The organism is Corynebacterium sp. TAE3-ERU12 (genome assembly GCF_019209905.1).
GTDB lineage: Bacteria > Actinomycetota > Actinomycetes > Mycobacteriales > Mycobacteriaceae > Corynebacterium.
On sequence record NZ_JAHUTM010000002.1, the window covers coordinates 227792 to 322100 of the forward strand.

The 94309-nt window shown below is 61.9% G+C and carries 82 protein-coding genes, 3 tRNA genes, 1 other RNA gene and 1 riboswitch (1 of these 87 only partly in view); of the genes, 45 read left to right on the forward strand and 41 right to left on the reverse strand.

The features are described 5' to 3' along the window. A protein-coding gene (locus KRX51_RS07485) for a glycerol-3-phosphate dehydrogenase/oxidase (protein WP_218362512.1) crosses the window boundary here: on the reverse strand, nt 1-647 show its start. Its footprint begins 907 nt before the window's first position; 647 of the gene's 1554 nt are visible here — the first part of the coding sequence; the start codon lies at nt 645-647; its stop codon lies beyond the left edge, outside the window. Nucleotides 648-810: 163 nt separating this feature from the next. Between KRX51_RS07485 and KRX51_RS07490 the strand changes: the two genes are divergently transcribed. Then, nucleotides 811-1773: a diacylglycerol kinase gene (locus KRX51_RS07490; RefSeq protein ID WP_218362513.1), complete on the forward strand. Its 963-nt coding sequence runs from the start codon at nt 811-813 to the stop codon at nt 1771-1773. Nucleotides 1774-2082: 309 nt separating this feature from the next. Further along, entirely contained in the window at nt 2083-2229 is a 147-nt protein-coding gene (locus tag KRX51_RS07495) for a hypothetical protein (protein ID WP_218362514.1), read from the forward strand. 23 nt (nt 2230-2252) lie between these two features. Here KRX51_RS07495 and KRX51_RS07500 read toward each other — a convergent pair whose 3' ends face one another. Both KRX51_RS07500 and treS read right to left on the reverse strand, forming a co-directional pair. Then, a complete protein-coding gene (locus KRX51_RS07500; RefSeq protein ID WP_218362515.1) occupies nt 2253-3644 on the reverse strand; it encodes a phosphotransferase in 1392 nt (463 codons plus the stop codon). Then, nucleotides 3641-5422: a maltose alpha-D-glucosyltransferase gene (treS, locus tag KRX51_RS07505; protein ID WP_218362516.1), complete on the reverse strand. Its 1782-nt coding sequence runs from the start codon at nt 5420-5422 to the stop codon at nt 3641-3643. The genes KRX51_RS07500 and treS overlap by 4 nt, the downstream gene beginning before the upstream one ends. A 102-nt stretch (nt 5423-5524) precedes the next feature. Between treS and KRX51_RS07510 the strand changes: the two genes are divergently transcribed. Both KRX51_RS07510 and KRX51_RS07515 read left to right on the forward strand, forming a co-directional pair. Continuing rightward, a complete protein-coding gene (locus KRX51_RS07510) occupies nt 5525-6022 on the forward strand; it encodes an META domain-containing protein (protein ID WP_218362517.1) in 498 nt (165 codons plus the stop codon). 4 nt (nt 6023-6026) lie between these two features. Further along, a complete protein-coding gene (locus tag KRX51_RS07515) occupies nt 6027-6176 on the forward strand; it encodes a hypothetical protein (protein ID WP_218362518.1) in 150 nt (49 codons plus the stop codon). Here the strand turns inward: KRX51_RS07515 and KRX51_RS07520 are convergent. After that, a complete protein-coding gene (locus tag KRX51_RS07520; RefSeq protein WP_218362519.1) occupies nt 6173-7480 on the reverse strand; it encodes a carboxylesterase family protein in 1308 nt (435 codons plus the stop codon). The genes KRX51_RS07515 and KRX51_RS07520 overlap by 4 nt on opposite strands. A gap of 41 nt (nt 7481-7521) precedes the next feature. On the opposite strand from KRX51_RS07520, the gene KRX51_RS07525 reads away from it, so the two are divergent. Next, nucleotides 7522-7737, forward strand: coding sequence for a hypothetical protein (locus KRX51_RS07525; protein ID WP_218362520.1), 216 nt, complete (start codon nt 7522-7524; stop codon nt 7735-7737). 104 nt (nt 7738-7841) lie between these two features. On the opposite strand, the gene malQ is transcribed toward KRX51_RS07525, so the two are convergent. After that, nucleotides 7842-10034: a 4-alpha-glucanotransferase gene (malQ, locus tag KRX51_RS07530; protein ID WP_370625067.1), complete on the reverse strand. Its 2193-nt coding sequence runs from the start codon at nt 10032-10034 to the stop codon at nt 7842-7844. A 219-nt stretch (nt 10035-10253) separates the two neighbouring features. On the opposite strand from malQ, the gene KRX51_RS07535 reads away from it, so the two are divergent. From KRX51_RS07535 to KRX51_RS07590, 12 genes are all read left to right on the forward strand, one after another. Beyond that, entirely contained in the window at nt 10254-12086 is a 1833-nt protein-coding gene (locus tag KRX51_RS07535) for a long-chain fatty acid--CoA ligase (protein ID WP_218362521.1), read from the forward strand. 106 nt (nt 12087-12192) lie between these two features. After that, nucleotides 12193-12876 carry a hypothetical protein gene (locus KRX51_RS07540; RefSeq protein ID WP_370625068.1) on the forward strand — a complete coding sequence of 228 codons (684 nt, stop codon included), beginning with the start codon at nt 12193-12195 and terminating at the stop codon, nt 12874-12876. Then, nucleotides 12873-14039 (forward strand): radical SAM family heme chaperone HemW, encoded by a 1167-nt coding sequence (gene hemW, locus KRX51_RS07545; RefSeq protein WP_218362523.1) that lies wholly within the window; start codon nt 12873-12875, stop codon nt 14037-14039. Before KRX51_RS07540 ends, hemW begins: the two co-directional genes overlap by 4 nt. A gap of 58 nt (nt 14040-14097) precedes the next feature. Next, complete coding sequence (gene hrcA / locus KRX51_RS07550; RefSeq protein WP_218362524.1) at nt 14098-15126, forward strand: heat-inducible transcriptional repressor HrcA; 1029 nt, start codon at nt 14098-14100, stop codon at nt 15124-15126. 109 nt (nt 15127-15235) lie between these two features. Beyond that, entirely contained in the window at nt 15236-16375 is a 1140-nt protein-coding gene (gene dnaJ, locus KRX51_RS07555; protein ID WP_218362525.1) for a molecular chaperone DnaJ, read from the forward strand. 12 nt (nt 16376-16387) lie between these two features. Further along, nucleotides 16388-17140, forward strand: coding sequence for a 16S rRNA (uracil(1498)-N(3))-methyltransferase (locus tag KRX51_RS07560; protein WP_218362526.1), 753 nt, complete (start codon nt 16388-16390; stop codon nt 17138-17140). Between the two features lie 39 nt (nt 17141-17179). Beyond that, nucleotides 17180-18274: a PhoH family protein gene (locus KRX51_RS07565; RefSeq protein WP_218362527.1), complete on the forward strand. Its 1095-nt coding sequence runs from the start codon at nt 17180-17182 to the stop codon at nt 18272-18274. Beyond that, nucleotides 18271-18822 (forward strand): rRNA maturation RNase YbeY, encoded by a 552-nt coding sequence (gene ybeY, locus KRX51_RS07570; RefSeq protein ID WP_218362528.1) that lies wholly within the window; start codon nt 18271-18273, stop codon nt 18820-18822. The genes KRX51_RS07565 and ybeY overlap by 4 nt, the downstream gene beginning before the upstream one ends. Nucleotides 18823-18863: 41 nt before the next feature. Continuing rightward, on the forward strand, nt 18864-20216 hold the full coding sequence (locus KRX51_RS07575; protein WP_218362602.1) for a hemolysin family protein: 1353 nt from the start codon (nt 18864-18866) through the stop codon (nt 20214-20216). Continuing rightward, on the forward strand, nt 20213-21142 hold the full coding sequence (gene era / locus KRX51_RS07580; protein WP_218362529.1) for a GTPase Era: 930 nt from the start codon (nt 20213-20215) through the stop codon (nt 21140-21142). The genes KRX51_RS07575 and era overlap by 4 nt, the downstream gene beginning before the upstream one ends. Before the next feature lie 6 nt (nt 21143-21148). After that, the gene (recO, locus tag KRX51_RS07585) at nt 21149-21949 is read left to right on the forward strand and encodes a DNA repair protein RecO (protein WP_218362530.1); all 801 of its coding nucleotides are present in this window, start codon (nt 21149-21151) and stop codon (nt 21947-21949) included. A gap of 47 nt (nt 21950-21996) precedes the next feature. Continuing rightward, a complete protein-coding gene (locus KRX51_RS07590; RefSeq protein WP_218362603.1) occupies nt 21997-22731 on the forward strand; it encodes an isoprenyl transferase in 735 nt (244 codons plus the stop codon). Nucleotides 22732-22739: 8 nt separating this feature from the next. On the opposite strand, the gene KRX51_RS07595 is transcribed toward KRX51_RS07590, so the two are convergent. Then, entirely contained in the window at nt 22740-23171 is a 432-nt protein-coding gene (locus KRX51_RS07595; RefSeq protein ID WP_218362531.1) for a Fur family transcriptional regulator, read from the reverse strand. A 139-nt stretch (nt 23172-23310) separates the two neighbouring features. On the opposite strand from KRX51_RS07595, the gene KRX51_RS07600 reads away from it, so the two are divergent. From KRX51_RS07600 to KRX51_RS07610, 3 genes are read left to right on the forward strand one after another with little or no spacing between them, the layout of a single operon-like run. Further along, nucleotides 23311-24696: a glycine--tRNA ligase gene (locus KRX51_RS07600; RefSeq protein ID WP_218362532.1), complete on the forward strand. Its 1386-nt coding sequence runs from the start codon at nt 23311-23313 to the stop codon at nt 24694-24696. A 51-nt stretch (nt 24697-24747) separates the two neighbouring features. Then, nucleotides 24748-25407 (forward strand): hypothetical protein, encoded by a 660-nt coding sequence (locus KRX51_RS07605; RefSeq protein ID WP_218362533.1) that lies wholly within the window; start codon nt 24748-24750, stop codon nt 25405-25407. Next, nucleotides 25404-25805: a hypothetical protein gene (locus KRX51_RS07610; RefSeq protein ID WP_218362534.1), complete on the forward strand. Its 402-nt coding sequence runs from the start codon at nt 25404-25406 to the stop codon at nt 25803-25805. The genes KRX51_RS07605 and KRX51_RS07610 overlap by 4 nt, the downstream gene beginning before the upstream one ends. Here KRX51_RS07610 and KRX51_RS07615 read toward each other — a convergent pair. Then, nucleotides 25802-27967 carry a YgcG family protein gene (locus tag KRX51_RS07615; RefSeq protein ID WP_218362535.1) on the reverse strand — a complete coding sequence of 722 codons (2166 nt, stop codon included), beginning with the start codon at nt 27965-27967 and terminating at the stop codon, nt 25802-25804. The genes KRX51_RS07610 and KRX51_RS07615 overlap by 4 nt on opposite strands. Between KRX51_RS07615 and KRX51_RS07620 the strand changes: the two genes are divergently transcribed. After that, nucleotides 27968-29260: a deoxyguanosinetriphosphate triphosphohydrolase gene (locus KRX51_RS07620; RefSeq protein WP_218362536.1), complete on the forward strand. Its 1293-nt coding sequence runs from the start codon at nt 27968-27970 to the stop codon at nt 29258-29260. It abuts the gene before it with no gap. Here KRX51_RS07620 and KRX51_RS07625 read toward each other — a convergent pair. Then, nucleotides 29257-29691, reverse strand: a complete 435-nt coding sequence (locus KRX51_RS07625) for a ribonuclease domain-containing protein (protein WP_218362537.1) — start codon at nt 29689-29691, stop codon at nt 29257-29259. The genes KRX51_RS07620 and KRX51_RS07625 overlap by 4 nt on opposite strands. A 15-nt stretch (nt 29692-29706) precedes the next feature. Here KRX51_RS07625 and dnaG point away from each other — a divergent pair, with 15 nt between their 5' ends. Then, entirely contained in the window at nt 29707-31677 is a 1971-nt protein-coding gene (dnaG, locus tag KRX51_RS07630; protein ID WP_255549539.1) for a DNA primase, read from the forward strand. A 41-nt stretch (nt 31678-31718) separates the two neighbouring features. Here dnaG and KRX51_RS07635 read toward each other — a convergent pair whose 3' ends face one another. The 4 genes from KRX51_RS07635 to thiD form a co-directional block, all read right to left on the reverse strand. Next, nucleotides 31719-32402 carry a hypothetical protein gene (locus KRX51_RS07635; RefSeq protein ID WP_218362538.1) on the reverse strand — a complete coding sequence of 228 codons (684 nt, stop codon included), beginning with the start codon at nt 32400-32402 and terminating at the stop codon, nt 31719-31721. Nucleotides 32403-32405: 3 nt separating this feature from the next. Continuing rightward, entirely contained in the window at nt 32406-33248 is an 843-nt protein-coding gene (locus tag KRX51_RS07640; protein WP_218362539.1) for an ATP-binding cassette domain-containing protein, read from the reverse strand. Further along, on the reverse strand, nt 33245-33604 hold the full coding sequence (locus tag KRX51_RS07645; protein ID WP_218362540.1) for a GntR family transcriptional regulator: 360 nt from the start codon (nt 33602-33604) through the stop codon (nt 33245-33247). Before KRX51_RS07645 ends, KRX51_RS07640 begins: the two co-directional genes overlap by 4 nt. Before the next feature lie 181 nt (nt 33605-33785). Then, nucleotides 33786-35285: a bifunctional hydroxymethylpyrimidine kinase/phosphomethylpyrimidine kinase gene (thiD, locus tag KRX51_RS07650; RefSeq protein WP_218362541.1), complete on the reverse strand. Its 1500-nt coding sequence runs from the start codon at nt 35283-35285 to the stop codon at nt 33786-33788. After that, nucleotides 35275-35372, reverse strand: a riboswitch (TPP riboswitch). Its footprint overlaps the gene before it by 11 nt. A 156-nt stretch (nt 35373-35528) precedes the next feature. Between thiD and KRX51_RS07655 the strand changes: the two genes are divergently transcribed. Next, nucleotides 35529-35603 (forward strand) — tRNA-Asn (locus tag KRX51_RS07655). Nucleotides 35604-35727: 124 nt separating this feature from the next. Here the strand turns inward: KRX51_RS07655 and KRX51_RS07660 are convergent. Continuing rightward, entirely contained in the window at nt 35728-36375 is a 648-nt protein-coding gene (locus KRX51_RS07660; protein ID WP_218362542.1) for a fasciclin domain-containing protein, read from the reverse strand. Nucleotides 36376-36576: 201 nt separating this feature from the next. Between KRX51_RS07660 and KRX51_RS07665 the strand changes: the two genes are divergently transcribed. The 4 genes from KRX51_RS07665 to KRX51_RS07680 all read left to right on the forward strand — a co-directional run bounded on the left by KRX51_RS07665 (nt 36577) and on the right by KRX51_RS07680 (nt 41069). Next, nucleotides 36577-37137 (forward strand): sigma-70 family RNA polymerase sigma factor, encoded by a 561-nt coding sequence (locus KRX51_RS07665; RefSeq protein ID WP_218362543.1) that lies wholly within the window; start codon nt 36577-36579, stop codon nt 37135-37137. Then, nucleotides 37134-37829 carry an anti-sigma factor gene (locus KRX51_RS07670; protein WP_218362544.1) on the forward strand — a complete coding sequence of 232 codons (696 nt, stop codon included), beginning with the start codon at nt 37134-37136 and terminating at the stop codon, nt 37827-37829. Before KRX51_RS07665 ends, KRX51_RS07670 begins: the two co-directional genes overlap by 4 nt. A gap of 159 nt (nt 37830-37988) precedes the next feature. Further along, the gene (locus KRX51_RS07675) at nt 37989-39395 is read left to right on the forward strand and encodes a PhoH family protein (protein ID WP_218362545.1); all 1407 of its coding nucleotides are present in this window, start codon (nt 37989-37991) and stop codon (nt 39393-39395) included. 96 nt (nt 39396-39491) lie between these two features. Continuing rightward, nucleotides 39492-41069: an NAD(P)/FAD-dependent oxidoreductase gene (locus KRX51_RS07680; protein ID WP_218362546.1), complete on the forward strand. Its 1578-nt coding sequence runs from the start codon at nt 39492-39494 to the stop codon at nt 41067-41069. On the opposite strand, the gene KRX51_RS07685 is transcribed toward KRX51_RS07680, so the two are convergent. The 3 genes from KRX51_RS07685 to KRX51_RS07695 form a co-directional block, all read right to left on the reverse strand. Next, nucleotides 41066-42094: a ribokinase gene (locus KRX51_RS07685; protein WP_218362547.1), complete on the reverse strand. Its 1029-nt coding sequence runs from the start codon at nt 42092-42094 to the stop codon at nt 41066-41068. The two genes, KRX51_RS07680 and KRX51_RS07685, sit on opposite strands and share 4 nt — an antisense overlap. 40 nt (nt 42095-42134) lie before the next feature. Next, nucleotides 42135-42860 (reverse strand): hypothetical protein, encoded by a 726-nt coding sequence (locus KRX51_RS07690; protein WP_218362548.1) that lies wholly within the window; start codon nt 42858-42860, stop codon nt 42135-42137. 112 nt (nt 42861-42972) lie between these two features. Continuing rightward, a tRNA-Ile gene (locus KRX51_RS07695) sits at nt 42973-43046 on the reverse strand. Between the two features lie 93 nt (nt 43047-43139). Between KRX51_RS07695 and KRX51_RS07700 the strand changes: the two genes are divergently transcribed. The 4 genes from KRX51_RS07700 to KRX51_RS07715 all read left to right on the forward strand — a co-directional run bounded on the left by KRX51_RS07700 (nt 43140) and on the right by KRX51_RS07715 (nt 47350). After that, on the forward strand, nt 43140-43988 hold the full coding sequence (locus KRX51_RS07700) for a trimeric intracellular cation channel family protein (protein ID WP_218362549.1): 849 nt from the start codon (nt 43140-43142) through the stop codon (nt 43986-43988). A gap of 316 nt (nt 43989-44304) precedes the next feature. Further along, nucleotides 44305-45675, forward strand: a complete 1371-nt coding sequence (locus KRX51_RS07705; protein ID WP_218362550.1) for a dicarboxylate/amino acid:cation symporter — start codon at nt 44305-44307, stop codon at nt 45673-45675. Nucleotides 45676-45685: 10 nt separating this feature from the next. Then, nucleotides 45686-46522: a serine hydrolase gene (locus KRX51_RS07710; protein WP_218362551.1), complete on the forward strand. Its 837-nt coding sequence runs from the start codon at nt 45686-45688 to the stop codon at nt 46520-46522. Between the two features lie 246 nt (nt 46523-46768). Further along, the gene (locus tag KRX51_RS07715; protein ID WP_218362552.1) at nt 46769-47350 is read left to right on the forward strand and encodes a DUF3145 family protein; all 582 of its coding nucleotides are present in this window, start codon (nt 46769-46771) and stop codon (nt 47348-47350) included. On the opposite strand, the gene KRX51_RS07720 is transcribed toward KRX51_RS07715, so the two are convergent. Further along, the gene (locus tag KRX51_RS07720) at nt 47347-47712 is read right to left on the reverse strand and encodes an acyl carrier protein (RefSeq protein WP_218362553.1); all 366 of its coding nucleotides are present in this window, start codon (nt 47710-47712) and stop codon (nt 47347-47349) included. The two genes, KRX51_RS07715 and KRX51_RS07720, sit on opposite strands and share 4 nt — an antisense overlap. A 9-nt stretch (nt 47713-47721) precedes the next feature. Beyond that, nucleotides 47722-50502: a pyruvate dehydrogenase (acetyl-transferring), homodimeric type gene (gene aceE, locus KRX51_RS07725; protein WP_218362554.1), complete on the reverse strand. Its 2781-nt coding sequence runs from the start codon at nt 50500-50502 to the stop codon at nt 47722-47724. Between the two features lie 284 nt (nt 50503-50786). Here aceE and KRX51_RS07730 point away from each other — a divergent pair, with 284 nt between their 5' ends. Next, nucleotides 50787-51209 (forward strand): DUF3052 domain-containing protein, encoded by a 423-nt coding sequence (locus KRX51_RS07730; RefSeq protein WP_370625069.1) that lies wholly within the window; start codon nt 50787-50789, stop codon nt 51207-51209. 88 nt (nt 51210-51297) lie between these two features. Next, nucleotides 51298-51372: transfer RNA gene (locus KRX51_RS07735), tRNA-Val, on the forward strand. A 64-nt stretch (nt 51373-51436) separates the two neighbouring features. Here the strand turns inward: KRX51_RS07735 and KRX51_RS07740 are convergent. Further along, the gene (locus KRX51_RS07740; protein WP_218362555.1) at nt 51437-52444 is read right to left on the reverse strand and encodes an SURF1 family cytochrome oxidase biogenesis protein; all 1008 of its coding nucleotides are present in this window, start codon (nt 52442-52444) and stop codon (nt 51437-51439) included. 195 nt (nt 52445-52639) lie between these two features. On the opposite strand from KRX51_RS07740, the gene KRX51_RS07745 reads away from it, so the two are divergent. Next, the gene (locus tag KRX51_RS07745) at nt 52640-53176 is read left to right on the forward strand and encodes a GtrA family protein (protein ID WP_218362606.1); all 537 of its coding nucleotides are present in this window, start codon (nt 52640-52642) and stop codon (nt 53174-53176) included. Here KRX51_RS07745 and KRX51_RS07750 read toward each other — a convergent pair. Both KRX51_RS07750 and KRX51_RS07755 read right to left on the reverse strand, forming a co-directional pair. Then, nucleotides 53173-53676 carry a low molecular weight protein-tyrosine-phosphatase gene (locus KRX51_RS07750; RefSeq protein ID WP_218362556.1) on the reverse strand — a complete coding sequence of 168 codons (504 nt, stop codon included), beginning with the start codon at nt 53674-53676 and terminating at the stop codon, nt 53173-53175. The genes KRX51_RS07745 and KRX51_RS07750 overlap by 4 nt on opposite strands. Nucleotides 53677-53788: 112 nt before the next feature. Next, nucleotides 53789-54508 carry an HAD hydrolase-like protein gene (locus KRX51_RS07755; RefSeq protein WP_218362557.1) on the reverse strand — a complete coding sequence of 240 codons (720 nt, stop codon included), beginning with the start codon at nt 54506-54508 and terminating at the stop codon, nt 53789-53791. A gap of 86 nt (nt 54509-54594) precedes the next feature. Here KRX51_RS07755 and KRX51_RS07760 point away from each other — a divergent pair, with 86 nt between their 5' ends. The 4 genes from KRX51_RS07760 (at nt 54595) to rnpB (ending at nt 57581) form a co-directional block, all read left to right on the forward strand. Then, nucleotides 54595-55749: a Nif3-like dinuclear metal center hexameric protein gene (locus tag KRX51_RS07760; protein ID WP_218362558.1), complete on the forward strand. Its 1155-nt coding sequence runs from the start codon at nt 54595-54597 to the stop codon at nt 55747-55749. Further along, nucleotides 55746-56483, forward strand: a complete 738-nt coding sequence (locus KRX51_RS07765) for a zinc ribbon domain-containing protein (RefSeq protein WP_218362559.1) — start codon at nt 55746-55748, stop codon at nt 56481-56483. Before KRX51_RS07760 ends, KRX51_RS07765 begins: the two co-directional genes overlap by 4 nt. Before the next feature lie 18 nt (nt 56484-56501). Beyond that, nucleotides 56502-57143: a histidine phosphatase family protein gene (locus KRX51_RS07770; RefSeq protein ID WP_218362607.1), complete on the forward strand. Its 642-nt coding sequence runs from the start codon at nt 56502-56504 to the stop codon at nt 57141-57143. A gap of 15 nt (nt 57144-57158) precedes the next feature. Beyond that, an RNA gene (gene rnpB / locus KRX51_RS07775) (RNase P RNA component class A) lies at nt 57159-57581 on the forward strand. A gap of 292 nt (nt 57582-57873) precedes the next feature. Here rnpB and KRX51_RS07780 read toward each other — a convergent pair. The 3 genes from KRX51_RS07780 to KRX51_RS07790 form a co-directional block, all read right to left on the reverse strand. Further along, nucleotides 57874-58269: a hypothetical protein gene (locus KRX51_RS07780; RefSeq protein ID WP_218362560.1), complete on the reverse strand. Its 396-nt coding sequence runs from the start codon at nt 58267-58269 to the stop codon at nt 57874-57876. A 776-nt stretch (nt 58270-59045) separates the two neighbouring features. Continuing rightward, nucleotides 59046-60332: a TrpB-like pyridoxal phosphate-dependent enzyme gene (locus KRX51_RS07785; RefSeq protein WP_218362608.1), complete on the reverse strand. Its 1287-nt coding sequence runs from the start codon at nt 60330-60332 to the stop codon at nt 59046-59048. Nucleotides 60333-60394: 62 nt separating this feature from the next. Further along, entirely contained in the window at nt 60395-61567 is a 1173-nt protein-coding gene (locus tag KRX51_RS07790) for a hypothetical protein (RefSeq protein ID WP_218362561.1), read from the reverse strand. A 209-nt stretch (nt 61568-61776) separates the two neighbouring features. Between KRX51_RS07790 and KRX51_RS07795 the strand changes: the two genes are divergently transcribed. Then, nucleotides 61777-61977, forward strand: a complete 201-nt coding sequence (locus KRX51_RS07795) for an SPOR domain-containing protein (RefSeq protein ID WP_218362562.1) — start codon at nt 61777-61779, stop codon at nt 61975-61977. A 22-nt stretch (nt 61978-61999) separates the two neighbouring features. On the opposite strand, the gene KRX51_RS07800 is transcribed toward KRX51_RS07795, so the two are convergent. Further along, nucleotides 62000-63667 carry a CYTH and CHAD domain-containing protein gene (locus KRX51_RS07800; RefSeq protein WP_218362563.1) on the reverse strand — a complete coding sequence of 556 codons (1668 nt, stop codon included), beginning with the start codon at nt 63665-63667 and terminating at the stop codon, nt 62000-62002. A gap of 57 nt (nt 63668-63724) precedes the next feature. Continuing rightward, on the reverse strand, nt 63725-64534 hold the full coding sequence (gene panB / locus KRX51_RS07805; RefSeq protein WP_218362564.1) for a 3-methyl-2-oxobutanoate hydroxymethyltransferase: 810 nt from the start codon (nt 64532-64534) through the stop codon (nt 63725-63727). Between the two features lie 50 nt (nt 64535-64584). On the opposite strand from panB, the gene KRX51_RS07810 reads away from it, so the two are divergent. The 4 genes from KRX51_RS07810 to metE all read left to right on the forward strand — a co-directional run bounded on the left by KRX51_RS07810 (nt 64585) and on the right by metE (nt 72530). Continuing rightward, complete coding sequence (locus tag KRX51_RS07810; RefSeq protein ID WP_218362609.1) at nt 64585-65925, forward strand: glutamine synthetase family protein; 1341 nt, start codon at nt 64585-64587, stop codon at nt 65923-65925. A 44-nt stretch (nt 65926-65969) separates the two neighbouring features. Continuing rightward, nucleotides 65970-69149, forward strand: a complete 3180-nt coding sequence (locus KRX51_RS07815) for a bifunctional [glutamine synthetase] adenylyltransferase/[glutamine synthetase]-adenylyl-L-tyrosine phosphorylase (RefSeq protein ID WP_218362565.1) — start codon at nt 65970-65972, stop codon at nt 69147-69149. A gap of 58 nt (nt 69150-69207) precedes the next feature. Next, nucleotides 69208-69933: a L,D-transpeptidase gene (locus KRX51_RS07820; RefSeq protein WP_218362566.1), complete on the forward strand. Its 726-nt coding sequence runs from the start codon at nt 69208-69210 to the stop codon at nt 69931-69933. A gap of 266 nt (nt 69934-70199) precedes the next feature. Next, the gene (gene metE, locus KRX51_RS07825; RefSeq protein WP_218362567.1) at nt 70200-72530 is read left to right on the forward strand and encodes a 5-methyltetrahydropteroyltriglutamate--homocysteine S-methyltransferase; all 2331 of its coding nucleotides are present in this window, start codon (nt 70200-70202) and stop codon (nt 72528-72530) included. Between the two features lie 81 nt (nt 72531-72611). Here the strand turns inward: metE and glsA are convergent, their stop codons facing one another. Together glsA and KRX51_RS07835 are read right to left on the reverse strand one after the other, a co-directional pair. Continuing rightward, the gene (gene glsA / locus KRX51_RS07830) at nt 72612-73919 is read right to left on the reverse strand and encodes a glutaminase A (RefSeq protein ID WP_218362568.1); all 1308 of its coding nucleotides are present in this window, start codon (nt 73917-73919) and stop codon (nt 72612-72614) included. Between the two features lie 39 nt (nt 73920-73958). Next, on the reverse strand, nt 73959-75233 hold the full coding sequence (locus KRX51_RS07835; RefSeq protein ID WP_370625070.1) for a nitrate/nitrite transporter: 1275 nt from the start codon (nt 75231-75233) through the stop codon (nt 73959-73961). A 123-nt stretch (nt 75234-75356) separates the two neighbouring features. Here KRX51_RS07835 and thrC point away from each other — a divergent pair, with 123 nt between their 5' ends. After that, entirely contained in the window at nt 75357-76802 is a 1446-nt protein-coding gene (gene thrC, locus KRX51_RS07840) for a threonine synthase (protein WP_218362569.1), read from the forward strand. A 70-nt stretch (nt 76803-76872) separates the two neighbouring features. Here the strand turns inward: thrC and KRX51_RS07845 are convergent, their stop codons facing one another. The 8 genes from KRX51_RS07845 to glnA (KRX51_RS07880) form a co-directional block, all read right to left on the reverse strand. Continuing rightward, complete coding sequence (locus KRX51_RS07845) at nt 76873-77406, reverse strand: hypothetical protein (RefSeq protein WP_218362570.1); 534 nt, start codon at nt 77404-77406, stop codon at nt 76873-76875. A gap of 32 nt (nt 77407-77438) precedes the next feature. Continuing rightward, nucleotides 77439-79151, reverse strand: coding sequence for a neocarzinostatin apoprotein domain-containing protein (locus tag KRX51_RS07850; protein ID WP_218362571.1), 1713 nt, complete (start codon nt 79149-79151; stop codon nt 77439-77441). A gap of 123 nt (nt 79152-79274) precedes the next feature. Then, nucleotides 79275-80483, reverse strand: coding sequence for an MFS transporter (locus KRX51_RS07855; protein ID WP_218362572.1), 1209 nt, complete (start codon nt 80481-80483; stop codon nt 79275-79277). Between the two features lie 83 nt (nt 80484-80566). Then, a complete protein-coding gene (gene glnA, locus KRX51_RS07860) occupies nt 80567-81976 on the reverse strand; it encodes a type I glutamate--ammonia ligase (RefSeq protein WP_218362611.1) in 1410 nt (469 codons plus the stop codon). Nucleotides 81977-82115: 139 nt separating this feature from the next. Beyond that, nucleotides 82116-83273 carry a tyramine oxidase subunit B gene (locus tag KRX51_RS07865; protein ID WP_218362573.1) on the reverse strand — a complete coding sequence of 386 codons (1158 nt, stop codon included), beginning with the start codon at nt 83271-83273 and terminating at the stop codon, nt 82116-82118. 682 nt (nt 83274-83955) lie between these two features. Further along, nucleotides 83956-85392, reverse strand: coding sequence for a type I glutamate--ammonia ligase (gene glnA / locus KRX51_RS07870; protein ID WP_218362574.1), 1437 nt, complete (start codon nt 85390-85392; stop codon nt 83956-83958). A gap of 219 nt (nt 85393-85611) precedes the next feature. Beyond that, on the reverse strand, nt 85612-87285 hold the full coding sequence (locus tag KRX51_RS07875) for a thiamine pyrophosphate-binding protein (RefSeq protein ID WP_218362575.1): 1674 nt from the start codon (nt 87283-87285) through the stop codon (nt 85612-85614). Nucleotides 87286-87476: 191 nt separating this feature from the next. Next, nucleotides 87477-88913, reverse strand: a complete 1437-nt coding sequence (gene glnA, locus KRX51_RS07880) for a type I glutamate--ammonia ligase (protein WP_218362576.1) — start codon at nt 88911-88913, stop codon at nt 87477-87479. Between the two features lie 161 nt (nt 88914-89074). On the opposite strand from glnA (KRX51_RS07880), the gene KRX51_RS07885 reads away from it, so the two are divergent. After that, the gene (locus tag KRX51_RS07885) at nt 89075-89596 is read left to right on the forward strand and encodes an RDD family protein (protein WP_218362577.1); all 522 of its coding nucleotides are present in this window, start codon (nt 89075-89077) and stop codon (nt 89594-89596) included. On the opposite strand, the gene KRX51_RS07890 is transcribed toward KRX51_RS07885, so the two are convergent. From KRX51_RS07890 to KRX51_RS07910, 5 genes are all read right to left on the reverse strand, one after another. Beyond that, the gene (locus tag KRX51_RS07890; RefSeq protein WP_218362578.1) at nt 89593-91215 is read right to left on the reverse strand and encodes an aspartate:alanine exchanger family transporter; all 1623 of its coding nucleotides are present in this window, start codon (nt 91213-91215) and stop codon (nt 89593-89595) included. The two genes, KRX51_RS07885 and KRX51_RS07890, sit on opposite strands and share 4 nt — an antisense overlap. 106 nt (nt 91216-91321) lie before the next feature. Beyond that, nucleotides 91322-92107: a DUF4191 domain-containing protein gene (locus KRX51_RS07895; RefSeq protein WP_218362579.1), complete on the reverse strand. Its 786-nt coding sequence runs from the start codon at nt 92105-92107 to the stop codon at nt 91322-91324. Nucleotides 92108-92180: 73 nt separating this feature from the next. Continuing rightward, the gene (lipA, locus tag KRX51_RS07900) at nt 92181-93275 is read right to left on the reverse strand and encodes a lipoyl synthase (protein WP_218362580.1); all 1095 of its coding nucleotides are present in this window, start codon (nt 93273-93275) and stop codon (nt 92181-92183) included. Nucleotides 93276-93285: 10 nt separating this feature from the next. After that, a complete protein-coding gene (gene lipB, locus KRX51_RS07905) occupies nt 93286-93987 on the reverse strand; it encodes a lipoyl(octanoyl) transferase LipB (RefSeq protein WP_218362581.1) in 702 nt (233 codons plus the stop codon). Nucleotides 93988-94072: 85 nt separating this feature from the next. Beyond that, nucleotides 94073-94309, reverse strand: a 237-nt coding sequence (locus KRX51_RS07910) for a 2-oxo acid dehydrogenase subunit E2 (protein WP_218362582.1), incomplete at its 5' end; no start/stop codon positions are given.

A 94309-nucleotide genomic window follows, 5' to 3' on the forward strand; every position in this document is an offset into this window, starting at 1 on the left:
TCCTCAGCGCTGGCGTGGGTGAGCACCCGGGCCCCGCACGCCGCGGCGGTACGTGCCACCGCAGTCACCAGGCGGGCGTCATCTTCCAGCTGGCCGTCGTAATTGACGTAGCCGAAGCGCAGGCCGTCGGTACGCACAGTGGGGGAGAGCTTCTTGACCTCTTCGGGGCTCACCGTGCGTGAGGGCGGCAGGGTCTTACCGGAGGTGAATGCGGCTATGCGCAGCATATCGCCGGCGAGGAACCCCATCCGGGGGAGGGTCTTATTGAGAATATTGAACTCATCAATGACCGGGACGACCTGAGTGATGGAGTGCACCAGGTGCGGTGCGGTGTGCTCCATCAGCGCACCACGCTCGCGGGCGGAGCGTCGCGCGATGCCGACATTGCCGGTGGCCAGGTAACGCAGGCCGCCGTGGGCCAGCTTGGACGACCAGCGGCTGGTACCGAAAGCCAGGTCGTGCTTTTCCACCAGGACAACAGACATACCGCGTGAGGCTGCATCAAGTGCAATGCCCACACCGGTAATACCCGCGCCAATAACAATCAGGTCGACTGCTTGTCCGGAATTACTCAGTTCTGCAATCTCGTTCCACTCTCGGTCACGCCGGGAAGCGCTTAATTGAGAATTGCCATTCGGAATAGCCATGGAATACTCCTGATGTCAAAATGGTGACCCCCATACTGGGTTTCCCCAGCTTGAAGGATGTTCTGGTGTCTATAATAGACTCAAGTCAGCAGTTCTGGTTAGCTCAGTTACGAAATCGGTTATTTCTCATCAAAAGAATTGGTTTCATGAAAGGGGTTCGTCAATGACGAATTATTCGGAGCAGTATCCATTAGGTCATGAAGAAATCAATACCGTTGCTTTGGTAACAAATCCGAAGGCCGGGCACGGTGCCGCTTCTCATGCCGCAGAACGCGCGATGGCTCAATTCTCCAAGCGCGGAATTGACGTCGTCGCACTGCAAGGCAAATCTCCCGCCGACGCCCGCCGGCTCATCCGCACCGTGCTGGACGACGGTCGCGTCGACGCCCTCGTCGTCGCCGGCGGTGACGGCATGATCAACCTCGCCCTGCAGGAACAAGCCGGCACCGATATCCCGCTGGGCATCATCCCCGCCGGTACCGGCAATGACCACGGCCGTGAATACCGCCTGCCGCGCAATTCACCCGAAGACGCCGCCGATGTTGTCGCCGATGGTTTCTGCATCACCACCGACCTGGGCCGGATCAGCTCGCTGCACGACGATGACCAGGAACCAATGTGGTTCGGCACCATCATGTGCGCCGGCTTTGACTCCCTGGTCTCCGACCGAGTCAACGAGATGAGCTGGCCGCACGGCCGTAACCGGTACAACGCAGCCATCGTCATTGAGTTCCTCAACTTCCACGCCCTGCCGTTCAAGATCACCTTGGATGACGGCCGGGTCATTGACGAACGCATCACCCTGGCCGCATTCGGCAATACCCGCAGCTACGGCGGCGGGATGAAGATCTGCCCGTCGGCTAATCACAGCGACGGCATGATGGACATCACCGTTATCGGCAAGGCTGGGCGCATCAAGGCGGCAACAGTCTTCGGTTCAGTGTTCAAGGGCGAGCACGTCAACTACGACGAAGTCCAGCAGTACCGCTGCCGCAGCGCAGTAGTGGAGTTCCTCGACCCCAAGGCAGAAATGAATGCCTATGCCGACGGTGACTACATGATGCCGCTGCCGGTGAAGGTAGAAGTCGTGCCCCATGTGGGTCGCTATATCGTGCCGCGCCCCTAAAAGCGCAGTTCACACAGTATAAAGCAGTGCCGCACCGAAAAAATTCGGTGCGGCACTGGTGTCTGGCCGACAAATTATCTAGACTGCTCGGTATACCGCGCCCGGAAAAGACACCACAAGGAGGTCCGCAGATGTTTGCAGCAACGACTGCCCTGCGCCCCTTGATGATGTGTCTGTGTTGTTCCCAGTCCGCGCCGCTGCCCCGCTAAACACGCCAGGGTTCGCCGCGCGGACGCCCCGCAGCCCCTGACTACCTGCTGCCGGCACAACAACCTACGTCCGGCTGGAACACCGAAAGCGCGAACCCCAATGCAGCACACCACCGCAGCCCAGCACACCACCACCGGCACCCAGCGGGATGAATTCAGCCTCGCCGACTACTTCGGCCTCTTCATCTACGAGGGCCCAGAAACCCCCGGTATCCTGCACAGCGACCTCGTCACCGTCGCCGCCTAAAAGAACACCGGGGGCCGGTCGGCCTAAGCCGCTAACAGACGCTGCACCGCAGCCAGCGGCAACTGCAGCCACTCCGGGCGGTTCTGCGCCTCATACAGGCACTCATAAATAGCCTTATCCAGGATAAAAGCCGTCAACAGCGCCTCATTCTTACGCGGGTCCGCGCCATACTGCTGCGCATAACCATCCAAGAACGCATCAATATTGCGCTCCGCCCACTCGGTGACCCGGTACTGGTGCTGGCGAGAATTCTCCCGGGCAGTCAACAACGGGTAATGCGCGGCGTAATCAAAGGAGCGCACCATGCCCGCCACATCGCGCAGCGGGTGATCCGGCAACCGGCGCTCATCCCACGGCCGCGAGGGCTCACCCTCAAAATCAATCAGCAACCACTCACGCGGAGTGCGCAGCACCTGCCCCAAATGCAAGTCACCATGCACCCGCTGGGCAGGAACCCCATCGGGACCAACCGCCGCGGCAGCATCCCGGTAGACCGCACGCACCCGGTCGGCCTGCTCAGCGACCTGCGGCACCACACCAGCAACATGATCCAGGCGGGCGAGCATCGGGGCGACCAACTCCTCGCCGCTGAGCTTCTCAGACACCGGCACCGACGACGCCAAGGTCTCATGCACCGACGCCACCGCGCCACCAAGCGCCCGGGACTCAGAAGCGAAATCCGTACCCAAATCAGCCGGCTGCAAATCACCCTCCCGGATAATGTCGCGCACGCTGGTCAGCGCCATCGCCCAGCCCTCCGCCGAGTTCGGCACGAATTCCTGCACCATCGCGGTGGTGTACACATCACCGTCGATATCCAGCTCAGTCCAACCATGCAGACGCGGCACCGAGGTGCAGCCCGCAGCGGACAAAGCAGCTAATAATTCAACATCCGCATTAGTGCCCGGGTGCAGGCGGCGGAAGAACTTACACATCAGCTTTTCGTCATAGACCACCGACGTATTGGATTGCTCCGCACCCATCGGCCGGCCAGACTCCGGCACCGCAATATCGGCACCGCCAGGCACATGATGCATCCTCATCGAGCCCAAAGCGCCATCCTTAATCAGCGCAGCACCAAGGGCAGTGACGACGTCAGCGTCGGCAAGCGCGTCGTAGCCAACCAGGCCCTCAGCGTCGACCAGCACGGCCTGCTCACCACAGCTGGGAACACGGTCAGTCCAGGCAATCGGGAGCTGATACGCCGGGGTGCCGCCATCAACATGAGCGCGCACGAACAGCAGATCCACCGCAGGGTGGGTCTCAGTGGCCGGCAAAAGCGGCTCCTGGATCACCACCTCCACCTTGTTCAACGTGGAGGCCTTATCGGCGAAGTAGCGGTGCCCCGGCAGGGTACGGGCCAACTCCGAGGCAATAACGGCGGTATCAGGTCGTTTAGTATCCGGTGAATTCATCGGTTGTCCTCCGTATCGGCGACAGTCAGCGTCGCCTCGGGGTCAGCGTCGCCACGGGTAGCGGCAACAGGGGCGTCGGAAATGGCCTGCGCCACCGGCAGACCCGGGGCAGCAGTAGACATCGCCGCAGAACTCGACTCCGGCGGGGCCTGAAGCTCAAACCAGTAGAAACCATGGCCCGGCAACGTAATGAGATACGTCAGCTCACCGATCTCCGGGAACGGCACCGAACCGGTCATCTCCACCGGGGTATAACCATCAAATTCCGACAGGTCCAAAGTCACAGCCTGCGGGTACTTCGACAAGTTATTCACGCACAGCAGCGTCTCGTCCTCATGCTCACGCAAATACGCCAGCACCGACGGGGTCGCCGAGCCCAGCTCACGGAACGTGCCGTGGCCGAACGCCTTGTACTGCTTGCGCAGATGCACCATCCGGCGCACCCAGTTCAGCAGCGAGTTCGACGTATTCATCTGCGATTCCACATTGACCGCCTGGAAGCCGTACGTCGGGTCCTGGATCGTCGGCAAGTACAACCGGCCCGGGTCACACCGGGAAAAACCAGCATTGCGGTCCGGGGACCACTGCATAGGCGTGCGCACCCCATCGCGGTCGCCGAGCCAAATATTATCGCCCATGCCGATCTCATCGCCGTAGTACAACACCGGCGAACCCGGCAGCGACAACAGCAAGGCATTAAATAATTCCAGCTGGTCACGGTCATTATTGAGTAGCGGAGCCAGGCGGCGGCGGATACCAATATTGGCTTTCATCCGTGGGTCGGCGGCGTACTCGGCGTACATATAGTCGCGCTCTTCATCAGTAACCATCTCGAGAGTGAGCTCATCGTGGTTACGCAAGAAAATGCCCCACTGGGCCTTCGACGGGATATCGGGAGTGCTCTCCAAAATTTCGGAGATCGGGAAACGGGACTCCTTACGCACCGCCATGAAGATGCGCGGCATCAGCGGGAAGTGGAATGCCATATGGCACTCATCGCCACCAGTAGCCGGGTCACCGAAGTACTCCACAACATCCTCAGGCCACTGATTGGCCTCAGCCAACAGCACCCGGCCGGGGTATTCCGCATCGATGACTGAGCGACACTTGCGCAGGAACTCATGCGTCTCCGGCAGGTTCTCGCAGTTCGTTCCCTCACGCTCAAACAGGTAGGGCACCGCGTCGAGGCGGAAACCATCAAGACCCATATCGCACCAGAAGCGCAGCACATCAATCATGGCTTCCTGCACAGCCGGATTGTCGTAATTCAGGTCCGGCTGGTGGGAGAAGAAACGGTGCCAGTAGTACTGGCCGCGCACCGGGTCGTAGGTCCAGTTCGAATCCTCGGTGTCGACGAAGATAATGCGCGCCCCGGAGTACTCGGTGGGGTCGTCGGTCCACACATAAAAATCGCCGTAGGGGCCGTCGGGGTCCGTACGTGACTGCTGGAACCACTCGTGCGTATCCGAGGTGTGGTTCATCACCAGGTCAGTAATGACCCGGATGCCGCGCTTATGCGCTTCATCAAGCAGCAGGTGGAATTCCTCCACCGTGCCGAAGTCCTCCAGCACCTTGCGGAAATCGCGGATGTCATAGCCACCATCGCGCAGCGGGGAGTCATAAAAAGGCGGCAGCCACAGGCAGTCAACGCCCAACCAACTCAGATAGTCCAGCTTCTGAATTAAGCCTTGCAGGTCACCTGAGCCGTTATCGTCGGAGTCGTTAAAGGCGCGTACCAGCACCTCATAGAACACCGCACTGCGATACCAATCGTCCATGACAGTCCAGGGTAGGCAAAGCCGCCCGCCAATGCAGCGCCCACGGGCGACCGAGCGGGGGACTGCACGCAGTTTTGTTGCCGATCGTGCCATGATGGCGCCATGAGTACCGGGCCGAAGAAGTACTTACCGCAGTCATGGGGCGGCGTGTCCGTCCGCGTTGTTATTGCCGTGGCCAGTGTGCTGGTGGTCTTGCTCGCACTGTCGGTGGGGCTGACCGAGATGAGAAGAATGTCGAAGGAAAACGAGCCGCAGCCGCAAGCGACCATCCCAGGCCAAAAATGGGCGCTTGCCGACGATCCCGCCGCCTGGTTCGCGCTGAAGCGTACCGACGGTGGGCAATTCGAATTCACCGGCTCCGACGGCTGCAATACCGTCTTCTCCACCAACGCAGAGCTGACCAATTCCCATATCAACTTCGGGGATGTCGGAAAAACCCGGATGGCCTGCCCGCCGCCGCATGACACCGAAGAACTATTCCGCTTCTTCCTGCAACACAATGATGTCCCGGTGGACTTCTCCGGCGGCGCGCTGCACCTCCAAGGCCCCGGCGGGCGCTGGGTCGTATTCGACGATGAGGGCGAGTTTAAGGGAGACTAGGCCCATGACCGATACCCCCGATAACGACCACGGCAACGACCCGCAGCCAGGCTGGCCCAAGATGGCCTGGGCGGTTCTGATCACCCTCATCACCGTGTTGAGCTGCGTAATGATCATCAAACAGGGCTTAGAAACAGGGATGTTTAACTTCTAAGCGCCGGTATGGCCGCCAATGCGGAATGCCCGGCGCACCCGCTGCCACGGGTCCTGTTCCGCCCCCGCCACCCCATGCTCAGCGGCCCCATAAAACACCCGCGCCGTGCGGTTGGGCAGTCGATACCGCGGCCACTGCGGGCCCGGGTCGTGCTGGGTGATAAACCGCACCGCATCCTCATGGAAGGGGTGCTGCTCCCGGCCGAAAAGGCGCGGCAGCTCAACACAATGCGGCGCGCCGGAGGTAGGCCCATCCGGGCCCATGCCCACCCCACCACCAGGGCGGAACTCCCCGGCCCACACCGGCAGATTCGCGCCTGCGGCCTGCTCGGCGATAGTCACACCCCAACGCCGAATACACGAATCTGAAATCAGATCCGACATCGGAGTATCAGACTGTGGCAGCGGCACCCGGGCGCCAAGACTTGCAGCCCACGCATTCGCCATCAGCCCAGCGAAGGGGCGAGCATCAATGCTGCGCAACGGTTCCATATGGTGAAACTCCTCGCTGGTGGTGGTCACCAGCAGCGGCACCGACGGGCGGGCCTCGCCGATATGCGGGCCCAACGCGGCCTCAGTGGGGGAGAGCATCCGCAACCGGGAGTACACCTTTTCCACCGCAGCGAGGCCATGCCGATCCGCGTAATCAGCCAAGCCTTTCCGTGTTGGCCGACCGCGCAATAAAGCAGCCAATGCCAGCCGCTGGCGCCTATCACCAGAGCCTGCAGAAAAACCAGCGGAGGCGGCAATAATCCCCCGCACCCGCCCAGCCAGTTCCGGTTGGGAACTCAGCGTCAGCGCCAAACCCGCCCCCGCGGACTGGCCGGCAATAGTGATCCGCCCCGGGTCGCCACCAAAGGAGGCGACATTATCGCGCACCCAATCCATCGCGATGTGCAGATCCGCAATCGCCGGCAGTTGGTCGGAGTTGTGATCCCGCCAGAAACCCTGCAGGCGTTTCCGGTAGCCCAAGGAGACCGTCACAATGCCGCGCTCGGCGAGAAAACGCCCATTAGTCCACGGCTCCGAGGGATGCCCCTCCTCATACCGGCCGCCATGAATCCACACCAACACCGGCAAAGCACTGTCGTAGCAGCCCGGGGCAGGGGCAGTAATCGTGAGCACCGACTCCGGCCCATCGGCCACAGCACTGCCGGAAAGCCCAGTATGGGCGGCTTTCGGGGCCGGTCGCGCCGGGCCGAAAGGGGAGGACACCGCGTAGCGCACCGCGTGGCAGCGCCACACCTTGCCACGCAAAGCGCCGGTGAGCTCACCTGCCGGGGTGCTGATCGTTAGCTCATCCATAGCGCTCACGCTACCGCGCTAGTGCGGTAGCATCAGCCGACGTGAGCGAGTTCATCGACGTCATTGGGCAGTGGCTCATCCAACTACCCGTCATCTGGCAGACCGTGGTGCTACTCGCCGCGGTCCTCATACCAGGCGGGGCCGCCGCTTTCGCCCTCATTGGCGCCATCGACGTCGTCGTCGGCCGCGTATTCGGCCGTTGGGGACGGCGCCATACCGGCCGCGACCGCGCACGAATCGAACTGGCCAGGCAGTAGCCGAGGAATCAAGGAGTCACCATGCGAATCAACCGCGTCAAGCTCGCCCTGATCGTGTTGCTTCTGCTTGTGATCATCGCAGGGCTACTGCTCTAAATCGCCGCCTAACCCCGCTTCGACGCCGCAGCCACCGCAGCGAACTGCGCGTGCGTCGGCAGATCCTGCACCAAAACCGCCGCACCATCGCTATCGGTTAGCGGCACCCGCCAATTCGGGTACTGATCCCCAGTGGTGCCCGGCTGATTCTGAGTCCGCCGGTCACCCACCATATCCACCAAAGACATGCAGGTCAGCGCCGCCGGGGTGGCAGCAATATACCGGTGTAGCCCACTAATCAGCACCGACGCCGGCGGCAAACTATCGCGAGTGGCATTAGCGAAGTCATAGCCCTCAGCCGCAGTGCCGTCGAAATAACCACGGTCGGCCGTCGCCTGCAATACCGAACACACCCACGCGAAATCACGGGAATCCTCGAGTGCGACGTCGGTAAGCAGCAAGCCCAGGCGCTCCCGGAGCTGAATATGCTCACCGGCGAGATAACCAGCCGTCGGCGGCAGATCATGAGTCGTCACCGACGCCAAGCACAGCCGGCGGTAGTTCTCCGGCGGCTTCGGGACATCATCCTGGGACTCGAACCACAAAATAGAAGTACCCATCACACCGCGATCAGCCAAATAATCCTGCACCCACGGCTCAAAGGTGCCCAGATCCTCACCAATGACCGCAGCACCAGCCAGCTCAGCCTCCAAAGCCAAGATGCCGACCATCGCCTCATGGTCATAACGCACATACGTGCCGTTCAGCGGAGACTGCATCCGCGGCATCCACCACAGGCGGAACATGCCCAGAATATGATCCACCCGGATACCGCCGGAATGGCGCAGCACCGTGCGCAACATATCCCGCCACGGCAGATAAGCAGCGTCGGCAAGCTTATGCGGATTCCACGGCGGCTGGGACCAGTCCTGGCCCTGCTGGTTGAAATCATCCGGCGGGGCGCCCACCGAGGCATCCGGGGCCAACCACTCCGCCAAATTGCGGGCATCTGAGCCGCCCGGATGCACACCGACGGCCAAGTCCGCCATCACACCAATGCGCATCCCCGCCTCAGTAGCGGCGCGCTGGGCGTCGGCAAGCTGCTCATCACACACCCACTGCAACCAGCAATGGAAATCCACCAGCTCATCATGCAGCTGGGAAATATTCTCATGCGCAGAAAGCGGCTCAACAAACTCATTGCTGGCCTCCTGCCGCGCAGCGATCTCCATATCGGCACACCACTCGGCGTACTCAATAAGACCCCGGCCCTGCTCGCGCTTAAAACGCTCAAACTCAGCCGCACGCACCGGAGACAGCGGAACATGATGCAACGCATGCAAAGCCGTCAACTTCGCCGTGTACACCTCATTGCGATTAATCAACTCCGCCGAGCGATTACCCGCACGGAACTTCGCACCTAATTCATGCAGCTGCGCGGTGTCCTCATCATCGAGATACGAAAACTCCGGGATCTGCTCCACCCGCAGGTAGATGGGGTTAATAAAACGCCGGGTCGACGGCAAATACGGGGAATCCTCCATCGGCGGGGCCGGCTCAGCCGCATGAAGCGGATTAACCAAAATGAAGTCCGCCCCGGCGCTCTGCGCCCCAATCGTGGCCAAATCCGCCAACGTGGTGAAATCACCAATACCCCAACAACGCTCCGAACGCACCGAGTACAGCTGGGCCATAATGCCGGTAGCCGGACGCTGCACAAAAGCGTCCGCGGTGGACAGCCGGCGCGGGGTCACCGCAAGAGTGCAGACCCCAGAAGTGCCGTCATTATCGGCAATAATTTCATGCCAACCCAACGGCAGGTCCTCAGGAACAGCGAAAGCAGCCTCACCGAGGCGCACCCCATCGACAGTGCGGGCGGGAACATTATGTTCCAGCTGGGCTAGCGGCACCTCGCCACCGTCGGCAAGCTTCGCATACACCGAAACGGGGGAGCCATCGGGCACATGCACAAGCACCGATTTCGGGCTGCCCTGGGTGGTGACCACCACCGGCGGCAACAAGCGGCGCCAATACCGGTCCGCCCACCGCTGGCGGGCGGCACGGATGGTGTCGTCATCAGGATCGGAGCCCAAATCGACATCCATAGCCTTAATAATGGCCAAAATAGTCTCGCGAGAGACGTCGATATGAGAGCCATCGGAGGCGGTGTACCAGGTGGCAATACCGAGGTCATCGGCTAACTCGGCCAGGGGGCCGGTTACGGGGCGGGGGTCTTTTTCAGCGGTGGGTTGGGCATTCACGCGCCCCATCATGCCAGGGGGACGACGAAAACACTGGGTTGGCCGGTACCCCCACGTGCACCTAATTGAGTTTTAATTACTAATTCCGTACCGCGTTCTGAAAATGTGACGTATGTTGTATCTCGAAGTTATCAACGTCACATATCGCTCGTGTCGCCTGGCGGATACCGCAGGCGGCCGGAAGCCTATTGCACGGACCCATCAAGGAGACACACGCAGATGCGCGAGTACTCGACCGAAGCCCAGTACGTCATCGGGGAGCAGGAGACCTGCGTCACCGCCCTCATGGAACTGGCGGCAAAGCGCCCCAAGCTGGTGCTTTTCACCCGCCCCAAAAACTTCGAGTGGGTCAATGTCACCGCCGAAGAATTCGTCGAAGAGGTCCGGTCCGTCGCCAAAGGCCTCATCGCCAATGGCGTGGAAAAAGGTGACCGCGTCGCCCTGCTCTCCGAGACCCGCTACGAATGGTCGCTGCTGAACTTCGCGATCTGGGCCGCCGGCGCCACCCTGGTGCCGGTTTATGGTTCCTCCTCCTCCGACCAGATCCGCTGGATCATCGAAGACTCCGGCGCCGTATTCGCCATCACCGAAACCCGTGGCCACTCCGACCGCACCAAGACCCTGGTGGTCAACGCCGAAGGCCGCCCGCTGCTGGCGGACTCGACCTCCCGGCTGCGCCGCGTACTGGAGATCAACTCCTCCGCCGTCGACACCCTGATGTACGAAGGCCGCGACATTCCCGACGAAGAAGTCGACGCCCGCATCAGCGCCACCTGCGCGGCAGACCTGGCCTCGGTTATCTACACCTCCGGCACCACCGGCCGCCCCAAGGGCTGCCGCCTGCTGCACGCCAACTGGCTCGGTGAGGTCCGCTCGCTGCTGACCAATGACATCGGCCTCATCTCCCGCCCCGGCAAGCGCGTCCTGACCTTCCTCCCGCTGGCCCACGTGCTGGCCTCCGCGGTGTCCCTGGCCGCCATTATCGGTGGCGCCTCCCAGGCCCACTGGTCCGACCCGTCCACCGTCATCCTGGAATTCCAGCGCTACCAGCCGAATATGATCCTCGGCGTGCCGCGCGTATTCGAGAAGGTCCGCGACTCCGCGTACTCCAACGCCAAGGAAAAGGGCCCGCTGGGTCTGGGCATGTTCACCCGCGCAGAGCAGACCGCTATCGAATACTCCAAGGCCCTCGACACCCCCTCCGGCCCGTCGACCCCGCTGAAGCTGCGCCTGAAGCTGTACGACAAGCTGCTGTTCTCCAAGATCCGCCAGGCCATGGGCGATAACGTCGACTACTGCATCTCCGGTGGCGCAGCACTCTCGGCTGACCTCGGCCACTTCTTCCGTGGTCTCGGCGTGCCGGTCTACGAGGGCTACGGCCTGACCGAGTCCACCGCCGCCATCACCGTCAATGACCCGAATAAGCAGGTCATCGGTACCGTCGGCCGCCCGATCGGTGGCTGCTCGGTGCGCATTGCCGACGACGGCGAGGTGCAGCTGAAGGGCCAGGTCGTCTTCGACGGCTACTGGCGCAATGAGGAAGCCACCGAGAAGGCCTTCGACGGCGAATGGTTCGGCACCGGCGATATGGGCGAAATGACCGAAGACGGCTTCGTCAAAATCACCGGCCGCAAGAAGGATCTGCTGGTCACCGCCGGCGGCAAGAATGTCTCCCCGGGCCCGCTGGAAGACCGGATGCGTTCCCACCCGCTGATCTCCCAGGCAGTGGTTATCGGCGACGGCCAGCCCTTCATCTCAGTGCTGGTCACCCTCGACGAGGACGCCTTCACCAAGTGGAAGTCCGAGCACGGCCTGCCCGAGAACGGCACCATCAAGGAACTGGCCGCCAATGGTTCGCTGCGCGCTGAGGTGCAGGACGCGGTCAACTCCGCCAATGAGCTGGTCTCGCACGCGGAGTCGATCAAGAAGTTCTACATCCTGCCGCGCGACCTGTCGGAGGAAAAGGGCGAACTCACCCCGACCATGAAGGTCAAGCGCAACGTGGTGCTGGAGCGTTTCTCCAAGATTGTGGACAATATCTACCACCGCTAGTTTCGGCGGCGCCGACTGAGCCTTCCGGCGCGCCAACCCTGCCAGGCCCGTTCATCACTTTATGGTGGACGGGTCTTGTGCATGCAGGCGCGGAAGGGAGGCTGGAGTGGAGCACTACGACGCCCAGCTACGCCTGCGCGAAGTCACCCAAGAGCTATACGACATCGGCGATGACATCGCTGAACATATCGACAACCTGGCCGAAGCAATAGCCGACGTAGACGTCGACCTCGTCGACGAATGTGTCGTCGAATTGGCCGATATCGTCGACGATGGTGTCACCGACGCCATCCCACTCATTGGCGAACTCGGGGGCCTGCGCCAAGCCTTCATTTCTGGCATTAAGGCAGGCCAACTCTCTCCGGCGGCAGACCGCATGGCCGGTAATGAACCGGCTGCGATCAGTGTTGCCACGCTGACCAATATGCCCGGTCCGGTGCGCCACGCCGCCGCCATCCACGCCGTGTCCCAGGCCATGGCCGCGCGTTCGGACACCGTGGCCGATAACCTCAACGAACTAGCCGACTGGCTTTCCGCCGAGAATATCCGGGGTGTTGAGGTACTCGGCTCAGTTGCGTTACCGGTGCTGTATTCGCGGTGCGGCCGCCGCGCCCTGGAAGCCGCCGCAGCATGGCGCGTCACCGTCGCCGAAGCCCACCCCATGGTCGCCCGCGGACTGCGGGGCCGCCGGCCCCCACGTTTCCTCAACGAACGCGCCCGTATTGATGCCGTGGTCGCCAAGGTCGCCGCCGACCGCGCCCGCCGTGACCGCAGCCCGGAGCGCGTGTGAGTCTCCCCGCGCCCAGCGCCGAGGACCTTTTCGGCGTCTACCTGCACGTGCCGTTCTGCGCCACCCGCTGCGGCTACTGCGACTTCAACACCTACACCCCAGGTGAACTGGGTTCGGCGGCCTCCACCGGCAGCTATCTCGACGCCATCGTCCGGGAACTCGAGATGGGCGCCGCGCAGCTAGAAACACAAGGCCGACTCCGTGCCGCCCAGACGGTGTTTATCGGCGGCGGCACCCCCTCACTGCTCGGCGCCACAGGGCTCGCCACGCTCCTGGACGGGGTGCGTAATTCCTTCGGGCTGGCCAAGGGTGCAGAGGTCACCACTGAATCCAACCCGGAGTCGACCAGCCCGGAATTTTTCGCAGGCATCCGCGAGGCCGGTTTTAACCGCGTCAGCCTTGGCATGCAGTCGGCGGCTGAACACGTGCTAGCCACCCTGGATCGCACGCATACCCCAGGCCGGCCGGTAGCTGCTGCCGCCGAGGCGCGCCGCGCCGGCTTTGACCACGTCAACCTGGATCTCATCTACGGCACCCCAGGTGAGTCCATGTCCGACCTGGACCGGTCCCTCGAAGCGGTACTCAGCGCCGGGGTGGACCATGTCAGTGCGTATTCCCTCATTGTGGAGCGCGGCACTGCGATGTACCGCAAGGTCCGTCGCGGCGAGTTGCCGATGCCCGATGATGATGATTTAGCCGACCGCTACGAACGCATTGATGCTGCGCTCAGCCCGACCGGTTTACGCTGGTACGAGGTGTCTAACTGGGCGCAGCCAGGAGGGGAGTGCCAGCACAATCTGCTGTATTGGCGCGGCGGGGACTGGTGGGGTGCGGGCCCAGGCGCGCACTCGCATATCAATGGCGCTCGCTTCGCGAATCTCAAACACCCGGCCCGCTATGCGGCCACCATCTCCGAGTCGACGCTGCCGATCAGCGCTGATGGCGTGGAGACCCTGACCGCCGAACAGCGGCACACCGAAGACGTCATGCTGCGGCTGCGGCTAGCCGAAGGAATGCCGCGCGCGGATTTCAATGCCGAGGAATTACCGCGCGTCGATCACCAGATCAACGTCGGCATGCTGGCCGAAACAGACGGCCGCGTACACCTGACTCATCGGGGCCGGCTGCTTGCCGACGCTATTATCTGCGACATTCTTGTCTAACTGACCGGTAAGATACGCACAGACACACCCGCCGCCGACTGGGGGAGGAGAAGCACAGATGTCCAGCACGACCGAGCGCCGCCGCAAAGAAGTGCTGCGCGCCATTGTCGCCGACTATGTCGCCTCCCAAGAACCCGTCGGGTCGAAAGCACTGGTAGAGCGGCATAAACTTGGTGTATCAAGCGCGACCATCCGCAATGACATGGCCGTGCTGGAAGCCGAAGGATATATCGCCCAGCAGCACGCCTCCTCAGGGCGCATCCCCACCGAAAAGGGCTACCGCGATTTCGTCGACGGGATCAGCGATATCAAGCCGCTTTCGAGGGCCGAGCGGCAAGCAATCCTGGAATTCCTCGAAGGCGGGGTTGACCTTGAGGATGTGCTGCGTCGTTCCGTGGAGCTGCTGTCCCGGCTCACCCGCCAGGTGGCGGTGGTACAGCTGCCGACGCTGCAGGTATCCCGGGTCCGGCATGTGGAACTCGTGCCGCTTGCCGACGTGCGACTGCTGCTGGTGCTCATTACTGATACCGGCCGGGTCGAGCAGCGCCATGTGGAACTGGCCGCACCGATCGACGCGGAAGATGATGTGCCACGCCTGCGCGCCATGCTCAACCGCGTGCTTGCTGGCAAAACACTGACCGACGCTTCGGTATCCGCAGCGGACCTGGCCGGCAATGCCCCACCTGACCTACGCGACCCCGTTTTGCGGTGCGCAACTGTGCTCGTCGAAACGCTCATTGAGCGCCCCAGTGACCGACTGATTCTCGCCGGCGCGTCCAACCTTTCCCGGGTGGATGCGGAATTCCCCGGCGGGCTGCCGTCGGTGTTGGAAGCCCTGGAGAAACAGGTAGTGGTGCTCAAACTGCTCGGCGCCGCCCGCGACCTGCACCGGGTGCAGGTGTCCATCGGTGAGGAAAACCAGGACGAGAGCCTGCGGGGCACCTCGGTGGTCTCCACTGGCTACGGCACCGGGGACGCCATTTTGGGGGGATTGGGTGTGGTTGGACCAACTTCTATGGACTACCGGGGAACAATGACGTCGGTCGCCGCTGTTGCACGGTATGTCGGGATGGTCCTCGGGGAGTGATCTCCGCCCAGAATTATTTACCCGCCGCAGGGCCCGCGTAGGGTAACTGTGCGCAAGGCCGGGGGAACCTGGCTGAACACTTGCAATCAAGCAGAGGAAGTAACTGACGTTGGCGCGTGACTACTACAGCATCCTTGGCGTCGGCAAAGACGCCTCCGATGGAGAGATTAAAAAGGCGTACCGAAAGCTGGCGCTGAAATATCACCCGGACCGCAACCCGGATGATGAAGAAGCAGCAGCCCGGTTCCGTGATGTCTCCGACGCTTATGAAGTGCTGTCGGACCCGAATAAGCGGCGTATTGCCGATATGGGTGGCGACCCGTTGGACAACAGCGGCGGCATGCCAGGCGGTGGCGCCGGAGGTTTCGGTGGTTCGGGTTTCGGCGGTGGTCTCGGAGACGTGTTCGAGGCCTTCTTCGGGAATGGCGGCGGTGGCCGTCAAAAAAGATCACGCGTGCAAAACGGCGCCGACGCGCTGCTCGGTATAAAGCTCGATTTGGCTGAGTGCTACACGGGTGTGCGCAAACCCATCACTGTCGACACCGCCGTGCTGTGCAAAGACTGCGAAGGCACCGGGTCAAAAACCAAAGCCAAGGCCACAACCTGTGGTGAATGCCAAGGAGCCGGCGAAATCCAGCAGGTGCAGCGCTCCTTCCTGGGTAACGTGATGACCTCCCGGCCCTGTGCGGCATGTATGGGCACCGGCGAAGTCGTGCCCGACCCGTGCCCGGAATGCGGTGGTGATGGCCGGGTCCGCGCCCGCCGCGAACTCACCGTCAATATTCCCGCCGGTGTTTCTGAGGGCATGCGCATCCGCATGGCCGGCCAGGGTGAGGTCGGCCCCGGCGGCGGCCCATCCGGTGACCTCTACGTCGAGGTGCAGGTCGAACAGCACCCGGTTTTCCAGCGCGAGGGCGATAACCTACACGTCAACGTCCACGTGCCAATGGTCGACGCGGCCCTGGGAACCGAGGTGCACCTGAATAACCTCGTCGATGAACAGCTCAACGTCACCATTGAGCCCGGCGCCCAGCCCGGCGACCGGGTCCGGCTCAACGGCGCTGGCATGCCGCGCCTGCGCGGTGAAGGCAACGGCGACCTCGTCGCCCACGTCGATGTCAGCGTGCCCACGAAACTGGATGCGAAATCCCGCGAACTGCTGGAGAAACTGCGCGACCACCGCGGCGAAAACTCCACCGTGGCCGATGGTAAATCCCACCGCGGTTTCTTCTCCCGGTTCCGCCGCTAGGCCCGCAGACCGATGAGCCTGCCGCTTTTTATCGCCGAAACCGAGCTGCCCGAGGTGGGCTGCCAGGTGCAGCTCACCGGCGCCGAAGGTCGCCATGCGGCCACCGTGCGCCGCATTGAGGTCGGCGAGGAAATACTCATCGCCGACGGCCAGGGCGGTTGTGTGCGTGCCGAAGCTGTCACCGTCGGCAAGCACGATCTCAGCGCAACGGTGCGCCACAAGTGGCAGGAACCGCAACCTGCCCCACGGGTGACGGTGGTCCAAGCACTCCCGAAATCCGCGCACGCGGAACTGGCCGTTGACCAGGCCGTGCAGGCCGGCGCCGACGAGATTGTGCCGTGGGCGGCGCAGCGGTGCATCACCCGCTGGCAAGGCGCTAAGGCCACCAAAGCTCGCGATAAATGGCGCACAACTGCCGCCGCGGCGGCCAAACAGTCCCGCCGCGCATGGATTCCGCAGGTCACTGAGCAGGTCAGTGGGAAACAACTCTGCGCGCTGGTGGCGGAGAAAACCGCCGCCGGTGCTATCGCCGTGGTCCTGCATGAGTCCGCGACCGACGGTTTCGCCGAAGCGATCGCCGGCGCTGATGAAGCCAGCGACGTGCTGCTGATTATCGGCCCCGAAGGTGGAGTCAGTGATACCGAACTCGCCGAACTCACTGCCGCCGGGGCGCGCACAGCTGTGCTTGGCCCCACCGTGTTGCGCACCTCAGCTGCCGCCGCAGTAGCCCTGGGGGCGCTGGGCGTGCTCACCCAACGGTGGTAGCCCAGCTATCTGACCTAGAATCAGGCCTAATACCGCGGCATGAGCCGCATCGCCAAAGAATTGAGGAACCCGATCCGAGTGACGGACGACCACACTGCTGCCGACCCCGCCGAGGCGCCCCCAACCGCGCCGCAAGCAATCCTGGACCTAGACCCGCAGCTCAGTCCGGTCATTCTAGGGCCGGCCGACCGTAACCTGCGCCAGCTGGAGAACCTCCTATCCGCCGATATCCACGTCCGCGGTAGCCGAGTGCGGCTGACCGGCCGGGCCGAATACGTCAGCCAAGGCGTGCGGGTTTTTCGTGAGCTCGAGAATATGGCCCGCCGCGGCCATGAACTCTCCCGCGAGTCGGTGGTCCGCGCCGTCGAACTGGTCAGCCAAGACATCCCCGGTGTTTCCCCCACGGAGGTGCTGGCCAGCGACATCATTTCCCGCAAGGGCAAAGTGGTGCGGCCAAAAACCTTAGGGCAGAAACGCTATGTCGACGCCATTGATGACAACACCGTCATCTTCGGGATCGGCCCGGCGGGTACCGGTAAGACCTACTTGGCGATGGCCAAGGCTGTGCAGGCCCTGCAGCGCAAGGAAGTGCAGCGCATTATCCTCACCCGCCCGGCGGTCGAGGCCGGCGAAAACCTGGGCTTTTTGCCCGGCACCCTGCACGACAAAATCGACCCCTACCTGCGGCCGCTTCATGACGCTTTGCGCGACATGATGGACCCCGAGCTCATCCCGAAGCTGATGGAGGCCGGTGTGATTGAGGTCGCCCCGCTGGCATATATGCGCGGCCGCACCCTCAATGACGCTTTCATCATCCTCGATGAGGCGCAGAACACCACCCCGGCGCAGATGAAAATGTTCCTCACCCGGTTGGGCTTCGGCTCCACAATGGTCATCACCGGTGATGCCACCCAGGTGGACTTGCCCGGTGGGCAGCGTTCCGGGTTGAACCTGGTGCGCAAGATCCTGCCTGGATTAGACGGTATTGCGTTTGCGGAACTGGATGCCGAAGATGTGGTGCGCCACCGCCTGGTGTCTGCAATCGTGGGGGCCTACGACGACTGGGACGCCGAAGAACGCCGCCAAGAACAAGCGCGCCGACGCGGCCGCACGAACGACAGGATGGGTAGTTGAGCATCGAAGTTTTTAATGAATCCGGCGCCGGCATTAACGAGGAATCCCTCATTGATGTCGCCCGCTATGCGCTAGGCCGGATGGATGTGCACCCCGACGCGGAGCTGTCTATTCACCTCGTCGACGAAGACACCATCGCTGACCTGCACGTGCGTTGGCTGGATTTGCCGGGGCCGACTGATGTGATGAGCTTCCCGATGGATGAACTCACCCCAGGTTCGGGGCGTCCCGACGCCGCCGCTCCTGGCCCATCAATGCTGGGCGATATTGTGTTGTGCCCCGATTTCGCCGCCGGCCAGGCCACTCGTGCCGGCCACCCGCTGTCGCATGAATTGGTGCTGCTGACTGTGCATGGTGTGCTGCACCTGCTGGGCTACGACCATGTCGATGCCGCTGAGGAAAAGCGCATGTTTGCCTTGCAGAACGGGCTGCTGGCGGATTGGTATGACGATATTGATCGCCGTGGCGTGGATTTCCCGGATAAGCCGGTCAGCCCCGGCGCATTCCCCACTGCCGCCGATCGCGCCGCGCTCGATGAGGAGCGATAACTGTGGGTGAACATATCTGGATCATTGTGATCGCGGTCGTCATGCTGCTGATGGGCGCGGTGGTCAACACTCTTGAAGTGGCGGTGAAATCACTGTCGCGGGCTCGGGTGCAGCAGCTGTTGGAGGACGAACGCGCCGGGGCGGCCTCGCTGTTGCGGGTGCTGGATTCTCGGGCGCGTTATGTCAACCTGTTGGTGCTTAGCCGCACATTCTTTTCCGTTACCGGCTCGGTGCTGGTGACCAGCCTGATGTTGGAGCTGTTTGGCGCCAGCGTGCAGGCACTGGTGGGCATCATTGTGGTGATGACCCTTTTCGCCTTCCTTATTTTGGGCGTGGTCTCCCGCTCGATGGGTCGCCAGAACCCGTACACGGTGGCTCTGGTAGCCGCCATGCCCTTAGGCGCGCTGCTGGCCCTATTCGGGCCGATTGAGAAATTGCTGATCTGGATCGGCAAGATCATCACCCCTGGTGGTGGCCTCCGCGAGGGGCCGTTCTCCTCAGAGGTGGAGCTGCGCGAGATGGTCGATATCGCCCAGGAGCGCGGCATTGTGCACACCGATGAGCGCCGCATGATCCAGTCCGTATTCGACCTGGCATCGACCTCGGCGCGGGCGGTGATGGTGCCCCGCCCTGAGATGGTGTGGATCGAAGATGACGCCACCGCGGATCTGGCAACACGGTTGTGTGTGCGCTCCGGCCACTCCCGTATTCCCGTGATTGGTGATGGCGCGGATGACATCGTCGGCGTGGTGTATTTGAAGGACTTGGTGGCCCACCAGCCCAAGGGTTCGGACCAGGCGCCGCCGCCGGTGCGCAATATTATGCGGGACCCGTTGTTCGTCCCGGACTCGAAGTCCCTGGATTCGCTGCTGGACCAGATGCAGCGCACCCGTATCCATATCGCCATTTTGATTGATGAATACGGCGGTGTGGCTGGGCTTATCTCCATTGAGGACATCCTGGAGGAAATCGTCGGCGAAATCGCCGATGAGTACGACAGTGAAGAAGTCGCCCCGATCACCGAGCTGGGCCCCGGTAAGTACCGTGTGGTGGCCCGGCTTGGCCTGCATGAGCTGGTGGAACTCTACGATGAGCAGCTCGATGTGGAAGTGAAATTCGACGATGAGGTGCTCGATGAGGTCGATACTGTCTCTGGGCTGCTTGCCTATGGGCTGGGCAAGGTGCCGCTGCCGGGTTCTGATGTCACCATCGCGGGCCTGGAGTTGATTGCCGAAGGCGGTGAGGACCGCCGGGGCCGGATGCGTGTCGATACTGTTGTGGTGAGCCTGCTGGATACTCCAGTAAGCACCGACGGCGGCTCCGTCACAATAAGCCAGTCCGGCACCGATAATGAGCATGACCATAGTGACCACGACCAGGAAGATCACCGATGAGCGAGTCCACTGACCCATTTGCCGCACCCGAGGGACACCGCTCCGGTTTTGTCTCTATTGTGGGCCGGCCTAATACCGGCAAGTCCACGTTGACCAATGCGTTGGTGGGGCAGAAGATCGCCATTACCGCCGACCAGCCGGAGACGACCCGGCACGCGGTGCGTGGTGTGGTGCATCGCCCTGATTGCCAGATCATTGTGGTCGACACCCCGGGCCTGCATAAGCCCCGCAAGCTCATTGGCCAGCGCCTCAATGACGCGGTCCATGAGGCCTATACCGACGTCGATCTCATTGCTCTGGCGGTGCCTGCCGACGAAAAGATCGGCCCTGGTGACCGCTGGATTTTGGAGACGGTGCGGCGCGAAGCCCCGAATACTCAACTGTTGGGGTTGGTGACCAAGACCGATGCTGCCGGCCGCGATGCGGTAGCCAGTCAGTTGATGGCCCTGCATGAGTTGCTGGGCCCGGATGTGGAATTGGTGCCGGTCTCCAGTGAGTCGGGGGAGAACCTGGACACCCTGGTCGAGGTGATTGCCCGGCATTTGCCGGAGGGGCCGAAGTTCTACCCCAGTGACCATGTCACCGATGAGGACACTGAAACCCGCATTGCGGAGCTTATTCGCGAGGCCGCCCTGGGTGGTTTGCGTGATGAGTTGCCGCATTCCGTGGCTGTTGAGGTCGATGAGATTCTGCCTGATGAGTCCCGCAAGGGCCTTACTGATATTCACGCTGTGATTTATGTGGAACGCCCGGGCCAGAAGCTCATTTTGATGGGTAAGGACGGCAAGCGGATGAAGTCCACGGTGCGTAAGGCCCGTGCCGAGATCATGGACCTGCTGGGCACCAATATTTATCTTGACCTGCGCATGAAGGTGCTCAAGGATTGGCAGTCCGACCCGAAGTCGCTGGGCCGATTGGGTTTCTAGCCCACTATGGCGCGCCCGTTTAGCGATCGTGCCGTGGTGGTGCGCCGCTACGACCTTGGCGAAGCTGACCGCATTATTGTCCTTTTGACCAGGACCAATGGGCTGGTGCGGGCGGTTGCTAAAGGTGTGCGCCGCGCCCAGTCGCGGTTCGGTTCCCGGCTGAGCCCGTTTGTCGAAACTGAGGTGCAGCTCTACCCGGGCCGTAATCTGCACACCATCACCACCGCCGACACATTGCGTACCTGGGCCGCGCCGATTGTCGACGACTACGCCCGATATACCTGCGCCTGCGCGGTGTTAGAGACCTCTGAGCGGCTCTGTGGGGAGGAAGAACCCCAGCCGGAGCTTTATGACTTAACCTGCCGTAGTCTGGCGATGCTTGCCGACGGTGACGCCGCCGCGGCGCAGCCGGAGGCGGTGCTGTGTGCCCATTTATTGCAGGCCATGCGGATCGCCGGGTGGGAGCCCAGCCTGTTCAACTGCGCCCAGTGCGGCAAGCCGGGCCCGCACCACGCGTTTAGCCCCGCAGCTGGGGGAGCGGTGTGCGTGGAGTGCCGACCGCCGGGTGCGGCCACACCGCCTACTGAGGTGCTGCGGCTGATGTGGTGGTTATTGAATGACAAACTCGACGCGGTGGCTGCTGCCAGCCAGGACCCCGGTTTCGGGCATCTGTTGTCCACGGCGCGCAATCTGACTGTGGCGCACTTGCAGTGGCATATTGGCCGCCGGGTGGCGGCTTTGGAATTGGCTGATCCACGGTGGCAGCGCGGTAGTGCGCCCACATCTGGTGGCGCCGCTCCGGCATGATGGGAGGGGTGAGCACTTCTAACGCAGCCCCCTTCGACCCGTATGACCTGACTGCGCCGTTGCATCCGCCGGTGCCGGAACAGTTCGTGCCGGACCATATTGCGCTGGTCATGGACGGTAATGGCCGGTGGGCGAAAAACCGTGGGATGGCCCGTACTGAGGGGCATAAGCGCGGCGAGGCGGTGTTGATGAACTGTGTCGACGCCTGCCTGGAAATGGGTGTCAGCCACCTGTCGGCCTACGCTTTTTCGACGGAAAACTGGCGGCGCTCCACTGATGAGGTGCGCTTCCTGATGGGCTTTAACCGCGACGTGTTGCGGCGGCAGCGCGATGACCTCAATGCCAAAGGGGTGCGGGTGCGTTGGGCGGGGCGTCGGCCACGCTTGTGGCGCTCTGTTATCCGCGAGTTGGAGACCGCCGAGGACCGCACCGCCGACAACACCCGGATGACGCTGTATATGTGCGTCAATTATGGCGGCCGGGCGGAGATCGTCGACGCTGCCCGCGAGGTTGCTCGCCAGGCGGCGGCCGGGCAGATCCGGCCGGAATCGATTACGGAGAGCAGTTTTGCGCAGCTGCTTGATGAGCCCGAGATGCCTGATGTGGATTTGTTCTTGCGCCCCTCGGGTGAGTTGCGCACCTCGAATTTCTTGTTGTGGCAGTCCGCGTATGCCGAGCTGGTCTTCCAGGACAAGCTGTTCCCGGACTTCACCCGGGAGGACCTGCGGGCCGCGGTGGTGGAATACGCCCAGCGCGACCGCCGCTTTGGTGGTACCCGTTAGCCCAGTTGTTAGTGCTGGCAGTTACCGCATTCGCCGAAGACTTCGGCGGAGTGCCCGGTCATGGTGTAGCCATGCTCGGCGGCTAGTTGGCGTGCCCATTTCTCCACTGGGCCGCCGCTGATTTCTACGGTTGCCCCGCATTCGGTGCACACCAGGTGGTGGTGATGATCATCGCTGCAGAGGCGGTAGAGGGCTTCGCCGTTATCGGTGTGCAAAACATCTGCTGCGCCGGCGTCAACGAGGGACTGCAGGGTGCGGTAGACGGTGGTGAGACCGACGTGGATATTGCGGTGCTCGAGTTCGCTGTGAATATCGCGGGCGGAACTGAAGTTGTCTTTCTCCTGCAGCACGCCGATCACGGCGGTACGCTGCCGGGTGCTGCGTACGCCGATGCGGGGACTCGATGCGGCGCCGACTTTGAGTCCGGGTTGCTGCCTCATGTGTTTGGGCCACCTTCCATTTCTCCGTTTAAAGGCTACCTGCACCGCGCGGTGGATACCGGTGGGCATCAATCTTGCGATATGGCTTAAAGTGGGCGTGGTAAAGCCACGTCCACCAGTCAAGGAGCCCGTCAAGACTATGGCCGCCAAGTCCGTTGTCGACTCTGTCGCAAATCTATGCAAGCGCAGGGGTTTTGTGTACCCCTGCGGCGAGATCTACGGCGGTACTCGCTCCGCCTGGGATTATGGTCCGCTCGGCACTGAGCTGAAGGAAAATATTAAACGCCAGTGGTGGAAGACTTTCGTGACCGGCCGCGCTGATGTCGTGGGCTTGGATTCCTCCATTGTGCTGCCCCGCCCGGTGTGGGAGGCCTCCGGCCATGTGAAGACCTTCACTGACCCGTTGGTGGAGTCGCTGCACACCCATAAGCGGTACCGCGCCGATCATCTGCTGGAGGCCTATGAGGCCAAGCATGGTCACCCGCCGGAGAATGGGCTTGCCGACGTGCCGGACCCCGAAACTGGTCAGCCGGGTAAGTGGACTGAGCCGCAAATGTTCTCCGGCCTGATGAAGACCTACCTGGGCCCGGTCGATAACGAAGAGGGCTTGCACTACATGCGCCCCGAGACCGCGCAGGGCATCTTCGTCAATTTCAAGAACGTGATGACGACCTCACGTATGAAGCCTCCGTTTGGTATCGGCCAGACCGGTAAGGCTTTCCGCAACGAGATCACCCCGGGCAATTTCATCTTCCGTACCCGCGAGTTCGAGCAGATGGAGATCGAGTACTTCGTCAAGCCAGACGAGGCCCCGGCCGCTTTCGACGAGTGGGTCGATGCGTGCTGGAACTGGTTCCTGGACTTGGGCATCAACCCGGATAATGTCCGCCAGTTCGATGTGCCTGCCGACGATCGCGCCCACTACTCCGACCGCACTATTGATGTGGAGTACAAGTTCGGTTTCTCCGGCAATGAGTGGGGCGAGCTGATGGGTATCGCCAACCGCACCGACTACGACCTGGGCTGCCATATTGAGCACTCCGGTGAGGACCTGCGCTACCACGACCAGGTCTCCGGCGAGAAGTACGTGCCCTACGTCATTGAGCCGTCCTTCGGCCTGACCCGTGCCCTGATGGCTTTCCTCTGTGACGCCTACACCGAGGAAGAAGTACCCAACGCCAAGGGCGGTACGGACACCCGCACCGTGCTCAAGCTGGACCCGCGCCTGTCGCCGATCAAGGTTGCGGTGCTGCCGCTGTCGAAGAAGGACACGCTCACCCCCACCGCGGAGGCCGTGGCCGCCAAGCTGCGGAAGCACTGGGCGATCGACTACGACACCTCCGGTGCTATTGGCCGCCGGTACCGCCGCCAGGATGAGATCGGAACCCCGTTCTGTGTGACCGTGGACTTCGACACCCTCGACGATAATGCGGTGACTGTGCGCGATCGTGACACCATGGAACAGGAGCGCGTGTCCATCGATGAGCTCGAGGGCTTCCTCGCCCAGCGCCTCATCGGTTGCTAGTGCGCTATCGCTGACGCCTAACCGCGCGTTGTTCAACAGAAAGCCAGGCAGATGAGCAATTCGGATCACAGCCCACACCGCGACTCGCACGACCGCGACGTCGAAAAGCTCGGCGCGAATAGCGTTGAGCTTGACGACGGCACCGTGGTGTCGTGGGAATCGTGGACTCTCGGCGAGCAGGAGAAAAACGGGGAGACGGTGACCGCCCCCATTCTTCGCGATGGCACCGCGGTGGCGGAATACGTCCGCGTCGGCAAGCAAGAAGCCATTAATTCCGGCGGTGAGAGCTGGGATGTCGACCAGGTGGACAAGGCCCGCCTCATCGCCAACCTGCCTGATGGGCGTTGTTTTACGGCCAAGGCCGAAGATAAGGGCAGTGTCTCGCGGGCGAAGCGGCTGTCGGTGGATTTTGGTACCGGAACCAAGGCCGATGACAGTGTGGTCATTGTGTGCGAGAGTTCGCAGAATTACGTGCTGGAGAACACCTCCGGCGTGAAGCTCGGCCAGTTCACGGGCGCTAATCACGGTGTGCGGCACGCAGAAATCCAGTACGACACCCCCGCCGGTAAGGACCTGCCCGACGAGCACAAGGTGTTCTTGTCGTGGGTTGCGCGGCACGTGCTGGAATCCCGCATGATCAGCGCCACCTGGGTGCTGACCCTGGTGTTGCTGCTCCTGATTGCGTACCTGACGTATATCTGGATGCTGTGAGCAACGCTGCGCACCTGCCGTGGACCTGGTCTGCGGGAAGCATTACCGATGCCCGGGGCAGGACCATTGCCGAGCCAGCACAATGGTCCGTGATGGCCTCCGGGCGCACCCTGACTATCACCGGCCCTAAGGGCCAGTGGCGGGCCACCCCGCGGGGGCTGACCACCTCCGCGATGAGGCTGAGTGGTGATAATGGGCAGCTCATAATGGAGCGCCAACTGATGGGGTTTGGCCGCAGCGTGCGCGCTGCGGGCACAGCTGTGGCGCACACTAAGGTGCCCCGGGATGGCCGGGTCATCCTGGAGGCGCAAGGAAGCCCGGCCGTCGCCGAAGACCTGCTTATCGCAGCACTTCTGAGCTGCGGTTATCTTGACGGCCCGGGCGTGCTGAAAGGCTAGAAGCCAGCGGAGCTAGAACCGCCGAAGCCGCCACCGCCGCCGAAACCACCGCCGCCGAAGCCGCCACCGAAACCACCGCCGGAGAACCCTCCGCCGCCACCGCCGCCGCTCAACATGGAGCCGATCACGGCGCCAGCAATGAAGCTGCCGCCGCCACCGCCGCGGCCCTGGTACTGCATCCGGTCGTTGTACTCATCAATATCCCGAGTGGCGCGGGCTTCGGCCTGCTGGGCAGTGCGCGCAGCAGCCCGGGCCTCACCGATTGCCTGACGCGGGAACACCAATTCCTGGCCGGCCGGGATGCGGTTATCGAAAACCACCTGCGCATGCTGGCGGGCAGCGGCAAGCTGCTGCTGGGCCTCATTGAGCAGCGTGCGGGCAGTGCCGCCCACGATGCGACCGCGGGTTGCAATAAGGGACTCGGCAGCATCGACATGGGCGTCGGCATCGCGCAGCGAGTACGACAATGTCGACAGGGTCCGCTGGTGCGCATCAGCTGCTTCCCGGGCGTTTTCGAGTGCGGCATCAAGTGCGGCGTCAGCGTCGGAAAGCTCAGTCCAGGCACCTAAGGGGTCCTGCTCACCATTGGCCGTCGAGTGGTTCAGCGCAGTCTCACCAGCGGCAATCGCAGCCTGCAAAGCGTCGATATCAACCCTGCCGCCGCCGGAACTGAGCAGCCGACGGGCTTCCTGAACCTCCGTGCTGACCTCCTGGTGGAGGGAACCAAGATCCTTCTGCGCCTGCCGGATACGGCTATCGGCGTTTTCAATAGCAGCCAATAACTGATCGACCTGGTTCAGCGACACCTGCGCATCGTGCATCGCATCGATAATGCCGCCCTGCTGGCCAGCGGGCAGGTTGAGCTGCGGACGGGCCTCATTAACCGCCTCCTCCGCTGCCTGAATATGGGCCTCGGCGATCTCGGGGTTATCCGCAATAGAGGCCAGCAGGTGCGCCGGATAACGCTGCTGCAGGCCTGCTAGCTTCTGCTCCGCGGCTTCCTTTCGGGTCTGGGCGGCAATAATGCGCTGAGTGATCTCAGGCAGTGCCTTATCCGCGTTCATCAACTGCTGACGCATCTCGCGGTAGTCAGCGGCCTTGGCGTCTAACGCATCATCCGCGGTGCCGCACGTGGTGATGATGTCCAAAAGTGCGGCGCGTTGCTGCGGCTCAGACTGGGCACTCTGGGCCACACCCTGATGAATGCGGAAGGCCCGATCCAAGGTTTTGCGGGAATGCTCGAGCGCAGAGACCAAATCACGAGTGCGGTCGGCGCCGAACTCACTGCGGGCCACATCCAGTTCTTGAGCCGCAGTACGCACCGACTGGTCAGTGGAAGCCAATTCCTCTTCAGCCAGCCGCTCGAGGACCTCCGTGGGCTGCGAATCCAGGCTGTCGACATCGTCGGGACGCAACTGGCGGGCGCCTTCGAGCTGCTCAGCCAGGCGCTTCTTGCGGCGCTTACTTGACCACGCAACAGCACCGCCACCCACAGCAGCAGCGGCTAATGCACCGCCACCGAGCACGGCAGCAACAGCGCCGCCACTGACTCCGCGGACCTCGTCAATGGCGGCCATGCCCGCAGCAGCCCAGTCCGGATCGGAAGGGTTCTGAGACAGTACATCGCGTGCGGCATCGGTGATGTCCTGGTCAGCTGTTGCAACGTCAATACCTGTGGTGGTACCGATAACCCGCTCTTCAGTGGCGATAGCAAGAACCACCATATTTCCGGCCATCCCCTGAGCTTTTAAGGCCTCCTGCGACCACAGATCGCCAGGCAACCCATCAAAGGTGCGCACGTAAACGATGTAGAGCTTGATGCCTTCGTCCTGCTGCAGCTTCGTCAACTCCGACGACAGCTGCCTCGCCTGCCCACCAGAGAGCACCCCGGCCTGGTCGACCAGCGGTTCGGAATAACGCTGCGGGGCTTCTGCAGCAGCAGTAGGCAGCGGGGACACCGCAGCCGGGGCAGCGACGGGCAACACCACAATCGCGCCGGCGGCAGCCAGCGAACAAGCCAGACGTAGGGAACGAGAAGGCAACGGACGAATCATGTCTTTAAGGATATGTGTCGGCTGGACACCGTGCACCAAAGCTGCAGCACGCACCAGCGTAGGCCGCGCCTGCGGCACCTTAGCCCGGCTGCCGTGCATGATGGTCATATGGCCAGGCAGTACGCGTACGACGACAATGACCTCGCCCGCATGCACTCGGAAGCCCCGAAGGGCTCGATGAAACACGGGACCCACAGCGCAGATGCGCACCGCAGTGCCTTCGCCCGCGACCGGGCCCGGGTATTGCACTCAGCCGCGCTGCGGCGACTGGCCGATAAGACACAAGTCGTTGGCCCAGGCGATGGGGATATCCCACGCACCCGGTTAACGCACTCCTTAGAAGTGGGCCAGATAGCGCGCGGTATCGCTGCTGAACTGGGCGCCGACCCCGACCTGGCAGACCTTGCCGGACTCACCCATGACATCGGGCACCCTCCCTACGGGCATAACGGGGAAGTGGCACTCAACGAGATCGCCGCCGACTGCGGAGGGTTCGAAGGCAATGCCCAAACCCTGCGCATCCTGGTGCGCCTCGAACCCAAAATCCTCGACGCCACCGGCGCTCCATGTGGGCTCAACCTCACCCGCGCAGCACTCGACGCCTCCGCGAAATACCCGTGGACCGCGCTTGACCCGCAGGGCAATACCCGCCGCAAATACTCCGCCTATGAAGAAGACGCGCAGCTATTGGCCTGGATTCGCCAAGGCGCGCCCGAAGGCCGACGCTGCCTGGAAGCACAGATCATGGACTGGTCTGATGACGTCGCCTACTCAGTACACGATGTCGAAGACGGCATCTTGTCGCAGCGGATCAATCTCGACGTGCTCTGGGACACCGTCGAACTCGCCGCCCTTGCCGATAAGGGCGCCCAGGCATTCGGCGGTGACCCCGCACAACTCGTGGAGGCCGCAGGCCGGCTTGCGTCCTTGCCGGTGGTGCAGGCCGCGGCTGAGGGGGTGCACAGTCTGGAGGCGGCGGTGGCGCTTAAACGCATGACTTCTGAATTGGTGGGCCGTTTCGTCACCGCTGCGGTCGCCGGTACCCGCGCCACCGTCGGCACCGATAAGCCCCTGGGGCGCTATACCGCAGACCTGACCGTTCCGGCCGATATTGAGGCCGAGGTGGTGATGCTCAAAGCTATTGCGGTGCTCTATGTGATGGATATGCCGCGCCATCAGCGTCGGCAAGCACGAGAGCGAGAACGCCTGCACCGCATCGCGGACTACCTCATCCAGGCAGCACCGGGTGGATTAGACCCCGTATTCCAGTGGTTCTACGAGCATGCCGACGATGATGCCGCGCGGCTACGGGTGATTGTGGACAATATTGCTTCCATGACGGAGTCGCGGGTACAGCGCATGGACCAGGAAATCGCCGCTATTTCCGCTGCTTATGGCTAATCCTCGGCATCGGGGATAAGACAGAACGACTCATAGTGATCTGAGGTGTAGTACCACACCTCGGGGTCATTTTCGGTGCCGCCACCAACCACAATGCGCCGCGCGCCACGGTGATTCACCCCAGGGGTGTCGACAGTGTATTCGCGGTAATAATCGCTGCCCTGCAAAGGCAAGCGGCGCTCATAATTGCCGAAATGCGACCCATCGTGATGGGTGAACATCTGATCCTGGTCGGTCAGGATGGCGTCGATGGTCTCCTCGGCCTCCTCCGGCAGGGTGTCGGTGGGGCACTGGTCCTGCCCAGACTGCCCAGACTGCGTCGCTGAGGAGTTCGGGGTGGGCTCGGTATCCACGGCAAACCAGGTGCCCGCGATACCAAGGGCCGCCATCGCGGCAACAAGATAGCGCCAAGGAGCGCGCGAAGAACTCATGGGCACCATCGTGGCATGACCGGCTCAGTGAGCGATGTCCAGGGCCCGGCTAAGGTAGTCGCCATGAGCAAAGGACGTATCCCGGACAGCGATGTGAGGGCTATTCGTGAAAATACCCCCATCGAGGAGGTTGTTTCCGAATACGTTCAGCTCAAGTCCGCCGGAGCCGACTCGCTCAAGGGGCTCAGCCCATTCAAAGACGAGCGCACGCCGAGTTTCCATGTGCGCCCCAACCATGGCTATTACCACTGCTTTTCCACCGATAAAGGTGGTGATGTCTTCGACTTCCTCATGGAAATGGAGCAACTGACCTTCCCGGAGGCAGTAGAGGCCTGCGCGGACCGGATTGGCTACCGCATTAACTACGAAGGCGGCGGCACGGGGCGGCGCGAAGACCACGGCAGCAGGCGTCGCCTATTGGCTGCCAATAATGAGGCACAAAAGTTCTACGCCCAACAACTGGACACCCCAGATGCCCAGGTGGCGCGAGATTTCCTCAAAGATCGTGGGTTTACCCGCGAGCATGCACACACCTTCGGCTGCGGTTATGCCCCAGCTGGGTGGGACACCCTCTCTAAGCACCTGATGCGCCTGGGATACACCGAGAAAGAGCTGGAACAGGCCGGCCTGGCCAAGCCCAGCTCGCGCGGCAGCATTATCGACAGGTTCCACCGGCGCCTGCTGTGGCCGATTCGCAATATGGCCGGCGATGTCATTGGTTTTGGTGCCCGCAAATTATTTGATGACGACAAGCTGGGCAAGTACATGAACACCCCAGAAACGATGCTGTACAAGAAAAGCGAAGTGCTTTTCGGCATCGACCTGGCCAAACGCGATATCGCCACCTCACACCGCGCAATTGTGGTGGAGGGATATACCGATGTGATGGCCATGCACGCTGCTGGCGAAACGACCGCCGTGGCTGCCTGTGGCACCGCTTTTGGTGAGCGGCACCTGCAATTATTGCGGCGCCTCATGCTTGACGACGACTTCTTCCGCGGCGAAATTATCTACACCTTCGACGGGGACGAGGCCGGACAAAAAGCTGCTATGCGCGCCTTCGAGGGAAGCCAGGAATTTACTGGGCAGTCCTTTGTCGCCGTCGCCCCACCCGGCGAGGACCCCTGTGACCTGCGTCTAGAGCGCGGCGATGAGGCAGTGCGGGACCTGGTTGCCCAACGCACCGCAATCGTTGACTTTGTGCTGCGCACCTTGCTGACTGACTTTGATACCGACACCCCCAATGGGCGGGTCAACGCTATCCGCCGGGTGGTGCCGGTGCTGGCTGATATTCGCGATACCGCCCTGCGAGACGAGTACGCCCGGGTGGTGGCCGGGTGGATTGGCTACCACGATGAGGCCGAGTTGGTGCGCCAGGTGCGTGAACAAGCCAATGCCCCGAAAAAAGAAGATCCCGCACAGCGGCGTCGGCGTCGGTTGGCCGAACAAAAAGACCGTGATGAGCAGCAGTCCGCTAAGCCAAGAATTTCCCGCCCGGACCCGCGCGATAAAACGCTGCAGTTCCAGCGCGAAGCGATGCGGGTAGCCGTGCAGGAACCATCGGTGATGGGCCCGGTTTTCGATGAGCTCGCCCCGGAGGTGTTTACCCACCCGGCCTTCCAAGCCATTTTCGCGGCCATGAAAAAGGCTGGTGGGGCGGCGGATTCTGCTGGTGGGGGACAGTGGATAGCCGACCTCTATGAGGCTGTGGACGACCCCACGGTGCAATCGCTGATTACCGAGCTGGGGGTGGAAGATATCCCAGTCGACCCGGACCAGATCGAGGCCTACGCGGCGGGGCTTATCGCCAGGTTGCAGGCTACCTGGGTCAGCGGCCAGATCTCCCAGGTACGTGGGGCGCTCACCCGCATGAACCCAGAACGCGATACCGCCAACTACAACCGGCTTTTTGCTGACCTCATCAGTCTTGAGCAGTACCGGCGTGAGCTCAATGAGGAAGCCCAACGGGGGCCGAACCCGCACTAACACAGTGTGCGAGACCAGCCCCCGGGGGCGCAGACGACGGTTTAGGGTTCGATGCGACTACCTATTCGCCAGGCGATGAATAGTGCGAGAACACCGTGGACCGCGCAGACAACACAAGCAGTGGTGGGGAATGACACCATCGGGTTGATACCAAAGATGACGAACATCACTGCGAGGTAGCCCACGAGCGGTGCACCAAGTGCCACCAGGAGTCCGATCAGTCGCCATCGGGCGTAACACAGCCCCAAGGCGATGCCAATTACTACTGCGGTGAGCTGGCACAGAAATAGCAGCCCGGCAGTCTGGGCCCACGTGACGGCGGTTGTACCATCCTCAACCCAATCGACATATTCCCCGCCGACGCCTTCAGCAGTGCCACGGCCCAGGATGTCGGTGACTACAAAAGGGTCGTAGAGGTAGTACAGCTCCGACTTCAGCATCGAGATATACATCGACAAGAAGCTCACTGCGCTCATCACCGCGGCCCAGATGGCGGCTGGTGCCATCAGGCTGCGGGCCCACTGGGACAGTGACACATCAAGGGAACGAAACGTCGGGAAGTGGGCGGCTACCGTGCCGAAAACTGCCGTAGTGCCTAAAAGGCCTAAGAGGTTCCAGCTACCACCCGGTCCGAGAATGAAGCGCCCCAGGCCAAGGCCGAGGATGCCGAGTAGAAAAGCAATCAGAAATTCCCGGCGCACCGGGCGTAGCACAGCAATACTCATGGCTTAGGCCTCCTCAGGGGTACCAGTCATCGCAAGAAAATCGATCAGAGCCTCATCGGTGGGGTAGGACAGGTCAATCTTTTCGACCTCCACGCGGGCTATTTCTGAAGGAGTCAATGCACCGGAGATGGTGACTTCAGTCATGCCGGCGAGAGTGCGTTGGTTGAGCACCGTATGCGGTTCGGCGATCTCAGTGATGAGCTCAGTCGGGCCGGTCAAGATGGGGTAGTCGGTGCGGATATCGTCAAGAACCACCGGGCCACGAACCTCACCGTGGTGGACTAACAACAGGTCACTGACCACCCCGGCGAGATCCTCCGCACGGTGGGAAGAAATGATGAGGATCGCGTCGGGATGTTCAGCGAGGAACTCCACCAGGTGTGCCCGCACAGTGGTGCGGGTGGCGACATCGAGCCCCAGGAACGGTTCGTCGAGCAGAATGACCTCAGCGTTGGCGGACAGGGCGACAGCAACAGCGACTAATTGGCGCTGCCCGGTGCTTAACGTGCGCAGTGAGGTGTCCTCAGATAAGCCAAGGTCGGCGAGAATATGCAGGGCGTAGTCGCGGTCCAGCTCTGGGTGGCCAAACTGGGCAATGAGCAAGTGGTCATCGATCCGGCTGCCGCCCAAGCGGACATCAGCGCCAGCGCGAGCTAAGACAGTTGCTGCCTCCACGGAGCCCGAGGATGGCTGCATATGTCCGGCAATGAGCCGGAGCAGGCTGGTTTTACCAGCGCCATTAGGGCCTATGAGGCCATGCGCGCCGGGCTGGAGTTCGACAGTGGTGGGCTGCACGATAACCCGATTGCGGCGGATAGCGCCCACTCCATTCACAGTTAGCGTCATTGGGTGCTCCTTTCGGCGGCGATGAGTGCGTCGACATCGCTATCGGTCATGCCCAGGGCGCGGGCTTCGGTAAGCATCGGGACGATGAACTGGGCGCCAAATTCAGCGCGACGTTGTTCCAGGACGCGGTCACGGGCACCAGCGACGACGAACATGCCCAAACCCCTGCGCTTTTCCAGAAGCTCCTCGGCAACAAGTGTGGTCAGTGCTTTCCCGGAGGTCGTGGGGTTCACCGAGTAGAAGGCGGACAGTTCGTTGGTGGATGGCGCACGGTCGCCTTCGGCGAGCATGCCGGAGGAGATTTGGTTGCGCAGTTCGTCGGCGATGCGTTGGTAGATCGGGCGGGAGTCAGCCATGCCCCATCTCCTTCACTATCGGTAAACACGAATACCTAGTTCCTAGGTGTAATGGTTAATGGGTTAACCACCTATGTGGTTAACCTACCGTGCGGTGTGCCTTTGCGCAATGGCTCAGCCAGAAAAACCGGCGCTGCACGGTCAATGCAGCGCCGGTTGGTTGAACTAGTGCCAGCGGGATTTAGCTATTGTGGCGACGCACCGGCTCATCGAAAAACTCCAGCTCATGCCAGGAAGACAGGCGGAAGGCGCGCGTCATATGAGCACGCTCTGCGGAGGTGGCACGAGTAGCGGCATGGTGGGCGACAATGGAGATCGCCTCGTCGGTGGCCTTATCGAAATCCTCATCCGAGTAGGTCTCCAACCACGCCCGGAAAGGATGGGGCCCGGAAGCGGGATCAGGAACCTCATGGAAGCGAGTGCCGATATCCCGGTAGAGCCAGAAGCACGGCAATATCGCAGCGATCAGCTCGCCATAGGAACCACGCAACGCCACCGCTGACAAATGGTCCACATAAGCTCGCGTCACAGCCGACGGTTCCGGGGCGCCGTCGGATTCCGCTCCTGCCTCCGCGCCAATAAACGAGCGGTGCAAGTCCATCTCGGCGGCAATGGACTCATTGGCCGAGGCAGCCCAAAACATCTGCTCCTGCTGCGTCGGTGCCTTCGTCGAAGCAGCAGCCAGCGCACGGGAATAGCCGTTGAGGTACAACGCGTCCTGTTCGAGATACCAGAGGAAATCATCCCGATCGATGGAACCGTCGATAAGCCCCTTGACGAAGGGCAACGTGTCAATCTCTGCACGCAGATCCGCAATATTGTCCCACCATTGCTTGGCGATAGCCGAGGCATTACGCGACAACCCCCGGTCCCACACCGCACCAAAATGGTGCACCGGGCCATGCCCTGAACCACTGCCCACCTGCAGTTGAGACGAGTTCTGCAGTGCCGTGGTCAGCCAGTCCTTCGCGCCCTCCACCGCCGTGGCCACATCACCGGTACGCGCCCACAGTGTCGCCACCGCCGAAGACAAAGAACACCCCGTACCGTGCGTATTCGGCGTATCCACCCGGGCCGCAGAGAACGTCATCGTCTCACCAGTAGGCGTTACCAATGCGTCGAAAACAGTGTCATCGTGCAGATGGCCACCTTTGGCCAGCACATGCACCTCATAGCGCCGTGCGACCTCCTTGGCAGAAGCAAGCACGCCGTCCCAATCAGTAGCCGGTTCTTTACCTGCGATAACCGCAAGCTCGGGAATATTCGGAGTAATGAGATCGGCCTTGCTCAGCAGATCCAGCACCGCAGACTCAGCATCAACATCGAGCAGCCGGTCGCCACTGGTGGCTACCATCACCGGGTCCAGCACCACTTTGGCTGGCTGGGCGTCGGCAAGCCAGGTGCCGACGGTCTCGGCGACCTCTGCTGTACCCAACATGCCGATCTTGACCGCAGCAATGGTGACATCATCGGTCACTGCGTCGAGCTGCTCGCGCAAAAACGACGCCGGAGGGACGTGTACACCACGCACTCCTGTGGTGTTCTGACTGGTCAATGCGGTAATCGCGGACATGCCGTAGCCGCCGTTAGCTGAAATGGATTTCAGGTCCGCCTGGATGCCAGCACCGCCAGAGCTATCAGAACCAGCGATGGTGAGGATATTGGGGATCGGTGTTGCCATGGGACATCCTTCCGCCGGTGCAAACCGGGTCAAGTTCGTCGGGTCTGTTCTCAGCCAGCGTCGGTGCCGGCACCCCGTGTCTACGAACAACCATAGCGACGCGGTGGACATCGGCGTTGGAGTACATGTGCGCGCACCCAAAAACGTTCGAAAAATAGCCCATGAACAGTGGATTTGGCCGATTGGTTAGTGCTCGGTAGAGTAATGAGCCGTTGCAGCGCGAAGCGTCGCAACAACAGGTAATCCCCCATAGCTCAACGGCAGAGCATTCGACTGTTAATCGAAGGGTTACTGGTTCGAATCCAGTTGGGGGAGCCACCACAGCAGGCCAGGTGCTACCACCTGGCCTGCTTTTTCGTGTGCTCAAGGGTCAGTAGCCCCGCAAACACGCAAAAACGCCGACCCGCTGAGTTAAGCGGATCGGCGTCGTTACACGCGGGGACTACATCGGGGGCATGAGAACCGAGTCGATGAGGTACACCGTGGCGTTCGTGGTGGAGATACCGCCACAGGTGATATTCGAGTCATTAACCTTCATCTCATCACCATCAATGGTGACCGTGACCATTTCACCGGCGACGGTGGTGTGCTCGCCGGCGATGGCATCCAGGCCGGCCTGGCCGTCAACTACGTGGTAGGTCAACACGGTGCTGAGCAGGTCAGCGTCGGTCTTCAGAGCCTCGATAGTGGCGTCGTCGACCTTGGCGAAAGCGTCATCGGTGGGGGCGAAGATTGTCCATTCGCCATCCTGGATAGTGCTGACCAGGTTGACCTCGCCATTGAGTTCACCGGTCAGTGCGGCGGTCAGAGTCGACAGCTCGGGGATATTCGGGAGAGCCTCGACGACATTCTGTCCGGAGATGGCCTCTAAGGAAGCCGGGCCGTCGGTATGTGCCTCAGCGTAGGCGGCGCAACCGGGGCCGGCGGGGCCTTCCGACTCAGCCATGGTGGCCTCATTGTCGGTAGCGCTTTCAGATGCGACCGTCTCGGATGCGGTGTCTTCGACAGTGTCGTCGTTCGAACACGCGGATACGGACAGAGCGGCAGCGGCGATAACCACGCCGGCGAGTCGTTGGCGATTAGTGAACATTGAGGTCCTCCTCATTGCAGCCTCCATTGCGAAGGCATGCGCGTACATCGGTGTGACAGAAAAATTTCTGCCATCACGTGGTATTCGGAGCCGAACCGGAAATAGATGGGTTTTAAGAAAAAATATTTTCGATAGTGCTCGCAATAGTCCCGCTTGTTATCGTTTGGCTGTCCGACCCCATCCGCCTGAAGGAGTCACGCTATGTCTTCTGCTGACTCCGCAGACCCCGCTGCACAACTCATCATCCGCGTTGCCGCCTCCGACCGTGAGGCCTTCGCTGAGCTCTATGATCTGTTCGCTGCCCGGGTGTACGGCATGGCCCTACGAGTGGCCGGGGATCGTGCTTTGGCTGAGGATATTGCCCAGGAAACATGGCTGGCGGTGTGGAAAGCCGCACGGAATTTTCGCCCCGAAAGGGGCAGTGCAGCAGGGTGGTTGCTCTCCATAGCGCACCGCCGGGCTGTCGATACCGTGCGTTCCCAGGAAGCCTCCCGTCGGCGCAGCGATGCTGATGCCCGGATGGCTGTCGTGCTTCACGACGACAGTGGGGTTGAAGATTCCGTGGTTGCCGAGGCCGATCGTGACATTGTGCGGCAATGCCTTGCACAATTATCAGATGTGCAGCGCGAAGCGTTATCGCTCGCGTATTTCGGGGGCCTTACGCACCGGGAAATAGCCTCCCGCCTGCAGGTGGGGCTACCGGCAGTGAAATCGCGTGTGCGTGATGCGGTTGCGGCAATGAGGAGGTGTATGGGCCAATGAACACCCCAGATCATGACGACCTAGCTGCATGGGCAGCACTTGAGGCCGCAGATGCCGTCGATCCTGCCGATCGTGCAGTAGTTGACCGGTTGGCGAAGAATGATGATTTTGCCCGCCTGGTAGCGCAGTACCGCGACACCTTCGCCGAAATGAGCAAGGCTTATGCCGTCGAGCCGGGCGCCCAGCTGCGTACCGACGTTCTCGCCGCAGTCGGCGACGAAGCAGCTGCCGACGCACCGGCCCATGCCACTTCGTGGTGGCGGGTTGCCGCGGCCGCAGCCGTTGTCGCTGTCGTTGGTGTTGGGGCACTGGTGCTGACCACCGATACTTTCGGCGATGGTGGTGCAAACGAGGGGCAATCTGTGGTTGCCCGCCCAACCTCCACGATGGTTACTGGAGCCACCGTTGGCGGCGGCACTGTTCGCGTCATGCACGCTAGGGGTTCTGATAGTGCCGTCGTGGAGTTGAACGGAGTGTCTGCTCCACCGCCTGGTCGTGCCTACCAGATGTGGGTTGTGGATTCGGCGGGCAGTACGTCGGCAGGTGTGATGGAGCCTGAAGATATTGGCCAGACTGTGCGCACCACGATCACCGGCGTGAGTGATGAGAGCACTGTTGTGATCAGCATGGAGCCCTCGGGTGGTTCAGCTACCCCCACCACACCGATCGTTGAGGTTTCGTTGTCTGCGTAGCCGGCGCTGTCTGCTGCGTGGCCGGCAGGTATGCCGCTGGATGCGGCGCGGCAACTTTTTGTTTACGAAGCCTTTAACTACCAACCATGTGATTTACACGTCGTCTCCTTAGCGTGGGTGGTGTCCGGCATGGGGAAGATGCCGGACGGACAAGGAGCCATGTTGCTGTCTGAAAACGCGATCATCGACACTCATTCGCCTGAAACGGGGGAGGTGGCAGCGGCTACCGGGGAGCGCCGCACGAGCCGAGCCACCACCGGATTGCGCACCTATGTGCTTGATACCTCGGTGCTGCTATCTGACCCACATGCGTTGACCAAATTCGCCGAGCACCTGCTGGTGCTGCCGCTGGTGGTCATCAATGAACTCGAAGCCAAGCGCCACCACCCCGAACTCGGCTGGTTTGCCCGCACTGCACTGCGCAGGCTGGAAGAATTACGCCGCGCCCACGGCCGCTTGGACTTGCCGGTGCCCGCCAATGCCGCTGGCGGCATGCTCCAGGTCGAGCTCAACCATTCCGATCCGTCGGTGCTGCCGGCCGGCTTCCGCGCCGATGCCAATGACCACCGCATCCTCACCTGCGCGTTGAACCTGCGTGCTGAAGGCCACGATACGGTCCTGGTGACCAAGGACATCCCGTTGCGCGTCAAGGCCGGTTCGGTGGGCCTGCCAGCCGATGAATACCACGCCCAAGATGTTGTGCTCACCGGATATACCGGGGTCGAATCGGCCCATGTCGCAAGCACCGATATCGATGCCCTGTACTCGAATGAGTACGTCGAGCTTGCCGACGTGGTCACCGACTCCGGCGTTGCTATTGCCGATCTGCCGGTGCATTGCGGCTTGCAGCTGACCAGCGGCACCCAGTCCGCGCTGGGCCGGGTGACCCAGAGTGGGGGAGTGCGCCTCATCCGGGGTGAACAGAATGCTTTTGGGGTGCGCGGCCGCTCCGCCGAACAACGCATTGCCCTGGACCTGCTGCTCGATGAAGATGTGGGGATCGTTTCCCTGGGTGGCCGGGCTGGTACCGGTAAATCCGCGCTGGCCCTGTGTGCTGGGCTAGAGGCCGTGCTGGAGAAGGGCAGTCACCGGCGCATTGTTGTTTTCCGTCCGCTGTATTCCGTCGGTGGGCAAAATCTTGGCTACCTGCCGGGTAGTGAGGCGGAAAAGATGAACCCGTGGGCACAGGCCGTCCACGACACCTTGGAAGGATTAGTCAGCGACAACGTCATGGAAGAGGTGCAGGCGCGCGGGATGCTAGAGGTGCTGCCGCTGACCCATATCCGGGGCCGCAGTTTGCACGACAGTTTCGTCATCGTCGATGAAGCCCAGTCGCTGGAACGCAATGTGTTGCTGACCGTGCTGTCCCGCCTGGGTCGCAACTCTCGGGTGGTGCTGACTCATGATGTGGCGCAGCGCGATAATTTGCGGGTCGGGCGGCACGACGGTGTGGTTGCGGTGGTCGAGAAACTCAAAGGTAATGAGTTATTCGCCCATGTGACGCTGCAGCGTTCAGAGCGGTCTCGGATTGCGGAGCTGGTCACCGAGCTTTTAGAGCAGGGCTAAACCAGGGGGTGAAGGGGGTAGGCGCTACCGGGCGGCAGATGATCGAAGACGGAGAAATCACTGTAATCATCATTTGTTGCTGATACTGTTTCTGGAATGAATAGTTCTGTCCTTGAAAAGAAGTCGTCGGCACGCCTCACCCCCGATACTGCCGACGAAATCCGTCGACGTGATGTGGTCGTCATCGGTGCCGGATTCTCCGGATTGATCTCCGCTGCCGGCCTCAAACGCGCTGGTATAGAGGATTTCGTCATTATTGAGCGCAGTAACGAGGTCGGCGGCACCTGGCGCGATAACTCCTATCCCGGTGCCGCCTGCGATGTGCCGAGTCATCTCTACTCGCTATCCCACCGGCAGGACTTTGAATGGTCGCGTAGCTTCGCCACCCAGCCGGAAATTCACCGCTATCAGCTCAGTGTGGCCGTAGCCGATGGGGTGTACCCCCATATCGAGTTCTGCACCGAGATGACCGATGCGAAGTGGAATGACACCGAGAATATGTGGGAGATCTCCACCCGCGAAGTGCAGGTCAACCCAGACGGCTCGGTAACAGCAGTCGCTGGCGGAACCACCATCTTGTGGCAGGCCGAAGAACTCATCCTCGGCGTCGGCGCCTTATGTGAGCCGCGGATGCCCGATATTCAGGGCATTAATGACTTCCAAGGAGAGGTCTTCCACTCCGCCCGCTGGAACCATGACGTCAGCCTGGCTGGCAAACGCGTCGCCGTCATTGGCACCGGGGCCTCGGCGATCCAGATTGTCCCGTCCATCGCTGGACTCGCCGGGCATATTGACCTCTACCAGCGCACACCCCCGTACGTCATTCCCCGCTTCGATCGGCCATATACCGGGCTTGAGCGCACCCTGTTGCGCAGAGTCCCGGGCCTGCGCCGAATCGTGCGGGCACAGGACTGGTTCTTTCGGGAATTGCAGGTCCCAGGCCTGATCACTTCAGCGAAATGGTCACTAGAACCAGTGCGGCTGCTGTCGCTGGCAATGCTGCGCGCACAGGTCCGTGACCCCAAGACGCGCCGCGCGCTCACCCCGGATTACCGCCTGGGATGCAAGCGCATGCTGATCTCAAATAAGTACTACAAGGCCATCGACCGGGATGACGTCGAACTGGTCACCAGCGGCATCTCCGAAATACGGGAGCACTCCATTGTCACCAACGACGGCACCGAGCGTGAGATCGACGTACTGATTGTGTGCACCGGCTTCAACGTCGTCGACTCGCCGACGCTGGAACTGATCCACAACAGTGACGACACGGAACTGGCCGAGATGTGGAACCGCGAAGGCATGGAGGCCTATAAGGGCACCACCGTGCACAGTTTCCCCAATATGAACGTGCTGTTCGGCCCGGCAACCGGCTTGGGGCACTCCTCAATGCTGATCATGATCGAGGGCCAGGTGAAATACCTCACCGACAAACTCAAGTGGCGGCATAAGCGCAAGCTCGCCGTCGCAGACGTCAGCCGTGAAGCCCAGGAAAAATACAATAAGGCGCTACGTGAGCAACTGCCCCACACCACCTGGTTGGACGGTTGTAGCTCGTGGTACCTCGACGATCAAGGCAATGCGCCGGCGGTGTGGCCGCACTCGACGGTGTACTTCCGGCACCTGACGAAGAAATTCGACCCGGACGCCTACGACGTGCGCGCGGCCCGTTAGTGGCCGGCGTCCCACTGATGGAGGGGCATCCGCTTCGGCAGAACTCCGGCGGCCGCAAGCTCCCGGAGTTGTGCCGCGTCCGCGTAGGACGCGGTTGCGCTCAGTGATTTCACGGCCTCCGCACCTGCGATAGAACCCATGGCGACGGCCTGGCCCAGGTCAGCGCCGTGGGCAAGTTCGGCGGCAATCACCCCGGCAAAAGCATCGCCGGCGCCGGTGGTGTCGACGACCTCGTCGGCAGGCAAAGGCACCGCAGGCTGGTACCACATCTGCACATCCCCATCGTGAAGCTCATTGGTGGCATAAACCGAGCCGCGCTCCGATAGCGACAACACAATCGAGGGGCAGTAGCTCAGCAGGGCCCGCAGCATGGACTCAAGATCGGTGCGCGACACACCAGTATCGATGCCCAGCTCACGAATAACCCGCCAGGCCTCCTCATGATTAACCACGAGGGGATCAGCACTGTCGATGATCCCAGGAGTCACGACCGTGACCGGAGCGAGGTTCAAGATGAACCGGGTCTGGTGCATACTCGCCAAGCTCGCCAAGGCTTGCGTCGCCGTCGGCGGCAGTTCACCCTGGGCGAGGAGGATATCCGCCTCGGCGATGGCATCAACATGATCCATCGGGTCGGTAAGCCGATTCGCCCCAGAGGTCACAAAGATCAGCGGGCCGCCGTCGCGGTCAGTGGCAATAAAAGACGAGCCCGTCGGGGCATCCCAACTGGTCTGCACCGACTGGGTATCCACACCGACAGAAGTCAGCTCCGCAAGCAACGTATCAGCGGCGCTATCTTCGCCGATCGTCGCAGCTAGGCGAGTGCGCGCCCCCGCCAAGGTGCAGGCAACAGCCTGATTGGCCCCCTTGCCGCCCAATGCCTTCTGTCCGGCCTCAGTGATCGCTGGTTCGCCGGGCACCGGGTACTGATCCACCTGGACAATCGTGTCCAGGTGGATCGAGCCGCAGACAACAACCAAGGGGGTAGTAGTCGACTCTGAGACGGGATCAGCTACGCGCTTCATATCTACAACTGTGCCAGTATCGGCGCGGCTGCGCTGGTTGTTAGTTGGTGTCGTCCGAATCTGAGTCGGATTCTGTCGACCGTGTCGTCTCCGATGTGGTCGACGGCTGAGTGGTGGTCGGTTCCGTGGTCTCGGACGGTGTCGTAGTCTCCGACGGCTGGGTAGGTCGATTCGGCTCCGGGTTCGGGCGCGGGTTCGGCTGCGGCTGCGGCTGCGGTGCCGGTTGCGGCTGTGGTGCCGGTTGCGGTTGCGGTTCGGGTTCCGGCTGTGGCTGCGGCTGCGGCTGCGGTGCTACCGGCGGAATATAAGTCTGGGTCGGGGCGATCGTAGAAGACGTGGTTTGCGACTCAGACTCAGACTCGGATTCGGATTCCGACTCGGACTCCTCATCAGTCGTCGTCTCCGACGATGACCGAGTGGAGCTCGTCACCGATGAACTTGTCGGTTCCGGAGTCCGGTCAGTGTCATTGCCGGACGTGGCCAGTCGGAAACCAATAAAAATCAGCAATGCCAGGAACAACACCGCGGCTACTACTGCAATGGCCAGCTTGCGGACCCGCTTGGAGGACGCGTCCTCCTCCTCGGAGAAATACACATCATCTGGGGAAATCCACTGGCTCGAGGCGGACGAACCGGCCGGATTGGACGCAGCGAACTCGCTGGAAGCCTCCTCGGGCTTAGCGTCATCGCCGACCACCGGTATATTCGGGTCAGTATTCGTCGAATCCGGCGTGGCGTCTTCGTTGTGGGATTTGTCCTTAGACAATGAACAACCTTTCCTCGCGATTGCGCCAACAGTAGCGGTCTTAAATAGAGTACGCAGTCATACCCCACACGTTATGGGGTTCTTCGCAGCACGTAACAAAACGAGATGGAAGTGCCCCCACCTGGGCTCGAACCAGGGACCAGCGAATTATGAGTTCGCGGCTCTAACCGACTGAGCTATAGGGGCTCGGCTAAGAACATAGCAAGCCCACTGAAGCTGAGGATAGTTTTGCCACCCGTTAGCCAAACTGCACGCCCCAAGCACGATTAAATAGAACGCATGGATGTAGATCCCACCGTCGAGGCGGTTTATCAGTTCCTCGACTTAACCGGCGTGGTCATCAATGGCGCTATCGGCGGCACCATTGCCCGCCAAAAACGCTTCGACCTTGTTGGCTTCGCCTTCCTCGCCCTATTTTCAGCCCTTGGTGGCGGTCTGCTGCGCGACACTTTCATGCAAAAGGGCACCCCGGCGGCCTTCGCGGAACCGATGTATATGGGCTTCGCTTTGCTCGGTGGACTTATCGCGTGGATAGCGCATTTTGAAGGCAAAGTCTGGCACTACTTTTTCCGCTACGGCGACGCCATCATCCTGGGGGTGTGGTCGGTGACTGGCTCGATGAAAGCCATGATTTACGGCATGCCGTGGCCCACCGCCATATTGTGCGGCATGCTCACCGCTGTCGGTGGCGGCATGATCCGCGATATTGCGGTAGGTAATGTGCCAGCGATCTTCGGTGGCAATACGATCTACGCCACCCCGGCTCTATGTGGCGCCACCATTTTGGTGGGCTTCTACGAGCTGGGTTATCCCACGGTCGGCATGATTGTGGCAACAACATCAGGTGCGGGGCTGGCTATTGTTGCCGGGCACCGAAATTGGGTATTGCCGGGCAGCCCTGAAGTTGCTCCGATCACCATGACCAGACAGCAGCTATCGCGCATGCTGGCCAGACGGGAACGCGACGGGGTGCTCCAGGAGCGCCGTCGGTGGCGGCGGGCGCAGCATAGTGACGACGAGATTGTGGATCCGAAGCCTGATTCCGGGGCGTCGCCGGTTGCTGATGAAGCCACGACGCGGGAAGAAACGAAGCGGCGTGGGCGTGAGGGCAGTGCCGACGAGCAGTGAGTGCGATGGTCCGGTGTGCGCTGCGACTTTGACAGACAGGTCTGTCCAGGCTTAGGGTGCTGTCCATGTCTTTACTGCTCACCAGCCGGCGGTGGCTCGATCAGGGCCACATCGCCAGTGATGTTTGTCTGCCGCGCCGTCGCGGCTAAGTAAAGACCCGCGCGTCCGCGCACCACTGGTGCGAACGCGCGCACCTTATCTCGGCCGCACCGCCGCCCCCTAATTTTCTCGTACCCGCACGCAGCAGCTATCTGCCGTGCGGGGCTGCCGCTGCGTGCCGACAACCTTGGTGCGCAGCCATAGTGGAAGGACTTTCGTGGCTCACACCTCGGATCATTCACCCAAACGTCATCTGCCCGCCTGGGCCACCAGCTTCGGCGCCCAAGTCAGCTACGGCCTCATTATCGGTCTTATCCTGGGCTTACTCGCTCGCGGTAATGACGGGGCGCTGAGCAACCTGCTGGACTTCGTCGGTTCGTCCTACGTCTCGTTGCTGAAGCTCCTCATCCCGCCGCTGGTTCTTACCGCCGTGGTCACCAGCGTGGCCAAGCTGCGCGAAGTCACCGGGGCAGCGCGACTGGCGTTCTCCACCCTGATCTGGTTCGCCATCACCGCGTTTTTCTCCGTGATCGTCGGCATTATCGTCGGCCGGGTCATCAACCCGGGCGTGCGCGTCGGTATTGACCGCACCGCCGAAGCCGCCCCCGACAGCGTCGGCAGCTGGTGGGCCTTCTTCGAAGGGATCATCCCGAACAATATCCTCGGCCTCGGCGTCTACCTCTCCGAGGATTCGGCCACCCCAAGCTTCAACGTGCTGCAGCTGCTGGTGATCTCCATTGCCCTGGGTATCGCCTCTATCCAGGTGGGCAAGAATGCGGAACCATTCCTGGGCTTCATGGAATCGCTGCTGGCCGTGGTGCAGAAGGTGCTGTGGTGGATCATCCGCCTGGCGCCCATCGGCACCGCCGCCCTGATCGGCCGCGCAGTGTCCGAGTACGGCTGGGATGCCATCGGCTCGCTCGGCTGGTTCGTCTTGGCTATCTACCTTGGCCTGGCCATCGTCATTGGCGTGGTCTACCCCGCAGTGCTCGCCTTTGCTGGCCTGCCCGTCGGTGGTTTCTTCCGCCGGGTGTGGACGGTGACCTCCCTTGGCTTCGTCACTCGCTCTTCGATGGGTGTCATGCCGGTCACCCAGCGCACCACTGAACGCCGCATGGGTGTGCCACGCGCCTACGCATCCTTCGCGGTGCCGCTGGGCGCGACCACCAAGATGGACGGTTGCGCCGCGGTGTACCCGGCCATCGCCGCGATCTTCGTGTCTGGTTTCTATGACGTCCCGCTGGACTTGCAGCACTACCTGCTGATCGTGGTGGTCTCTGTGCTTGGTTCGGCCGCGACCGCCGGCACCACCGGCGCCACCGTGATGCTCACCCTGGTGCTGTCCACCTTGGGGCTGCCGCTGGAGGGCGTTGGCCTGCTGCTGGCTGTCGAACCGATCATTGATATGGGCCGTACCGCGGTCAATGTCACCGGCCAGGCACTGGTGACCGCGGTGGTTGCCAAGCGCGCCGATATCCTCGATGAGGACGTCTGGGATCGCGGCATCGCCGCTGACCTCGACGCCGATCACGTCGATGAGCACGGCAATGCCACCGACGCCCCGGAGCTCACCTACTCCGCTCGGTAGCCTGGAGGCCATGACTTCCATTGCTGATGTTCTGCAGCTAACTGACGACTGGCCTGTGGGTAGCGTGGCCGCTGCTGTGCGTGCCGACGATGGCTCCTGGCATACCCACGGCGCCACCGAGCAGGTCTTCGCTTTAGCCAGTGTCACCAAGCTGCTGAGCGCCCACGCGGTGTTAATCGCAATGGAAGAAGGCGCCCTGGGCCTTGACGACGAGGCCGGCCCACCCGGTGCAACTGTGCGCCACCTGTTGGCGCATGCATCTGGGGTGGGCTTTTCTACGCGCGAACCAGAACGCGAACCCGGCCAGCGGCGTGTGTATTCCTCAGTTGGGTTCGAAATCCTCGCTGAGAAAGTGGCCGCAGATACTGGCATTGAGTTTGCCGAATACCTGCGCCTGTCCACTTTTGAGCCGCTTGGCATGGACGCTAGTTCGCTGACCGGCTCGGCAGGTCATGGGGCAGAGGCCTCGACTGTAGACCTCATGGCTTTTGTCGACGCCATCCTCGCCGCGGAGACTTTGCACCCGGATACCCTCGATGAGGCCTTCACGGTCCAATTCCCTGGTCTCGATGGTGTGGTACCCGGTTATGGGCCGCAATCGCCTGCGGACTGGGGATTGGGTTTTGAGATCTTTAGTCGCCCGACATCCAAGCAGGGCTTGTGGTTCGGTGCGTCGATGCCTGCCGACGTTGCGGGCCACTTTGGCCAATCAGGCACGTTTTGTTGGGTGCACCGGGATACCGGCCGGGCCTGTGTGGTGCTTACCGACCGTGATTTTGGCCCCTGGGCGAAGCCGCTGTGGAGTCAGTGGAATGACCAGCTGTGGGGGGTGCTCGAGGGCAACTAACCCTCAATTTCTGCTTGATGGTCTGGGGGTGTCAACCACCACTTGACCCTTGCTGCACAGGCGCCCCACCGGCCACACTGGCCGCATCACTCACCCCGGCTATCCGGGGTGTCGGCACCGAGGACCGTTGGGGAAGACGAGACCTCGTCTGATGGCGCTCACCCGCGCCATGACCGCCGACGATGCAGGTGAATAATGCACTCACGCACTTCGGGCACCGGCCTCCCGCCGCGGCCCCACTCTCGCATGCCCGCCCAGCCCACGGCTGACCGCGCTCGTGGTGTGGTGTGGATTCACTCCGCCACGCCCGCACTGGCACCCCACCTGGCCTGGGCAATGACTACTGCCGGGATGAGCCTGGATAGCGGCGCCCGCCCCAGCTCCCGCTGCTTTATGACCCGCATTGATGACCCCAGCCGCATCTGCGCCGAGATGACCTGGCGGGGCCCAGCAACCGCCCCCAATGAGCTTGCCGACGCCCTATCCCGGTGGCCCGACCTCGTCTTCGAGATCGCCGCCGACGCGCGTTCCGGCAGGCCTGGACAACGGATCTGCCACCACCCGGACCTGGGAACCTTCGCCGCCGATACGGACAGTGCGGGCAATATCCAGATAAACGAAAACCGCATCCGCGCCATCATGGCCAGATGCGGTCAACGCCCCATGCAGCTGCGCGCCGAACTAGCCGAAGCTATCGGCCAGCCCTGGGATGAACTGCTTGAACCATTGCGCCCCGGTACCGCCGGCCACGCAATGCCAGCAGAACAACCGGAATGCACCGTCGTGGATCTCGCAGACCGCGCACAGCGGCGGCGGGGCAGCGCCTAGTTCGTGTCCTCCCGACGAGCGTCGAGGTAGTCCACAACATCGCCCAGGGTTGCAAGATCCGCGATGTCCTCGTCGGCAATGCGCACCCCAGAGGACTCCTCGAGCCGCACAAAGAACTCCACAATGCTCAGCGAGTCCAGGCCCAGATCCGCGCCCAGCCGGCTGGACAGTGCTGGCGGTTCAGACTCATCTGCACCGTCGTCGCCGTCGCCGTCGTCGTCGGCAAGCAATGGACGCAGAACCTCGGTGACCTCAGCACGGGTGCCCGTGGGCCCACCGTCGGAGCCAGAAGAGGTCGCCTCGTCGGCTGGGGCATCGTCGGACAGCATCGCTGCCAGGGCATCACCGAGGCTCTGCGTCATGATGTACTCCTACTCAGCGCCGGAATCGGCATCAACATCAGATGCCTTCTTATCGACATACGGCGCAGCGGTCGGGTCAATGATCTCGTACTTCTGCGCAGCCTCATCGGCCAGCTTGATGTCGATCTTGCCCTCGGCAGCCAAACCAGCCAACGCAGCCACCACAACCGACTCAGCATCGGTATTGAAGTAGCGGCGGGCGGCCTCGCGAGTATCGGAGAAACCGAACCCATCGCAGCCAAGCACGGTGTAATCACCAGGCACCCACTGGCGGATCTGCTCCGGTAGGGCCTTAGCGAAGTCGGTGACTGCAATGAACGGGCCATCGGCATCTTCCAAGACCTTCTCCACAAACGGACGCTCATGGAATTCACCCGGGGCGCGCAGCACCTCGCGCTCACGGGCCAACCCCTCGCGGGCCAGTTCATTCCAGCTGGTCACAGAGTAAATGGAGGACGGAATCTGGTACTCCGACTCCAGGATCTCAGCTGCGCGCAACGCCGCCTGCATGCCAATACCAGAGGCCAACAGGTTCACGTGGTTTTCCCCGGAGGTCTCCTGGTAGCAGTAGATGCCCTTATGCAGACCCTCGACATCGAGATTCTCCGGCTGGGCCGGCTGGTGAATCGGCTCGTTGTAGATGGTCAGGTAGTACATCACATTATCGCCACGGCCCGGGCCATACATCCGGTCGATGCCTTCGCGAATAATATGCGCCGCCTCGAAGGCGAAAGCCGGGTCGTAGCTGACCACAGCAGGGTTCGTAGAGGCCAACACAGGGGAGTGGCCATCCATATGCTGCAGGCCCTCACCGGTCAAGGTGGTGCGGCCAGCAGTAGCGCCCAACAGGAAACCACGGCAACGCTGGTCACCCGCGGCCCACATGGAATCACCAGTGCGCTGGAAACCGAACATCGAGTAGAAGATGTACATCGGAATCATGGCGGTGCCATGCGTGGCGTAGGCCGAACCAGCAGCCATGAACGAGCCCATCGCGCCGGCCTCACAGATGCCCTCGTGCAGGATCTGGCCGTCAGTGGCCTCCTTGTACGACAACATCAAGTCATGGTCGACCGGGGTGTAGTTCTGGCCATGCGGGTTGTAGATCTTCAGCGTCGGGAACCACGAGTCCATACCGAAAGTACGGGCCTCATCCGGGATGATCGGCACAAAACGATCCTTGAGCCCCTTATCGCGCATGAGCTCCTTGAAGATACGCACCACAGCCATCGTGGAGGCGACCTTCTGCTTGCCGGACCCCTTCAGGACCGACTTAAGCTTCTCAACCTCCGGGACCTCCAGCGGCTCGTACTGCTCGCGGCGGCTGGGTAGGTACCCGCCCAGCTCAGAACGCCGCTGCTGCAGGTACTCGATCTCCTCCGAGTCCTCACCCGGGTGGTAGTACGGCGGCAGCTTCGGATCAGCTTCGAGCTGCTCATCAGAGATCGGGATCTCCTGCTTATCGCGGAAAGCCTTCAGGTCTTCCAGCGTCAGCTTCTTCATCTGGTGGGTGGCATTACGGCCCTCAAAATTATGGCCCAGGCCATAGCCCTTAATGGTGTGCGCCAGGATGACCGTCGGCTGATCCTTGGTCTCCAGGGCCTTCTTGTAGGCGGCGTAAATCTTGCGGTAGTCATGCCCACCGCGACGCAGCTGCCACAGCTCTTCGTCAGTCCAGCCCTCAATGAGCTTGGTGGCTTCCTCAGACTGGCCGAAGAAATGCTCGCGCACGTAGGCGCCGTCATTGGCTTTCAGGGTCTGGTAGTCACCGTCGGTGGTGCGGTTCATCAGATCGACAAGCACACCGTCCTTATCGGCCTCGAACAGCTTGTCCCACTCGCGGCCCCACACAACCTTGATCACATTCCAGCCGGCCCCGCGGAAGAAGGACTCCAGCTCCTGAATGATCTGGCCATTACCGCGCACCGGGCCGTCAAGGCGCTGCAAGTTGCAGTTAATGACGAAGGTCAGGTTGTCGAGATTATTCGTCGCCGCGGCCTGGATCAGACCACGCGATTCAGGCTCATCCATCTCGCCGTCACCTAAGAACGCCCACACATGCTGCTCAGAGGTGTCCTTAATGCCACGGTTGTGCAGGTAGCGGTTGAACCGCGCCTGGTAAATGGCATCCATCGGGCCCAGGCCCATCGACACGGTCGGGAATTCCCAGAACTCCGGCATACCGTGCGGGTGCGGGTAGGACGGCAAGCCACCCTGCGGGCGGGACACTTCCTGACGGAAACCATCGAGGTCGTCCTCAGACAAACGCCCCTCGAGGAAAGCGCGGGCATACATACCGGGGGAGGCGTGACCCTGGAAGAACACCTGGTCACCGCCGCCGGGGTGGTCCTTGCCGCGGAAGAAGTGGTTAAAGCCCACCTCGTAGAGCGGGGCGGAGGAAGCGTAGGTGGAAATATGCCCGCCGACGCCGATGCCCGGACGCTGGGCGCGGTGCACCATGATCGCCGCATTCCAGCGCATCCACTTGCGGTAGCGACGCTCAATATCCTCATCGCCGGGGAATTCAGGCTCCATCGACGTCGGAATGGTGTTGACATAGTCAGTCGACGTCAGCGAAGGAAGCGGTACTCGCTTCGCGGTGGCGCGCTCCAGCAGGCGCAACATCAGGAAACGGGCACGCTCAGGCCCAGCTTCCTCCAATAGCCCGTCGAGTGACTCCATCCATTCCCGAGTCTCCTCAGGGTCCGAGTCGTTGAGATACGACGCCACACCATCGCGGATCAACGCGAAGTTGCTGTCGTCGGTCTGTCGGTCAGCCGTGTCAGCCATCTAAATCCTCCCGCGGGGTTTGTGAGATGAATCCATTATCCCCTTTCCCCAATACCCTACGTTTGCCAAGCCCCCGGTGCACCAGGCGCCTGCGGCCGTGCTCATAACAAGCCGCTACGCAGCCAATGGCCCTGCTTAGGGGGTGTATCGCAACCCCCACGCCTGGTTAGACCCTCCCTGAACCTGTGTACTGGTAGGTGCAGTGGGTAAGCTCTGCAGTGGAAAAGAACCAAAACAGTGGTGTGAGACAGAAAACGCCGCCAAGTTAGAGGAGGAAAACGGAAGTGGACGACGCCGCAGGCGCCGCCGGTCGGACGATTGACGTATTGGGCGTGAAGAAGAACATGCTCGTACAGGAGATCGGCTGGGACGAAGATAGTGACAGCTCCATCAGCGAAGCTATCGAACAATTCCTGGGCGAAGATCTCCTCGAAGACGACACCGATGAGGTTGTCGATATCGTCCTGTACTGGTTTCGTGAAGATGACGGTGACCTCGTTGACGGTCTCGTCGACGCTATTCGACCCCTCAACGAGGAGGGCTGCATTTGGCTGCTCACTCCCGGCGCCGGCCGCCCCGGCGCGCTCGAGGCTGGCGTCATCGACGAATCCGCCCAGCTTGCAGGCCTCGTCGGCACCTCCGCGGTGCGCCTGGGCGAATGGCAGGGCAACTGCCTGGTTCCCCGCGGCTCCAAGCGCCCCTCCTAAAAAGGCATAGCGACACCAACCACCCCGGAAGGCTGTGCTAGCGTTTCTGGGTGGCCGCGCTTGCTTGAGGGCATGCCAGCCCACACCCGCGGAGATAGCTCAGGGGTAGAGCTCTGGTTTTACACACCAGCGGTCGGGGGTTCGAAACCCTCTCTCCGCACCAATCGCAGCGAACAGCCCCAGGCGGACACCCGGTCCACCTGGGGCTGTTTCGTGCGCAGCGGCAGTCAGTCATCAAAGCGGTCGCCTTGGCGGCGACCACGCTTGAGCGCCTGGCCATGTCCAGAATCGCCATAACGCTGCGCCAACCGACGCGCACGTTCCTCCTCGGCACGATCGGTCGCGCTGTGCTCAGCCGCCCGTTCCGGAGCCGGTGCCGGGTGTGTGGTGGCGGCATCGGCGGCGCCGCCGTCGGCACGCACAGACTCCGGTGCACGCTGCGCCGCCACGCGCGTGCGAGCCTGGCGCAACTGCTGCTCATGCTCGGCCTGCTCGGCCTGCTCCCGCTTGCGCTCACGAAGTTCGGCGAAAACAAACCACACCACAATCAACGGGGCAGCGATGCCGAAGAAAATCCACTGAATGCCGTAGGACAAATACGGGCCAGACTCCAACTGGGGCAAGGGAATCGGCAATAGCCCGCCAGGCTGATCCTTAGCCAACTGCACCCAATCCGTAGCCAAATCCGCATCAACGAGATCGCCGACCTGCTCGGTAGAAATGCCATAAACCTGAGTGGCGTCCGGCTCAATAATCGGCGCACGCTCCGGCGCAATCTCATTAAGACGCGCAAACCCCGCCACTGTGACCGGACCCTTCGGCGGGGCCGCAATCTCCGGCAACCCCTCATCAACCGGCGGCTCCCAGCCCCGATCAACCAAATACGTCACACCATCATCAGCACGAAACGCAGTCAGCACCTGAATAGCAGGCTTCGCATCCACCGGACGATTACGCAATAACACCTGCTGATCCGGCAGATACCGACCCGTCAGCGTTACCCGACGCCACTCCGAACCCTCCGGCACCGCACCATCAGGGCCGAACACCTCCTCGGCAGGCACCGGGTCAGTCTCAAAAGCCTCCCGCAGCTGCTCATTGCGCTGCTGGGTCGCGGTATTCTTCCCCAACTGCCACGGCGCAAGCACCGTGAACGCCAAATATGTGAAGGCAAGCGCTAAGACCGCAGCGAGCACCCACCCGGGCGTTAAGAACTGGCGAATTTTGCTACCCACGTCCCCAACCTTACGTCCGCCAGCCTGAAACGCCGCTCAACCCCCAGCCCTTCAGACAGCGGGATAACTAAGAATCGAGCTGTCCAGGAGTAATATAGACCCCTACCGCCGCGAAAGCTGTGGGCGAAAAAGAAGACCCTGGAGGAACCCGTGCCCAATCTTGCTGCGCTGTTCTCCACGCGCAATAAGCGCGTGATGCGGCAGTTCATCCAGTTCGGCCTCGTCGGCGGAACCGGCGTCATCGTCAATACCGCCATCGCCATCCTGTGCCGCAAAACCGGCCTGCATTGGGATATCGGCGAACACGACGTATTCCTCAACCTCTTCGGCACCCGGTGGAATATCCGGATGTCCCACGTCTACGCCACCATTGCGTTCCTCGTCGCCAATATTTGGAACTTCCAGCTCAACCGGTCCTGGACCTTCCGCGTTGACAACCGGCCGAACTGGCTGCGCCAATTCATCCCATTCCTGCTCGCTGGGCTATCGGCACTATTCGTGGCGCTGATCACCATCACCCTGCTGAGCAACCCAACCTCACCGCTAGCGCTGCCAGCAGACATCTTCGATGACTCCACCGGGCTGCGCAACCGCTTCTACTGGGCCAACCTCATCGGCGTCATCCTGGGCACACCCGCGAACTTCATCATCAACAAACTGTGGACCTTCCGGCTCATCGCAGGCGGCAAAAAACGCAAACGCTATGAGCTAGCGGTCATCGACCCCGACTAGCGCTCGCTGGCGTCGTCAAGCAGCGTGCGCACCCACTCCACCACGCCCGGGGTAGCGGCCTCAATCTCCCGACGAGTGCGGGCAAAAGACTCCGCAGTGCCGTAATACGGGTCATCAACCTCGGCGCCTTCCGGCGAATCCGGGTCGAAGGACCGCATCAAGCGAATCCGCTCGGCGCTAATACCCTGCGCGCGCAGCTCCCGAATATGGCCGTTATCCATCGCCACGTACAAAGTGGCGTCATCATGCTCCGGGCCCAACTGGGCCGCAGTGTGCTGCGGATCATGCCCGGCCTGGGCCAGCTCCCGCTGGGCGCGTTCATCGGCATCCTGGCCCACATGCCAAGCGCCGATACCGCAGGACTTAATGAGCACATCCTCGCCCAGGCCCGCGTCCTCAATCGCATCGCGGACAATGATTTCTCCCATCGGGGAGCGGCAAATATTGCCGGAGCAGACAAAAACGAGATAAATGGACTCGGTGCGGCCCGTAGCTGACATGCGTGATTCTCCCGTAGTGGTCTCTCAACAGATACAGCCCACGGCCACCATCAGGCAGCCGCATACTGTGAATGACGTTAGACCATTCCGGTGCCTGCCGGGGCATGGACACCTATTCCGCAAGCAGCCCACGCACCGCCGCGTCCAACTCCTGCATAGTGTGCGCAATAGCGGCGGCCTGCTCGCGTTCCGCATCCGGCCCGTACCCCCACCCCACGGCAACAGCCGGGAGCCCAAACACCGCCGCGCCCGCAAAATCATGACTCCGGTCGCCGATCATCACCACCTGCCGCGGCCCGCGACCTCGGGTATCCGGGGCCTGCGCCGCGTCCGGGGCATAAGCGGCACAACGTGTGGCCGGCAGCCCCAACTCGGCCAAGGCGTACTCGATGACGTCATCTTTTTCGCGCCGCGTGCCGTGGTCATCGGCGGCCCCAATAACATCGAAGAAGTCCAGCAAGCCGAACATATCCAGAGTCTTCCGGGTGTAGTACTCGCCCTTCGACGTTGCCGTGGCCAAGGCGAAACCGTCGGCACGCCACGAATGCAATAATTCCGGCCAGCCAGCAAACATGCTCGTCTGCCGCCATCCGCCACGCTGCTGTTGAGCCATATAGGCCGCCAGGGCAGTCTGCGCCCGCTGGCCAGTAATACCCAGCCGAGCGAAGGACTCCAGCATCGGTGGGCCAGCAATCGTGTCCAAAAACTCCGCGCCCGGCACCGGATGGTCAATAGCAGCCATCGCTTCGCGGAAACCAGCCTGAATACCGGGCAACGAGTCACTCATTGTGCCGTCGAGGTCAATGAGCACAGTGGGGCGATGAGGATGCATATATCCAGTATGCGGGTGCACAAGCGCCAGCGCAGACTAGGCTCGAGGGCACAACTTCTCGCACCAACCGTGGAAGGTGAGCACCTATGGCCGTCACAGTCGGCGATATCCGCACCGCCCTCGATGCGGCCTACCCGCCGCACCTGGCGCACAGCTGGGACCGGGTGGGACTCATCTGCGGCGACCCCAATGAGGAAGTCACCCACGTCAGCGTCGCCCTAGACTGCACCGATGCGGTCGCCGACGCCGCCATCGCCGCTGGTTCACAGATGCTGGTCGTCCACCACCCGCTGCTGCTGCGCGGCGTATCCACCGTCGCCGCCGACACCCCCAAAGGCCGGATCGTGCACAAGCTCATCCGCGCCGGCGTGGCCCTCTTCGCCGCGCACACCAATGCTGATGCCGCCCGCCCCGGCGTCAACGACGTCCTCGCCGAACTGCTCGGCGTCACCCCGGGTGCGCCGCTGGGCCCCCAAAACGTCGACAAGCTCGATCTGTGGGCGGTCAAAGTGCCGCTTGCCGACGCTGAGGCCGTGCGCGAGGCCATGTTCACCGCCGGGGCCGGCGAACTCGGCGACTACAGCGAATGCTCCTTCAGCTACCCAGGTGAAGGACGCTTCCGGCCCAGCACCGACGCCAACCCGCACCTTGGCGAACGCGGCGAACTCGAACACGTCGACGAGCTCAAGATCGAACTGGTGGCACCGAAATCGCGCCGGGCTGCGGTCCGCGACGCCCTGATTGCCGCCCACCCGTACGAGGAACCGGCCTACGACATCATTGAATCCGCCGTCGATGCGGTACCGGCCGAAGAACAGCTGGGTATTGGGCGGATCGGTGAACTTGACGAACCAATGCCATTCCGCGATTTCGTCGCCCGCGTCGGCGAGCGCCTGCCGAAAACCGAATGGGGAGTGCGCGGCGCCGGCGACCCCGAGCGCATCATCCGCCGGGTAGCAGTGAGCTCCGGTTCGGGGGATAGTTTCCTCGATGCCGCCACCGCCGCTGGGGTGGACGCATTCGTCAGCTCCGATTTACGCCACCACCCCGTCGACGAAGCGCTGCGCGCTGGTGCCCCATGCATCGTGGACACCGCTCATTGGGCCAGCGAATTCCCGTGGTGCGGGGCGTGCGCGGACCTCATCACCCGCGAAACCGGGGTCACTGCCGACGTCCTCACCATCCGCACAGACCCGTGGACCGTCGCCGCTGGCGCCACCTACCGGCAGGAACAGTCATGAAAATCGCGCCCAAAACTCAACTCCAACTGCTTGAACTATCCGAATCGCGCACCCAGCTCGACGGGATCGCTGCTCGCCGCGACTCCCTGCCGGAGCGGGCCGAATACACTAAATTGCAGTCCGAAGCCGCCCGCAGCCGCACCGAATCGGCGCGTTCTCGGTTGGCCGCCAAGGACCTCGGCATGGACTTGCGTCGTCTCGAAAGCGACTTGGACAAGCTGCGTCGTCGGGAAGCTGATGACCGACGCACCATGCGCGCCACTGAAGACGAGCAAGCTCGTCGGGATATCGACTATGACCTGCGCTCCACCGTTCGTCGGCGCGAAGCCCTGGAACGCCGCATCGTGGAGGCACGTGACCGTCGGGATGCCTACGACCAGCACACCACCGGGGCTACTGGCGATATCGAAGAACAACTCAGTGCCGCCCGACGCGCCCTCGAAGCCGCCGATGACGCGCTCCTTCGAGAACAACACGAACTGGAGCAGCGGCTCACCGCACTGCGCCGCGTCGTCGACGAGGATTTGCTGGCTGAATTCGACCGTCTGGAGGACGAAGTCGGGATTGCCGTGGTGCGCCTCAATGGCCGCCAATGCCTGAGCTGCTTTATGGACCTAGACCCAGTCACGCTACGAGAATTCGCGCAGCTGGCAGTCGACGACGTCGCAGTATGCCCGGAATGCCAGGCATGGGTGGTCCGCCCAGAAACCATCGCCGCAGCAGAAGGCCGCTAGCCCGTGGCAACGAAAAATATGTCCTGGGCCGGGCTGGACAGTCAGCCCGCGCGGTTGGTCCTGCTGCGCCATGGCCAAACACCCATGAGCGTGGACCGCCGCTATTCCGGGAGCCGTTCCGACGTTGCGCTTACCGACCTAGGTACCCAGCAAGCCCAGCGCGCTGCCGCGGACCTCGCTCGGTCAGGATGGGACTTCGCCGGTATCGTGTGCTCGCCGCTGCTGCGCACTCGCCAAACCGCCGAATTCGCCGCTGAAGCCCTGGGGCTCAGCTTGGAGATCGATGATGACCTGCGGGAACTTGACTTTGGCGACTGGGAAGGAATGACCTTTGCCGAGGCCCGGGAACGTGATCCCGAACAACACGCCGCCTGGATGGCTGACCCAGAACACACCACCCCAGGAGGGGAGTCGTTCGCCGCGCTCGATGCACGAGTGCGGGCCGCGCGGGAGCGGATATGTGAGCGCTACGCCGGGCGGGACGTGCTTGTGGTCAGCCACGTCAGCCCGATCAAAGCCACCCTGCGCCAAGCCATGGGGTCGGGCTATGAAGTATTCACCCGCATGTTCCTCGATCTTGCTTCAGTGTCGGTGGCCGAGTTTTACCCAGAAGGGCGCACGTCGGTGACGCTGGTGAACAGCACCGCGCACCTGCGGTAGGCTGCTACGGGTGAGCGAGCCGGCCGGATGATCGCGGCACGGGGACCAGCGTGAATGCGCTAGGCCCGGCGTCGAGGAAAGTCCGGACTCCACAGGGCATGGTGGTTGTTAACGACAACCCGGGGCAACCCGCGGGACAGTGCCACAGAAAACAAACCGCCCGGGCAGTTTTTCTGCGCGGGTAAGGGTGAAACGGTGCGGTAAGAGCGCACCAGCGCCGTAGGTGACTGCGGCGGCTAGGTAAACCCCACCTGGAGCAAGGCAAGAGGACGCACCCCGTGGTGTGTCTGCTCGGATGTATGAGGGCTGCCCGCCCGAGTCCGAGGGTTAGCTGCTGTGAGGCGCCCAGCAATGGTGCGTCGAGATGGATGATCATCGCCCCCGATGGCCGAAAGGTCTCGGCGGGAACAGAATCCGGCTTATAGGCCGGCTCGTTCACACAGTTTTCACTGCGTCACGGCAGTGGGGTGGACCAGCTTGGATGACGAGATTGGCAAAGACCGCCCCGTGTGGGTCTAATTGCGCTGGTGCGTTTCCGCCGGATTCATCCGTTTGGTGTTCAGAAGAAGTCTTCGGTCGTTGTTGTGCGCGGTAAGCGCATCTGGAAAACCAATGCAGCTCTACTGTGTGTTGGTAGGAAGCACTTTTATACGTCGCGGGTCGTGGTGAATTGGGTATCGCTTCCCACGTATATGAATGATGCATTCAGCAAGCATGGAGAGGTTACCTGTTAAGTCGCTGGTGGTGCATCGTCTGGGCGGTACAACGTCCACCCGAAAAGCTCGTCCGGATTGACTTCCTCCTCTGTCGAATAATGCCCATGAAGCACATAGAGCGTGTCGGTGTCTCCGCTTTCATTAAGTACAGGAAGAAGGGTCGCTGACTCCCTTCCCTTGGCGTTATTGTTCTCCCACTCGATTGCTTCTTCCACCGAAGCGCAGCCGGATAACCTGTACGCCCGGCGAAGTCTGTATTCCAAGTCATGATCCCCTTCGCCATCTGAGTACTCCTCAATGACTGGAAGCGACCGGTTTTCCCAGAAGATGACGTAGTAGTCGGGGGTTGTGTGTTCCTTCATGTAGGGGCGTTCTGCGGGACGGGTGAAGCCTTCGGTTACTTCGATCATGACCCCACTACTACACCACTTTTCACACCTCGAGAAGGGGCCCATCCGCCAACAGGCCAGTACTGTTCAGCTACGATCTTGCGGTGCACGCTGCGATGCGGATGAGGCCGCTAAAGCACGCCGCCGCATTGCCTTTGCCCGCGACTGGTAAGTGTCACGCGAATTATTGGAAGTGACCATTTTTCCGCACAGTACGGAGATATTGTCTTTCTCGTATGTAATAAGAAGATTGCTTATATTTAGGTAATCGCGTTTTTGTTGCCGCATAACCGCATAACAGAAAATCCCGTAGGTGCGGCAACTTCGACGAGAGCTTTATGGTTTAAGAAAACCTAGCGGCCGTTTTTCTCCGACTCAATGATAGCCAATGCCGTAATAAGGGATTTAGCCAAGGTCTCAGTTTTTAACTGGTTTCCGGCTTTAACATCAGAATTGTCAAGTATGGACCGAACTAAACACGCAGTTCCTGGGTATAACTCCTGGTCGAGGATAGCAAGGATTGACTCAAGAGTTCCCTTAAAATCGGACTCTGGATGCTGTTGTTTATCTACGTTGTTTTCGTCGAAATATCGAGACATGGACCCAAGCTTAGGTGACTCGAGTCCATGTGATCACTGAAAACAGGTGTCGAGGTCCACGGGCATAGCTGCACTTTGGCCGGTTAGCACCTGTGCCTGGTGAGCATCGGGGAGGGGGATGAGGAATTGAGGATGAACGCACCGAAAAGCCCCTCCGCGCGCAGCGAAGCACAACGGAGGGGCGCAACAGCAATACAGCTAGATGAACTGGCTATATGCAGGCAGGTCGAGGAAACCATTACCGGACAGCCCCAGCAGAATCACCGGGCCGGTCCCGGGCTCACCGGTGTGCTTGCGGGCCTCGGTGAGAGCCGCAGCAATGGCGTGATTGGACTCAGGAGCCGGCACAGTGCCCTCGGTTCGGGCAAAGAGCACGCCCGCGGCGAACGCGTCTTCCTGGGTGATCGCAGTAGCCTCGAGCAGGCCCAACTCCATGGCGTGGGAGACCATCGGGGACATTGCGTGATAACGCAGGCCACCAGCATGAATCGGGTCCGGGACGAAATCCTGGCCCAGGGTGTGCATCTTCAGCAAGGGGGTCATGCCGGCCACATCGCCGTGGTCGTAGCGGTACTCGCCCTTGGTCAGTGACGGGCACTTGGCCGGCTCGGCGGCCACAATGCGCGCGTCGGTAAGCCCCTGCAGGTTCGACCCGATGAACGGGAAGGTCAAGCCCGCCAGGTTAGAACCACCACCGGCGCACCCAACAACCATGTCCGGGCCGTCGATCTCGCCGAACATCTCCAGCTGCCGGATCGCCTCCTGGCCGATGATGGTCTGGTGCAGCATGACGTGGTTGAGCACCGAGCCCAGCGCGTAGCGAGCATTATCGCTGCCCATGGCCACCTCAATGGCCTCGGACACGGCCATCCCCAGCGACCCCGGGGTATCGGGGTGCTTGGCGAGGATATTGCGGCCCGCCTCGGTCAGATCCGACGGCGACGGGTGCACGGTAGCGCCGTAGACATCCATCAACATCCGTCGGTAGGGCTTGGAATCGTAGGAGGCGCGAACCTGCCAGACCTCCACGTCCTGCTCGAAGAACTGGCCGGCGAAGGCCAGTGAGGCGCCCCACTGGCCAGCGCCGGTCTCGGTGGTCAGCTTCTCAATGCCGTCGAGCTTGTTGTAGTAGGCCTGGGCAATCGAGGTATTGGGCTTGTGCGAACCGATCGGGGAGACCGACTCGTTCTTGTAGTAGATCCGAGCAGAGGTCCCCAGAGCCTTCTCCAACCGTGGCGCGCGGGCCAGCGGGGAAGGCCGCCAGATGGTGTAAATCTCGCGTACCGGTTCCGGGATCTCGATATAACGCTCGGTGGAAAACTCCTGCTCGCACAGGCCAGTGGCGAAAAGAGCCGACATTTCCTCGGCGGTAATGGGCTCTTTTGTGCCGGGGTTGAGGTGCGGCGGCATCGGCTCCGGGAAGTCCGCAGCGAGGTTGTACCAATGCGTCGGCATCAGTGACTCGGAAAGCACGGCCTTGGTCATCGGCTCGGCAGGCACGCTTGCATCATTAACGGGCGCTTGCGCGCTGGCTTCACTGGAGTGTGTCATGCCTTCCAGATTAACCCCGCAGCCGCACCTGTTAGCGGTAATTCCCAACCTCCGGCGCCATGAATTGCGCCGCGGATGTCCTCGGCCAGTTCAGCCGGGCCCCACGCCACTGCCGCCGCCCCCGGGGCCGAGACACAGCGGCACGCCGCGCCGGCATTATTCGCTGCAGTAATAAGCCGACCAAGCGGATTATCGGGGTCAATGCTCTTATCCCGGGTGCGGGTATCGACCCGGATAGTGGCCAGGCAGGCCGATACGTCGCCATGCCGAATATGTCCGGACAAGGCGCGCGCACGATCTGAGCTCCCCGCAGTTTCTTCCAGCCAGCGTGCGGCGCGTCCCTCGGTGGGGGCCTCACTATTGGCATCGACCTCGTGCCGGGCCCGAATCCACTCCACAACGCGGGTATCCGCGTCGGGAAGCGCCGCCAACGTCGGCACGCCAAAAGTCCGGCAGGCATCGGCGAAAAATCCGTGCCGATTCGCCGGGGCGCTACCGCCGGTCAGATCCGCCGAGCACAGTGCAGTCAACGCAACCTGGTCGGGCAACGGCAACTGGGTGACCGCACCATCGGCATGGTTGCACAGCAGCACATGGCCGGCCTTCGCGCGCAGCGCGGCGGTATAGGGGTAGAGGGGAACATGCTCGCCGACATGGGCGGCCTGGGCTTCTTGCAGTGCCGACGCGAGCCGCGCGCGGGCGGGAACATCGTCACGGTCGCCCCACAATTCATTGGCGGCCAAGGCGATAGCACTCTGCACAGCGGCGATATCGCCCAGGCCGCGCTGTGCGGGAATATCGGACTCGATGGTGATGTCCAGGCCAGCATCCATCCGTGGAATCACATGGATAATGTGCGCCAACGCCACCACAGCCGCAGCTACCGACGCCACCGGCTGCGGCAGATCCTCAGGAACGGACTCCGGCATATCCATGGTGTGCACTGACCCATTGCTGCGCACCGTGAGCGTGCCATCCTTAGTCGGCACCAGGGCGACGGCAGCCGAAACCGGCAGCGCAGCGGTGATCAGCATGCCGCCGGTGCGAGAGCATGGCTCGCCGATGAGCTCGATGCTGCCGGGTGCGTGGGCGGCTGCTGCGCCGGAGGGGAGCTGCCCATGTGGGGCAACGGCACCGAGCACTCGGTCCAGGGCGGGATGGCCGGTCATCGGGATCCTTTCCGTCGAATGCTGTTCACAAGCCCCGGATTATGGGGCCTCGATGTGGGCTTATGCTACCCGGTGTACGGGCCTTCTTTTGGTGGGGGAGTCTCGGGCACAATGGCGTCGCGCCAGCGCTCGTGGGGTGAGCCACGTAGTCTTAGGTGCATAAAAATCGTTCACCGATATTGGTGCGGCACCCACAACAAGGAGCGGTTATGAAGGACAAGTGGTACTACGACCCCAGCACCGGCGATGTCTTCCAAGGCAAGCAGAAGGGCTGGAATGACCGGATGGGCCCCTACGACACCGAAAAAGAAGCCCGCCACGCCATGGACCGAGTCAAGGCCAATAATGAAGCCGCCGACGACTGGGACGAAGCAGACGACAACTGGGGCGAACCGCCGCAGAAACTCTAGCTAGTCCCCGGAGGCGTGCCGACTATAGCTTCTTTTCCAGCTTGCGGTACGCCTTTTCGATGCCCTTCATACGCTCCTTATAGTCGGACAGTGCAGCCAGGCCATCGGCGTATTCAATCTGGTACAGCACCCCGTAGCCAAAAGTGTCCTGGCCCAGCCGGTGCGCCCGACGGGCCTTGCGTAGCAACACCTCACGGGCAGTCACCGTGTCCTGGAAATCTCCCAGCGAAGACTGCATTTCCTTGCAGGCCTTATACAGGCTCTTCGTTTTCAACCCAGCTCCACCAGCAGCTTCGGCGGAGTAGCGCAGTTTCTTCGCGGCCTTACGCACATCGTGGAACCGTTCCTCACGGTCCTGGCGCGACAGCTCAGTATTGCCCCAGTCGGACATGGCCTTCTTATGCCGTTTCATCAGCTTGCGGTAGGCCTGGGCAAGGTGCTTTGCCAGAACCGCAGCGGTGTCCTCTGTCTTGACTGGCTGGTGTGCCTTTTTCTCCTTCGGCTCGGCCTCCGCCTCGGGCTGCTCGGCCTCCTCCTCTGGTTGCTCGGCTGGCGTGGCGTCTTCTTCAGCTTCACCAGGGTGCTCGAGCACCGGCGGGTCAGCGAGCAACGCGTCGAGTTCGTCGAGCAGATTGAGGTAGCGATCCGAGTCCAACGCGGCAATGACATGACGGTGCGCACGGGTGTACTCCCGACGCATATCCGCAGCTAGAGCCTCACGAATCGACGGGTCGATACCTTCGGCCTCTTCACGAGTCATCAGGTTTTCGAAGCGTTCGGCAACCACTTCGGCGTCGCGGGCCACACCAAGGATTCCGGCAAGAGCCTTCAGTTCATGCTCGACAAGCTCGAGGCGCTGGCCACCAAGAATCCCGTGGAAGGTCTGCAGGTGCGAGCGCAGCTCCCGGGTAGCCACCCGCATCTGGTGCACCGAATCCCACTCATCGCGGCGAACCAGCGGATCTGTTTCCAGTAGCTTGTCGCGGTTAGCAGCCAGGGCGTCGACAACAGTGCGTGCCGCAGTGCCCTTCGGCGGCGGCGTGGGCGACTGCGGCTGCGGCACATTATCGACAGAGTCACCCAGGGCAGCGGCTAATTTCGACGGGCTCGCCTCATCGCTGGCCCCAGCGCCGAGGAACACATCGTGGGCATGGGTCAGCATCATCTCGCCGCGCTCAGTGCCGGCGATATCGCCAACCAGCTCTAACTCCCATTCCCGCCACGAGGTTTCCTGCCCACCAGGCAGCAGTGAACGAGCGGTGACATGGTCATCACAAAACTCCGCGATCACCGCACCGGATGCATCACGAAGCAGGTAAATATGGCGGGAATTATTAACCTCAGCGATAGGGTCCAGCCTGTGGTTGCGCACCATCGCGCGCACCGGGCCGAGCACCTCCGCTGGTGCCGGGTCGTCGGGATTGCCCAGTGGCGCGCCCAACTCCATCCGGCCCTTACCGGCTGGGGTTTTAAGGTGCCAGCCCTCATCAGAACCACCGGTACGCCGCCGCAGCGTGCGCTTAGCGCGGGTCAACACCAAATCCTCGGTGTCGTAGTAGACCGCAGAGAGCTCAATAATCTCTGGCTCATCGGCGGAGACCACCTCAGCAAGGGCGGTCAACGTCGGTACCGTGATGTCGTCAGCTACAGAGAACTTCGCTTCAATTTCCAGAGACTGCGTGGTGCTCATGCCAGCAATATTACCGGTCAGCCGGACATTGAGGGCCCGTCACAGCATAAGGGTGGATTACTCGGCGAAAGTGTGGTCTGCGGTGGGGAAGTCGCCAGCCTCGACCTGTTCCCGGTACACCCGGGCGCCCTGGCTCATCAATGCGCCAACTTCAGCGAAGGTTTTCGCAAAACTCGGCCGACGGCCACCAGCGGGCACCGCCAACATGTCCTGCCAGACCAACACCTGGGCATCGCAATCAGGACCAGCGCCAATTCCCACCGTCGGAATGCCCAACTCCTTGGTGATCTCAGCTGCCAGCGGGCCAGGCACCATCTCCAGCACCACCGCAGAGGCACCGGCATCTTGTACCGCCAGTGCGTCGGCACGCAACGCCTCAGCCCCCGCACCGCGACCCTGCACCTTGAAACCGCCAAGATTATGTACCGACTGCGGCGTAAAACCGATATGAGCCATGACCGGAATGCCCGCGGCAACTAGCGCGCGAATACGCTCAGCCATCCGCACGCCGCCCTCGATCTTGATCATGTGCGCGCCGGACTTGGCCATCATGGTCGTCGCGCTGCGCACCGCCTGCTCGTCGGAAGCCTCATACGTGCCAAAAGGAAGGTCAGCGACAACGAGAGCCTTCGGCGCGCCGCGAACCACCGCGCGGGCCAACGGAATCATTTCATCAAGAGTGACCTCGGCAGTCGTAGCGCAGCCATAGATGACATTCGCTGCGGAATCCCCGACTAACAACACCTCAATATCGGCATCGGAAAAAGCCTGGGCAGAGCTGTAGTCGTAGGCCGTGAGCATCGCCCACCGGCGACCCTCCGACTTCCACCGAGCGAGGTCATCAACACGGGTCTGCTTAGCGCTCATGGTCATAGACTATTCCACGCATGTCCGATTCGCGGCTATCGTCGGAAGATATGAACCGCCAACAGGAATTCGTCCTGCGCACGATCGAAGAAAGAGACATCCGATTCATTCGGCTGTGGTTCACCGACATCCAGGGCTACTTAAAGTCCGTTGCGGTGGCACCGGCTGAGCTCGAAGGGGCATTTACCGAGGGCATCGGCTTCGACGGCTCCGCCATCGAGGGTTTTTCCCGCGTCTCCGAGGCCGACACCATCGCCCGGCCCGACCCGTCGACCTTCCAGATCCTGCCGTGGCGCGATGGCGCCGAAGAACCCGACTCCGCCCGCATCTACTGCGATATCACCATGCCCGACGGCCAGCCCAGCTGGGCTGACCCGCGCCACGTGCTGCGTGGCCAAGTGCAAGCCGCAGCCGATATGGGATTCGTGCCCTATATCCACCCCGAGATCGAGTTCTTCCTCGTCGATTCGCTCGACACGGGCGGCAACCCGCCGGTGCCCGCCGATAATGGCGGCTATTTCGACCAGGCCGTGCACGAAAAAGCCCCCAACTTCCGACGGGAGGCCATCTCCGCGCTGGAAGCCATGGGCATCCAGGTGGAGTACTCGCACCACGAGGGCGCTCCCGGCCAGCAGGAAATCGACCTGCGCTATGCCGACGCCATCACTATGGCGGACAACATCATGACCCTGCGCCACCTCATCAAACGGGTGGCGATGAGCAATAACGTCCGCGCCACTTTCATGCCGAAGCCGTTCGCGGACCAGCCCGGCTCGGCGATGCACACCCACTTCTCCTTATTTGAGGGCGATGAAAACGCTTTCCATGACCCCGATGATGAGGACCAGCTGTCGCCGACTGCCCGGAAGTTCATTGCCGGCATCCTCACCCACGCCCACGAAATCTCGGCGGTCACGAACCAATGGGTGAACTCCTATAAGCGCATCGTTTTCGGTGAGGAAGCCCCCACCGCTGCGTCGTGGGGCATGGCGAACCGCTCGGCCCTGGTGCGAGTACCCATGTATTCCCCGGGTAAAGCCAGTTCCCGCCGGGTGGAGGTACGCTCCATAGACTCCGCGTGTAACCCGTACTTGGCCTACGCGGTGGTGCTAGCAGCCGGGCTGAAAGGCATCCGTGAGGACTACGTGCTGCCGGCCCAGGCTGAGGACAATATTTCTCAGATGACCCGCCGGGAGCGCCGCGCGCTGGGCTACCGTGACTTGCCGACCAGCCTCGACCAGGCACTGAAGCAGATGGAACGTTCGGACTTGGTCGCCGAGACGCTAGGCGAGCACGTGTACGAATTTTTCCTGCGCAATAAGTGGCGCGAGTGCCGCGATTACCAGAGCCAGGTCACCCCCTGGGAGCTGCGCGCCAATCTCGACTACTGACCAACGCCCGCCAACCAGCCAAGGACTGTAGGCAAGCACCCGTTATGTCGAATCGACCCCGTACTTCGCGTTCTGCCGTACCCACCCCAGCTCAGCTAGGCCTGGATGGGGGTGAACGGGCACGCACAGATCTGCGCGATCTCGGCTGGTACGACGAAAACAGCCTTGAGCTGCTGTGGGGGCTTGCTGGCGCTTCAGACCCGAACCTGGCGCTGACGGCACTGATTCGGTTGAAGCAGCAGCTGCATGAGCCTGCCGACGAGGACGCTGTCCCGACGTGGGCGCAGTGGGACAGCCTCGACGCCGCGATGCGCAATACTGTGGCGCTGCGCACCCGCATATTCGCGTTATTAGGCGGCAGTACAGCCTTAGGTGATCATCTCATCGCCAACCCCACCACATGGACGTTGCTGATGGCAGATCTGCCTACGCGAGGTGATCTGTACCGGGAGATGCTCACAGCGGTCGAGGCAAGCCCTGAAGAACCGGAGCTTACCGACGATGATTCCGTGGCTGCTGCCGAGGAGTTAGACGCCCGGCCACTGCCGGAAAGCTCGCCCGACCTTGAGGGACCAGGGCTATACCGCGCCGGGCTTACCGGTGTGGAGGCCGAGCGCGCGATGAAGCGGTCCTACCGCAATCTGATGATGCGGATCGCGGCGGCGGATCTGGCTGGTACCTCCCCGCGCGGTCCACGACGGCCAGGCCAGCCGCCGGTACCATTTCGCGATCTCACCCGGTCGTTGTCGGACCTGGCCGACGCGGCACTGACCGCCTCCCTGGCGGTCGCGGTGGCGACGACATACCCGAATAAGCCGGTCTCGACGCGCCTGGCGGTATTGGCGATGGGCAAGTGTGGTGCCCAGGAGCTCAATTACATCTCCGATGTGGATGTCATTTTCGTCGCAGAACCAGCCGATAACCGTGCTACTCGGCTTGCCAGCGAGTTCATCCGGGTCTCGTGTAAGTGCTTCTTCGAAGTCGATGCCGCCCTGCGCCCGGAGGGTAAGTCCGGTGCTTTGGTGCGCACCCTTGATTCGCATGTGGCGTACTACAAGCGCTGGGCGCATACCTGGGAGTTCCAGGCGCTGCTGAAAGCCCGGCCGATGACTGGCGATATGACCCTGGCGCGCGATTATGTCGACACGTTGTCTCCGATGGTGTGGACCGCTTCCCAGCGGGATTCTTTCGTCGAGGATGTGCAGGCGATGCGTTTGCGCGTGATCGACAACGTGCCTGAAGATATGCGCTCCCGGGAGCTCAAGCTGGGCCCGGGTGGGCTGCGTGATGTCGAGTTCGCGGTGCAGTTGCTGCAGATGGTGCATGGCCGCTATGACGAGTCTTTGCGCGTCACCGCCACTGTGGAGGCACTCGATGCGCTCATTGAGGGCGGCTTTATTGGCCGCGATGACGGTTCTTCGTTAATTGAGTGCTACGAGCTGATGCGTTTGCTTGAGCACCGCCTGCAGTTACAGAAAATGCGGCGTACGCATACCCTGCCCGCCCCGGATGATGAGGCGTGTCTGCGCTGGCTTTCGCGCTCTGCTGGGGTGGTGGCCAAGGGCAGCGATAATTCGGTCGCCGCTCTTAATCGGGTGGTTAAGTCCACCGCGGTGCAGATTCGTAGCCTGCACAATAAGTTGTTCTACCGCCCGCTGCTTAATTCTGTTGTTGAGCAGGATATCGGCACGTTGCAGCTGTCTGCCGAAGCCGCGAAACGTCAGTTGGCGGTGCTGGGCTATAACTACCCCGACCGTGCTTTCGAGCACTTAACGGCGTTGGCCTCTGGTGGTTCCCGCAAGGCCCGGATTCAGGCGATGCTGCTGCCGACGTTGATGGAGTGGCTGTCTGGCACCCCGGACCCGGATGCTGGGTTGCTCAACTACCGAAAGCTTTCCGACGCGCTGCACGAAAAACCGTGGTTTTTGCGCATGTTGCGTGATGAGGGCATCGTCGGCCGGCGTTTGATGCATGTGCTCGGCACTTCGCCGTACGTGTCGAAGTTGTTGTTGACCGCGCCGGATTCGGTGAAGCTTTTCGGTGATGGGGCTAATGGCCCGAAGCTGCGTGAGGCTAATCCGGAGACGGTGAGCCGTTCTTTGGTGTCGGCGGCCGCGCGCCATTCCGACCCGGATCGGGCGATTGCGGTGGCCCGGGCGTTGCGCCGTGCGGAGCTGGCTCGGGTAGCTAGCGCGGACATGCTCGGCATGATGGATGTGCGCGAAGTGTGTGACTCCTTGTCGAAGGTGTGGGATGCGGTTCTGGAGGCGGCGTTGTCCGCAGAGATCCGCGGTTGGCAATTGCAGCACCCCGACGAGCCAGTCCCGGCAGCGATGAGTGTGATCGGCATGGGTCGTCTCGGTGGCGCGGAGCTGGGCTATGGCTCCGATGCTGATGTGATGATGGTGTGCGATGTGAACCGCGATGAGGACGGCAATCCGGTTGTCGACGAGTCAGATGCGGTGCGCTGGGCCACGGGTATTTGTGACCGGTTGCGTCGTCGCCTGGCTAAGCCCTCCCAGGACCCGCCGTTGGAGGTGGACCTGGATCTGCGCCCAGAGGGGCGTTCGGGTGCGACGGTGCGCACGCTGGATAGTTATGTGAAGTACTACCAGCGTTGGGGTGAGACCTGGGAACTGCAGGCTTTGCTGCGCGCGACCTGGATCGCCGGCGACCGTGACCTGGGTATCCGTTTCTTGCACGCCATCGATCCGCTGCGCTACCCGGAGCAGGGGGCTAGTGCGAAAACTGTGCAGGAAGTGCGTCGAATGAAGGCGCGTGTCGATAATGAGCGTTTGCCGCGGGGCGCGAATCGTCGCACGCACACCAAGCTCGGTTATGGTGCGCTGACGGATATTGAGTGGACTGTGCAGCTACTGACTCTGCAGCATGCGCATACGGTCCCGGGGTTGCATGAGACGTCGACGCTGAAGTGTTTGGACGCCCTGGAGGAGGCTGAGGTGCTCAGCGCTGAGGACGTGGCGGACCTACGTGATGGTTGGTTGACGGCCACCCGGGCCCGTAATGCGTTGGTCCTGGCGCGCGGTAAGCGCACCGATCAGCTGCCGCAGCCGGGGCCGCAGTTGGCTCCTGTAGCGGGTGCTGCTGGTTGGGACCACACTGATTCGGCGGGCTTTATGGAGAACTATCTTCGCGTTTCCCGACATGCTCGTCGGGTCGTGGATCGGGTCTTCTGGGGCGAGGAAGATCCGGGGTATCACTAGGTCACGCTGCTAATACCAACTGGACTGGCAGCCCCGTTGTCGGGTTAGACTGGCCACGATGACCACCTCAAGCTCTCGCGCGCACACGCCGGCCCGCCCCCGGCGTGGCAGCCGCATGCTGCGAGTAGTCCCCACCGTGTTGGTCATCGCCGCGACTGTGCTGACCGGAGCGGTCGGCATCAACCTAGCCACCGGCCACACTGAACCCTATGAGGCCGCCGTGGACGCCCAGGTCCGCCGCGAGCGGGGCCTGCCTGAGGAGCAGGTCCGCAGCATCGTCGATAATTATGTCGATAGCGTGCGTCTGCCGCACCCGCGTGATGAAGAGCTTGTCGGGCTTATCGCCAAGGAAAAGCAGCCCGACGCTGAGGCTGTGCGGGCAGCTGTGGATACCCAGCTCGACGAGTGGAACCTCACTCCTGATGGCACCTTGGCGCGCAATAATTGCCCGCTGCAGGCTAAGGCGTGTGTTGACCTGGAAAACCGGCTGGCTTGGCTGCAGCAAGACGGCAAGGTGACCTATGGGCCGGTGCCCACAATTGGTGGCACTGTGGTTGATCCCACCCCGCGTGGCACGTTCACTGTGGTGTGGAAGAAGATCGACGACTACAGCAGGGCCTATGAGGTCGATATCCCGTTTTCGGTGTACTTCACCGATAACGGCATTGCCTTCCATGAGGGCGCTCTTGATGAGCATTCCCATGGCTGTTTGCATCTAGCCCACCGGGATGCGCCGACGTTTTTTGATCGGCTTGAGGAAGGCGACACCGTCGTCGTCATGTAATCGCCGGTACCGCTTGGTCTGTTTATTGCCGCGGTACGTGTGTCGATCCTACCTGCCCGCAGCGTCGGCAAGCCTCTCTAGTAGCTGCTGTGACCACTGTTCACGCGCCATTTTTTCGGTGGGGCAGGACTGTCTGATGGGGGATGGGGGAGGCTATTTATTTGATTGATAGACCGCTTGGTCTGTAGCGTGCTAGCATCAGCCCAACCCGCGGACGCCGGCACCGGCCCGCGAGACTTATCGCCTGATTACACGAAATGGACACCATGACCACTCCCACTGCTGACCGCACCGCACCGTTCTCAGCCACCGTGCTGGGCGTGCCGCGCATTGGCCCTCACCGTGAACTCAAAAAGGTCATCGAGGCCTACTGGGCCGGCCGCACCGACGCCAGCGAAGTACTGTCCGTGCGCGACCAGCTAAGCCGCGACGCCCGCAACCAGCTCGTCGAAGCCGGCCACGACTCCGTGCCCGTGGGCGTGCACTCCCTCTACGACCAGGTGCTCGACACCGTGCAACTATTCGGCGCGCACACCGACCGGCACACCACCGACAGCGACGGCAAACCGCTGGAACCAATCCAGGCCTATTTCGCCGCCGCCCGCGGCAACGCCCAGGTAGCGCCGCTGGAGATGACGAAGTGGTTCGACACCAACTACCACTACATCGTGCCGGAGCTCTCCGCGGCGACCAGCTTCTCGCTGCACCCCGAACCGCTGCTGGCTGAGGTCCGCGAGGCCATCGCCGACGGTGTGCCCGCCCGCCCCGTCGTCATCGGCCCGCTGACCTTCCTGCTGCTGTCCAAGGGCACCGACGAAGGCTTCGACCCCCTCGACAAACTCGAAGAGCTGCTGCCGCACTACGTCACCTTGCTGTCGCGCCTGAAAACCGCTGGCGCCCAGTGGGTGCAGATCGACGAACCCATCCTGGTTCAAGACCGCACCGACGCCGAACTCGACGCTGCCCGCCGCGCCCTGGCCACCCTCGGCAACGCCACCGACCGGCCCAATATCGTCGTCGCCACCTACTTCGACGATGCCGGTGAGTCCCTGCCGGTGCTTGCCGACGCCCCGGTCGAAGCCGTCGCCCTTGATTTAGTCGCCGGCACCGTGCCCGAACAGCTACCCGCTGGTTTCGCGAATAAGACCCTGCTGGCCGGTGTTGTCGAAGGCCGCAATGTGTGGCGCACCGATATCGAAGCCGCCCTGGAGACCCTGCGGGGACTGCGTGACCAGGTCGGGTCGCTGGCAGTGTCGACCTCCTGTTCGCTGCTGCACGTGCCCTACGCCCTCGACGTCGAAGAAGCCCTGCTGGCTCATGACGAACTGCTCATCAAGCGCCTAGCCTTCGCCAAGGAGAAGATCGCCGAGGTCGCCGCCCTGGCCACGGCCCTGGCCGGGCAGCCCGGCGCTGAGGAAGAACTCATCGGCGAGGCGCTGGAGCTCTCCCGCGCCGCTAAGAAGTCCTTCGACGAGGACCCGCGCGTACACAACACGCAGGTCCAGGACCGTGTTGCGGCCATTACCGACGCCGACGCCACCCGCGCCCCCTTCGCCGAGCGCAAGAAGGCCCAGGACGCAGCCCACCCGCTGCCGCCCATCCCGACCACCACCATCGGTTCCTTCCCGCAGACCCCCTCGCTGCGCCAGGCCCGCGCCGACCTGCGCAATGGCGCAATCACGCAGGCCGAGTACGAAGAGCAGATGCGTGCCGAGGTCAAAAACGTCATCGAGCTGCAAGAAGACATCGGACTCGACGTGCTGGTGCACGGTGAACCAGAGCGCAACGATATGGTGCAGTACTTCGCCGAGCAGCTCGATGGTTATGCCGCCACCCAGCTGGCCTGGGTCCAGTCCTACGGCACCCGGTGTGTGCGTCCGCCGATCCTCTTCGGCGATGTCTCCCGCCCCGAGCCGATGACCGTGCCGTGGTCCAAGTACGCCCAGTCGCTGACCGACCGCCCAGTCAAGGGCATGCTCACCGGCCCGGTCACCATGCTGGCCTGGTCCTTCGTGCGCGAAGACATCCCGCTGGCGACCACCGCGAACCAGGTTGCCCTGGCCATCCGCGATGAGGTTGTTGACCTCGAAGCCGCCGGGCTGCCGATCATCCAGGTCGACGAGCCGGCCCTGCGTGAGCTGCTGCCGCTCAAGGCCGCTGACCAGCCCGCATATCTCGACTGGTCTGTGAAGTCGTTCCGCATCGCCACCTCTGGTGTGCGTGATGAGACCGCCATCCACACCCACATGTGCTACTCCGAGTTCGGGGTGCTTCTTGAAGCCATCGAGGCCCTCGATGCTGATTCGACCTCCATTGAGGCCGCCCGTTCCACCATGGAACTAGTCGACGACCTCAAACAGGCCGGTGGGTTCAACCTGGGCCTGGGCCCGGGCATCTACGATATCCACTCACCGCGCGTGCCCAGCGTGGAAGAAATGGCCCAGGCGCTGCGCAGCGCATCCGAGGCCATCGCCATCGACGTACTCTGGGCCAACCCGGACTGTGGTCTTAAGACCCGTAAGCCGGATGAGTCCACCCCGTCGCTACGCAACCTGGTTGCTGCCGCCCACCAGGTACGTGCAGAACTGACCGCCTAAATAGCGGTTCACCGCGCAAAAAGGCGCGGGTAGCGGGCTTCACACAAGCCTGCCACCCGCGCCTTTTGCCTCGCCTAGGTGCTATAGCGCCCGGGTCGAGGAGTACTCGCGCACCTGCGCGGCATCGACCCACGTGACTTCGGCACAGATATCGTGCGCCAGCAGGTCAGCGGGGTCGTGCACGAATACCCGCACTGGCCCGGCCGCCCCGCACAGCAGTTTCTCGATATGTATCCGCGCCACCCGACTAATCGAACGCACCTCCACTAAATCCAGGAATAGTGTGGTGCGCTGATAAGCGCCGTCGGTAACAGCACGGTCAATGGACTCGTAGGAGGCGAAGTCAATATCGCCGTAGAGCCGCAGCAGGGTGGTGTCGCGCACACCGTCGTCATCGAAGTCCACAACAGCACGGTTGCGTAGGGCACCGGTGGGCCGGCCGGTGATGCGCATCATATGCAGGCCAAGCTCCTGCGAGGCGGTCTGGAAAAAACGGGCGCCGCGCAGGGAGGTGCCCACCTCGTCAAGCCGTGGGCTGAAAGTAGCAATGGCCATCTGGCCTGGGATAACCCCCAGGATGCCGCCGGACACCCCGGATTTGGCTGGGATACCCACAGTATTCATCCAGGAACCCGCCGAGTCGTACATGCCGCAGGTCGACATCACTGACAGCACCCACTGCACAGTCTCGCCGCGCAGCACCCGTTCACCACTGACCGGGTTAATGCCGCCGGATGCCAGGGTGGCGCCGATCATCGCCAGGTCACGCACGCTGAGCATGATGGAGCACTGTCGGCAGTAGCCTTCGTAGACATCACGCGGGTTGCCTTCAATGGTGTCCGCAGAGCGCAGCAGGTTGGCGATGGCGAGGTTGCGGTAGTTATTGGCGATTTCGTCGGCGGCGAGTTCATCGTCGACCCGCAGCTGCCGCCCGGCCAGTCGGGATAGCCCGTCGAGGATGAGCTGATGTGGGTCATCGCTGGAGCACTCATGAATGCGGTCATGCAACATGCCGTGCACGGTGAGCGCGCCGGCATTAATCATGGGGTTGACCGGCCGGCCGGTGCGGGAGAGCGCAATGGAGTTGAACGCTTCCCCGGACGGTTCGACGCCGACGCGGCGCAGCACCTCGTGCAGGCCAAGTTCCTCAATAGCCAGGCCGTAGACCAGGGGCTTTGAGATGGATTGGATGGAAAATTCGTGCTCACAGTCGCCGAAGGGGTACAGGTCACCGTCGGGCGTGGTCACGGCTGTGGCCCATAGTTCGGGGTCGACGGTAGCCAGGCAAGGGATGTAGTCAGCATTGGCGCCGTCAGTCACCGCGCGGCAACGTTCGGTGATCTCGCCGATGGTGTCTCGGAAGGGCGATGAGGTGATGCGATCGGTCATGGTGTGCACAGAATAAAGCACCACAAAAAACGCGGTTGGTTACGGCTCCAATACCGTTGCTTGCCGACGGTGCGTGCTGCGCGCCCGCACAGTAGCCGCTACCAGCCCGCACATTCCCAACGCCCATACCGCACCCATGGCAATAAACGCCATCCGGAAATCAGCCCAGGTGTAGTCCCGGCCCTCGGCACTGATATCAAGCAGCAGGCCAATACCTTGGGCGGCGAGCATAGTGGCGGTAAACCCGCCCATATTGGCCAGGCCAGTAGCGGCCGCGATGACACTGCGGTCGACTTGTTCACGCACCGTATCGAATCCAGTATTGGCCACGGGGGTCAGCACAGCGACGACCACGATAAGCACAGTCGTGGCGGTAATACCGCGCGGAGTGTCGGCGGCGAAAAACCAGATCCAGCCAGCAGTCATCACCGTCGGCAAGCTGATAGCTGCGACGAACCGGTTGCTGCCCAAGCGGGCGGAAAGAATGCCCATAAACGGCCCCGTGAGCACCGATGCGATGGTGAAAGCAACCAGAACAGAGCTGGCCTGGGCAGGAGTGAACCCTTGGCCGAGATTCATCAGCGGCATGCCCCACAGCAGCGTGAACGTGCCCATAGACATCAGGCCCACCCAGTGGGTGAAGAAACCCTGCCAGCACGCCGGGTGACTGATGACTTTCCGCAGCCGGCCAAGGATAGGGGTCGGCTCGACAGTGAGCGTGCCAGCGGGGGTGTCCCGCACAGCAACCCAGGCCAATACGCCCACCAGCGCACCGACACCGGCCAGGGTGGCGAAAGCAGCAGTCCACCCCGTGGCGTGCAATAAAGCCAGGAAAGGCACCGCGGAGAAGAACTGCCCGGATTGGCCGAGGGCCGCAGTGAGCTGGGACATCAGCGGGGTGCGCCGCATATCGAACCAGAACGGCAACAGGCGCATCACAGACAGAAACGCGGTGGCATCACCGGCACCGATGGGGATGCGTGCGGCAATAGCTATGGGGTAGGAGGTGGCCAGGGCCAGGATGAGTTGCCCGGCGGCCATGACCAGCGCCCCATAAACAAGGCAGCGGCGCGGCCCGATCCGGTCGATGAGCATGCCGGCGGGAATCTGCGCCAAGGCGTAGGCACCGACCTGGACCGCGGTGAATACGGCGAGGCGGGAGGCGTCGATATGGAAACGGTCGATGGCTTCGACACCGGCAACGCCGAATGAGGTACGGCCGACGATGGCGACAACATACAGCGCGGTCGCCATGCCCCACACGGTAAGCGCCCGCCCTGGGTGGGCGGTGCCAGCGCGCCTCGTGGTGCTCACCAGTGCTCAGTCCTCCTTGGGCCGTTCAACCAATCGACCGATTCAGGGTACTGCCGCAGCCGACGCGTTGGTGCTTGACCCGTTGCTCACCTCAGGGCGCAGTGGAGCTAGTACCCTAAACCCGTGGACTATATTTCAACTCGGGACCCCCAGGCCGTACCTGCTTCCTTCTGCGACATTCTCCTCGGTGGACTTGCCGCCGATGGTGGCTTGTATCTGCCGCAGGAATACCCGCAGGTTGATGATGCGACATTGAGCCGATGGCGTCAGCTGCTTACCGACGATGGTTATGCCGCGCTGGCCGCCGACGTGCTGAAACTATTCATCGACGACATTCCGGCTGACGATATCGACGCCATTGCGCGCCGGGCCTACCGCACCCCGGTGTTTTCCGATGAACAGATCGTCCCCGTCAGTGAACTGGAGGACGGCCTGTATATCGGGCATTTGTCGATGGGCCCCACCGCCGCGTTTAAGGACATGGCGATGCAGCTGCTCGGCGAGCTATTCGAGTATGAGCTTGACCGCCGCCAGCAGACCCTCAATATCTTGGGTGCGACCTCTGGCGATACTGGTTCTTCGGCCGAGTACGCGATGCGTGGCCGCACCGGTATCCGCGTGTTCATGCTGACCCCCGCGGGCCGGATGACTCCGTTCCAGCAGGCCCAGATGTTTGGCCTCGATGATCCGAATATCTTCAATATCGCCCTCGATGGTGTCTTCGACGACTGCCAGGACGTGGTCAAGGCTGTATCTGCCGACGCTGAGTTCAAACGCGAACACCGCATCGGTGCGGTGAACTCGATCAACTGGGCCCGCCTGATGGCCCAGGTTGTCTACTACATTTCCTGCTGGATTCGGGTGACTGAGGCCAATACTGAGCAGGTCAGTTTCTCGGTGCCCACCGGCAATTTCGGCGATATTTGTGCCGGCCATATCGCGAAGTCCATGGGTGTTCCCATCGACCGCCTCATTGTCGCCACCAATGAAAACGATGTGCTCGACGAGTTCTTCCGCACCGGCAATTACCGGGTGCGTTCCTCGGCGGAGACTGAGGCCACCTCCTCGCCGTCCATGGATATTTCCCGGGCATCGAATTTTGAGCGGTTCATTTTTGACCTGCTAGGCCGCGATGCTGAGCGGACGAAGGAACTGTTCGGCGAGAAGGTGCCCCAGGGCGGATTCTCGCTCTCCGCGGAGCGCGTGTTCGCTGAGGCCTCGTCGGTGCATGGCTTCATGTCCGGCAAGTCCACGCACACCAACCGCGTAGACACCATCGGTGACCTGCATAAGCGCCTAGGCGTGCTGGTGGACCCGCACACCGCAGACGGCATTTATGTGGCCAAGGGACTGCGGGAACAGGTCGCCACCCCCATTATTTGCCTCGAGACCGCCCTGCCGGTGAAATTCTCCGAAACCATCGTCGAGGCCACCGGCGCGGAGCCGGATGTGCCGGAGCGTTTCGCCGACATCATGAATGCCGGCCGGCACGTCACCGACCTGCCCAATGATGCTGCTGCGGTGAAGAAGTTCATCTCCGAGTCCATCGCGGAGACCGAGGTGCGGTAGTTCCCCGGATACCCCAACACCCCGCAGGTATTGCCTGCGGGGTGTTGTCGATCTGTGCCCAGTGTGGTGCCTAGTCGTCGAACTCGATCGGGACCTCAACAACGTCGATGAAGCCATTGCGGTGGTCGCCGAATACCTTCACCGAGCAGTTTTCTTCACCACAGGTGATCTCGTCACCATTCATGTCCTGGCCGGACTGGGTGGCGCTGAGCTTGAGGACCACAGCACCATCGTCCGGGATGGACTCGGTGGCGGAGTCGCTCTGGTTGGTCAGCCACAGTTGCTTATTTTCCTCGCCGTGCGCACCAAGACAGACCGGCACATTGGCATCGCCTTCGGTCTTATCGGTGCACACCGCCACGTAGTAGCCCATTTCCGGGTCGAGGCCGGAAAGTTTGAGGGTCAGTTCTTCACCATCGGTGAGGTCATCGGCGGGGCTGACACTAAGCGTGACCGCGCCGTCTTCGGAGTCAGCGGTCGCGGAAGTGGCCGCGGAATCGGCCGCAGTGGCCTGCTCTTCGGCGTTATCGTCGGAACAACCAACGGCGATGAGCGATGCGGATACGGCCAGGACAGCACCGGTGGTGCGCAGCAAGCGGGACATATTTTCTCCCAGGGTCGTGGTTGGAATAGGGGCTAGATATCTTCGTCGGCAGTATCGGTGTCGTTGTGCTTCTTCCGTCCCAACAGCCAGGCAACCAGGCCGACGATGGCGCCGCCGACGAGGGCACCGAGCAGACCAATCCAGAATGCGGTCATCCCGGACACCGAGTTGGCCTGCGCGATATCGACATCTTCGGCCCCATCGGAGTCAATGGAGCCACGCTTGCGGTCCTTATCGGCGGCCTTCTTCTCTTCTTCGGCGGCGCGCTTGCGGGCGGCATCCTTTTCAGCCTTCGTGCCGGCAACAGTGATATCGACCGCTGCGTCCTGGGAACGGTCCGAGGAACCGTGGGCGGCGAAGGTGAAAATGGCGCACTGGTTATCAATGCAGTTACCGGCGGGGAAGACCGCTTCGATATTCAGGGTGGTCGACCAGGCACCGTTTGCGCTCATCTCGGAGGTGCGGATGAACTTGGTGTCGCCGAAAACAGTGGCGTCGACATGAGAGAACTTCGACTTCTCGGCAACACCGACGTAGATGCCGGGGCCCGTGGTGGCAAAGCCAGTACCGGAAACAGTCACCGCAGTCTTGCCGGAGGCTTTGATAGTCGTCGGGTTGGCGGTGACGGAGATATTGCCGTTGGTGCTGCCAGAGCTGTCCGAGTCCGACGTCGCAGCCGAACCGGTATTGCTGTAATTACCGCCGCTGGTGCCGCCACCAGTGGAGCCGGAAACAGTCGGGGAACCGCCCGAAGCAGCCGGGGCGACACCTCCCTTGAAGCCCACCGGGGTGGCGGTGTCCTGGGAACGGTCAGACGAACCATGTGCGGCCAGGGTGTAGATGGCGCACTGGGTTTTCATGCAGTCGGTGGAGCCGAACTTAGCCTGGACGGGCAGGCTGATGGAGAAGGAACCATCGGAGTTCAGCTTGCCGTTATTGCGGGAAAGCCACGTGGTGTCAGGGCCGAAGGCGTCCTGATTGGTGGGGCTGAAATTATCCATCGCGGCGATGCCGACGTAGATGCCGTTGCCGCTGGTCTTAAAGCCACGCCCGGAGACCTGCACGGTCTGCCCGGAGGGGGAGAGGTCGGTGGTGGGCGATACGCTCACCGACGCCCCAGAGGAGGACGTGGCGCCACCGGAGCCACCAGTGGTGCCGCCGCCGCTATTACCAGCGTTCCCGCCACCGTTACCGGCCGGGCTGGACGGGGTTGCGCCGGCAGCGAAGGAGATCGGCTTCCACACATCCTGGCTGCGGTCCACCAGGTTGGGGAAGGCGGTGAAGGAGGCGACGTAGCACTTGACTTCGCGGCAGTCAGTCTCACCGAAAACAACATCGACCGGCAGTTCGGTGCGGAAAGAACCGGAATCATCCGGGGTGACCTTGACGGCTTCACCATAGGTCTGCGGGTAGCCGGAGGAGGGGCGCTCAATGGTCTGGGTGATATACACGCCATCACCGGGCCGGTAGCCGGTACCAGTGACAGTGATCTTCTCACCGTCGGAAAGCCCAGTGTCCTTCGATAAGGACATATCGAGGCTCTCATTGGGCTCGTCATTGCCCGGCAACCACTCGCGCGGATTGAGTTTTCCGAGATCGGGCAGCATATCGCTGGACCCGGAGGAGCTACCCGGCATCTGCTGGGCGCTGGCGGGAGCGGCGGCCAGAGGAAGGCCGGTGATCAGAGTCAGTGCTGCAACAGCGCCGAGTGCGCGAGTGCGGAACCGATGATGAAGACGGGACATAGGCGCGCTTCGCTCCCTTTTAAGCATCTCGATGGTAGGTCAACTGAAGCTAGCCTAAACCACGGTGTGCGCGCAGCCAACCAGATACGAAGGCTGTGCCGACGCTATGGGCACAAGCCCCGCCTAGACCCGCCCGCGGTACAGCAGCGCCTCAACCGCCCCCAGCGCGGCTACCAGGCCGACGGCGCACCAACCAGCCACAACCACACCAGCCCAACCATTGGCCGCCCAGGCGGCAACACCAATGGCTGAACCACCAGCCGCACCAGCGAAATAGCAGGTCATATACACCGAGTTGGCGGTAGAACGCTGGGTCGGGGCGAGTGCGTACACCACGTTCATCGACACAATATGGACCAGCTGAAGCCCCACATCGACAAGGATAAAACCAGCAATGAACCAGGCCAGACTGGTCGCGGCGAAGCTGAAACACAACCACCCCAGGGCAAGAAGACCAATCCCGGCAGCTGTGGCCATTCCCACATAGCCGCGGTCCACCAAACGGCCCGCGGGGGTGGCCACAAATACCCCAGCCAGGCCCAACAGGCCAAGCACACCAATCATCCCGGCGCTCATAGAAAACGGCGGGCCCGCCAACAGGGGAGTCATGGTGGCGAAAACACCACTAAACCCGGCGAAAGCAATGGCGGCAATAACCGACCGCATCCGCAACTGCCGATGACGAATACAAAGCCGCACGGTCTGACGCATCGTGCGCAGATACGATTCCGGCTGCTCCACCCGAGAACGCGGCAACACTCGCCACAGCGCCACCGCGCAGGCCACCAACATCGCCGCGGTAACAAGGTATGAACTATGCCAGCCGAAAGCGTCGGCAAGCATTCCTGATGCAGTACGCGACAGCAAAATGCCGCCAAGGAGCCCCGACATCACCGTGCCCACCGCAGAACCAGAATCCTTCGGGTCCGCCAACATGGAGGCAAACGGCACCAGCACCTGGGCCGCCACAGAGAAAAACCCGGCCACCGCGATACCGACGACCAAAGCCGCGAAACCAGGGGCCACACCGGCGATGAGATGACCTGCGGCAGTAAGCCCCATCAGGGCCACAACAAGGCCCCGCCGCTCAAGCTTGTCGCCTAAGGGCACCACCACAAACAAGCCGATGGCATAGGCCACCTGCGCGACGGTGACGGTGGTAGCAGCCGCAGACGGACTCACCCCAAAGGTCGCGCTGAACTCGGCAAGCAGTGGCTGGTTGACGTAATTTCCGCCAGCACACAGGCCAGTGGCCGTGGCCATCAGCAGCAATGGGGGAGAAGAAGTGCGCGCGGTATCGGCAGTACCGGTCGAGGAAGCGTCAGTGCGCATGGGCATATTCAAACAAAGCACGGCCCGCTGGTCGCACCGAGGTGCCAGCAGCGGGCCGTTATCTGCGCCGGAGCGGTGACGTTTTACACGTCGTAGTACATCTCAAACTCCTGGGTGGTGGGGCGCAACCGCGTCGGAGTGATCTCATTATCGTGCTTATACCGGATATAAGTCTCGACGAGATCCTCGGTGAACACATCGCCCTCGAGGAGGAATTCGTGATCCTCTTCCAGAGACGACAAGGCCGCCTCCAGCGAAGTCGGCAAGGTCGGTATGTCCTTAGCCTCCTCCGGCGGAAGCTCGTAGAGATCCTTATCCACCGGCTCAGGCGGCTCGATGCGGTTCTTGATGCCGTCGAGGCCAGCCATCAGCATCGCAGTGAAACCCAAGTAGGGGTTAGCGGACGGGTCCGGCGCGCGGAATTCGATGCGCTTGGCCTTCGGGTTCGGGCCGGTCACCGGAATCCGGATCGCAGCAGAACGATTCTGCTGGGAGTACACCAGGTTGATCGGGGCCTCGAAACCCGGCACGAGGCGGTGATACGAGTTCAACGTCGGATTAGTGAAGGACAACACCGCACCGGCGTGCTTCAAGATACCGCCGATATAGAAACGGGCAGTATCCGACAGCCCACCGTAGCCGGCCTCATCGTGGAACAGTGGCTTGCCATCTGCCCACAAGGACTGGTGCACATGCATGCCGGAGCCACCATCACCAGCCAGCGGCTTGGGCATGAAGGTCGCTGAACGGCCATTGCGCTTAGCGACGTTCTTCACCACATACTTAAAGGTCTGCAGATCGTCGGCACCATGCAACAACGTATTGAACTTATAGTTCACCTCTTGCTGGCCGCCGGAGCCCATCTCGTGGTGGGCGCGCTCGACGGTGAAACCAATGGAGTCGAGCGTTTCACCGATCTCATCACGCAGGTGATTGAGGTGGTCATAGGGAGCAACCGGGAAATAACCACCCTTCGTGCGCACCTTATGGCCAAGATTGCGGGAACCATCCGGATTATGTTCCTCGCCGGAATTCCACCACCCCTCCACGGAATCGACCTCATGGAAGGAACGGTTCGACGTGGTGTCGTAGCGGACCTGGTCGAAGATGTAGAACTCCGCTTCAGACCCGAAGAAGCAGGTATCGGCGATGCCGGTAGAAGCGAGATAATTCTCCGCTTTGAGTGCAATATTGCGCGGATCGCGGGAAAAAGCTTCGCCAGTATGCGGGTCCTGGACGAAGAACATCATATTCAACGTCGGAGACTCCCGGAACGGGTCAATATAGGCGGTGGAGATATCCGGAACGAGGTTCATATCGGAGTTATCCACCGAGGTATAACCACTGATCGAGGAGCCATCGAAGGCCAGCCCGTCGACCATGGCGTCCTCGTCGAACTGGTGCGCAGGAATAGACAGGTGTTGCATCACCCCCGGCACGTCGGTGAAGCGGACGTCGACCCAACGGACCCCTTGATCCTTGATGAACGACATGATGTCAGACGGGCTTTCAAAAGCCACGGTAAATCAATCCCTGATTGAACTGGTATGCGGTTGATATTCAGTGCTGCGGCGCCCCTTGCCCTGGTGATGTGCCGTATCGCACAGGCCAGGGCAAGGGCTGGGGTTGGTATTAGGCCAGCCGCGGGGTTTCCCAGAGGTTCAGCGTGGTGCCGATCCCCTTCTCCTGTGCTGCGTGGTACAGGTCGGTCGCCCAGGCGACGTCCTCGACGGGCATGCCGCCAATGGAGTAGCAGAAGATCTGTTCATCATTGACTCGGCCAGGTGCCCGGCCGGCGGCGATATCGCCGATATTGACGATCTGATCCTCAGTCAGGCTGCCTTCTTCCTTCATGTCCCACCAGCGGTTGCCGGGGATACCCAGCAGATCCTCGTAGGTGACATTCGGGCCGTTCTCGTTGAACCATTCCTCGTACAGGCCCCGGTAATCAACAACAAGATTGGCCTGGTCAGAGGTGACGAAATCGTCGTCAAGGCGGGCAGCTGCAGGCATCAGCAGCAGGGCGCCGGGCTTGAGCCATTCCTGCTTGAAATAGGGGAAGCCCGAGGGGCCATCAGGGGAGGTGGAAGTGCCGGCAATGAGGATGTCAGAGCCCTCAATGGCTTCCTGCTCACTGTCGACCACCCGAACCTCATCAAGCTGCGGGTAGGTCTCGCGAATCCACGCCACCGCCTTTTCCGTGGACTTCGGCGAACGACCCTTGACCTTGACGGTACGAATACCGGGGCGCTGCGACAACGCAGAGCCCAGGATGGTGCGGCTCATCACACCGGGGCCAATAATGCCGACGGTTTCCGCGTCCTCAACCGCGAGAAGTTTGACACCCACACCCGGGACCGCGCCGGTGCGGTAGGCGGAGAGAAGGTTGGCGCTCATAATCGCCAGCGGGGCACCGGTGGTGGCGTCATTGAGCACGAAAACGTGGATGGACCGGGGCAGGTCATGGTCACGGTTTTCGGCATTGGAGCCGTACCACTTCACACCCGAATTGCCGAAGCGGCCGCCGAGGTAGGCGGGCATAGCCATAAACCGGCGGTCCGGGCCATCGGCAGGCATACCGGGGTGCTCGGGGTTTTTGGGGAAGTTGATCTGTGCGCCGTGAGAGTTAGCCGATGCACCAGCCATTCGATAGTCACCATCGGCGAGGAGAATCAACGTCTCCTCCATGCAGTCCACGCACTTGGCGGCGTCGTCGACGCCAGCGGCGACCATGTCCTCTTCATTGAGGTAAAGAAAATCGATACGAGGGTTGTCCGGAAAACCTGTCACGAGGTTTTACCCAACCTTTCTGGATCACGCGACGGGGACTGCCTCCGTCGCGTGCAGTGGCCTCGGTGGAAAGGTGGGGCCGTAGCGCCGGGGTAGCCTCCGGGGGTTCCAGGTACCCGTCCACCCCCGAGCGGGCGAGGGTGGGCCGTCACTGTCTTCTGTTATTTCGCAGGCAGGGCCCCAGGCCTTGCCTACACAAAAGTATTCCAGAATAGGTCTGTGGGTGCATGGCGTGCACTACTGAGAGCGTGTGGGCGCCAGCCCAAAAAACCCGTTGCATAGCCCCGCTCACGCGGGGACGACGCTTACCCGCATACACACATAGGGCCAGCCCCGCTCACGCGGGGATGCGGCAAAACCGCTGATGGGGCCTGGGTAAGCGTGTTCATTCTATCCGAGGGGTGCGGCGAAAAAGTACCGCCCCCGGCTGCTCTCGACGCCTGGCGCGCACAAACCCGTACCAATTGCGCAGATCCGTGCGAAATTTCGTACGGATCTGCGCAATTGGTACGGATCTGCCGAAGGGGGGCGCACGCAGCGCACGCAGCGCACGAAACGGCGCGCGAAACGGCGCACGCAGCGCTAAAGCCGCCCCACTCACGCACCGAAAAACCCCACCCTCCCGGCCAATGGGCAATATCTGCCGCAAAGACGGGGACGGTGGGGCCAGGGAGGCTACGACTTACACGTCGTAGTACATCTCGAATTCCTGCGGGGTCGGGCGCAGGCGCACAGGTGCGATCTCATTGTCGTACTTGTAACCGATGTAGGTCTCGAGGAGATCCTCGGTGAACACATCGCCTTCCAGCAGGAAGTCGTGATCGTCTTCCAAGGACGACAGTGCGGCTTCCAGCGAGGTCGGTGCCTGCGGGATGGACTCGGCCTCCTCCGGCGGAAGCTCGTAGAGGTCCTTATCCACCGGGGCGTGGGGTTCGATGCGGTTCTTGATGCCGTCCAAACCAGCCATCATCATCGCGGCGAACGCGAAGTAGGGGTTAGCCGAGGGGTCCGGGGCGCGGAACTCGAGGCGCTTGGCCTTCGGGTTGGAACCGGTGATCGGGATACGCACCGCAGCCGAACGGTTGCGCTGCGAGTACACCAGGTTGATCGGGGCTTCGAAGCCCTTGACCAGGCGGTGGTAGGAGTTCAGCGTCGGGTTGGTGAAGGCCAAGACCGCGCCGGCGTGCTCCAGGATGCCGCCGATGTAGAAGCGGGCCATATCGGACAGGCCGCCGTAGCCGGACTCGTCGTGGAACAGCGGCTTGCCGTCAAGCCATAGCGACTGGTGGGCGTGCATGCCCGAACCATTATCGCCAGCCAGCGGCTTGGGCATGAAGGTGGCGGACTTGCCGTGGGCCCAGGCGGTGTTTTTGATGATGTACTTGAAGGACTGCAGGTCATCAGCGGCGTGCAACATGGTGTTGAACTTGTAGTTGATTTCCTGCTGGCCGCCGGTGCCGACCTCATGGTGGGCGCGCTCAAGCTCGAAGCCGGCGCCGGCCAGGTTCTTGCACATTTCATCGCGCAGGTCCTGGTAGTGGTCATATGGCGCGGTGGGGAAGTAGCCGCCCTTGATACGGGTCTTGTAGCCGAGGTTGGCGGAGCCGTCCGGGTTCTCTTCAGAACCACGGTTCCACCAGCCCTCAACAGAATCCAGCTCGTAGAAGCCGGAGTTCATCTCGGTGGCGAAGCGCACCTTGTCGAAGACGTAGAACTCGGCCTCGGCGCCGAAGAAGCAGGTATCGGCGATGCCGGTGGATACCAAGTACTCCTCGGCCTTGCGGGCGACGTTACGCGGGTCGCGGGAGAACGGCTCCAGAGTGAACGGGTCGTGGACGAAGAACTTCACGTTCAGGGTTTTCGCCTTGCGGAACGGGTCGATCCGCGCGGTGTCCAGGTCCGGCAACAGCGTCATATCTGACTCGTCGATGGTGGTGAAGCCGCGCACGGACGAACCGTCGAATGCGAGACCTTCCTCCATAGCGTCGGCGTCGAATGCCGAGGCCGGGACGGTGACGTGCTGCTCGGTGCCGGGCACGTCGGTGAAGCGGACGTCGACGAATTCGACGTTTTCGTCCTTGATGAGCTTCTGGATGGATTCGGGGGTGTTCTGACCCACGCTGACTCCTCGTATTGATGTTGGGCTGGCAGGATTCCGCCAAGGGCGGCCGACCGCAAGCGCCCCGTAACTGTCGCGGCTTGCGGCCGGTGCCCAGGGCGTCCCCGGCGTCGCCGCTTAGGCCGCGCCGTGCCAGGAACTGATCTCAAATTTAAGGAGCCGGTGTTTCCCGACCCGATCCCCCATGTTGCGCCTATGTAAAGGTTCGCCGGATTTGTGTTACTGGCGTTTGAGGATTTCCTCAATAAAGTCCGCAACCACAGTGCGACTGATCTTGATATCGAGCAGGCACACCCCGTCGCAATGCTGCGCCAAGGTCTGCTGCGCCGCATCCCAATCTGCTGGCTTGCCGACGGTGATGCCGGTGGCACCGAAAGCGCGGCCCAGGGCGGCGAAGTCCACATCAGCAATCGTCATCGACGTGGTATCCAGGCCCTCGGCGGCGTATTGGTGCAGCTCAGCGCCATAAGCAGCGTCATTCATGACGATGATGAGACCGCGCTTTAGGCTGCGCACCGTCGATTCCAGATCCGCCAAGGCCATCAGCCCGCCACCATCACCGGTGACCAGGATGGTGTACTTATCCGGGCGCGCAGCCGCCGCACCCACCGCAGAGGACAAACCCAAACCAATGGACTGAATAGCCGTACCCACAAGAATCTGGGCGGCCGGTTCCGGGGAGTCTAAGTATTTCGGCACCCAACCAATGAAATGGCCACCATCGGTGACCACCGTGCGGTCCTGGGGCAGGAGCCGATCCAGCCTGCGCAGCGCAGCACGCGGGTCGATGCGCCCATCGGAGCCGGCCTCGCCGAATAATTCCGGGTGCAACTCAGGGTCCTCGACCGGCGGAAGTTCCCCCATGGTGGCCACGATCTCATCGCGCCAGGTACGGCGGTTCGCGTCGAGCTTGCCGACGGTGGCTGCCCGCAGCCTGGGCAGGACGTCGCGCAGATCCCCGAAAACACGGGTGCTGGCCGACTGGGAGGCCGGGTGTGGCTCATCAAGGACGTGCAGAATCGGTGTGCCGGGGCTCATCAGTTTGCCGCCGCGGGCCTGGTAGGCGTTGAAGCTTGCGCCCAAAATGAGCACCAGGTCCGCGTCCTGGGTGAACTGCAGGCGAGACTTATGGGCGAAACCGCCGGCAGTTCCCAGGCACCAGTGCCCGCCGACAATATTGCGGGCCATCGCAGTGTGCATATGCAACGCCCCGAGCTCATCGATGAACTCCGCCACCTCAGTGCGCAGGCCCGCCTCGGCGACACCGCGGCCAATAATGATCAGCGGGCGAGTCGCGCCGGCCAGGGCGTCGGCAAGCTCAGCGATAGTGTCCTGGTCCACCGACTCGGCAACAGCATTCTGCGTGGGGAAGGCAACCGCACTAGCCGCCGGGGGATTCACCAACTCGGCTGCTTGTAAGTCAAAGGGGATGTGGAGCACCACGGGGCTGCGGGTCGCCTCGGCCAGATCGAAGGCGGCGGTCGCATCAGCGGCAGCAGAGGCCGCGGTGACCTGAATAATCGGAATATCCAGGGCCTCGATGAGACCATCCTGGTTGATATCGAAGGGACGCGGACCAGCCGAGGGGGCGGTGCCGGTGATATGCACCAAGGGGATGCGGGCTACCCGGGCCTCCGCCAGGGACGTCATCGCATTAGTCAGGCCAGCACCACAAGTCGTCGTGGACACAGCAATACCGCCACCGGCACGGTAGAACGCATCAGCCGCGGCGACGGTGCCCATCTCGTGGCGAAGCGAAGTGTAGGGGAACCCACGCTGGGTCAGGGAGGCCACAACATGGGAGTTGGCGTTGCCGACGAGACCAAAAACATGGTTGGCGCGTTCGGCAATAACGTCGGCAATAGCCTCGGAGACAGTGGCGGGGTTATTCATAGAGTCCTTGTGTGAGGCGATGATGGGCAGGGCGCACCGAAGGGCAGCGGGGGCGCCAAATCGTGATATCCGGGGGAAGACTACACCGGAGGCGCACCTTTTGGGCTACGCAGCGTATGCAAAGACCCCGCCGGTTGGGTCGCCGGCGGGGCCATCAGCATCAGGTGTCACCAGGTGACACCGGAATCGACCTAGACGTCGTAGTACATCTCGAACTCCTGCGGGGTCGGGCGCAGGCGAACGGGATGAATCTCGTTCTCGTACTTGTAATCGATGTAGGTCTCGATGAGATCCTCAGTGAAGACATCGCCTTCCAGCAGGAACTCGTGGTCCTCACGCAGCGACTCCAGAGCAGACTCCAGCGACGTCGGGGCCTGCGGGATGGACTCGGCCTCCTCCGGCGGAAGCTCGTAGAGGTCCTTATCCACCGGGGCGTGCGGCTCAATACGGTTCTTAATGCCGTCCAAACCAGCCATCATCATCGCGGCGAAAGCGAAGTACGGGTTCGCCGACGGGTCCGGGGCGCGGAACTCAATACGCTTAGCCTTCGGGTTCGCGCCGGTGATCGGAATACGCACCGCAGCAGAACGGTTGCGCTGGGAGTACACCAGGTTAATCGGCGCCTCGAAGCCCTTGACCAGGCGGTGGTAGGAGTTCAGCGTCGGGTTGGTGAATGCGAGCACCGCGCCGGCGTGCTCCAGGATGCCGCCGATGTAGAAACGGGCGATATCAGACAGGCCACCATAGCCGGACTCATCATGGAACAGCGGCTTGCCGTCGGCCCACAGCGACATATGGGCGTGCATGCCCGAACCATTATCGCCAGCCAGCGGCTTCGGCATGAAGGTGGCGGACTTGCCGGCACGCCATGCAGTGTTCTTCACGATGTACTTAAACGCCTGCAGATCATCAGCGGCGTGCAACATCGAGTTGAACTTGTAGTTGATCTCCATCTGGCCGCCGGTGCCAACCTCATGGTGGGCGCGCTCAAGCTCGAAACCAGCCGAAGCAAGTTCCTTACAGATCTCATCGCGCAGATCCTGGTAGTGGTCATACGGCGCAGTGGGGAAGTAGCCGCCCTTGACGCGGGTCTTATAGCCCAGGTTCGGGGTGCCGTCCGGGTTCTCCTCCGAACCACGGTTCCACCAGCCCTCTACCGAGTCCAGGTGGTAGAAGCCACGATTGATATCGGTCTCGAACCGGACGTTATCGAAGACGTAGAACTCGGCCTCAGCGCCGAAGAAGCAGGTATCTGCGATGCCGGTGGACACCAAGTACTCCTCGGCCTTGCGTGCCACATTGCGCGGGTCGCGGGAGAACGGCTCCAAAGTGAACGGATCGTGGACGAAGAAACGCACGTTTAAGGTCTTCGCCTTGCGGAACGGGTCAAGCCGCGCGGTAGCCAGATCCGGCAGCAGCGTCATGTCTGACTCGTCGATGGTGGTGAAGCCACGAATCGATGAACCGTCGAAGGCCAGGCCCTCTTCCATCGCGTCGACGTCGAATACCTCAGCGGGCACGGTGACGTGATGCTCAGTACCGGGCACATCGGTGAACCGGACGTCAACGAACTCGACGTTTTCGTCCTTAATGAATGTGACTACGTCCTCGGGGGATTGAAAACCCACGGTGAATGCTCCTATAAGCAGATGTGCCAGCGGAGCTCGGACAGTTACAGGGGCGCCCCGCCGGGGCAGGTGGCCGTACAACCCACAGCCACCCACCACTCTAACGAAAACCGAGACCGCTCTGGGCTGATGTTGGCGTGCCGACAGCTATGCTGAATGACATGGCTGAGAAGCGAAGCTGGTTGGAAGGCCCCGAAATCCGTGGCGCACGGGAAAACCCCGCCGCCCCCTCGGAATACCCAGGCCAGGATTTAGGCCTGTCCCGTAACGGCGCGGGCTCCCAGGCCTCCCTGGGGCGCCGCGTCGGCGCTCTTCTGATCGACTGGGTTATCAGCGTGCTGTTGACATCGCTGTTTTACCCACTATTCGGGCCCGACCCGGCGCAGGTGGCGCAATACGGGGACCCCTTCATCGCCTGGCAGTCCTTCGTGGCGACCTGGACGTTCTTCATCTTCTTCTTCCTGGGCACCATCACCGGATGGCTTTTCGCCCGCACCCCCGGCCATATGCTGCTAGGCATGGGGGTCGCCCGAGTCGACCACCCCGAACGCCGCGTCGGCCTGTGGCGCGCCGCCGTGCGCACATTTTTGACCCTGTTGCTGCTGCCACCGGTCATCCAGGACACCGACTTGCGCGGTATGCATGACCGCGCCACCGGCACCACCGTTATCCGCGTGCGCTAAACAAGTAAGACAAGAAGCCCCTGGGCAAGGATGATTTTCGCAATCATCGCCATGGGGTAGACCGTCGTGTACCCCAGCGCCGGCAACTCATTGCGGGTCTGGTCAGTCACATAGGTCAACACCGCCGGGTGCGTCTGCAAGCCAGCGAGGATGCCAGAGACCTGGCCGAACGGAATATGCAGCACCTTATAGCCGACAATCAGGGTCAGCATCGACGTCGTCAGCGTAATAATCGTGCCCAAGCCCAGCACCGTTAAGGACGCTGGGTCCCCAAGCGCCTCCTTGAAACCCGCGCCAGCAGTAGTGCCGATACCGGCCAAGAACAGGGCCAGACCCACCTGCCGGAAAGCCAAGTTCGCCGAGTAGGGAATCGGCCACACCAGCGGGCCAGTACGGCCCAGTGCGCTGAGCACCAAAGCCACCACCAGCGGACCACCGGCAGAACCGAGCTTCAAGCCCACACCACCGGGCATCGGCACCTCAATCATGCCGATCAGCACACCCAAGGTCAGGCCCAACACCATCGGCAAGAGGTTGACGTCGGAAAGCCTCTTGTAGGAGTCACCAAAGAACTTCGTGGCCTGATTAATCTGCCCCGGGCTAGCAACAACACGCACACGATCGCCGAGCTCCAGCTTCATCCCCGGCGACGCCACCACATCCAGGTCACCGCGGCGCACCCGGGTGATGACCATGCCCTCCATCTGGGCGTGCAACTCCGACAACGGCACACCACAGACCTGATCAGAAGAAACGAAAATACGGCGGAACTCCAGGCGCCCATCCGCAGTGGGATCACCGGGCAAAAGCTCGCCGATATCGGTGGCCGCCAGCTCAATATCTTCCTCAGTGCCGACGACAGAAATGATGTCATCGTTTTCCACGGTATCGCCGGCAGTAGGCACATACAGCTTGCCCTTGTGCTCAATACGAGACACCGAAAACTCGATGCCCAAAGCACGCGGCATATGGCCAATATTCGGCAGCCGGTCAGCCTGCGTGACCTTAATGCGGCGCGTATGCAGCGGCAGGTTCGCCATCCCGGCGTCCAACGCTTCCTGGTCATTATCGACGCGGAAAACCTTCGACAAGATGCCGATGGAGAAAATGATGCCCAGAACACCAATGGGGTAGGCCAGCGAATACCCCACCACAGGCATAGCGGCCAGGGAGGCCTGCTCTGCCTCATCACGGACCAACGAAGGCAACGAGTTGACCACCGCAGCCAGGGCCGGGGTATTTGTCACCGCACCGGCATAGGTGCCCACACCCTCGACCCCTTTAACGCCTAAGAGGTGAATGAAAAGAAAAGCCTCAGCAGCAACGACGGTGAGCACACCTATGCCGAACAGATTATGCCGCCAGCCGGTACTTCGCAGATTGTGGAAAAAATCAGGCCCGGCCTCGAGACCAATCGTGTACACGAAAAGGGCCAGGCCGATGATGAAGACGATCGAGGGAAGCTCAATAGCCGGTTCGACGGTGGCGAAACCAATACCGACGAACAGCACTGCGGCAACACCAAGCCGCAGGCCACCGACGTTAATATGCCCGATGGCAATCCCGAGCCCCATGATCACCAGGAGCGCCAGAAGCTGATTTTCTACGAGGATGCTCACATACCCCATAGTGACACAACAAGCGCCTACCGGCGTAGTTGGCCAGTAGGCGCTGGAACCGCACCTGACGTGCAGTTATTTTTGGTGTCGAAGAGTATCGGGGCGGCTAGGAGCGCTTCTTCCGCTGCGCTGCCCGCCGCGCCTTACGGTTCATGCCCGCCATATTCTGGGCGCCACCGCCCGGCAGCGGGCCCTTCGGCAAATTAGCGCGGGCATCCCGGTTTGCGTCCATGGTCTGCAGCTTCGTCGCCAGGGCGTTAGCTTCATCCTTATTGTAGTTACGCGGGAAACGCAGCAGCTCACGCTGCAGCTTCTTCGGCGGAACCTGGCCCTCTTCAGAACCGGACATCACTTCATAAATCGGGGTCTCGCCGACGATACGGGCCAAGGCACGCTTCTCCTTGGCCATCATCTTGCGCACCCGGTCCTCATCGCCCTCACCGACGAGCACAATGCCCGGGTTACCGACGACACGGTGCACAGCATCCATATGCTGGTTGGCAACCACACCAGTCTTCACATTCCAGGTGATACCAACGCCGCTGCGCATATTGTCCAAAGTCCACGCCGCAGCACCGGCCTGGCCCTCAGCCTCGGCGTAGAAGCTATTTTGCAGTCGCCGGGAGAAAAGCCACATCGCCGCGGTCACGCCCAGCGGAATACCCATAATGGGCAGAATCCACGCCCAGAATCCGCCAAGTGCCACACCAATGAGCAATAGCAGCACAATGGGGACCACAAAGGCAGCGATGAGCAGGGGGATAAGCCACTTATCGCGACCCTTGAGCAGAACAAACGCCTGCTTCATCTGGCCCCAGGTCTGCTTGCGCTTGGCGCGCTTCGCTTCACGCTGGGCCTTCTTTACGGCCTTGACATCGCCTTTATTCGCCATGAGGCCCAAGTTTAGGGCATAGCCCACACCAGACAGGGCTTAGCCCACCGGGCGCGCCCAGTGCGTCGGCAAGCTAGCCAGCCTTAGTGCGCTGCCGACGCTCATCAGCACGCCGCGCCAGACGCGGCTTGAAAGCAGCAACCTCGGCATTCTTCGACTGGCCGAACTTCTCCAACACGCTGGAAGCCTCCTGCAGCATGGTGTCATTCCCCTCCCCGAGAGCAGCCAGGTGCTCCGGCAACTGCTCACCACGGGCCTTCAACGCGCGGGCGTAAAGCGTGCCAGCACGGTAGGAAGAACGCACCAGGGGGCCAGCCATGACCCCAGCGAAGCCCATCTCATGGGCAATATTGGACAGCTCGACGAACTCCTCAGGCTTGACCCAACGATCGATGGGGTGGTGCATCGGGCTTGGGCGCAGGTACTGGGTGATGGTGAGGATGTCGCAGCCGGACTCGTTGAGGTCATGCATCGCGTCGATAATTTCCTCGCGCTGCTCGCCCATACCCAAAATCAGGTTGGACTTGGTGACCATCCCAGCCTCACGGGCAGCATTGATCATCTCCAGGCTGCGCTCATAACGGAACGCCGGCCGAATGCGCTTGAAAATACGCGGCACAGTCTCAATATTGTGCGCGAATACCTCCGGCTTGGCCTCGAATACTGCCTCGGCGGCAGAACCGTCGCCACGGAAATCATCGACCAGCAGCTCCACACCGGTACCCGGATTGAGCTCGTGAATCTGGCGGCAGGTCTCCGCGTACAGCCAGGAAGCACCGTCGGCAAGATCATCGCGGGCCACACCGGTGACAGTCGCATAACGCAGCCCCATCTCGCGGACAGACTCAGCCACCCGACGTGGCTCATCCTTATCCAGGGCCTCCGGCTTACCGGTGGCGATATTGCAGAAATCACAACGGCGGGTGCACTTGCCGCCACCAATGAGGAAGGTCGCCTCGCGCGACTCCCAGCACTCGAACATATTCGGGCAGTTCGCTTCCTGGCACACAGTGTGCAGGGAAGCGCCGGAGACGCGGTTTTTCATCTCCTGATACTCCGGACCGTTCTTCGCGGTTGTGCGAATCCAGTCCGGCTTCTGTTCGATCGGCGTTTGCGCATTCTTAGCTTCGATGCGCAGCATGCGGCGGCCATTGGGTGCTGGTGGCATGGTGACCACCCTACAAGCCATGCGGGGCGACTGGCAGAGTGCCTTCCAAAGCAGCGACGACAGCGTCGGCCATTGCCTGCTGAACCTCGGAAACAGGCACCGTGCGCCCCAGCTCCGCGCTAAGACTCGTCACGCCCGCATCAGCGATGCCGCACGGCACGATCGATTCGTAGGCATCGAGGCTGCAATCACAATTCAGGGCCAGCCCATGCATAGTGGTGCCGCGAGTGACGCGGATACCAATGGCGGCAATCTTGCGGGCCGGCAAGATGGTGGACTCGGTGGCCTCCGGGGGCAACCACACCCCGGAGCGGCCCTCGACCCGGCCAGCCTGGGGGAGACCGGCTTCTGCGACCACGTGGATAATCGCCTCTTCAATGCGGCGCACATAATCGACCACATCGAGCGGCTCGCGCAGTTTGACGATGGGGTAGCACACCAGCTGGCCCGGGCCGTGCCAGGTGATTCGGCCGCCGCGGTCAACATCCACAACAGGCGTGCCGTCCTGGGGGCGGTCCTCAGGCTCGGTGCGTTTGCCGGCGGTGTAGGTCGCCGGGTGCTGCAGGAGCCACAGTTGGTCCGGGATGTCTCCGGCTGCCACGCGGGTGGCTGCCTCGGCTTGGCGGTGCCAGGTCTGCTCATAGTCGACTGTGCCGAGGTCACTGATAGCAATCGGTGCCTGGTGTGCGCGGATGGAACCGGTAGTGGTCATGGTTTCTACTCTCAAGACAGGTGCTGAAATGAGTGTCGGCCCGGACACTGACGAGGTCAATGTCCGGGCCGACGGTGGTGCTTTTTTAAAGCTCCAGGTCCTCCATGAAGTCCGCCTTCTGCAGGCGGTCCACGATGGTGGTCATGAAGCGGCCGGCGTCTGCGCCGTCGACCAGGCGGTGGTCGTAGGTCAGCGGCAGCAGGGCCATGGCGCGCACGCCGACGTAGTCATCATCGTGGTCGGTGATAACAACCGGGCGCTTGCGGATGGCGCCGGTACCCATCATGGCTGCCTGCGGCGGCACCAGAATCGGAGTGTCAGT

Coding starts and splice junctions, on each gene's coding strand:
- KRX51_RS07490 (WP_218362513.1), top strand. CDS start 811: ATGACGAATTATTCGGAGCAGTATCCATTAGGTCATGAAGAAATCAAT.
- KRX51_RS07495 (WP_218362514.1), top strand. CDS start 2,083: ATGCAGCACACCACCGCAGCCCAGCACACCACCACCGGCACCCAGCGG.
- KRX51_RS07500 (WP_218362515.1), bottom strand. CDS start 3,644: ATGAATTCACCGGATACTAAACGACCTGATACCGCCGTTATTGCCTCG.
- treS (WP_218362516.1), bottom strand. CDS start 5,422: ATGGACGATTGGTATCGCAGTGCGGTGTTCTATGAGGTGCTGGTACGC.
- KRX51_RS07510 (WP_218362517.1), top strand. CDS start 5,525: ATGAGTACCGGGCCGAAGAAGTACTTACCGCAGTCATGGGGCGGCGTG.
- KRX51_RS07515 (WP_218362518.1), top strand. CDS start 6,027: ATGACCGATACCCCCGATAACGACCACGGCAACGACCCGCAGCCAGGC.
- KRX51_RS07520 (WP_218362519.1), bottom strand. CDS start 7,480: ATGGATGAGCTAACGATCAGCACCCCGGCAGGTGAGCTCACCGGCGCT.
- KRX51_RS07535 (WP_218362521.1), top strand. CDS start 10,254: ATGCGCGAGTACTCGACCGAAGCCCAGTACGTCATCGGGGAGCAGGAG.
- hrcA (WP_218362524.1), top strand. CDS start 14,098: ATGTCCAGCACGACCGAGCGCCGCCGCAAAGAAGTGCTGCGCGCCATT.
- KRX51_RS07560 (WP_218362526.1), top strand. CDS start 16,388: ATGAGCCTGCCGCTTTTTATCGCCGAAACCGAGCTGCCCGAGGTGGGC.
- KRX51_RS07565 (WP_218362527.1), top strand. CDS start 17,180: ATGAGCCGCATCGCCAAAGAATTGAGGAACCCGATCCGAGTGACGGAC.
- KRX51_RS07575 (WP_218362602.1), top strand. CDS start 18,864: ATGCTGCTGATGGGCGCGGTGGTCAACACTCTTGAAGTGGCGGTGAAA.
- era (WP_218362529.1), top strand. CDS start 20,213: ATGAGCGAGTCCACTGACCCATTTGCCGCACCCGAGGGACACCGCTCC.
- recO (WP_218362530.1), top strand. CDS start 21,149: ATGGCGCGCCCGTTTAGCGATCGTGCCGTGGTGGTGCGCCGCTACGAC.
- KRX51_RS07595 (WP_218362531.1), bottom strand. CDS start 23,171: ATGAGGCAGCAACCCGGACTCAAAGTCGGCGCCGCATCGAGTCCCCGC.
- KRX51_RS07600 (WP_218362532.1), top strand. CDS start 23,311: ATGGCCGCCAAGTCCGTTGTCGACTCTGTCGCAAATCTATGCAAGCGC.
- KRX51_RS07605 (WP_218362533.1), top strand. CDS start 24,748: ATGAGCAATTCGGATCACAGCCCACACCGCGACTCGCACGACCGCGAC.
- KRX51_RS07615 (WP_218362535.1), bottom strand. CDS start 27,967: ATGACCATCATGCACGGCAGCCGGGCTAAGGTGCCGCAGGCGCGGCCT.
- KRX51_RS07620 (WP_218362536.1), top strand. CDS start 27,968: ATGGCCAGGCAGTACGCGTACGACGACAATGACCTCGCCCGCATGCAC.
- KRX51_RS07625 (WP_218362537.1), bottom strand. CDS start 29,691: ATGAGTTCTTCGCGCGCTCCTTGGCGCTATCTTGTTGCCGCGATGGCG.
- dnaG (WP_255549539.1), top strand. CDS start 29,707: ATGACCGGCTCAGTGAGCGATGTCCAGGGCCCGGCTAAGGTAGTCGCC.
- KRX51_RS07635 (WP_218362538.1), bottom strand. CDS start 32,402: ATGAGTATTGCTGTGCTACGCCCGGTGCGCCGGGAATTTCTGATTGCT.
- KRX51_RS07640 (WP_218362539.1), bottom strand. CDS start 33,248: ATGACGCTAACTGTGAATGGAGTGGGCGCTATCCGCCGCAATCGGGTT.
- KRX51_RS07645 (WP_218362540.1), bottom strand. CDS start 33,604: ATGGCTGACTCCCGCCCGATCTACCAACGCATCGCCGACGAACTGCGC.
- thiD (WP_218362541.1), bottom strand. CDS start 35,285: ATGGCAACACCGATCCCCAATATCCTCACCATCGCTGGTTCTGATAGC.
- KRX51_RS07660 (WP_218362542.1), bottom strand. CDS start 36,375: ATGTTCACTAATCGCCAACGACTCGCCGGCGTGGTTATCGCCGCTGCC.
- KRX51_RS07665 (WP_218362543.1), top strand. CDS start 36,577: ATGTCTTCTGCTGACTCCGCAGACCCCGCTGCACAACTCATCATCCGC.
- KRX51_RS07670 (WP_218362544.1), top strand. CDS start 37,134: ATGAACACCCCAGATCATGACGACCTAGCTGCATGGGCAGCACTTGAG.
- KRX51_RS07675 (WP_218362545.1), top strand. CDS start 37,989: ATGTTGCTGTCTGAAAACGCGATCATCGACACTCATTCGCCTGAAACG.
- KRX51_RS07680 (WP_218362546.1), top strand. CDS start 39,492: ATGAATAGTTCTGTCCTTGAAAAGAAGTCGTCGGCACGCCTCACCCCC.
- KRX51_RS07685 (WP_218362547.1), bottom strand. CDS start 42,094: ATGAAGCGCGTAGCTGATCCCGTCTCAGAGTCGACTACTACCCCCTTG.
- KRX51_RS07700 (WP_218362549.1), top strand. CDS start 43,140: ATGGATGTAGATCCCACCGTCGAGGCGGTTTATCAGTTCCTCGACTTA.
- KRX51_RS07710 (WP_218362551.1), top strand. CDS start 45,686: ATGACTTCCATTGCTGATGTTCTGCAGCTAACTGACGACTGGCCTGTG.
- KRX51_RS07715 (WP_218362552.1), top strand. CDS start 46,769: ATGCCCGCCCAGCCCACGGCTGACCGCGCTCGTGGTGTGGTGTGGATT.
- KRX51_RS07720 (WP_218362553.1), bottom strand. CDS start 47,712: ATGACGCAGAGCCTCGGTGATGCCCTGGCAGCGATGCTGTCCGACGAT.
- aceE (WP_218362554.1), bottom strand. CDS start 50,502: ATGGCTGACACGGCTGACCGACAGACCGACGACAGCAACTTCGCGTTG.
- KRX51_RS07745 (WP_218362606.1), top strand. CDS start 52,640: ATGCGGCAGTTCATCCAGTTCGGCCTCGTCGGCGGAACCGGCGTCATC.
- KRX51_RS07750 (WP_218362556.1), bottom strand. CDS start 53,676: ATGTCAGCTACGGGCCGCACCGAGTCCATTTATCTCGTTTTTGTCTGC.
- KRX51_RS07755 (WP_218362557.1), bottom strand. CDS start 54,508: ATGCATCCTCATCGCCCCACTGTGCTCATTGACCTCGACGGCACAATG.
- KRX51_RS07760 (WP_218362558.1), top strand. CDS start 54,595: ATGGCCGTCACAGTCGGCGATATCCGCACCGCCCTCGATGCGGCCTAC.
- KRX51_RS07765 (WP_218362559.1), top strand. CDS start 55,746: ATGAAAATCGCGCCCAAAACTCAACTCCAACTGCTTGAACTATCCGAA.
- KRX51_RS07770 (WP_218362607.1), top strand. CDS start 56,502: ATGTCCTGGGCCGGGCTGGACAGTCAGCCCGCGCGGTTGGTCCTGCTG.
- KRX51_RS07780 (WP_218362560.1), bottom strand. CDS start 58,269: ATGATCGAAGTAACCGAAGGCTTCACCCGTCCCGCAGAACGCCCCTAC.
- KRX51_RS07785 (WP_218362608.1), bottom strand. CDS start 60,332: ATGACCAAGGCCGTGCTTTCCGAGTCACTGATGCCGACGCATTGGTAC.
- KRX51_RS07790 (WP_218362561.1), bottom strand. CDS start 61,567: ATGACCGGCCATCCCGCCCTGGACCGAGTGCTCGGTGCCGTTGCCCCA.
- KRX51_RS07795 (WP_218362562.1), top strand. CDS start 61,777: ATGAAGGACAAGTGGTACTACGACCCCAGCACCGGCGATGTCTTCCAA.
- KRX51_RS07800 (WP_218362563.1), bottom strand. CDS start 63,667: ATGAGCACCACGCAGTCTCTGGAAATTGAAGCGAAGTTCTCTGTAGCT.
- panB (WP_218362564.1), bottom strand. CDS start 64,534: ATGAGCGCTAAGCAGACCCGTGTTGATGACCTCGCTCGGTGGAAGTCG.
- KRX51_RS07810 (WP_218362609.1), top strand. CDS start 64,585: ATGAACCGCCAACAGGAATTCGTCCTGCGCACGATCGAAGAAAGAGAC.
- KRX51_RS07815 (WP_218362565.1), top strand. CDS start 65,970: ATGTCGAATCGACCCCGTACTTCGCGTTCTGCCGTACCCACCCCAGCT.
- KRX51_RS07820 (WP_218362566.1), top strand. CDS start 69,208: ATGACCACCTCAAGCTCTCGCGCGCACACGCCGGCCCGCCCCCGGCGT.
- metE (WP_218362567.1), top strand. CDS start 70,200: ATGACCACTCCCACTGCTGACCGCACCGCACCGTTCTCAGCCACCGTG.
- glsA (WP_218362568.1), bottom strand. CDS start 73,919: ATGACCGATCGCATCACCTCATCGCCCTTCCGAGACACCATCGGCGAG.
- KRX51_RS07845 (WP_218362570.1), bottom strand. CDS start 77,406: ATGTCCCGCTTGCTGCGCACCACCGGTGCTGTCCTGGCCGTATCCGCA.
- KRX51_RS07850 (WP_218362571.1), bottom strand. CDS start 79,151: ATGTCCCGTCTTCATCATCGGTTCCGCACTCGCGCACTCGGCGCTGTT.
- KRX51_RS07855 (WP_218362572.1), bottom strand. CDS start 80,483: ATGCGCACTGACGCTTCCTCGACCGGTACTGCCGATACCGCGCGCACT.
- glnA (WP_218362611.1), bottom strand. CDS start 81,976: ATGTCGTTCATCAAGGATCAAGGGGTCCGTTGGGTCGACGTCCGCTTC.
- KRX51_RS07875 (WP_218362575.1), bottom strand. CDS start 87,285: ATGAATAACCCCGCCACTGTCTCCGAGGCTATTGCCGACGTTATTGCC.
- KRX51_RS07885 (WP_218362577.1), top strand. CDS start 89,075: ATGGCTGAGAAGCGAAGCTGGTTGGAAGGCCCCGAAATCCGTGGCGCA.
- KRX51_RS07895 (WP_218362579.1), bottom strand. CDS start 92,107: ATGGCGAATAAAGGCGATGTCAAGGCCGTAAAGAAGGCCCAGCGTGAA.
- lipA (WP_218362580.1), bottom strand. CDS start 93,275: ATGCCACCAGCACCCAATGGCCGCCGCATGCTGCGCATCGAAGCTAAG.
- lipB (WP_218362581.1), bottom strand. CDS start 93,987: ATGACCACTACCGGTTCCATCCGCGCACACCAGGCACCGATTGCTATC.